Genomic DNA, 89,618 nt, shown 5'->3' with positions numbered 1-89,618 from the left:
AGACGTTCCCGAGACGTTCTGCAAGACGGAGCAATCCGAGTTTGTTCCCGATGAGTTTCTGTTGCGTGGTCATCGTCACACGGTCCTTTCATGTGGTGGTTGATGATACGCGTCTGTCAGATATTATCCTAACTTGTACACATCACGCGAAAACGTCGTTCGCAGTTGCGAAAAAGGTCTTTGCGAGTTCAGTTCACATCAATGTAAGTTCGGTGCGTATAGTCGCAGATGTGTCACCGCACTTTGCGAGTTCGTTCACAGCAGTTGCAAGTTCGGCGCCTGACATTGCGAGATTGGTGCGCACACTCTGCGACTTCGGTACGTCTTGGTCAAAAGTTGTTCCCGCACTCTGCGAGTTCGTTCACAGAGACTGCAAGTTCAGTCACGGTCTTTGCGAGTTCCGTCACTATGCTCTGCACAGTGTTTCCATACTTCGCAAGGTCGGTGCCGGTGACTGCAAGTTCGTTCACACAGTGTAAAAGTCGTCACCGGGCTCTGCAAGTTCAGTCACAGTAGTGTGCGAGTTCGTTCACTCCCCTCGCAAAACGTGCATCACACTCTGCGAGTTCGGTCACACACACTGAAATTGTGTTTCCGCACCTTGCGAGTTCAGTCACCACACTCTGCAACCGTGTCACCACACTATGTTTTTGTGCGAAACACCGATTACGGCTCGAAAACGACATTTTCACGTCGATCACCCCACAACGAGACGCGACCCCGACTCTTATCACTGCACCCCGGGCCGGCGGATATTAACTTCCCTACCCCATAGTAACACGTATTGACATTCACCCTGCCTCACCGTATGTTGCCCGCATCCACAACGCTGAGGGCAGCGCGACACGTGATTGATCCTCAAAACATTGGTGAAACGGGGCAACGGGAATTTACGACCGAGGCGGATGGGTTCTGTCGAGGGTGTCTCGCGTGGTATCGGCCCAGCATTCGATCGGCATCGACATTCGGTCGTGTTCTAGTTGTTGACTGTTGTTATCTGGACCCGCATAACCTGAGACACGAAGGACACGGTGCGCGTACAATGAATTTGAATGGGTACACCTGCCGTATTCTAACAGCATGAATCACATGCGCATTAGACTTACTGGATTTTGAAATCCGCATTTTATGCGGGTTCGCTTAATTGTTGCTAGGCGTGAGGTATAAGTATTTCGAATCACGTTAGCAAAATCTGGTACCTTCAAATAATCATACCGCAGGAGACTCCAATGAAAAAGGTCAATTGTTTTCCGCTGTTCTTAATTCTCGTCTTTTCTCTTCTCGGATGTGGAGGATCTGATAAGGGGACATATTCTTCAGATGGCATCCCAGAAGAAAGTTCGAAATACCGGCCTATTAGCAACAAAGAAAGTAATGCCGACAATACACCAGTCAATTGCGCAATACAAACATATATTCCTTTGGAAAAAGGAGAAACACTTAATCTTGGTGATATTCGAGAAAAGGCCACTGAAGATCACTTTGATGTAATAAAGTCCAATTCCGAGTTCATTTATTTGTCGCTTTCCAAATCGACAAAGGCGTTTGTTGAAAAATCCGGGAGAATCACAGTACTATCCGATGATAAAGGGAAGCATCTCAATGAAATTCAATTTCTTGAAGCCGACCTGTCGCAGGTTTTAAATACAATACGTTCGACCAGAACCGATATGGATCAACGACCAAACTATCATAGAGTCAATATTATACGATCTAAATATTGGAAAGCGGCAATTTGGAGATCAGTTGTATATTATGGCGAATCAAGTAGTATTTACCAAAGAATTATATTCATTGGCGCATATAAAGCGTCAGCTGAATTGCGAGTTCCATCAGGTATTGAAATCAAAGAGATGAAATTAAATTGCGTTGAATATTTATGGGTACTCGGTGGGCCATTCTCATTCAGTGTTCGAGGAATTGCGAGAAGCGTGAAGAAGAATGGAGAATCTACTGATTTAGATGATATTCGGGTTGGTACTCATACTGTTAATTGGGATGAATGGGGTGGGAGTGTGTTTATCATTAATCTGCGTTGCAATGGCACCAACGATATATCGGTTTCATGTAATGATTTGAATCAATTTGCTGTAATCACATCGCGTAAATACAGCGAACTGCAGACACCAAATAGATAGAATCGGAAGACAATTTATATGGCAACGTCGTCGCTTCTTTCAAGTGTGTTTATTGCTTTGATCTGTGTTTGTGCTCAAGCCCAAACACACAGAGCCAGGGTGGAGGATGTGAACTTTGGAAATCATACTTTCATATTTTCAGAGGAGAAAGTTGAATTGTCAAATGGGGAGTTAAAACGAAATGTAGGGAAAGAAAGTGTTGTTCTAAGTGCAAAATTAGGCAGAATATGCTATTCCGATTTTAATGCGGATGGTGTTACGGACGCTGCTTTTACATTGCAACTTGGAATCAATGGAACGATTTGTTCAAGCGCTGAGCATTATGTTTTCACAATACGGAATGGACGTCTTACAGAGCTGTTTCATCAATCGCGTGAAAAGGGTGGTGATATGCAAGTGGTGAACAAGACAATTATTATTACGGCGCCATATTGGCGTCAAGACGATGCGCATTGTTGTCCAACAGCCCAAATGACGGAAAAATATGGATGGAGGAAAGGGTATTTTTATCCCATTCAAAAAATAATTAATGAATGAATGTGTGATTGGAAGCAAGCTAACAAGCGCATCACTCCGACTCTGTACAAGTTAGGATAATATCTGACAGACGCGTATCATCAACCACCACACGAAAGGACCGTGTGACGATGACCACGCAACAGAAACTCATCGGGAACAAACTCGGATTGCTCCGTCTTGCAGAACGTCTCGGGAACGTCTCGAAGGCGTGCAAGATCATGGGCTATTCTCGTGACAGCTACTACAGGTTCAGCGACCTGTTCGATCTGGGCGGTGAACTCGCCTTGCAGGATATGTCGCACAAAAAGCCGTTCCTGAAGAACCGTGTCGATACGTCCATCGAAGAGGCAGTCCCGTGAGAGATTTCCGTGGAACCAACCTACGGCAGTCCAAAGTGTGAAGTGAACCTCGCAAATACGCGTTCCTTGACCCCTACGGCCAGCGGGCAGGAAACTTGGCGGCGTCATGATATCGAGACCATCTTGAAAAGTCACAGCCTTGGCGGTGTACATGGCTCGGAAGCAGTAGAACCATTCTATGTGGAACACGGCTTGCGATTGCTACGCCTGGGCACTGGATGCGGCACCGAGTTATGCGGCGTACGCAAGCATCATTACTACGACTTGTATCGAGCCCTGGAAGAATTCGTCCTCTCTCCCAGGAGACGCGGCTTACGCTAACCAACGGTACCTACGAGCTTTCTCATATGACGATCCAATCCGTGTTCTATACCGTGGCGTTCCGGCGGTTCACCTGCATCAGTATCGAGGAGATCCTATAGAATTGCGTCGTATGCTAACCACTTACAACACCGTCAGGCTGCACTCGGGTTAGGACTGCTTAGGTAAGACGTCTGCGTAGGCTTTTCTCGCCTCTATGCCGCCTGCAAAACAATTTTTCCTCGATACATTACAAACATCATTTACGACTTCGAATCGGACTGACAGAGCCACCGTCCGCCAGTTCTAATCTTAGCTAGTACAACTCAATCGACCTAGTGACTACCATTATCGAACCTGTTAATAGGTTGGGAAAGACAGGCCCTTGGATAGTGATTTTCACACCATACATTGTACATATTTTGTGGCGTATATTTTCTTTGTCGCTTTAGCTATGTTCGCTCTGAATGTCTAATTCACTCGACTAGGCTTGCACTCGTCTTCTGACCATATATATTACACAATCTGGAAGAATAGTTATATGTAATACATAAACGGCAGTATTTCAAGATTTTCCTCTGGACCAGCGGTAAGGATTTCACCAATTGCATCAGCAAATTTCAGAGTTACCGGTGTACCATCACAATAGACGCATGAATTGTAATTTAGCTTTGTAAGTGAAAGAATATCATTACAAACAGTAACAATGTCCTCGCTACCACGAACCAACTGAATGCTAAGCGGGTTTGGTGTTTCTAAGCCGAGTATAGATTGTAGTCGCGGGATGAATCCTTTTGTCCACAGATAAGCAGTGCGCTTCCCGTTTACGTAACAGGAGCCTCTCATAATTGGAAACGTGCTCGACCTAAATAGTTTGAATACTCTTTCTTGCCTGATTCGAACACCAACTAATTGAACCTTGCCACAGGACGCGTCTTCAAACCCAGACCACTCTTCATCCTCGAATTGTATTTTACCATGAATAAAGATCTGACGAGGCATTCTCCCTTCATTCGTCGATCGAAAGGTATCTAATACCGATTTTAGTAATTCACATGCTTTTTCTCTAGTAAGGTGGTATTCACGTGTTAAAGGGTTATAATATGGGCCAACACGACCTCTAAACACAGTCCCATCTCCTGAGTCGAGAAACAACTGCGCGGCACAACATGCATATCGTTCATTTTTATTATTTTTGTCTTGTTTAAACGATAGTCCTATATAGCACACATCCTTCCGTATTCTTCCCAATTTCCAAGGTAGTCCTCCAGCCTTGTAGTACATAGCTGTGGCCATATTCCATGCTATTGCCGTCTCGTGCTTTCTTCTTTCGGTTCTTTTTGCTTCAGTCAGATTCGAATACTCGTGGAATGCAATTGTCATTTCTCTGACGATCTGAGTCAAGAGGCGATGCTTGAGCAATTTAATTTTTAGCTGATTATGAAAGTGATTCTCGTAGTAGTAATTAATTCTCCATCGTTTGTATTCCTCATTTTCAAACATTCCTTCAATTTGCCGCGTATACTCATCAGAGATCCCGACACGAATTAAGTTCTCCGATAGATTAGAGCTCTTTGGCCGACACAGAGTGTAGACAATATCAGGAATTACAACAAACCACAACTTTGGCGTACGTTCGCCTTCTTTGATGTACGTAAGCAGCTTGTCAACGTACAGATCTACTATCGAGCCGACCCTTACATGAGGGTCATCGTAACGGTAGAATGTTTCTAATTTGTTTTCATCGACCTTAAGTTCAGGTATCGCAAGTGTATTAATCGTTATACCAAAGACCTCCTCAAATCCGGGAAAAAACGGCTTAGCAATATCATGAACTGGATGATAAATTGGTTTAGCGATTTTTCTTAGCCACGCCTTGCAACGCCTGACACCGTCCGCCGTTCCAATGATTCCAACAGTGAAACTATCTATACAGCCTTTATCGTAAGGCCCAAACAAAGTGAGGCCATCTCTCGGGTCTTCTGCTTCTTGGTTATAGCCGAATCGCAGTTTTGGTTCTTTGAGATGGAGGACTTGCAAACGATTCGCGTTAGGTTTATTCATCTTCGCATTCATCGTTTTCTTCCTTCCCTGCTTCATCTGCACTGTTATCATAATAGTCTAGCGGCACTAATCTGGCGTACTGCTTGGGATCGTCAAAACCCCATGTTGATTCGAACATCATCGTGCATGATGACAGTTTCAAAGTGTATTTCGGTGTCAATGGTATGTGTATTTCATTGCCCTCATCAGCTAGGCTATTCAAGAATGCAAGCATCAACATCCGCCAGTCTGCGTTGAAGAATGCTTTCCCCTTAGATCGTCTCGCACGATGAAGTTTTTTTGAGTCATTCCAAATCTTCTTGCCTTCGTCCGAGAACAACAGGTGTGCGTTCATAACATAACAAAGTTGAGGGTATAACATGGCTTTACAACTCATTCCATAATGCCATTTCGCCTTATAAAATGTTCCCACAAGCTGTTTCCATGTCTGCTTCCCTTCGTATTCAAAGTGTACCTTGTTGCCTACAAGCTGGTTGTCCAGGTACAGGTAACATTTCTTATTTCCTGACATTATTACAGAAGCAAGACCTAAGGATTCAACAAACATTTCGAAAGCAACATTTAACAGACGCACAAAAAATCTCTTTCGATCAGCGAGCACTGGAAAGTCTGTGTAGTCAATATTGTTGAATATTGACACGCTATCAACTATGGTTCGCTTTGAATACGGGATATCAAAACCATGCTCCCGGCTGAATGAAGGCACGTCGCTTAAGAACGTTATTAGATATTTATCATGCTTTACTGCAGGATACTCATGTATTTCGTCGAGCACTGCTTCAACCTGATTGGCATTCGAATATTCATACACATAATACCGCTTTGGCGTATTTATAATTGCGAGCCAGTTCGAATACAGAACCTCGTACCTTTTATAAATATACGAGTCGGTTGAATATCTGTTTTTTATCCAATCATCAACTGAGAGCGGTCTTTTTTCATTCCGCGGGACATTATCATTATGAAGCTTGAATAATAGTTTTTTCAGAGCCTTTGCCCACGATTCATCAAATCTAAAATGATTTTTAACATTTACACCTATTCTTACATCAAAATTCACATCGTCTATTTTAAGCACCATTACAAAATCTGATAATTTTAACCGTCTTCCGATTACTTTGGTTTGTTCCCATTCGTCTATTACCCCTTGTTTTGTAAATGTATCCTTGGAGAGAACTAGTAGGTACTTACATGTCTTATTTTCGAGTACGTCCTGCAAAACTTGCCAGTAATCAGCTTCGCCACCTTTTAGCCAAGTGAGGTCACACTCGACACTATATCCTTCGTTTTTTAATTTACCATACAACCATAAAGTAAATTCATTGTCTTCAGGATTGGCATGGCCAATGAATATCGTGTCTCGTATTTTAGCTGTAGGCTTCACTTTCTCATTCAACCTTTTTCTGGCATGATCTATGGCAGCTTCTCATCCGCATCTGCTCTTCTCCACTTCTTTTCAGCCCGTACATCTAACTTTGTTTGCAACGTACTAATATCCTAATATTCAAGCAACCGCAGTTCCAAGGTGGTCTAGACCCCTTCCTGTCAATATCGGTGCGACAAGAACCAACTCCATATTTACCTCACTATGGAGGACTGGACCGGGTGGCGGACTTCTCCCCCGAAAACCGATCCGGCAAGAAGAAGAGATTTTCCGCATATTCCCGTCACCGACAGAGGGAGGGCTTGCCAATGAAGACGTCAAAGTTCACCAACTCACCCAGCATCGTCACGTATCTCTTCGCCCTGCTTGCTTGCCTGCTTCTATCCGGAGAATTACATGCGCAGGTACGAGAGACGGCAACCGCGGACGTCGATGAATCCGCGTATTGGCTGCAGCTCCAGGCGGGAGTGATGACGTTTGGTGCACCGTCGTATGCGGACGTGTTGGCACCGCGTCCATTTCTTACCGTGGGGTATGTCGGACGGATCCCTCTGCTCTCCGGGCTGGGCACATACTGGCGTGTGTCCACGGGGATGTCTCCCGATTTCTCACTGTATAACAGTTCGCGCGCCAACGAGCCATTTTTTCTGCTGGATATGAATCTGTTTGTCGATTTTAACGAACGAGGGCGCATCCCCGAACTTGGCCCGGCGCTGTCGGCGGGAATATCCATCGTCAAACCACTCACCGACACGTATCCACTTATAGACCATGGTCTCTCCCGTGCGCGCTGGTCCACTTCGAATTGGGTGGACGCCATACATGTGTTCGTCTCCTTTATCTTCCGTATCCACCCCTCCATGATAGAACTGTATGCCCGTTTTGCCGTGACACGCTCCGTTTCGTGGGATGACTCGTACCCAACGTCTGAACTGTCCTCTCGCGGCACAGACAGACCTTTCTTCTTCGGAATCAGTTACGCGTATCTGATCGCCCTCTGAGACGAGGCCGGGGATGGCCGGAGTCGTGTTGAAAAGGACAACGCCGAAGTTTACCTTGTGATGTACCTGGATCAATAACACGGCGACCGTCATGAAAGCACGACTCCTTTTCTCGCTCTCCTTCTCACTTTTCACGGTGATCGCCCAGGCGCAGACCCAGGTGACCTTCTACACCACGATGGGAAATTTTGTTGCGAGCATGGAAGAGGCGAAGCGCCCGATTACCACCTCGAATTTCCTGGGCCTGGTCAAGGCGAAGTTCTATGATGGAATCATCTTCCACCGCGTTGTGAAGGGGTTCGTGATACAAGGCGGAGATCCGACCGGCACCGGATCAGGAGGGTCGGGTGTGACAATTCCAGACGAATTGATTCCACCGTTCAGCAACGTGCAGAAGACGCTCGGCATGGCGACCTCCGGGCCAAATACCGCCACCAGCCAGTTTTATATCAATCTTGTGGACAACACACGTCTCGATGCGAATTACACCGCGTTCGGTACCGTCATCACAAATTTCTCCGTGGTCCAGGCAATAGGCAACGTCCCGGTGGTGAATAGCAGGCCGGTGACACCCGTCGTGATGGACAGCGTGCGTATAACGTTTGCGCCCACCGGCGTGGAACACCACGTCGCAGCATCGCCCGACATGCATATCTTCCCCAATCCGGTGCGGAGCGGGAGTCTCGTTTCCGTGTCATCCGACACCCACTACCAAGCGACCGTCAGCATGGTCGATCAACTCGGACGAGTGGTGTACCAAACCGTGAAGGATATTTCAGCCGGCATCACCACCTTCACCCTTGATGAAGCACGGCTCGATACCTTTCCGGCAGGGATATACAACCTCTCGATTGCCGGCAAACACGCGCCACTGAATCGGACCTTCATCCTTCTGCGCTAACATTGCAAACGTGACATGTAATTGATCGTATGAACGTGTGTACATACCACGTGTGCACGGTCTGCGATGTGTGGAAAGTAGCAAGGTAGCAAAGTCGAAAGCGGTGGCACGTGTGACAGGTTCACTTTGCTACATGTCCACCTTGCAACAAAACACACACGGCCACAACCTCACGGCCTACCGCCCAGCGCACCGCTTTGTGCAGACCCAAAATCGGCATTAGGAAAATTACGAGACAAAATCCGCGAGAGGCGAGCACAAGGCGGATGCCTGTTTGAGGACCGATCCGACGCAGGAGGATCGGGACGAGTTTGCATCCGCCGCGAGCCGACGCGAGATTTTGGCCGGAATTTTCCGAAGCCGCGGATTTTTCTTTGCTTCTTTCTTTTGTTCCGTACAAAAGAAAGAAGGAGACACACAGTGGATCCTGCGAGCGTGGGAGCGTTCATACGCAGTTTGGTGGATAACGAAATTGCCGCAATATTTGAACACCATTCCTCTGGACCCCCTCCTCCACACTACACAGGAAAGCACCTATGTCCATCGTCATCGACGGTTCCCATCTCACGATCGACCAGCTCGTCGCCATCGCGCGTCACAATGAAGAAGTAGTGCTCGATACCGCCGCGCGCGGACGCATCGCCGCCTGCCGCGCCATGCTGGATGCCAAGATCGAGGCACACGAAATCATGTACGGCATCAACACGGGCATCGGGGAATTCTCGGAGATTGTGCTCAACGACGAGCAGGTGCAGGAGTTCCAGAAATACCTCATCTACAATCACGCCGCGGGCATCGGCGAACCCGCGCCCATCGAATACGTGCGCGGCGCCATGGCCGGACGTATCAACGTGCACGCACACGGCAACTCGGGCTGCCGGCCCGAGATCACCGAGACGCTGGTGGCGCTGTTAAACGCCGGTGTGACGCCGGTGGTGTGCCAGAAGGGATCCGTGGGCGCCTGCGGCGACCTTGCGCCGATGTCGCAGGTGGCGCTGCTGATGATGGGTGAAGGCGAGGCCTGGTACAAGGGCGAGCGCCTGCCGTCGCGTGTGGCGATGGAGCGCGCGGGCATCCCCATTCCCGGCTTACACGCGCGCGACGGACTCGCAACCATCAACGGCTCGAACCTGCTCACCGCGATGAGCGCCATACATCTGTACGACATGAACCGCCTGCTGAAACAGGCCGAGATCGCCACGGCGATGTCGCTCGAGGGTCTGCTGGCCAACCTCAAACCCTACGACACGCGCCTGCACGAGCTGCGCGGCTTTGCGGGCGCGGTGCGCAGCGCGGCCGCGATACGCAAGTGTATCGAGGGCAGCGATCTGCAGACCGGCAAGATCAAGACAAAGGTGCAGGACGCCTACTCGATGCGTTCGACGCCGCAGGTGATAGGCGCCGCACACGACGCCATCGCGCATGCGTGGAAACAGGTCGAGATCGAACTCAACGGCGTGGGCGACAATCCGATATTCCTGCCCGAATCGAATCTGACCCTGACCGGCGCCAACTTCCAGGGCACACCCGTGGCGCTGCCGATGGACATGGCCGGCGCGGCGATGACCATGGTGTGTGTGCTCTCGGAGCGCCGCCTCAACCGCCTGCTCAATCCCGCGCTCAGCGTCGGACTCCCCGCCTTCCTCACAAAGGGCGCGGGCATGTTCTCGGGCCTCATGCTCAGCCAGTACACCGCCGATTCCCTCATCGTCGAGCAGCGCATACTCTCCGCGCCCGCGTCGATACAGTCCATCCCCGCCGCGGCCGACCAGGAGGACTTCGTCTCGATGGGCATGAACACCGCCATCAAAAACGCACAGATCGTCGACAACGCCTGCGGCGTGCTCGGCATCGAGTTCATCGCCGCCGCGCAGGCCCTCGACTTCCGCGACTTCACGCCCGGCCTCGGCGTCCGCGCCGCCAAAGCCATCGTCCGCCGCCACGTCGCCCACCTCGACACCGACCGCCCCCTCTACCCCGACCACACCACTATGCAGCACGTCGTCCGCTCCTGCGAAATCCTCGACGCCGTTGAGGCAGCGGTGGGATCGCTCGGCTAGCATGAGGTTACGTTATTCGTTTTACGTTCCCACGGGAAACGGATCTACTGGGCGTGGAAAGTAGCAAGGTAGCAAAGTAGAAGACGTTACACGTAACACGTATCCACGTTACACGTCTTCCGTTCCCACGGGAAACGGATCTACTGGGCGTGGAAGGCAGCAAGGTAGCAAGGTAGAAGACGTTACACGTTACACGTATCCACGTAACACGTGCCTACTGCGCCCGGCCCGCGGGAACGGCACGACGTGCAACAGTGGAGCACTGCCGCGCGTTTATTAAACCTTCGTTACCTCCGTTCCTCCTGTGATTATGTGACACGTATCCACGTAACTCCCCCCAAGGCCCGCGGGAACGGCACGACGTGCAACAGCACAGCGCTGCGCCGCGCGTTTATAAAACCTCCGTTACCTCCGTTCCTCCTGTTAATACGTTACGCGTATCCACGTTACACGTTCCGTCGCGCTTCGACAAGCTGCCAATGACATCTCAGCATGTGACTTCAACAGAGGGAGGGTTTTCGACGACGTATGGAACCCAGCCCGGAGCGAAGCGGAGGGCGGCACATGCTAGCCCCGGGCGAAGCCCGGGGTGACGCGCACGCCCTGCGTGTAATGAGCCCGGAGCGAAGCGGAGGGCGGCACAAGCGAATCTCTGACCTGTGGAGTGGTTCTGTCGTGCCTCGACTTTTGGCATAAAACGGGATTCACTTCGTCAACATCCGAGAAGAACCGTCCGCCATTGTCTATGCCATATCGTCGAAAGAGAAACTCCACCTCCTCCCTGTAACTCATCTTTCGATAGTGCTCCTTTAGATTCCGGATATAGTACCGCAGTGTGGGTACTGCCAAGGCGCTGACCGAAAAAGCGGCATATCCATGCTGCCACCGGAAACCAGGCACACATTCCCGACGCAACCACCGTGATGAATTCGCCTTCACCTCCCGGACATGTGCCGCCCTCCGCTGCGCTCCGGGCTCACTCAATTCGCCTTGCGCCCATGACCCCGGGCTTCGCCCGGGGCTAGCATGTGCCGCCCTCCGCTGCGCTCCGGGCTGGAGTCGTGCGTCATTACGCCTTCACGCCTTCCCGTCTTTACCCCTTTACGCCTTTACGCCTTCACGCCTTCCCGTCTTTACGCCTTCACGTCTTTACGCCTTCACGTCTTTACGCCTTCACACCACTACGAAACACCGCCGCCGTGCCACCCTTCGACTTCGCTGCCAATGACATTTCTGGATGTCACCTCCCAAATGAGTCAGACGAAGTCAGTGTAGGGGACTCAGCGTGACACAGCGTGGCGGTCACGCGTTTATAAAACCTCCCCACCTCCCCTTCTCCCTGTTGCTGTTCTCCTGTCTCCGTTCACTCCCGTCTCCCAAATCCTAGATCCTAGATCCTAAGCTCCTAGATCCTAGTTCCTCCTCCGATCCAGCATCGTGGCGAGTACAATCACCACCCCTACGATCACCTGCTGGAGGTAGCTCGATACGTTCAGCAGATTCAGGCCGTTGCGGAGGACGGCGATGAGGAGCGCGCCGATGATGGTGCCGATCATCGTGCCGCGGCCGCCCTGCAGACTGGTGCCGCCGACCACGACGGCGGCGATGGCGTCGAGTTCGTACATGATGCCCGCGTTGGGCTGACCCGAGTTCATGCGCGAGGCGAGCAACACGCCGCTCACCGCGGCGAGTGTGCCGCTGACCGCGTACACGGCGGTGAGAATACGCGCGGGCGACAGACCCGCAAGACGCGCGGCTTCCTCGTTGCCACCCACGGCGTACACGTAACGCCCGAAGCGGGTGCGTGTCAGCACCACATGCGACACAACGAATACGAGCACCATGATCAGTGCGGGCACGGGGATGCCTGCGAGGCGTCCGCTGCCTATCTGCGCAAACTCCTGTGGCAGTTCCCATACGGGACGTCCGTCGGTCCATACAAACGCCAGGCCGCGCCACACGGTCATCAGCGCAAGAGTCGCGATGAACGGCGTGATACGGAATCGTGTCACGATGCCGCCCGCGGCGAAGCCCGACACAGCGCCGAAGGCCGTGCCCGCCGCGATGCCCAGCGCGAGGTTCATCGGGAACGGCAGGTCGATCTTGCACACACTTGCGGCAACGATGCCCGCAAGCGCGACCACGGAGCCCACGGACAGATCGATGCCCGCCGTGAGAATCACAAACGTCATGCCCGCCGCGATGATCGCGTTGATCGAGGCCTGCAGGGACACGTTCAACAGATTGTCCGCCGTGAGGAAATAGGGCGTGAGCTGCACAAAGATCAGCACCTCGAGCAGGAAGGCCACGGCGATGCCGTAGCGGCTGACGAGGGCGCCCAGGCGCGCCGCGCGTGTGGTGTCGTTCATGTCCGTCCGTCCTCGAATGTGCGCGTGGCGAGCGCCATCACGGTTTCCTGCGTGGCCTCGGCCCGCTCGAGCGTGCCCGCCACACGTCCCCTGCTCAACACCAGCACACGGTCGCACATGCCGAGCAGTTCGGGCAGATCCGACGAGATCATCACCACGCCCTTGCCCGCGCGCGCGAGCGACACGATGTGTGTGTAGATCTCGAACTTCGCGCCCACGTCCACTCCCGCGGTCGGCTCGTGAAACACGAGCACACGCGCCTCGGTCTCCATCGCGCGAGCGAGTACCACTTTCTGCCGGTTCCCGCCGCTCAGGGCGGTGACCGGCGATTCTATATCGGAGGGTTTGATCCGATATCTTTCGCTGGCCGCCCGCGCCGCCGCGTCTTCGAGCGAGGCGCGCAGCAGGCGTCCGCGCACGTGGCGTGTGAGCGTGCTGATGGTGATGTTTGCGCGCACGGGCAGATTCGGGAATACGCCGAGGGTGTTGCGGTCCTCGGTCAACAGCGCGAGACCCGCCTGCAGCGCGGCAGCGGGCGTTCTGGGCGCGTAGGACCGTCCGCCGAGCGTCATGGATCCGGAGAGTCCGGGTTCGACGCCGTACAACAGACGCGACAGTTCCAGTTTGCCGCTGCCGATGAGTCCCGCCACACCCAGCACCTCGCCCTCTTTCAGCGTGAACGAGATGTCGCGCAGTGTGGCGGTGGACACGGTGTCGAGCACAAGCAGTTCGGCGCCGGCCTCGACACTTTCCTTCGGATATTCCTGTTCGATGTCGCGGCCCACCATCCAGCGGATGAGGCGGGGGCGGTCCGCATCGGCCACGGCACTGCCCGCCACCACACGGCCGTCGCGCAGCACGGTGATACGGTCGCCGATTTCGAAAATTTCCTCGAGGCGGTGCGAGATGTAAAAGATGCCCGTGCCCTTTTCACGCAGTGCCCGCAGTATGCCGAAGAGGCGGGTCTTCTCGCGCTCGGTCAGGGCCGCGGTCGGTTCGTCGAGCACCAGCACACGCAAGTCACGCGTCAGGGCCTTGGCGATTTCCACGATCTGCCGTTCCGCGCTTCCGAGTCGCTCGACGGGACAGTCGGGATCGAATTCCTCGCCCAGTAATTCCAGGGCCGCGCGCGCGCGCGTCCGCAAGACGGATCGATCGATAAAAAATCCCGCGCTGCGTGGTTCGTCGCCCAGCAGCATGTTCTCGGCCACACTCAATGCGGGCACCAGCCGCGATTCCTGATGGATCATGCCGATGCCGAGCCGCTGCGATGCGGCGGGCGAATCGATACTCGCCTCGCGCCCTTCAAAACGGATGCTGCCCGCGGTGCGCACAATGCCGCCGGACAGTATGCCCATCAATGTCGATTTCCCCGCGCCGTTCTCCCCCACCAGGCAGTGAATTTCGCCCGCGTACAGATCGATGTGTACGTCGTCGAGCGCGCGCACGCCGGGATAACTCTTCCCGATGCCCTGCATCGAAAGCAGAGGCACGGCCGCGTTCTCACCGGCGCGTGTCACTCACCGCTCCGCTGCGCGCAAATCCGATACACGCATGTTTTCCCGCCCGCGTTTCAATCCGTTCATTTTGTCGCGGCAAGCTGCGCGGCGTCCACCAGTCCCACTTCCACCGGAAACACTTTCGGCACGGTCTCGCCTGCAAAATGTTTGCGTATCATCTCGATGGTCGCGCTGCCGATTTTATCGGGATACTGCACCACGTCGGCCTTGAGCGGTGATCCGCGCAGAATGGCGTCGCGCGCGGGCGGCGTTGCATCGTAGCCCACGATCACGAGGTCGCTGCGGCGGAACTGCTCACATGCGTCGAGCGCGCCGAGCGCCGAGTCGTCGTTGATGCCGAAGATGCCGCGCAGGCCCTGCTGCGCCTGCAGTACGTCGGCCGCGGCCTGCAGCGCGCGGTCGCGCACGCCCTGCCCGTTGACGTCGGCCACCACGGTGATGCCGGGATACTGCGCGAGCACGTCGCGGAAGCCCTGCACGCGGTCGAGCACGGACGTCACCACCGGCTGATTGATGATTGCCACCGCACCCTTGCCGCCCAGCATTTTCGCCATGTACTCGCCCGCAAGACGGCCGCCCGCCACGTTGTCGGATGCGATGTGGCACACCACGGGCGCGTTTTCGGCGGCGATGTCGGCCGTAAACACGGGGATGCCCGCCTGCGTGGCGGTGAGTACACCCGGACCCACACCGCGCGAGTCCACGGGACACAACACTATCGCATCCACTTTGCGCGCGACAAAATCCTCGATCTGCGAGATCTGTTTGCCGAGATCAAAGTCGGCGGATGTGACGATCAGTTCGTAGCCCGACTTCTCGGCCTCGCGGATCAGGCCTTCCTCCAGATCCTTGTAGAAGAGATGTCCGCGATTCAGCAGCGACACACCGATCACCTTCGTCGTTTTTTTCCCCTCCTTCGGAGCGCAGGAAAACGACACAAACAGACAGCAGGCGCAGAGGCCGAGGAGCGACAGAGTGCGGATCATGGGGGAGCGGTTTTGGTGTGAGGGATGGGGGCGATACACGCGTGGTGCATCGATGTAACCTAGCAATTCACGGACATGAAAACAACGCGCCCCGCTCCGGCACGCACCGTTCCCACCGCTCCCCTAGTCCTCGCGCGTCGCGAGCAGGCGCTCCAGCGAATCGAGCAGCAACGCCTTGCCCGCCGGTTTGGCGATGAAGTCGTTGCAGCCCGCCGCGATACACTCGTCGCGGTCGGTCGGGAAGGCGTGAGCCGTGAGCGCTATAACGGGAAGCGCGCCGAAACGATCCGACGAACGGATCTCGCGTGTGAGATCGATGCCGGTTTTTTTTCCACGCAGCGAAATGTCCATCAGCACCACATCCACCTGTCTGCGTCGCAGCACCTTCCAGGCGTCGGCCGCGCTGTTCGCCTCGGCCACCGCGTAGGCGTCGCCGAGAATCAGCGTCAGATACTCTATGGTCATCTCGTCGTCCTCGACGATCAGCACGCAGGGTTTGTGTTTGCGTCGCGGCCGCACATGAGGCGCGGGTGCCGCGTCGGACGGCCGCCGCACGGGCACGGGTTCGCCGGAGCGCAGAAGCACGGTGAATGCCGAGCCCGCGCCCTTCTCGCTCGCGACATGTATCTCGGCCCCGTGAAACTCGAGGTACTTTTTCACGAGTGCGAGGCCGAGTCCGATGCCGTCGTAGGCGCGCGAATGCCCGATTTCCTCCTGCGAGTAGGGTTCAAAAAGATTGGGGAGATACTCCTCCGAAATTCCGATGCCCGTGTCGCGCACCTCGATGCCGATCATGCCGGGCTCCGCGCGGAACATACGCACGGTGACTCCGCCGGCGCTGGTGTACTTGATGGCGTTGTCGAGAAGATTCAGCACCGCCTGCGACAGGTAGTATTCGTCGGCCGGCGCGTCGATGTGCCCGCACTCGTTGACGTACGACAGCGTGAGCCCCTTTTTGTGGGCCTTCGGGCGTATGTCGCTGAGCACACGCGAGAGCAGCGCGTGCAGATCCGTCTCCTGCAGCTCGACAAGCAGTTCACCCGACTGTATGCGCGAGAAACTCAGGATCTCGTCCACCGTACGCATGAGCCGCTCGCTGCCGCGCTGTATGTTGTCGAAATACTTGTGCTCGCTCTCGCGGATGCGGTCCGCAAAAAGCTCCTGCAGGAACTGTGTGTAGCCGGTGATGGTGTTGAGCGGCGTGCGGATTTCGTGGGAGATGTTTGCGATGAAGGCGTCCTTGATGCGGTCCGACCGCTCGGCGCGCTCCTTTGCATGCACCATCGCGAACTCGGCGTGTTTGCGGTCGGTGATGTCGAGCACGATGCCGGTGAGACGTGTGGCGCGGTCGTCGTCGCTGCTGTGGGAGATGACCATGCCGGCGATGTTGATCCAAATCCACGATCCGTCGCCGCGCAGCAGACGCATCTCGAGCGAGAAGCGGTGCATGTCACCGCCGAGCACACGTGTAAAGATGTCGCGTATCGTGTTGATGTCGTCGGGATGCAGGCGGCGGAAGTATTTCCGGATGCGTCCCTCGAGATCCTCGCGGGGCAGGCCGAGGATCTCGCAGAGCTGCTCGTTCACCGTGACATTGTCGGCGTCGAGATCCCAGTCGATGATGCCGCAATGCGCGCCCTCGATCGCAAGCGCCAGACGCCGCTGACTGTGTATCAACGCGGCCTCCGCGCGGCGCCAGTCGGTGACGTCGCGGTTGATGCCGACGAGTCCGGTGATGCGGCCGTCGTGTTCGCGCAGCGGAATCTTCGAGATGAGTATGGAGCGTTCGACCTCGCCGGTTGCGGGATTCACACGCATGCGTCCCTGATGGTTGAGTATCGGGACGCCGGTCTCGAGCAGTTGGCGCTCCTCCTGTTCCGCCAATCCCGCGAATTCCGACGTGATGAGGTCACGGTCGTGTTTTCCGACCACGTCGGCCTCGACGTCCTGCCGTAGCGCGCGCACACACGCGTTGTTGACAAGGATGAAGCGCCCCGTGCGATCCTTGACGTAGATTTCGTCGGGTATCGCGTTGATGATCGTCTTGAGCAGGCGGCGTTCACTGTCGAGTTCCTCGAGCACGGCATGGCGCTCACTGTCGTTGCGGATGCTCGCGAGCAATGCCGAGGGATGGCCCTCGTCGTCGATCAGCGCGCGCGCGCTGATCTCGACCGGGAATGTTGTGCCGTCGTGCATCCGGGCCATGTAACTGCCCTGCAGCGATGCGCCCTCGCTGATGATCCGCTGCACGGACTCCATGGCAAGATCTTTCATCGGACCTTCCACAAACAGATCGAAGGCGTTCACGCGCTCATCCATTGCCTCCTCCATCGTGGAGAAGCCGTACATTTCGAGCGCGCGTGAATTGGCCCACAAAACGCGGCCTTCGGGCGAAATGATCACAAACCCGTCCGGTGAAACCTCGAGAAGATGGCGGTGAAAATCTCCGTCCTGAAGCTGAAAGCTCATGGCCGACCTGCAGACTGTGGGGGTGGCTCGATCGCTGCACGCAGCGACCGCAGGCGTTGAGAGTGTGTCCGCGCGGTGCTCCGGCCGCGCGGCGCCGCGCGGGGCGCACGCGGCGGATTCGGTACTCGGCCGATCACAACGAATCTACGAATCTTTTTGTGCCAAATCAGGGCCTATTACGTCTCTCATGGAAAGATTTTCCACGTGAGACGATTACTCGTCCTCCTCGTGGGCAGGCGCGAGACGGACGCGGAATCCTGCGAACAACTCGCGTCCCTTGACGGGCCCCCAGATGAAGGACGTTTCGAAATACCGGTCGAAGGGACGGACGGGATTGAGTATCGGATTATCCTGTCTCTTATCGAGCAGATTTTCGACACCGGCATACAGTTCGAGCGCTTCCCACCGCTGCGTGAGCTGGAAATTGAGCAGCGCGTACCACGGCGAGCGCTCCGGAAGCCGGAAGGCCTCGGGGTAGGCCGTCGTGTGCGGCAGTGTCTGCGGACCGAACATTTCGAGTGTGGCGGCGAAGAGCAGGCCCGACATAGAATGGTCGTATGAGGCGGCGAACAAGGCGCGGTGCCGCGAGGTGAAGAGCACGTCCTTCCTGCCCTCCGCGCGATCCTCGAAGGCGTCGGTGAACGTGTACGCAAGTTTCGCCTCGAGTCCTTCGGCCAGATCCGCGAGCAACTCCGCCACGAGGTTGTTCGATATGACGGGTGATTCGCGCTGTGTGAAGTGGACGGTGAACGGATCGATGTCGTAGTCGGCCGTCAACTGCCGGCGCACCTCGGTGCGGAACACATCGAGCGCCGCCGTGAGTGTGATGCCGGCGAAGCCGCCGATGCGTGTGAGCGAGAGTCCGTAATTGCGCGTGCGTTCGAGCGCGGGCGCCGCGGGGAAACTCAGGTCGCGGCTGCTCGCCAGCAGCACGGCGTTTTCGCTGAACAGCAGGGGTCTGCGTGCTCCCGTGCCGGCGACGCCGCGCACGGTCAGGCCCTGCCCCGCCTCCCACTTGGCGAAGAAGCGTGGTGTGACAAAGCCGCCGTGTGTGTTGTGCGCGTCCGCGCGGATGCCGCCGATGAGCACGAGGTCGTCGTCGTCGCCGAACACGAGTTTGCCCTCGGTAAAGAGACCCGGCACGTTTTCGACCAGTGTGCTCGATCCGGCGTAGGTTTTGCCGAGCGGATTCGCGTTGAAGCCGATGTCCTCGGCCAGTGTAAAGTGTTTGTAACTCGCGCCCGCCTTCAGCGTGTGCTCGCCGCCCATCGGTATGGTGATGCCGGCGTCGGTGTACCACTGCCGCTGCGTGCCCGTGTAGCGGGTCACGCCGTACCAGGCGTTCTGTCCGTGCGACGCGCCTGCCGTGTGTATTTTGAGCATGAGTTCATCGTCGAGCGGCAGGTCGGCCGTTGCATACATCTCGGCGCGCCTGTTGTCGACCACCTGTCCGTACTGCGTGATCGAACCCGCGTCACGCGCCGCGTCAAATCCCGTCGTGCCGCCGACACGGCGCTCGTCGGTGAACTTTGCGCCGAGCCGCAGCAGCGTGCCCTCGCCGTCGTTGTACTTCCACGTGTTGGTCAGAAACGTCCGGTTGATGCGCGGCATGTCGATGAACGTGTTGCCGTCCTCGTCCACGGCCTGCGAGGGCTGCACAAGCTGACCCGCGAGCAGCGTGCTCCAATGTCCGAACACGCGCGACGTGCTGATGTTCACCTGCCGCTCGAGCGAGGCGCTTGCAAAACCGTTCAGGAAAAACGCGTCGGTCGCGTCGGACTCGTGCAGCAGCACGTTCACGATGCCGCTCGAGGCCTCGTAGCCCTGCAGGACGGAGTTCGCGCCCTTCACGATGTACATCTGGCGGATCAGCGTGCCGGGGATGAAGGAGAGTCCGTACTGCGCGTTGAGTCCGCTGAACAGCGTGGGAGTGTTCTCGAGCAGAAGCTGTGTGTACACGCCCGCCATGCCCAGCATGCGCAACTCGCGTGTGTCGGTGATGACGTCGGTGACAGAGGGCTCGACGGAGATGCTGGTGGAGAAACAACCGCTGAGGTCGCAGCACGGCGCCTTTTTCAATTCGGCGGCCGAGACACTCTCCGCGCGGAATTCGATGGGCGCCGCGGCGACACCCTTGCGTTCGCCCATCACCGTCACCTCGCCGAGCGACTTGCCATCCTCGAGGATGATGCGCAGCGGACGCGCGCCCGAGACGATGTCGAGTGTGTCGCCGATATACCCGGCGTGGCCGATCACGAGGCGCGAGGCGCCCTCGGGTCGCGGGAGTTCGAAACGTCCGTCCACCCCCGTGGCGGCACCGGTGTTTGTGCCGAGCCAGAATACGTTGACGCCGATGACGGGCTGCGTGCTGTCGCCCTCCTCGTGCAGCACGATGCCGCTGATCCGCTGCTGCGCCGCAAGCGGGAGGGACAGGACACAGATGTATAGAAACACTGCTGCGATGGTTCGCATGATATTCCTCGTGTGACTGTGAGAGAAAAACGTTCACCGTTCCGCGCCTGCGGAACGTCGTCGGGGAATACTATGCGTGTCGCGGAGGGAGTGTCGAGACCGGAAGAATGATGGAGACGGGACAGTCGACGAGACACGCCGGTATGGGAACCGCGTGTGTCGCGGCGCCGGCTTCGCAGTACACGAGCACAAAACTGCCGCCGCCGCGGTTGCAGATGTCGCAGTGACAGTCGTCGCCGCAGGCCTCGGTTTCCCCCTCACCGGAACAGCAATCGGAATCGAGTCCGGTCAGAATAAGGCCGTGCGAAACGTGCGAGACGGCTTCGTCGATACAACCGCAGTACGGGAACTGCGCGAACAGAAACACCGCGACAAGCAGCAGCGCCGAGAGCCGGACGGCCGTGGCATGGTGCGTGGACGATGTATGGTGTGCGCCCGTTCTCATAATTACCACAAGGTACGGCGCAATTGGCTGTCAGTCAAACGGCCTTGAACTCCGCGGATCAGGATGCGCCGAAGAGCGTCGCAAACTCGCGGCGGATTTCATCACGCACGCGCCGGTACACGGGCAGAATCTCCTCCTCGCTGCCCTGCGCGTCCGCGGGATCGTCGAAGGGAACATGTGCACGCCGCGTGTAGCCCGGCCACACCGGACAGTCGCGCTCGGCATTACCGCACACGGTCAGCACAAGATCAAAGTGCCGCCCCACAAATTCGTCCACATGTTTCGACCGATGTGTGGAGATGTCGATGCCGATTTCCTGCATCACGCGTATCGCCCAGGGATTCACCGTCGACGGACGTGTGCCCGCCGACTCGGCATCCCACATATCTCCAAAATCGTGACGCACAATCCCCTCCGCCATCTGCGAACGGCAACTGTTTCCTGTGCAGAGAATTAAAACGGTGTGTTTCATCTAATATCCGATTGAATAGTCCTGAGAGCTTTTGTATGAAGTCCCTCTGTGCGATGATGTGGTGTAGCGCGAAGAAAAATCACACAGGAGGAACGGAGGAAACGGAGGTTTTTTCTTGCGGCCTTCGGCCGCTGTCCCGCTGTCCCGCTGTCCCGCTCTCCCGCTGTCCCGCTGTCCCGCTGTCCCGCTCTCCGTCTCACGCCTTGCGGCCGGTGACGGTGATGCTGAGGATACGCGTGGATCCGAGTGTGCGTTCTTCGGCAGGGACGTCGGCGGCGAGCTGATCGACGGCCGACTGCGGGATGTTGATGACTTTTTCCGCGCGGACCTCGACGGCGCTGAAGCCGGCGTCGGTGATGTGTTGCAGGTACTCGTCCTTCTGCTGTGCGCCCGCGACACAGCCCGCGTAGAGCAGCGCGGCATCACGCATGGCGGGAGGAATTTCGCCGTCGAGCACGATGTCGGAAACGCAGAAGTGTCCGCCCGGTTTGGTGACGCGGAACATTTCCGCAAAGGCGGACTTTTTATCCGGCACGAGGTTGAGCACGCAGTTCGAGAGGATCACATCGACACTGTCGCGGTCCACGGGCAGATGTTCTATCTCGCCCAGGCGGAATTCCACATTTGCAGCGCCGAGGGAGGTCGCGTTCCGGCGCGCGCGCGCGATCATCTCCGGCGTCATATCGACACCGATGACACAACCTTCCGCGCCCACGATGGACGCCGCGATAAACACGTCGTTCCCCGCTCCGCTGCCGAGATCCAGCACGGTCATGCCTGGACGTAATCCGGCGTGGTCGGTGGGAATGCCGCAGCCGAGTCCGAGGTCGGCCTCCGGCGCGTACCCCTCCACCTTCGTGTATTCATCCGCCATGATCGTGTACACATTGCCGCATCCCTCGCTGCCCTGTCCGCAGCATCCACCCGCCGTCTCGCCCGCTATCGCCAACTCCGCATACTTCTCGCGGACTACCAATTTGATGTCTTCAGGATTTTTCATTGTTGCTTCTCGTTTTTATGTAGGAAGGTAGGAAAGTAGCAAAGTGGCCAAGTAAAAGACTTCGTTACACGTCACACGTTACACGTCACACGTTCCACGTTACACACTTTACGTCGTGGCGCTTTCCGCCCGCTTCGGACTCAGCGAGACACTTCTCGGCATGTCATACTTTACGCCTTTACCTCTTTACGACTTTACGCCATCACACCGTGCCACCCTTCGACTCCGCTCAGGGTGACACGGTGCCTTTACCTCTTTACATCTTTACCTCTTTACGTCTTTTCGATCTTGAATCCCCCCCGCCACCGCACCGCAACTCGTACCAACGCTATAAGCACAGGCACTTCAATAAGCGGTCCTATTACCGCTGCAAAAGCGGCTCCGGAGTTGATGCCGAAGACGGCGACGGCAACGGCGATGGCGAGTTCAAAGTTGTTGCTGGCCGCGGTGAACGACAGCGCGGCGGTTTTCGGATACGATGCTCCGATTTTTTTCCCGAGGAAAAACGACACGGCGAACATAACAACGAAGTACACGACCAGCGGCAGCGCGATACGCAGCACGTCGAGCGGAAGCTGCACGATCACTTCCCCTTTCAGCGAGAACATCACCAGGATGGTGAAGAGCAGCGCCACGAGAGTGAGCGGCGATATCGCGGGAATAAAGCGTTGTGTATACCACGCGTCGCCTTTCAGACGGCGCAGCACGAGGCGCGAGAGAAGTCCGGCCGCGAAGGGAATGCCGAGATAGACGAGCACGGATTCCGCGATCTGACCCATGGAGACGTCGACCACCATGCCTTCAAGGCCTATCATCCGCGGAAGCACCGTGATGAACAGGTAGGCATACAGCGAGTAGAAGAACACCTGGAACAGCGAGTTGAGTGCGACAAGTCCCGCCGCGTATTCGGGATCACCTTGCGCGAGGTCGTTCCACACGATGACCATGGCGATACAGCGCGCGAGGCCGATCAGGATGAGGCCCGCCATATAATCCGGCAGGTCGGGCAGGAAGATCACCGCGAGGAGAAACATCAGCACGGGACCGATGATCCAGTTCTGTACCAGCGACAGCGCCAGAATACGTGTATCCCGAAAGACACGGCCCATCTCCTCGTACCGCACCTTTGCGAGGGGCGGATACATCATGAGGATGAGTCCGATGGCGATCGGAATATTCGTTGTGCCGACGCTGAAGGTGTTCCAGAACTCCGACACGCCCGGCTGGAAATGTCCCCACGCCACGCCGACCAGCATGGCCAGGAAAATCCACAGTGTGAGATAGCGGTCGAGGAAGGACAGTCGGTGGACCATGCGGCTCATGCTTCAGTCTCCATCTTCAGGTGCGCAGCAGGCGGGTGCGTGTTTTTTCAGGCGGAGCGAGTCTTTCACAAAGAGCGCCGCGCCGTCGGTTCCGCGGACGAACACACGGATGACGGACCTCGACAGCGCGTCCTCCTTCCGCAGCGCGTAGTGCATCCACTGCCCTTCGCGCCGCGCGCGGACCAGTCCCGCCGAGCGCAGCACCGCGAGATGCCGCGACACACGCGCCTGCGGCAGCGCGAGAACCCGCTCGATGTCGCAGACGCACAGTTCGCCCGCCTCGGCAAGGAGACGCACGATGCGCAAGCGTGTGTTATCACCCAGCGCCTTGAAAAGTTCCGCTATCATGTCGACGTCATTCATACGCATATTCGTTTATACGAATATACATATACGATGTTGCGCTGTCAAGTCCCCTTCCTCGCGCCCTACTCCGTTGCGGACGAAATGCCGCGGTCCCGTAGGAGGATGTTGGGCAAAAAAGCACACAGGAGGAACGGAGGAAAGGGAGGTTTTTTCTTGCGGCCTTCGGCCGCTGTCCCGCTCTCCCGCTGTCCCGCTCTCCCGCTGTCCCGCTGTCCGGCGCTAGCGCGGTGCGCCGCAGTTCGGGCACGGCCTGTGTGTTTGCCGTGCGTCGCGCAGGAGGCGCGGATACTTCGAATGTGCGAGACCCTCGCAGCCGGCGAGGTGATAGGCCTTGCCGGATTTTGTCACGTACACGGTGTCGGTGTCGCGTTTGGTCGCGGCGGACGGTGGCGGACTGTCGGGCGACTGCACGGTGTACGTTTTTTCTCCGCCCGCGGCGTCGGAGCTGCGCTGATTCTGACGCCAATCCCAGGGGGCGATGGGAGACGGATCGGCCCACAGACCCTTTTTTGCACTGCGTGCATTCGACTCAAGTGCCTGCAGCGTCTTGTCGTCGGGTGCGTAGCGCTGATACCACCAGGCGAGTCCCGCTTCAACGAGGGCATGATTCACGCTGCTGCCGTCGGCGAGTATCACCTCGCCCACGATGCGGCCGTATCTGTCCTTGTCGCGCATCCGCACCGTCACAACTTTCCCGAAGCACTGATCGCTTGTGAACTGCTTCGATTTCTGCCCGTAGGGCTGATCCTTCTCCGGAGCATCCACACCATGAAAACGAATCCGCAGCGGAGAATTCTCCACCAGCAATTCAATCGTGTCTCCATCCTTCACCGACACAACTTTGCCCTGCATTTCCTGCGCGCGAGAATCGCAATGCAGCGCGAGAAGAATACTTACTGCAAATGTCAGAAGGCGGATGGTCTGTTTCATGTGTCCTGTCCTGCTCGTGGTGGATCGTGTATGCCTGAAATCTACGAAGGAGGGAACGCGGAACCCAGAACGCTGTCAGGGGGGTGGGAACTGGGAGCTGGGAAGTGGGTACTAGGTACTGGGTACTAGGTACTGGGTACTAGGCACTGGGTACTGGGTACTAGGTACTGGGTACTGGGTACTGAGGACTGGGGACTGTGAAAAGCAATAGCGGCATTTGGGTGCTACTTCCTACTTCCCAGTCCCCATTTCCTATTTCCCAGTCCCCATTTCCTAGTTCCTAGTTCCTAGTTCCCAGTTCCCAGTTCCGCGTTCCGCTATTCGACGACCACTCGAATCACATCCGACAGCGGCGATTCAGCGCCCGAGGAATGCACCACGCGGATGGCGTACTCGTATGTACCCTTCCCGCGCAGAGCCGTGTCGATGTACTCTGCCTTTTCTTCCGCCGCGACAGCGGCATATTTCTTCAAGCCCTCACCGTTGAAGGAGCGGTACACGAGGAAGGACAAACCCTCGCGGCGGACGGGAGAGGTCCACCGCACACTGATACGCCGCGTCTCCTTGTTGTACACCGCCTGCAGATCACGCGGAGTCGGCAGCACGCCGCTGTCGTAGGGACGCGCGCGGACGCTCATCGAAAGTTCCGATCGATTACCGGCGCTGTCCACTGCCTGCAGGGTGTACTCGTACGTGACGGTTGCCTGCACGTCGCGATCGACCAGCTCGGTGTCGGCAGGACCGAGACGGCGCAGCGTTGTCCACTCTGCTTCACCCGCGGTACGACGGAACACCACATGCGCGGCCACATCGTCGCTGCCGCCGGGCGTGTAGCGCAGGAACACCAGCGAGTCGGTCACATCCACGTCGGTGATGACGGGAGCGACGGGCGGAACGAGATCCGGGCGCGGCACAACGAGCATGTCCGACACATCGGATTCGTTAAAATTCATGTCGAGCGCGGTGGCGCGGTAGTACACGTTCTTCGTCAACGTGCGCACTTCGACCGTGTCGTACACCACCGTGTCGCGCGCGGCGCTGCTGAGGCCGTCGCCGAAACGTTCGAGGATGGACGAGAACTCGTGTTCGGGCGCGTTGGCGCGGAGTATGCGGTAGCCCATCACATCGCGCTCGGGATTGACGCGCAGCGTGAGTGTGACACGGCCCGTGCTGTCCATGCTGCCGCGAACCCAGCGCGGCGCCATGGGCGGCGTCGAGTCGATAAGCGCGACATACGACGGCAGCGAGCGCGCGATATTGCCCGCCGTGTCGCGCGCCGCCACGATGTAGTAGTTCGCGTCGGCATCATTGAAAGTGGTGTCGATGAACTCGCGCGCACCGGGGCCGAGCACGGGACTGATCGCGCTGTACGGTCCGTCCTCCTTCGTATCGCGCAGGACCCTGAATCCGGCGAGATCCGCCGCGACCGGTTCCTCCATCGACCACGTGATGCGCACCGCGCGCGCCGCCGTGTGCTTCGCACCCGGCACAAACGGCGCGCCCGGAGCTGTGCGGTCGCGCCCCATCGCGGACACTTCGCCTATCAGCTCCTCGTCGGCAAAGGCCGTGGAGCCGTACACGCGGTACACATACGGCCGGTAATTCGTGACGAGCGTGTCGGCGAATGCCTCGGGCTCGTCGGGTGCGCCCGGCGCGCGGACGGTCATCTGCGGCGTGCGTGTCAGCGCTGTGAAGGTCGCGCCGCGGTCGGTCGAGCGCTCGACACGCGCGGACGAGTACACGGTGCGCGGCCAGGTGAGGAGTATCCATCCGTCGTTCTCGGTGGCGCGGAGCAACGCATTCCGCTTCGGCACATACGGATCATTCTTCACTGTCACGCGTCCCGTATCCACACGATACGGTGCGGCCGCCGCGGCTAGCCGCACGCGGTACACGTAGGTCTTGCCTCGCGTGGCTGTGCGGTCTACATAGCGCAGTCCCAAACCCTCGGCGGCGGACGCGTTGCGGTCGGCGGCATACAGCGCAAAGCCGAAGCGCATGTCCTCGCGAGTGCGCGCCTCGGTGAGCGCGGCAAGATCGCCCGGATCGATGCGGGCGCCCGTTTCGGCTCCCTCGGTAAGAGCGGCCGCTGCGAGCGGGTAGTCGGTGACACCTTCGGGCGGCCGCGGCGTGGCGGAGAAATAGGCCTGCCACTGGGCGGCGGTCCACGGCAGCAAGGGACCGTCCATCAGCGGCCGGAACGCGTTTGCAGGCGCGGCACCGCGCGCGTCGGCCTCGGCGCGCTCGACGATGAATCCCGTCGTGCGCGCCTTCTTCCAGACCACGGCCTTGTCCACCGCCCAGCGGAGTATCACGCCGTCGTCGCCGCCGCGCGCAAGCACGTGTATGCGCGCGCGCAGCGCCTCGTCGAGATCCGCGGGAATGGCGTCCTGCGCGGAACAGCGGGCCGCTACGATGAGCACCAGTGCCGCAAAAAGAAAGCGTGTGGTGTTCATGGTCTCAATTCCCCGACTGCTTTTTGTTCTCGTTCATGAGCTTCGGTTTCAGCGGCGGCGCAACGGTGGCGAATTGTGTTTCCACCGTCTCCGTCACCGGATCGTTGTTTTTCTTGCGGGCGATGGTCCACCCGTAATTGTTCGTCTTGAGTTCGTAGAGTGTTGCGGTCACACTCACCTTGTACACGCTGGCCGAGTCGAGGTTGGGCCCCAGATCCATCGCGGGTTTGGGTCCGCCCTCGCCGTCGTTCGACATGTTGTTTTTCGGCTGCGCCATGTTCACCATGTTGCCCTTCAGCAGCACGAGGTGTTCGCCGAGCGTGTTCGCCGCGGTCTGTATCGTGAGCGGATTGCCGAAGCCGTTCGGACCCTGCTTGCGCATCGTCACCGTGTAGCGGGCCTGGAACGTCCGATGTACGGTCGTGCCCGCCGCGTCGCCCTGGCTCTCCACCACATCGAACGTCTGATTCGGTGTGAAACCGTACAGCAGGCGCGGACGGTCCTTCACGTCGAAGCTGTTCGAATTGTTCGCCGGGTACGCGGACTTGATGAGCGCGGCCTCCTGCGCTGCAGCGGCGTCTTCCGCAACACCCGCGGGACCCGCCTCGGGTCCGCCGACGGGCCAGCACGGCGTGCCGTAGTCGACGTCCACCTGGAAGGAACCGGACACATTGCCATCGAAGAAATTGAAGGTGCCTGCAGCGGAGCCCTGCAGCCAGGTCGGTTTCGGGAAGCCGCCCTGCAGCGCGCCGCCGATCTTGATGTCGACCAGGTCGAAGGGACAGCCGTTCGGATGATTGTTCTTGCAGCAGAAGAGGCACGGATTCGAAATCGTGCCGTCTTTCATCTCGACAAAGATCTGCACGTTGAAGGTGACCCACGCGGCGACATTGCCCTGCATGTACCAGTGATTCAATCCCTCGATCCCCGCCCCGCCGGAACACACGGCGTTGTCGGGATACCGCAGCGCGGAGAGATTGAGTTCGAAGCCGCCGCTTGCGCGCGAGCGCAGATACACACGGCCGAAGAGATGCCGGTTGCGCTGACCCGTGTCGAAATATGCTCCGACGCCGAGCGCAACGCCGTTGCCCGACACGGCATTCGCAATCACCGACGAGGGCGGCGCGGCCAGACTCACACCCACACTCGCAAGACCCGCATTCGTCGCGGAACTGAATCCCGCGGGCGCGGTGATGTTTTTGCCGAACATGACGTACGACTCGGTGTTCACGCCGTACACCTTCACCACGTTGCGGTTCGACGGCTCGCCGATTTTCACGTACCAGATGCCGGTCTTTCCCTCCACATGCACAACCATGCCGACACCCGCGGGTCCGCTGACCACGGGATCCTTGTTGATATGGGCCAGCGCGGTCATGTGGAACACCCGTGTCGGATGTGTGTATTGCAGACTCACGGCGCCCTTTATCGGCGCCGTCGCGCGCTCGGTCAATTTGGCCATGCCCCAGAACTCGCCGGAAATACTCAGCGTCACGAGTCCGCCGCTCGGGGAGAACTGCCCCGCAAATGTCACGTCGGCGTTGAAGCGTTTGGGATCGGGCGCAGTGCCCAGCACACCCGTGATCGCGAAGCCGAAGCCGATGCCCGTGCTCGGCGTGAATGTCGCGCCGGATGCGGTGGCCTGCTGCGGGGTGTTTGTACTGGCCACCTGCGCCGCGTTGAGCGCCGGCATGGGCGACACGTTCATGCGCTGCCACGCCGCAAGACCCGCGCCGTACAGCGCATAGCCGGGAAGGAAGGTGATGCCCGGCGGCGGCAGTATCACCTTGGCGTCCACATACCAATACCTGTAAGGCGATCCCGCGTTGTAGCTCGTTGTGCCGAATCGCGCCGTGGCGGTGACCTCGGTCTGCGCCGATGTGAACGAGGCCTTCACGCGCCCGCTGAATCCGTTGCCGTACATCGGATCGTCCTGGAAGAACTTCACGAAGCCATCCACAATCACTGCCGAGGTCTTGATGTACAGGCCGATGGAATCGATGCGCGCATCGATGTACTTCGGCTTGAAGCGCCGAGCTGCGGGCCGCTCGATGGCGCCCGTCACCTCGAGCTTCGTGCGCCCCGCGAATTTTTCGTTGAGGTTCACGATCACTTCAAAGTTCACCGCGCCGCGCAGCACCTCGCCGGGCTGCGCCGGCTTCGATACGTACTTGATGTTGTCGATGGTCACGGGAATTTTTGCGACCTTTTTCTGCGGACTCGCAAAACTCCATGTGCCGATGTTGAAACCGAAGCTCCCGCCTTCGACCCACGACATTGCCATGTTCTGAAAGTCGGCGGTGAGAGTGACATTTTTCACCGGACCCACACTCACATCGTTCCAACCGAATCCGCCCGTGAGTTTTATGTCGAACGACGACTTGTCCTTCAGCGCCACCTTGAGATAGGAACTCGGCTTCAAGGTGAATTCTCCGCCGGCAAAAAACGAGGAGCGGATCGGACCCTTGGGTGTCATCGTGAACTGGAAACCGTCGCCGTTCTGGAACAGCGCCTTGTAATCGAGCGCGTTCTGTTGTGTCGAATCGGCCACAGGCAGCGTGATGAGTCCGCGCAGATACGCGGTTTTCACCGAGCTGTTCACGAGCGAAATCTTGAGCGAATCGATGCTCGCGCCCAGCGACGCGATGTTGCCCTTCGGGAATTGTATGATGTTCGCCGCGCCGATGGCGCAGGTGACGCCGGTCTTGTTCACGATCAGGTTGTTGACAAAGATGGTGACACGTTTTGTCGGATCGTCGAACGTCGTGAGTTTTTCGGGCAGCAGCAACTTCGCCTGTTTGATGAAGAAGCCCTGGAAGGCCATGGTCTGATCACCCGTGTATCCCGCCGGAAACGTGATGCCCGAGGGATTGCGGATGTCGGAATGATCGTAGGCCATGTTGGTGACTTCGAGATCGGTGCCGTTGGTGTTTGTGATGGTGCTCTTCGGCAGTGTCGCGTTTACGATCCAGTCGTCCCAGTCGCTGATCCACGCCTTGACGTTGGTCTTCACCTTCTGGCCGTTGTCGGGGCTCGGCGTCACCCACGCGCGCGGGAGTGCAAAGTCCATGTCCACCTGCGCGCGGCGGAAGCCGTCGCAGTCCCAGTCGATGAAGGTGCCGTTCGCCGTGTCGGTCGGCGCCTTGAAGGTGACGCTCCAAGTGGCGGTGTCGGGCGAGAAGGTGACGTCGCCGAGCAGGCCGAAGGAGCCGGATTGGAAGGACGGACCTGACGGAGCAAACGCGAGTCCGCTGGTCTTGAAGCCGAGATCGTCGTTGTGTTCGAGCACGGGCAGCGACATCACACCCACGAGTTCGGCGCCGGCTGCGTTCCATTTCATTTCGGCGATGGCCACGGTGTAGCCCTTGAGATTCGTGATGCCCAGCGGCAGCAGCACCGGCGAATTCGTCGCGTTGGCGATCTGTGTGTTGAGATCGAGGTCCTTGGTGAGTTTGCCGAAGTTCGCCTTCAGCCAGGTCTCGAGATTTTTGATGCGAGTTTTTGTCCACGGCAGTCCGCCGACAACATTCGTAAGCCACTGCGTCTGATACGGGTCGGGCGTGGCGTCGATGCGCGCCACCACGTCGCCGTTGTACACCTGTCCCGCCGTGTTGATCTTGATGTTGGTAAACTGCACCGCGACGGGCGTGCGCAGCCAGGTGACGAGAATGGAGCCCTTGCCGGTGAGTCCGGCGCCCGTGCCCGTCGCCTCGAGTATCTTCATCGGGAAATACCCGACGGTCACGACACTGTCGACATACGCGGCGGCGGCCTTGGTCGAAGGGGTCTGATCCACCACCGGGGGCGGCGTGACACCCGCGGGTTGGCATCCGCTCGGCGCGGGCTGCGGATTGCCGTTGCCGTATTGTGTCGTGTCGGGCTGCTGCACGTTGTTGTCGCCCGGACCGGCCTTCACCGCCTTCTGCGCCGTCATGAGTGGTCCCGGAGCCACATCCACGGGCGGAGCCGGCGGCTGCTGTGTGCGCAGTGCCTCATTGCCCTGCCGCCGCTCGATCGTTGCGGTCTCGCCCGCCGTGGCGCGCCGCTCGGCGGCCGCGGCGACCGTGAAGGTGAAGGGCTGCGCGTAGCCGTCGGTCTCGCCGAGCGGCGTGCCGCGTTCGTCGAGCGCGCGGACGGTCCAAGCATACTCCGGCACACGTCCCGGCAGCGGATACTCGGGCGGCCACAGGAGCTGCGTGACGCCGCGCACGGGCACGTCGAGAATCGGGCGGTTGCCGCGGAAGGCCTGCATCGCCCGCTGGCCCTGCAGTACTTCAAACACCATCACGCGGTAGGTGACAAACCCCTGCGGCTGCGGCGTGACGGGTGCCCAGCGGAACATGGGCCTCTCGCCCGTCTGCAGCGCGCTGCCGTTGTCTGGAAAAAGGAGTTTCGGAGCGTCATATCCGGTAACGTAAAAACCGCGACAGATGGGCGCGCCGATGATGCTCTGCCCCGTCTGTGGATCAAGAAGATCGACGCAGAATTCATAGTCGCCCGCGGGCAGCATGCCGGTCTTTGCCGCGGTGTTTTTGGCGCCGCCCACAAAGTCGACGGCGCGGAACGGGATGAGGGCCTCGGCGTAGTACACACTGACTCCCGGCGGCAGGGTCACGATGCTCATCTGTTCGGTCTTGGTGCGCGCCTGCACCGCGCCGTCCTTCTTCACCTCGACGGAGAACTTCACCTGCACGGGCCGGCCGCCAGGCGGCACGGTGGTGGTGAGCATGGCTGTCTCCTTGCGGGCCGCCCATTCGGAGAGGTAGGGATTCGGACGCGGCGATACGTTCAGCGTGGCGCTCACACCCTGCGCCCGCGCAGAGGAAAGCGCGGCCGCGCTGAAACAGAGGGCGAGGAGAATATGCCGGAAGGTCTGTCGTGTCGTGATCATGCTGCGTCTCCGTGTATCCCGGACGTCCTAAAACGTGGTGGTCAATGCCGATTCGAAAAGTGTCTCCCGGAAAAACGCGCCGGGTTTTGCGGAGCCGTAGCGGTAGTCGTTCACCGATACGGCGGAGTTGAGCGTGAGTCCGTCCGCGATGCGCCACTGCACGCCGGCGCGCGCGCCGACCTGTCTGTCGGCGGTGAAGGACGCGAGGCGATTGTTCGAGTAGGTGACGGTGACCGACGGCGCGACAGCGCCCTCGAACAGCGTCGTGCCCGCGCCCAGCGACAGCGTGTTCATGTTTAATGCGCCCGCGGGAAGATCGTTTGTCATGTGATGGACGGAGGCCGTGAGCGAGAGCGGGGTCTCCGTCCACGTGCCGAGATACATCAGCATGACACTCTGCGTATTGTTGCTGCCCTGCGCTCCCGACACGACGTTGTGATCGGTGAACGCGTCGAGCGCGTAGCTGGCCGTGATGGTGTGTGTGGCGGCCTGCGCGCGCAGCGTGTAGGTGGGCGCCACCGAAAACGCGTTCGACACGGTTTCCACGCGCAGCGTGTCGTTGCTCACGTTGTTGCGCACGCCGAAGTTGGCGTAGCGCAAAGCGACGGACCATTCCTCGGATATCAGCGCAAAGGCGTTGGCGGATCCGATGATCTGTGTCGATGTTGCGCCCTTGGTGCTCGACAAGTTGTTTGTGCGGTGTCCGATCGACGCGTTGAGGGACAGCTTCTTGTCGAAGAAACGCGCGCGCGGAGCGAGCAGGAATTCGAGCCGGTCGGGCTGCAGGTACGGATACCCGAGCGACACATAGCCGGCGCCGATGTATTTGCCCGAGGTCTTTACGCCGAAATCGCCCTCGTCCCAGGCCAGCGCCAGTGTGCCCGCGTAGTCGCTGCGTGTGGAAACGTTCTGGCGGTACATCGAGGCGGGAAGCGGCGAGCTGAAGTCCACCGGATCGGCATTGAGATCGCGTGTGAAGGCCGATGCGGCGGCCTCGCCGCTGAGGCCCACTGTTTCGGATACACCTATCCGAAAATTGAGCGACGCCAGGGCGCCTTCCTGCGGCGCGAGTCCGGCGGGCCTGCGCGCGAGCGACGCGGCATCGTCCTTCGCGCGCACGAGGTTGAGATGCGCGAAGGTGCCGTTCTCGTCGCCATACCCGATCTTGCCCAGCACCACGTGGCGCGCGTACGCGGCGCGCACGTTGTTGGCGCTGTCGGCCTCGATGGCGCGCTGCACGCTGCCGGCCGAAAGCGCAAAACGGAAGAGTCCGGGTGTCAGATCCACACCGGCGCCGAATACCTGTTCATCCCCCGCCGACAGTTCCGAGTACCGCGGCACGTGTGTGCCGAGGTAGGCCTGCAACCAGCCGATGCGCGGCGCGACACTCAGGAAGCCGAGGTTGTTCAACGGATTCTGTATGAATTGCAGGAACGTCGAATTCTTTGCATTCGGCGTCACAACATTGGTCTCCTGCGACGACAGCATGATGTTGAAGGGCAGCGTGATGTGATCGCCGAATGCCAGTGTGGGTGTGAGAACAAGGCGCAGCAGCGACGAGGGGCGCCGCGGTTGCAGCGTGCTGTCGTTGGCGGAGAAGCCGTACACGTCGGCGGTGGCCGCCGCCGATCCGCTGAGGCGCACGGGAGGCCGCTCTCCCCCGCCGCCGTCCTGCGCCCGTGCATACGGGACCGGTAGCGCGAGGAACGCGGCGGCGCAAAGAAAAAGCAAGGGGCTGTGTCGCACGATCAAATGACTCACATGAAGTGGACGCGAAGCGAACCGCGCGGAGCGAATGAATCCTCCATTCACAACGCGGCGGCGGGTTGGGTACTACGGATAGTGTCTATCGTAATATATGGCGCGTTTTCGCGGTATTCAAGAGCCGAAGCCGCATCGCGGCCGGATGCACATGCCGTTTTTTGCTTGACACTGACATTTCCGATATGTAGATTTTACTTGTCCGATTTCCCACATCCGCAAGAGCACCTCGCGATTCCCGCTTCAGGGAACCGTGTCTGATCATTCTGTCCCGCACAGCGCAGGTCGTGTGCGGATGTGTTTGTCACATCGGCCAAAACGGATTCCCCTCACAGTCAGGCCTCCACTCCGATGAAGATTCTCAAGCGCATCGCCATCGTCCTCGGCTCCCTCGTCGGTGTCGTCGTCCTCACCGTCGTCGTGATCTACTTCATGACGCGCAGCCGGTTGAACAGCACCTACGAGATCACACCCCGCGCGGTGCTCGTGCCCAACGACACGGCGACGATCGCGCGCGGTCGTCACTGGGTCGACGTGTACTGCACCGGCTGCCACGGTCCGGATCTCGCGGGCAAGCGGATGTTCGAGGATCCCGACATCGGATCCATCGACGCGCCGAATCTCACGCGCGGTCGCGGCGGTGTTGCGAGCGCGTACGCATCCGACATCGACTGGGTGCGCAGCATACGGCACGGCGTGCGGCCGTCGGGGCAGGCCCTGTTCATCATGCCGTCGCGGGAGTACTATTATTTTTCCGACGAGGATCTCGGCTCAATCATCTCCTACATCAAGAGCCTTCCGCCCGTCGATAAGACAACCGCGGGATATGAACTGACATTCCTTTCTCACATCCTCGCGGCGTTCGGCGCCTTCGGCAGCATACTCTCGGTCGAGGATATTCAGCACGACGTGCGTCCCCCCGCCCCGCCGCGCGACGTGACAGCCGCCTACGGCGAGTACCTCGTCAACACCGGCGGCTGCCGCACCTGCCACGGCGAGAATCTCGCGGGAGGCAAGGATCCCAATCCTCACGCACCTCCCAGCCCGAACCTCACACCGGGCGGACCGCTGAAATCCTGGACGCGCGAGGACTTCCTCCTCACGCTGCGCACCGGCTTCACTCCCGATCGGCGTCCGCTGCAGGCCGCGTTTATGCCGTGGGATCAGTTCGGTCGCATGACCGACAACGAACTCACCGCACTCTGGCTGTACCTGCGCGCACAGCCCGCGCTGGCGACTAACGACTGATCATCTTCTCCGAGGACGCCCCATGTTCCGTACATGCATTCACTCCCTGCTCCCGGCCTGCGCCGTGTTCCTGTGCACCATCGCGCCGCTTCCCGCGCAGATCCAGGAACTTGCACAGATACCGCGGAGTGCCATGTCGCTCAATTTCGAGGAAGTCAAACAGACCGTCGTCGGCGACTATAACGGAGACATTTTTTCAGACATCGTCACACGCAGCAGCAGCACCGTGACCGTGCTCGATGCGCTGACGCTGACGCCGCTCTACACCTTCCAGGCTGTGTCGGGCGACACGTCGCGCCGGCTTCTCGGCTTCGCCCGCTTTAACGGACAGAACGGCCCGGTCAGTGTGATGTTCCTTGAACGTGTGAGCAGCAGCGCGGCCCTCGTCATCCGCGACGCCGCGTCGAACGGCGTCGTATTCCGTGCTGAGGGCGACGCGATCCCCACGGAGACGATGTCCCTGAATATCGTGGTCCTGCATCGGAGCAACGGGCGCGACGTGCTCTGTCTGTCCGGTCGCCGCGGCGTGCTCGTGATCGGCGAGAAGAATGGCGTGCGCGGTGGCGACGGGGGCGGCATGTCCGCGCCGCAGCCCGCGCGAATGGTGGGATACGACGTCCAGCTCAAGTACGCTGCGCCGCCCGGTCTGCGTCTCGCCTTCTCGCCGCGCGATTTCTCCGACGAGGCGCGCGCGGATTTCAATGGCGACGGAGTGTCGGATCTTCTGCTCCGCAACGACACATCCTCGGGAGATCCGAAGGGCCTCGTGGTCGTGAGCGGCGACGACCTGAAGGAACTGCTGACCATACCGCTCACGGGCGGGCAGGCGGCGGCGCTGCGTGGTGACGTGCACGGCTTCGCGGATGTGGACGGGGATGGGATCAAGGAACTGTACGCCGGCACAAACGCTGCCCTGACTACCAATGGCGCCGTGCACACGATCGCACCCGGCATCACAACCCTCGCGCTGGCCGACATCGACGGCGACGGGCGCACGGACATCCTCGCGCTGCGCCTGCGCGACACCACACTCGTGGTGTACGGAACATCAGCCCCGACCGGCGTGGCCGCGGCGCCGGTGATGCCCGACGTGCTCACACTTCACCCCGCTTATCCGAATCCTTCCGCGAGTGTGACGCTGCTTCCCGTCACCCTGCGGTCGTCCGCTCCCTTGCGCGTCGCGGTGACCGACGCCGCGGGTCGCACGCTCCGCGTTCTGCACGACGGCCCCGTCAGTGCCGGCATGCATCTCATCCCGTGGGACGGCGCTGACGACACAGGCGCGCGGCTTGCGAGCGGCACGTATCAGATCATTGCCACATCGGGTGTGATGCTCCGCGCGCTCCCCGTCATTCGAATCCGCTGAGGTGACATCATGCGTTTCTCCATGATTCTGTTCTTTCTTCTTGCCACCGTGTTCGCACTCCAGGCACAGGACCAGATGATGTCCATCGTGCGCAGCGTGCCCGGCTGTCCCGATTCAACGAACACACCACGCCTGCGCGACGGCTTCTCCAGCGCGGGCGATCGACGGAGCGCCCTCGACATCAACGGCGATGGCATCCCCGATCAGGGTTTCTACTTTGAGGCCGACGGCCTGACCGAGAAGTTGGTCGTCGTCGATGGTGCGACACCGACACGACGCTGGGAATTCACACTCTGGTCCGGTGCGACACGGAAGCCGTACTCGCATCGGCTTATCGGCTATTACAACCTCGATGGCATCGTCGACAACGGGAATCCGAAGGAGCCGGTGTTTGCTTCCGCACGCGGCGATGTGGGGTTCAAGGTCACATTTGAAGACGTTGTAATCTCGTCGTACACGCTGCAGACCACGCAGCCGCTCGGCATCATCGCCATCCTCATCGGACTCTTCGACGCGAATGGCGACGGGCGTACGGACATTCTGACCGCGAGCTGCAATCAGCCGTCCGGATCGTCGATGGACCTGTGGTCGTGGAAATGATTCTCGTCAGAAACGCACGGTAGTTCGGAGCCGCTCGTCGGCCGACGAGGATCCCACGATGATATTGAGACGTCGCGGATGCCGGAAGGAGCGCGATGTCGCGTCCCAGAACCGCCTGTCGTCCGCCGTGAGTGTCCACGCGATACGCCGCCTGCCGCCGCGCTCGAGGTCCACACGCCGCACCCCGCGCAGGGTGCGGAGCGCTGCGCCGGCGGGCGCGTCCGTATCGCGGATGTAGAGCTGCGCGATCTCCGTACCGTCCAACTGACCGGTATTCTCGACTGTCACAAGTATGGTCAGTTCCTCGTGGTCCGCGAGTGAATCCGCGCTCACACGCAGATCGGAGTATGCAAATTCCGTGTACGACAGTCCGTGTCCGAAGGCGTACTGGGGTGTGCCGTGAAAGAAGCGGTACGTGCGTCCGCGCATGGAGTAATCCTCGAAGGGTGGCAGGTCCCGTGTGCTTGCATAGAAGGTCACGGGCAGACGTCCCGAGGGATTCACATCGCCGAACAGCACGTGTGCGACCGCATCACCTCCGCGCTGCCCCGGATACCAGGCCGCAAGAATCGCGTCTGCGGATTCGCTCATCCACGATGACACGATGGCCGAGCCCGACAACAGCACCACGATCAATGGCCGGCCTCGTTTCTGTACTGCGCGCAGCAGACGCTCCTGCGGGGCGGGAAGTTCAATCGTGGTCCTGTCGCCACCGCGGAACCCGTCGAGTGCGACACGCAATTCCTCGCCCTCGAGCCAGGGATGCAGGCCGAGCACTACAATCACGGCATCGGCATCGGAGGCGGCCTTCTGTGCGTCGATCAGAAGCTGCTCCGCGGCGGCGGCCGAGGAATCCGTGTGTCTGCCCTCGGCGAGATCACATCCACGCGTGTAGGTGATTGCGACGTCCGATCCGGCGCGCGCGCGCAGACCGCGCAGCAGGGTGACGGCGTACGGCGGTGTGCCGTTGTAATTGCCGAGCAGCACGGTGGAATCGTCCGCTGCGGGCCCGAGCACCGCGATACGCCGGATATCGCGAGACAACGGCAGTGTGCCTCCGTTGTTTTTCAGGAGTACGATCGACCGCTCCGCGGCATGCAGCGCGAGCGAATCGTGTCTCTCACACGCATTCTTCGAATATGGTATCGCGGCGTATGGATCGCGTCCGGGCGGATCAAACATGCCGAGCCGCATTCGCGCCGTAAAGAGCCGGCGCGCGGCCCTGTCGATGACTGCCGGCGCGACGAGTCCTCTGCGCACGGCTTCACCCAGCGCGGCGTACTCGGGTCCGCAGGTCAGATCACATCCCGCATTCACTGAGCGCGCGGCGGCCTCGACCATCGACGTGTCGCTGTGATGGAAGTTCACGTAGTCGCTCACCGCCCAACAGTCCGACACGACATACCCGTCGAAGCCCCACTCGGCGCGCAGGATGCTGTCGAGCAGCAGCGTGCTCGCGCAGCAGGGATCGCCGTACAGCCGGTTGTATGCGCACATGACGGAGGCGGCGCCTGCCTCGCGCACGGTGCGCGCAAATGCGGGCAGGTAGGTGTCACGCAAATCGGTCTCGCTCACCGACGCGTTGAATGCGTGGCGTGTGGGTTCCGGACCGCTGTGCACCGCAAAATGTTTGGGCGTGGCCACGGCGCGCAGATGCGCGGGATCGTCGCCTTGCAGTCCGCGCACAAATGCGGCGCCGAGTGTGCCTGCAAGCCATGGATCCTCGCCGTAGGTCTCCTGTCCCCTGCCCCAGCGCGGATCACGCGCGATGTTGATGTTGGGCGACCAGAAGGTCAGTCCTTCGTAGATGCCGTGCCGTCCCTGCCGCAGCGCCTCGTGATGTTTTGCGCGCGCCTCGACACCTATCGCCGTCGCGATGCTGTGCAGGAGATCCGCATCAAAACATGCCGCGAGGCCGATGGCCTGGGGAAACACGGTGGCGGTGCCCGCGCGGGCCACGCCGTGCAGGGCCTCATTCCACCACGTGTACGGCGGAATGCCCAGCCGCTCGATCGCGGACGCTTCATGCTGCATCTGCGCGATCTTCTCCTCGAGTGTCAGACGCCCCACAAGATCGGCGACACGATCGGCAACGGGAAGATCGTGATTGCGGAACGGCGGCGTGCCGTCCTGCGCCGCAAGAGGCGCACACATGGCGCAGATCAGAAGAAATACGGATCCGATACTCGGAATTGTGGACATGACGGCGTGTGCGAGTGGTGGGGGCGGTGATCCCGCGGGATTGGATTCCGGAGCTGCTGCAAGATACAACGGCGGTGTATGCGAAAAGATGCCGCGCAGTTCCTCTGCAGAACGGGCGTCGCTTTTGCGTGCGGCTAGAAGCGGAACAGCCCGAACAACATGTCGCCGAAAAGCGGCAGCAGTCCTATCACCAGCAGCCACCCGAGTATGTCGAGCGCAAAACCGTTGCGCACCATCGCGCGAAGCGGCACGTATCCCGTGCCGTACACGAGCGCGTTGGGAGGTGTTGCGACGGGCAGCATGAAGGCGAGCGACGCGGCGATCGCGGCTGCGACGGCCAGCGCCGCCGGATCGGCTCCGGTTGCGGCGGCGATCGAAATGACTACCGGCACCATCATCGATGTGACCGCAGTGTTCGAGGTGACCTCGGTCAGGAAATCGACAAACACCACGATCACCGCCACAAGCACAAACGTCGAGGGTGTGCCAATGGCCGCGATCACCGACGAGGCGACCCACGGCGCGAGCCCCGTGCGGAACAGTGCGTCCGACAACGCGATGCCGCCACCGAACAGCATCAGCGTGCCCCAGTCCACCGACGCGGCGTCGTCCCAGCGCAGCACAAACTCGCCCCTGCGCAGATGTACGGGCACGAAAAAACAGAGCGCACCCGCGCAGAGTCCGATGTGGAATTCGTCGACCCAGGCGAGCCGCTGCGCGATTGCATCGGGAAGGATGTCGCCCCAGAAGGGATTCGAGATCCACAGTATCGCCGCGCAGCCGAGTATGCCGAGCACACGTTTTTCCCCTGTGGACATCGGACCCAACGCCGCGTGCTCCGCGCGCAGGCGTTCCCTGCCGCCGGGAATGTGCGCGACTTCGGGCGGATTTAATCGCAGGAGCAACAGCCACGTCATCGGCACCATCAGCACCACAAAGGGCACACCGATGACCATCCATTCGAGAAAACCTATGGACTCGAATCCTGCTCGGCCCGCCATCGCCGTGTCGAGGATGCCCAGCGCGATGCCGTTGGGTGGCGTGCCGATGATGGTGCCCACACCGCCGATGGACGCGGCGTATGCGATGCCGAGCATCATCGCCGTGCCGTAGGGTGAATCGCCCGGCTTCAGCGCGAGCATCGTGAGAATGCCGAGTCCGATGGGCAGCATCATCGCGGCCGTCGCGGTGTTGGATATCCACATCGAGAGGAAGGCCGTCACCGCCATCACGCCCAGCAGTATGCTGCGCGGATTGTCCGCCACACGGCCGCGTGACAGCAGCCACAGCGTCAGGCGGCGGTCGAGTCCCCACCGCTGCATCGCGGCCGCCAGAAGGAAACCGCCGAGGAAGAGGTATATCACCGGATTGGCGTAATGCGCAAGCACCGTCTTCGGTGTGAACTCCACCGCGCCGCGCGCGCCGAAGCCGACCACATGCAACGCGGGCAGCAACACGGCGGGCAGCAAGGCCGTGGCCGGCAGCGGCACTGCCTCGGTGATCCACCACACGATCATGATGAAGAAGAGTCCGGCCGCGGCCTGCATACTGCGCGCAAGTTCCCAGGAGTCCGGCTCCGCTGCACCCGCGAGCACAGACATTGCCGCATCGTGAAACACGGGCAGCACGGGCGCACAAATGCAGAGCGCCAGAAGCAGTATTCCTGTGAAGAATCCCGCTCGTTTCAACGTTGTTCCCGCCGCAGTGCCTTCCGCCATCCGCAACCTCTCGCTGATATTGTGCGATGGTAGACATTCCCCTGCCGTGAAACAAACATCGACACCTGAGTAGTGCGCCGCACTGTCGCCCCTTGTCTCTTCTTCACCATCTTTCTAGTTTGTGATGTCCAACCACATCCCGGGAAAGGTACAGGATGAAGGTACGTTCCGCATCGATCCTCCTTGGTCTCGCGCTCATCACGACACATCTGTGTGCGCAGTACGAACTCGAGAAAGTACCGTCACCCGAGGGCTGTGCCGTCTATGGCCTGGCCTGCGACAGCGCTGGTACGCTATACGCATCGACAGATGAATACGGATTGTACATCTCTCGCGACGGCGGAACACTTTGGACGAAGGCCTCGATACCGCTGGAAATGCACCGGCTAACAGTGCAGATACTGTGGCCTCTGATTGTGGGTCCGCATGGAACGGTGTACGCCTTCAGCACCTTCGGATCTGGTACTCTCCCACTGCTTCGCTCCACCGACAGAGGCAGCACATGGGTGGTGGTCGACAGTGCCGCTCGGAATCACATCGGGTATAGTCACATGGTCGCACACGGCGGCGCGCTCTTTTCCCTTTCTGCAAAGGGATTCTGTCGATCAGACGACGACGGCTTCACCTGGCGTGTAGTCAGCACACCACCACAACTTGATTTTTCCAAAGGATTTCGTCAGACGATTTTCACCTTCGTCTCCGACTCCGTCGTCCTTGTATGGGCGAATACCGTGTCACGATCGACCGACCAGGGTGCCACGTGGTCGTCAACAGATATCGAGAGACTGGTGACGCCGTTTGCAGTGGACGACGAGCGCGGCATCGTGTCCATACGATCGTACAGCTCGAAATCACGAGCATATCTCATCCGGCGGAGCACGGATGCGGGATTCTCGTGGGTGCTGGAGGATTCAATCTCGAATGCGACGATACGATACGAAGGCTGGCCCGATCGTATTGTCCGGTTGTCCGACGGCACACTGATGTGCGGAGGTCCCAACGGCGCGCGCGGTGTGTGGATCGCGCGCGATTCGATGCGCTTCCGGTGGCGCGCTGGGCTGAACAATCACATCGTGCATGACCTCTGTGTCGATACACGGGGTCGTATCCTGGCGGCGACACATGCCGGTGTGTACGCCTCGTCAGACGAGGGGCGCACATGGAATGAATTGAATCGCGGCTTGCCGGCACGTGAAGTTACGGCTCTCTTTTCCAGTCCGAACGGAACGGTGTTTGCGGGAACTCGAGCGGGAGGGCTGTATGTATCTCGTGATTCCGGGCGGTCATGGCAGCCCCGTGGTCTCGACGGGATGGATGTACACTTCGGCATCGCGAGGGAAACCGGCGGCATCACCGCTATTACGAGAGCTTCTGAGGGGGTAACCCTCAGCCACCTAGGGCAGACCTTCCCCGGATATCCAATCGACTCTCACCTGCCCAGCGGCAGCCCCGCGTGGACCACGGACGACGGCAGCTCGTGGAAGACACAGGAAAACACCTGGTGTACATCGATAGTATCGGATTCACGATTCCGATATTACACGAACACCAGGGAAAACAATTACAGCAGCGATGCGGGCGCGCGGTGGTCCACCGTCCCGCTGCTCGCGCGGGCGCGTTTTCTGGACTCGCCCGCCGACGGCACAGTCTTCGCATCCGTTACGGCACAAAGTGAGGGAAGTCGCGCGCGTGAAGTAGTGCTGCCGGACTCCGTGCTGCGCTCCGATGACGGCGGCACACACTGGCGCTGTATACACACAGGCCCAGTCTATGGCATGTGGTCGGATGATACGATGCTCTGTATTCATGAGGGTCGCACAATCCTCCGCAGTGCCGATCGTGGGGTGTCGTGGCAGACCGTCGAACTGCCAACCTTCTTGCAGATGCCGGACCAAGGCATCTCCCTCCGCTTCCAGTCAGCAGGGACGGGCCTCGTGTCCGTCTCCGACCCGTACGGCGGACTGCACTACTTCTCGACAGACGGCGGCGCGTCATGGGAAGCTGTCAATTTCAGGAGCGGCTCTGTTCACTCCTACTATACATCATGCCTTCAGACAAAGGATGGGCAATTCCTATTTGGCAGTACGCATGGTATCTATCGCGCACGCCGTGTATCCACCGTCCCTTCTGATTAGCGCGCCCAGATCCTCCTCCGGCCTATCCGCATCAACCCCCTATCCCCTCATGCCTTGAAACTCCCTTTGTGAGCGTCCTTGCGCTGCAACTCCTGTGTCTGTCGGGTCTGCAGCGCAGGCAGAACCACTGCACGGTCAGCGGCCGTCCGGCGACGTCCGTGCCATTAATTAATATTTGACTTTGGGAACAAATACGGATGGCGGGAGGTTAGGGTAGAAACTCCCCTCATCTCTTTTTTTACCCGGCAGCCGGTGCGCGGTGAATTGCTGATGCCACGGTTGCAGAAAGGATATACCCATGCGACTTTCTTCAGCACTCATTGTCGTGGCGCTCCTGCTGTCATTGACGGTGCAGGCACAGGTTCCACGTGTCATCAGTTTCCAGGGTGTTCTCGCCGATGCATCTGGCAATCTGCTTCCCGATGGCAATACCGGTCTGACGTTGTCACTGTACGAGACGGCCACCGGAGGAACGGCCCTGTACACCGAGACACAGACAGTGCCGGTGGTGCGCGGCGTGTTTAACGTGATCATCGGCAGCGTTACACCTCTCCCGGCGAGTCTGGGTTTCGACCGGGCGTATTTCCTCGGTGTGCGTGTGGGCGGCGGAACGGAATTGTCGCCGCGTACGGCGCTCACCGCGGCACCCTATGCCCTGCGCGCCGCCGTCGCTGATGTGGCGGAATCCCTCTCCCCCTCCGCCAGCGGCGTTGTGACCCGCGTGAATAATCAAAGCGGAGCGCTGACGTTGCAGGGCTCGGGCGGCACCACCGTCACCAATAGCGGAAACACCATCACCATTTCATCGAGTGGTGGAGGCGGTACCGGCATTCAAGGAGTCCAATCGGTGGATGGCATGATCAGTGTCACAAATCCGAATGGTCCGACGGCAAACCTCGGCATTGCTCCAAATGCCATCACGTCCGACAGGATTCAGGACGGATCCCTCACCGCGAATGATTTTGCACCGGGAGTGCTGCCCGGTGTTGCCAATTTTATCGCCGTGGGGTCGCTCGCAGGAGGTGATTTGAACGGATCGTATCCCAATCCCGGCATCGCGCCCGATGCCGTTTCGAGCATCGAAATACAGGACGGCAGCATCACCGCCAATGATATCGCCCCGGGTGTCATACCCAGCACGCTGAACTTTCTCTCCGTCGGTTCGTCCGCCGGCGGCGATTTGGCGGGTCAGTATCCAAATCCCACCATCGCGGTCAATGCTGTCGACGCGGGCAACATCACGCCGGGGGCCGTGGTGAAAACTCTGGTCGTCGGACCCTCGCAGTTGCATGACAATGTCACTCTCGCGGCAGGGGCAAACGTCAACGTCACCGCGGCAGGCACAACCGTGACGATTTCCGCGGTCGAACAAAACGCCGTAAAATCGATAACGAACAGCAACGGCACGCTCGATGTCACGAATCCGACCGGACCCGCAACCACAGTGAACGTCAAGGACAACGGCATCTCGACGTTGCAACTCGCAAACGAGGCCGTCACACTGCCGAAGCTCAGCAAAAGTGGCGCATCGAACGGCCAGGTGCTGGGCTACAACGGCACCGATATCGTGTGGACAACACCGTCATCGGGTATCACGCTCCCGTACGCGGGTAGCACAAGTTCTTCACTCGAAGCGGTGAAAATCGTGAATTCCGGCAGTGGTCCGGGCATTCTGGGACAGAATTCCGCGACCACCGGCTCCACATTCGGCATGCGAGGCGAGGCGGCATCCACATCACACGGCGTCGGTGCGACAGGAGGAGTGACCGGTGTTTTCGGACTTGTCACACCAACAACACCAGGAGGGTACTCCGCCGGCGTGCGCGGTATAAACAACGGCACGGGCGGTACGGGCATCGGTGTCATCGGCTATCAGGCGGGCAGCGGTTGGGGTGTGTACGGAGAAACCCCGAGCGGCTTCGGTGTGTATGGCCTCACAACAAACAGCTCGTCTGCCTCGTCGGGTGTCCGTGGTGAAACGTTCTCGAGCAACGGCGTTGCGGTCGAGGCGAAGTATTCCGGTTCGGGTGTGGGCACCGCGCTCGAGCTCGACAATGGAGCCATCCGTGTATCGGGGGTCAACAAGGCGGCCTTTATCCATACCGCAACCGCGGCAAATAAACTGAGCGCAAACGGCACCGATATCGACAACGCCATGTGCAACGGCGACGCCACCTGCATACTCATTGTAACGCAGAAGCTGAATCCGAGCGGTATTGTATATAACAACAGTCCCATCGGCGTGTATTACAACACGATCCGCAGCAAGTGGGAAATCTTCAACCAGAACAATGTGGCGATACCAAACAATGCGCAGTTCAACGTCCTGGTGATAAAACAATGACACGGTCCATCTATACAATCCCCGCAGCGACGCCGGCGATACTGCAGCAATCGCCGCGGTCCGAATCCTCCCCGTCGTCGCGCATATCCGTGACGAGCGGCACGCTGCTCGCGTTCTTCTCTCTGCTCGTGCTGCTGCTCCACGGTGCAAGTCCGGCCACTGCGCAGACGCGCCTGCTTCGCGCCGTGATCAGCTCGGGCGCCGCGGCGGCTGGAAACGGGACCACCCGGCTCGCAGGTTCGGTCGGTCAGACTCTGGCAGGACCGACATCGTCGGCGACCGAACGCGCGAACTTCGGTTTCTGGCCCGGTCTCAGTGGAGTCCCGCTTGCCGTCGAACGTGTCGACGCTGTGCCCGCTTCACTGACATTGGGACAGAACTTTCCCAATCCGGCGCGAGGACGTACACGCATCACTTTTTCTCTTGATGTTCCCCGATCCGTGCGTGTTGTACTCTATGATGAATCCGGTCGCGAGGTCATGCGACTCGCGGATGGATTCTTTTCCGCCGGATCGTACTCGGCGGATCTCGACGTCGGCACTCTGTCGACGGGCGTGTACACGTATCGCTTCGACGCGGCTCCCTATGCGCTGTCGCGACGCCTTGTCGTTCTGCACTGATGAGCGCGGACCCCGCCGCGCCCGACTGTCGCTCGGAACGGCGCGGCGGGGTGCTTCCCGTATGCGACACACCCTGCAGGTATTGCAGGGACTGCCACTCAATACTGAACGGGAAATCAACATACATATAAGATAAAATTATCTTGCATTTTGTTTCCGCAGTACGCTTTTTGCGGCCGTACCAAGTGCTCTTGAACCGTCCACTTTTGGAGGAAGCCGGTTATGGCTCGCAGACTTGCGTTATTCGCGTCCACGTTGGCGGTCTGTCTTTCCGCCGTCGCGTTCGCGCAGGATCCCGATCCGGGATATATCAGCACCTTCGGTTGGGGTGGTATTGCCGTCGCGCAGGACAAGGCCCCGGGCTTGACCGCATTCGATGCGAATCTGTTTCATTACAAGAGCGGCAAGTCCCTTATTACGGCGGGGGAGGATGCGGAGCTGCACTGTCGCTTCCTCTTGAAGGATGGGAAAACGTACGGACAGCATGTCGCCGCGTTAAAAAAGGTGACGGCCAAGAAGGTCGGCACGCTCAAGGCCGAGTATATCCGCACGCTGTTTTATGTCTCGCATGACGAGGCGGGAAGCCATGTTGCGGCGGTGTGGCCGTCCTCGCTCGCCGACCGTCCCGCGTGGAAGGAAATCTGCGTCAACGAAACAAAACTCAGTGCCGCGACGGGCTGGAAATCGAGCCGCTTCACGCTGAGTGAAGACCGCTCGAATTTTACCGCGCTGGTGTCGTGGCTGAAGAAGGCGCGGCCCGGGTGGAAGATCTATGTGATGCATGTCGCGGGATACACACGCGACGCTCCCGAACTCAAGTACTACGACAAGGCGGAATTGCGCTGGATGATTCCGCTCGAATACGTCGACACCGAACCTCTCGCGGCCGCAACCATCGAAGTGGAAAAATCCACGAATCCCCTGCTCGCCTGGAGCTATGTCATCGATGTCATGCCCGTCGAACAGAAGGGTGTGAAGGACGGCCGTATGACGGTGCTCAAGGACGGACAGAAGGTGACCACCTTCAAATTCGGCATCCAGTACAACTACCTCAACAAGGTGACAAAGCTGCACAACTTCTGGGTGCACTACGAATATGAGGACGGCGGCGTGATCGGCGGCTTCGATGCCTCCGACGTCCCCACAATAGAAAGCGGCATTCAGAACACGTTCTTCGCCGCCATACAGCGCGCGCTTTTCGAGGAGAAGCTGAAGTAACGGAAAACGGGGAACGGTGAACGGCGCGAGATCTGGAGCCGTTCACCGTTTTCCGTTTACCGCATGCGTTATTTCTTCTCGGGCATCAGCACAAACTTCTTCATCCTGTCGAAGGTGAAGTACTTCGCCGCGGCATCCTGCAGGGCTTTGGAACTGAGACCGCTGACGAAGGTTTCGTATTTCAGCACCTGGGCGGGATCCTCGCCGAGCCAGAAATCCTGTTTCAACCGCTCGAGCCAGAAGCTGTTTTCCTTGAGGGCCTTCTCACGCTCGCGGCGCTGGATCTCCTGTATCTTCTGCACATCCTCGGCCGAGGCGCCGCCGTCGATCACCTTCTTCATCACCGAATAGACGGTGTTCATCAGTTCCTCGGCGCGGTCGGGATCACAGCCGAATTGGATGGTTATCACGTATTCGGAACGCGGCGTCTTCATCGGACGCGCGTTGACTCCGACGCCGTAGGTACCGCCCTTCTCCTCGCGGATTTCTTCGCGCAGCTTGATGTTCAGGAGTTCCTGCAGCGACACGAGGTCGTAACGGTTCTGATACGTCCATTCGAACGGCCCGTTGAACATCATCACCACCATACATTTTTTCTCGAGTCCCTTGTACACCGTCTTCTCGAGCTTCTCCTCGGGCATGCGCGGACCGACATCCTTCCAGTTTTCCACGCGATGTGTGACGGGAAGCGCACCGATGTATTTTAGTGCGAGCGGTTTGAGCGCCTCGGGTGTGATGTTGCCCACAAAGAACATCGTGAAGTCGCTCGCGTCGGCGAAACGCTCCTGATACTGTCGGAAGGCGCTCTCGAGCTTCACTTCCTCGAGGCGCTTCGGATTCATCATGCGCCCGCGCAGATGCCCCTTCGTGATCAACGCGGTGACGGAATCGACAAAGGTGTACTCGGGATACGCCATCATGCTTTCGTACATCGTCTTCATGCGTGTCATCATCGAGCGGAAGGCAGTGGTGTCCTTGCGCGGACTCATGAAGTACATGTACAGCATCTGCATCATGATCTCGAGATCCTGTGGCGCGGCGTTCCCGCGGAATCCCTCCTCGAGTTCGGACAGCGACGGGGACACGTTGGCTATTTTGCCCGTGAGCCGTTTTGTGAGCTGCACCGCGTCGAGGTCGCCAAGTCCGCTTTCGTTCACGATGTCGGCCGCCTGTGATCCCGACATGTACACGCTGTCGTGGACGAGCGAGAGTCCGCCCGGCGAATACGCGGCGAAGAGGATTTCATCGTTTTTAAAGTCCGTGGGTTTGATGACCACCCGCACGCCGTTCGACAGTTTCCACACCGTGAGTCCGACCTCCTTCACCTCGCTTGTCTCGGTGATGGTGGTCGACGAGGCGGGAACCTCGACCAGCGGCGCGTTCGACACCTCGTCGATATACGGGTCGATGGTGCTCTTCTGCACCGCGGCGAACACCTTCTCGAGATCATCGCGCGACGGAACGCGCAGATCCTTCTTCTCGGGCATGCTCACGGTCACGACCTGGTTTTGGTCGAAGCGCAGCGACGCGGCGTACGTGTTCACTTCCGACGCGGTGATGCCCGGCAGATATTTCTTGTGCAGTTCGTATTCGAGTTCGATGCCTGGAACGGGTTCCTCGGTCAGCACATGACGCACGAGTTCACTGGCATAGCGCTCAGACGGCGTCTTGTCACGTTCCTTGTAACTCTCCTCGTAGCGGCGCAGCAGACTTGTCTTTGCGCGCTCGAGTTCGCTTGCCGGGAATCCGTGTTTCTGCGCGCGCAGCGCCTCGGTCAGCAGCGTCTGGAACCCTGTCTCGACTCCGTCGTTCTGCACCTGCGCGGCGAGGTACAGCGCGTCCTTCGCGCGCGCGAAGCGGCCCGTGTATCCGTAGCCGTACAGAAACGGCGGATCACCCTTCTGGCGCAGCTCGTCGAGCCGCGCGTTGAACATGGTTGTGTACAGACTGATGATCATCGACGTGCGCAGATCCATCACCTTGCGCTCGACGCGCGGCGGTCGTTTCGACATCACGGTCACTTCGGTGCCGGGGGCCTCGGGATCGGTGACGATGGAATACAAGACCTCGGCGTGATCGGGGACGGGCACGACGGCACGGTCGAGCGGTGTCGAGGGTTTCGGTATCGCGCCGAAACGCTCGGTGATCTTGCGCTGCATCTCGTCGACATCGAAGGTGCCGACGGCGATCACCGCCATGTTGTCGGGCCTGTACCAACGTGCGTAATAGGACTTGAGCGTCTCGTACGTGAACGACTTCAGGATCTCCTCCTTCCCGATGGGCAGGCGGTCGGCGTACTTCGAGTTGTGGAACATGACCGGGAACTGCTTGTCCATGATGCGCTTGCCCGCGCCCTTGCCGAGGCGCAGTTCCTCGAGAATCACACCGCGCTCCTTGTCTATTTCAGCATCCTCGAAACTGACGTTGTGCGCCCAGTCCTCCAGCACGTCGAGGCCCTTGTCGAGCAGGCCCGGCTTGTCGGTCGGGATTTGCAGCATGTACACCGTCTCGTCGAAACTCGTGTAGGCGTTGAGATCGTTGCCGAAACGTGTGCCGATGGATTCGAGATACCGGATGAGTTCATCCTTTTTAAACCGCTTCGTCCCGTTGAAGGCCATGTGCTCGCAGAAATGCGCGAGGCCCCGCTGCTCGTCGGTCTCCTGTACCGCGCCCGCATTGACCGCCAGGCGCAGCTCGGCGCGGTTTTCGGGTTTGCCGTTTTTCAGGATGAAGTAGCGCAGGCCGTTGGGCAGCGTCCCCGTGCGGAGCGCGGGATTCAAGGGTATGGCGCTGCCGAGCGACAGCGATTTTACGACGGGCTTTGACGGCTCCTGCGCGTGCGTCAGGCTGCTCGCGGCCGCCAGAAGTAACAGGATGGCACAAACGAACATTCGTGCGAGGTGCATTGGATCTCCAACGTGGTGATACAGGTTATTTGTGAACGATTTTAAATTCAACGCGTCTATTTAGCTGCCGGCCCTCCTCGGATTCGTTCGCGGATACGGGTCGAGTGAAACCAAATCCACGGTACGATAGTCGCGTGGCAGTGATCTCTCCGGTCTCATGGATGTAATCGCGTACCGCCCGTGCCCTGTTCTCCGAGAGCACGTGATTGTACGAGGGTGTACCGACATTATCCGTGTGCCCTTGGATTTGAATGGTCATCGACGGATGCGTGCGGAGGAGATCAATCAACCGTTGCAATTCGGGGATCGACTCGTCTCGGAGCGTGAATTGATTAAAATCAAAAAAGACATTGTTCAATCGGACGGTGATATCTTCTTCGATAGGTGTGAGATACAAATCTCTCGCAATCTCTTTATAGGTCGCAAGTGCCTCGAGATCGAGGTTTTCCGACAAGGGGTAGTACCCATCTTTCCTCGCGAAGAATCCATACTTCGTACCGCGCACGAGCACAATCTGGTACTCTCCCGTTGCGGGATGTGATCGTGCCTCACCCACTTTCAGTCTGCTTGAGAGCGATTGGTATTCCACATGAGCTTCGATCGGCTTTTTGGTCTTCGAATCATATATCATTCCCTTCACAATGACGACGGGTTGTGGGCGTGCCTTTTCCGGGAGAGGAATTCTGTAAATGTCACCTTCTCCCGACGGTGGTTGTGAGGAGGCAAAATACGCGTATGCACCTGATGCCGGAATCGTGTAATACATCTCTGTGCGCGGTGTATTAATGGACGGTCCGAGGTTTTCCGGAGTGGACCACTTCTGCCATGTCGAATCGAGGCGTCGCGACAAATAGACATCCGCATTTCCAAATCCATCCTGTCTGTCGGCGGAGAAATACAATGTGAGACCGTCTGCGGCAAGAAAGGGACATGCTTCGGATCGCCGCGTATTGATTCCGAGCAGCGGTTTCGGTTGTGACCAGCGGTTGCCGTACAGATGCGTCGATACATATATATCATCATCCTCTTCGTCAGCGGTCGGATAAAAGGAAATCAACAGAATCGTGCCGTCACCAGAGAGACATCCAGTAACGCTGCCTCCCTTGTTCAGCTGTTCATATCCGTCTATGTCCATCCCCACAGGATCCGACCAACCATTCTTTGTCCGCGTAACCAGCGAAAACCCTCGTGCGGTTAATTCACCGTCTTCATAATATCCGAGAACAACCGCCTGGGTGCCATCGGCGGTGATGCCCAGGAGGGCGTTCGGATATTCGTTATTAATCGGTGATCCAAGATTCACCGCCTCGCCCCACGTGTTGTCCGACCTCAGTGTGGAGCACCATATGTCCTGGTCCTCCTCTCTGATGCGAACGCCGAGATTCTTCGCGTGACCACCTCGGACGAAGTAGAGTGATTTTCCATCCGGAGACACTATAGGTAACAATTCGGACGCGGAGGAATTGACTGATGCGCCCAGCCGCTCAGCATTTCCACCCTCCTGCTGTGCTGCGGCAATGAAGGGAACACACACGAAGAGAACCACGAGTATGGAACGCATTGGATCCCCCGGCTCTGGTGTACACTCTGTGCACGGCGTTCGCCGTTGCAACCACGAATCTAGCGAAAACACCAACGGCGTTCAAAATTTAAGTAAAAGACCACATATTCCTATATTGATGACGCCTCCACATGTTGTCATCAATAACCCATCGCGTATTCTTGCATCCTTGGCCGCGCGCAACGATGCTGACCCCGAATGGGAAGGCCCCGTCCTCTGCGGACGGGGCCCTGTCATTCATCGCGGGAGCGCGGTGTCAGCCGCGTGTGCCGATCACGCCGCCGGTCTTGCCGCCGCCGTGCATCTTGTCCCAGATCTGCTGCTGCTCGGGCGTGAGCAGGGCGCGGATCGCCGCGTCCGATGCCTTCTGGATTTCCTGGAGCTTCTTCGAGAGCGCCGCGGGATCCTTGCCGAGTTCGGTGCGCGCCTGCGCCATCAGTTTTTCCTTGTTCAGGAGTTCCGTCCTGATGGCCGCCTGCTGCTCGGTGGTGAGCTTGAGCATCGGCGTCCAGGCCTTGATCTGCTGGTCGACGCGCGCCTCGATCGACGTGTCGGTCTTGACCACGCGGCCGTGCATCTTGTCCCAGATCACCTGCTGCTCGGGAAGGAGCAGGGCGCGGATCGCCGCGTCGGTGGCCTTCTGGATTTCCTGCATTTTTTTCGAGAAGCCCGCTGCATCCTTGCCGAACTCGATGCGCGCTTCCGCGATCAGTTTCTGCTGCTTCATCAATTCCGCCTTGATCGCCGCCTGCTGATCCGGCGTGAGCTTCATCGCAATGGTCCACGCCTTAATCTGCTGATCGATACGCGCCTCGATCATCTTGTCCATCCGCTCCTTGCGGTCGGTCTCGATCTTCTCTTTCAGCGCGTTGGCCTTCTCGATCTGCTCGCGAGTCACGATGCCGGGTTCGAGATCGGAACCGTTGATGCGGCGCATGAGGGCGAGATGCTCCTCGGTGAGGGCCGCCTTTTTCTGCTCGGGTGTCAGGGTGCTGTCGCGCATAATTTCTGCGCGGCGTTTGTTCGAGGCTGATATCGCTTCCTTCAGCGCGGCCTTGGTGGCATCGTCCATCTCGGGATTCGCCGCCAGAAGGAGGCGGATCCACGCCATCGCTTCCGCATCACCGATGCTGGCGCGTGGATCGAGCTTGCGGTCTCCCGGATCATCGGCGAGTAAGTCGCTGTCAAAACCGCCGGAGAAATCGGACTGGCTGTCGAAGACCACCGGTGCCTGCCCGTCGGCCGGTGCGATGGGGGTGGACTGCTGCTCGCAGGCACTGAGAGCGAACGCAAAAACCGCGAGTACCGCTAGGAGAACCTGTCGCATAAAACACTCCTGCTCTAAAATCGTTAGGAATCTTTCGGCGTGTGGTCGCACAATCAGGACGACAGACGCCTGCATGAACTCTGCAACTTGGCAATTCCGTGGAACAATGTCAACATCCATTTATACACTTCGGCAACGAATAATCACGTCCGGTAGCGGCACCGGTGCCGTTTCTCCCCATGGATCCGGCGGGCCTGGGTTGATAGCGCACACGGGAAACAGTACTTTCACGCAGCGATGTCGCGGTGTCGGCCGCGATGTTCTTCCCCTTGCAATTCACATATCGGATACATCCATGCGACGTTCCCTCCTCGGCCCCGCTCTCTGTGTGATCACACTTGTCACGCTGCTGCCGCCCTCCCCCGCCACACTGCGTGCACAGAATCCGCCGAAGAAAGCCCCGCAGGCGGCCATGCAGAAAAACAAGGCCGTGGTGAAGCGCTACTTCGAGGATCTGTGGAATGCCAAAAACAGCGCGACCATCCCGCAGATATCGGACCCGTCGCTCGTTTTTCATTTTCCCGGCGGTCCCGCGGCGCAACCTCCCGATCTCGCGACCTGGTTCAACAGCGCCACGGAGGCCTTCCCCGATCTCCGCTTCACCATTCACGATCTCTTCGCCGACGGCGACCATGTGATTGCACGCTGGACCTACGCCGCTACAAACACGGGGAAATTCATCGGACGCCCGCCCACAGGCCGCAAGGTGTCGGACGAGGGCATCAGCATCTTCCGCGTCAAGGACGGCAAGATCGTGGAGATGTGGATCAGTCAGGACAGTCTTGGTCTGCTCCAGCAGCTCGGCTGGGTTCCGACGCCCGCGTCCCTGCCACCGGGTGGAAAAAAGTAACACGCGGCTGTCAGCAGGCCGTCCGAAACACGAGGGTGTCAGGTATTCGGCGTTACAGAAACAGCACCGATCTCCTGGCGACAGGCCGGCCGCTCCCGTCATAGACACGGCACAGGTAGCAGCCCGGCGGCAATGTCCCTCGATCAATAATAACCACACTGCCGTCGAGAGGATATCGTTGAACCTCGGCACCGCGTGGCAACCGACATTTGCCTTTATGGCCATTTCGCCATACATTGATGATGCAACATGTACATACAAGCACCTAATGAAGGACGACGAAATATTTCGGCAACAGGCGCGGGTTCTCAAAGCCCTGGCGAATGAATCGCGGCTGCGGATCATACACCGCCTGGCCGAGGGCGAATGCTCGGTGGGGGAATTGACCGGACTCATCGGATCGGATCAATCCACCGTGTCGAAACACCTCGCCGTCCTGCGCGCGCACGGGATAGTGGACGACCGGCGCGAGGGCAACACGGTGTATTATTCCCTGCTCACACCCTGCGTGTTGAATTTTTTCACCTGCGCCTCGCAGGTTCTGCGCGACAGGCGGTAATCGCACACGGCCCGTATCCCTTCGCGACGAATCACGGAAAGCACCTATGACAGACACGGGCATCAGCACGGCAGGAAGCACAGCTCCGGGAATCACACACACACGCTCCCCGCGGTCGCGTGTCACCCTGCGTGTCGCGGCGGTGCTCGCAGCGGCGGTGTTGTGGTACTTTGTATACACACAACTCGCGGCATTCGCAAGGACCGTCACGTACGACGTCCTCGGTTTGGCGGCCGGGACACATGTCGCCGCCGCAATCGAATTTTTCCTCTTCGAGACGCCCAAGGTTCTCATGCTGCTCACCATCGTGGTGTTCGGAGTGGGCATCGTCCGTTCCTTCTTTACGCAGGAACGGACGCGTCGCGTGCTCGCGGGAAGACGCGAAAGTGCGGGCAATGTGCTGGGCGGTTTGCTGGGCATAGTCACGCCGTTTTGTTCCTGTTCGGCCGTGCCCCTCTTTATCGGTTTTGTCACATCGGGCGTGCCGCTCGGTGTCACGTTCTCCTTCCTCATCGCGGCGCCGATGATCAACGAGGTCGCGCTGGTGCTGCTCTTCGGACTCTTCGGCTGGAAGGTGGCGGGCCTCTATCTTGCGACCGGCTTGATGATTTCCATCACCGCGGGCTGGATTATCGGACGCCTGAAACTCGAACGCTGGGTGGAGGACTGGGTGTACACGCTGCAGCCCGGAGCGGCGCCGGGCGCGGACGATGAAGCCCTGCGATGGTCGGGCAGACTGCGGCTGGGCCGCGACGCGGTCCGCGAAATAGTCGGCAAGGTGTGGCCGTATGTGCTTGCGGGCATCGCGGTCGGCGCCGGTATTCACGGGTACGTTCCGCAGAATTTTATGGCGTCGATCATGGGGGCCGATGTGTGGTGGTCGGTGCCCGTGGCGGTGCTGCTGGGCATCCCGATGTATGCAAATGCCGCGGGAATTATACCCATCGTGCAGGCCCTGCTCGGCAAAGGCGCGGCGCTCGGCACGGTGCTCGCCTTTATGATGGCCGTGATCGGACTCTCCCTTCCGGAGATGATCATACTGCGCAAAGTCCTGAAAATGCCATTGATCCTCACCTTCATCGGCGTTGTCGGCACGGGTATCCTTGTTGTGGGATACCTGTTCAACGCCGTGCTGTAATCCCTCTCTCCCACAACGGAGCACCTCATGAACATCAAGGTTCTGGGCACCGGCTGCCCGAAATGCAAAACGCTGTATCAACGGGTCGAACAGCTTGTCGCCGCCAACGGCTTCGACGTCACGCTCGAAAAAGTCGAACGTATCGAGGACATCATCTCGTATGGTGTGATGATGACCCCGTCACTCGTGGTTGACGGATCCGTCAAGTCCAGCGGACGTCTTCCCACCGATGCGGAGATACTCTCCTGGGTCACTACCGCCCTGGCGAAGGGTTAGATACTCCGGGCGTGTAACCGCGTGGACTCGCACGCACGCTTCGTGTGATGCGCCATCTGCCGCGGTGCACCCGTCGCGGGTCCATTGTATATATACATACTTTCCTTCCTGTGCAGCACCGCAAATGGAGAAGAACATGTTCCGCCACTATCTCACACTCGGGTATCTCGTCTGCGCCCTCTGTTTCACTGCATCGGCACATGCTGCGCAGCCCGCGAACCCTGCACCTGACGACAGCACAAAAATAATCACTCATCCGCTTGTGACTTTTGTGGAACTGGGATCCGTGAATTGTATCCCGTGTAAAAAAATGCAGCCGGTGATGAAGGCCATCGAACGCAAATATGCAGGCACGGTGAAGGTGATTTTTCACGATGTATGGACCGATGCCGGGAAAGTCCAGAGCAAGAACTTCAACATACGGCTCATCCCGACACAGGTGTTTCTCGATGACAAGGGCAAAGAATTCTTCCGCCATGAGGGTTTCTATCCGGAGGAGGAGATACACAAACTCCTCGCCAAGCGCGGTTTGAAACCGCTCTCCTGACCGCTGCGCACCCCGGCGCGGTCGACATGGATCAGCACCCACTCGAAGATGTCGTGAGCTGAAACAGCACACATCCGCCCTCTGTACGTCGAACACTCCATTCAGGAGGAGAATCCCAGCATGTTGGATGACCTGTTTACCACCCTGTCGATGGCGATGATGGATTCCTACGGCGTCGCGCTCGCCGCGTCCTTCGCGTGGGGCATCGCGAGTATCTTGCTCAGTCCGTGCCACCTCACGAGCATCCCGCTCATCATCGGCTACATCAGCCGGCAGGCGGGGATGAACACACGCCGCTCCTTCGGCATCTCGCTGGTCTTCGCAACCGGCATACTGATCACGATTGCCGGGCTCGGTCTGCTCACCGCGTCACTCGGACGTATGATGGGTGATGTGGGAATCTGGGGCAACATCATTGTGGCGGCCCTCTTTTTTGTTGTGGGACTGTACCTCCTGGAAATTATCTCCTTTTCGTGGGGCGCACTGCCCATGCGCCCGCTCGAAGGCCGGCCGTGGATCGGTGCCTTTGTGCTGGGGCTCGTGTTTGGTGTGGGACTCGGCCCCTGCACCTTCGCCTACCTCGCGCCCGTGCTGGGAGTTGTGTTCAGCATCGGCAGCGAGGATGTAGCCGCGGCAGCGGGACTCATCGGTGCGTTCGCTGTCGGACATTGTGCGGTGATCGTTGCAGCGGGAACGCTCGCGCAACTCGTGCAACGGTATCTGCAATGGACGGAACAGACACGCGGGGCCGTCTGGATGCGGCGGGTTGCCGGCGTCTGTGTAATCCTCGGCGGTGTGTATTTTGTGTATACTGCTTTTTAAACGTCCGCGCATCATGTCGAAAGTATATAATACCGCGAAACACGACGACAGGACAGCATCGCTGATCCGCTCCATCGCAACATTATTCCCGACGCGGCAGAACAAGATGTTTCGTCGTTTTCTGATGCTGTCCGCTCTATCGCTCGTCGTGTGCTGCACTGCACATGCGCAAGCCGGTGCCGACACGCTCTTCACCGATCCGGCGCTCGCCTCCCTGCCGCAGGGATCGATCGTCGTGCGGTATTACCACCCGACTCTGCGCTGCGTCACCTGTTTGAGCATCGAGGAAGTCACGCGCAATCTCGTTCGCGAGGCCTACAGTGGCGATTCGACGATCGTGTTCCAGACCGTCAACATCGACGAGGCGGTGGAGCGCGATTTCATCGAACGGTATAAACTCTCCAGCTCTGCCCTCTTTCTCTGCACTTGCGCCGGCTGTCTGAATCTCACGAAAGAGGCGTTCGAATACGCCCTTGGCGACATCGGCCGCCTTCCGCAGATGCTGATCCGTGGTATCGAGGAGGCACGCGCACGGCAATGCCGCTAAGTGCCGTGGAGCGGTCGCGTGCCCGGTTCAGTTGGTCACGATCAGTCGCTGCTGCCGTGTCGCCCCGTGCGACGACACCGACACGGTGTACACTCCCGCGGGAAGACCACCGGTCGGAATGCTGAGTGTGGTGCCTCCCGCGGCACGCGCATCCACGGCCGTATGCTTCACCGCGCGTCCCAACGCGTCATACACTACGGCCTCGAAACGCCCCGCGCGTCCCGCGAGAACGTCGATCTGCGCGGCGGCTGTGCGTGCTGTCGCCGGATTCGGATACACCGAGGAAATCCGGAAGTCACTCTGCGCCTGTGCGTCCGGTACAGCCGACGTGGTCAACGATGTCACCTTGATGTTATCCACCAGCAATTCCTCGTTGGGCGAGGACATGTCCCACAGATACACGCCGACGGTGCCCGACGAAAACGTCTGATCAAAATTCAGCCCTCCGGGCATCTCCTGTCCGTCGAAGTAGAAGAAGAAATGAGGTCCGTTGGCTTTGACGGCGAGTGTGTGCCATCCGCTGCTGGTGGGGATGCCGCCGGGGATCTGTGACGCATTCCAGTCTTTGATCGCCACGGGAATCGACGGATTACTCGATGGCCTCACGCGGAAACGCATGCGCTGCGTCCCGGCGGGATTGAAGGCGGCAACAAACTGATACCCCGCCGACAGGCCGGAGGGATCGACGCGGAACTCGATGCCGTAATATGTGCCCGCATCCACCGGGATGTAGATGGTGGCCTCATAGAGGAAGTTCGAAAAGTCCCTGCTGGCCGCCGAGCTCTGTGCGACGTTTCCACCCGATGCGAGATTGGTGAGCCGCCCCACCCAGCCGTCGCCCGGAGCGAGCGCGGTTTGATACGGCACAAGCGCGGTGCCGTTGAATCCCGCCACCCATTCGTTTTCCGCCGTCCCGTTCGTAAAACGCTCCTGAAAAAGAATGTCCTGTGCGTGTACGGTGGAAACCAGCACAACACATACCACGGCGATTCGATGGAACAAGGACATGACCGTCTCCTGTAATTGAATGGGCATCGAAAGGTACGCGAATTTTACGCGAATTGGAACGGAGCCCGAATGTTTGACACGATGCCGTTGCCAGGTCCGGGGCGCCCCGAGTCCTTATTGTGATACTTGCGGAACTTTGCCCGATGCGTCCCGTATTGCTTGTTTTCGACCCCGCAGGGACAGTACTCAGATCATTTTTTCCACAGAGGACGCACATGCCGCACAGTTCGCCGTATTCGCTCAATTCCGTTGGCACCATGGTCACGTTTCTCAAGGAAGGGAGCTGTTCCGGCTGCCTGCTCACGGTGCTCGATCGCAGTTTTGGTCACCCGATGATGAAAGAGGAAAAGGCCGCGATGAATTTTGCCGGCGGCATCGCGCAGCACGGATTTCAATGCGGACAGATCTGGGGTGCGGTGCTTGCAGCCGGTGCCGAAGTGCATCGCGTCTATGGCGAGGGTTCGCGCGCGGAAGCGCACGCCGTCGCTACCGCCGCGCGGCTTGTTGATGTGTTTCGCGGCGACAACGGATCAGTGGATTGTTACGACCTGACACAGATCAATCAGACATCTTCGAAATGGAAACTCGTTCGCTACTTTTTGCTTCAGGGCGGCACCGCGCGCTGCATGCGGATGGCCGCGCGTTATGCGCCCCATGCATTTGAGACGATACGCACTGCCGTTGCGAAACCTGCTGATGGACCTTCTGCGGGTCCGGTGAGTTGTGCCGCAGTCCTCGCTGCGCGTGTGGGTGCGACGCCGCAGCAGATCATCATGGCGGCGGGATTCGCGGGAGGCATCGGACTCTGCGGCGGCGCCTGCGGCGCTCTTGGTGCGGCCGTCTGGTTGCAGAGCCTGCGCACAGATATCCCGGTAGGACAGCGCGCGGAATACAACACTCCGGCCGTACAGGTGCTGATAGAGGCCTTCCTTGAGAGCAGCGACTATCAGTTCGAATGCTGTGCCATCACCGGCCGCACCTTCCACGATGCGGCCGAGCACGCGGCGTTCATCCGCGATGGCGGATGCGCGCGCATCATCGACGCGCTGGACGCGGCGCTGGGCCGCGGGGTTGGTTGAGAGTGCGTTTCGTAGCCATGTGACACGTAAACACGTGACAAGTAGCAAGGTAGCAATGTGGAAGGTCGGCTGACGGAGGCGTCTTTTACTTTACCACCTTGCAGCTGGCAACTTTGCTACTTTGCCACTTTGCTACTTTCCACTTCCCTGTGCACTTCCTCGCTCTACGTCAACGCTACACCGAACATAACAAACCAGTCACCTCACGATCGTCACACGCTTTGTCACTCCCGACACGCGCAGCAGATAGTGTCCGTCCGGGAGATCGTGTAGATCGATGTGTGCCGCGGTAACGGGCAGCAGCCACTCCGTTTCATAGACGATTCGACCCAGGATGTCGTATATATATATTCGCTCGAGACGCGACGCCGCCTGTATCTGCACCACAAACGAGCCGCGATTCGGTTCCGGATACACATGTACCACCGGCCGTGTGGATGCTGCCGTTTCCACATTTGTCACGATGACAGGATACTGCGTCGACACCGCGCTGCAGCCGTTGCTGTCCACGATTTCCACCGAATATGTTCCCGATACAAACACGGTGAGTGTGTCACGTGTCGCGCCTTGTATTGTGACGCCGTCGTGCATCCACCGGTAATGCGTGTACCCCGGTTGTGTCGCCAACATGTTTCCGTTGCGGGTGATCATGGGGGCGGGCGGTCGTGTAAACACTGTGACGACCACCGTGTCGGAATGTGCGCTGCAGCCGGAGGAGTCCACCACAGCGACAGTATATACTCCGCCGCGGTGCACAACGATGCTCCGTGTTGTTGATCCATCGCTCCAGGCATACGCCGCGTAGCCGCTCCCCGCATCGAGCGACACCGAATCTCCCTCACAAAATGATGTGGCGCCCGAGGTAGTGATGGCAGGCGTCGCTGCAGCGGTGATACGCACCAGTACGCTGTCGTGTGCCGAGCAGGGACCGTCCGTCAGCTCCGCGCGCACACCTCCGGCTCCCCTTCCACTCCATTGCACCGTCACAAGGGGTTGATCCGCAGCGCCGAGCACTACTCCTCCCGTCACGGTCCATTGCACGGACTGTCCCGACGCGGCGGCCACGGAATACTGCTCCATCGCACCTGCGCAGACGCTCTGCGTTCCTGCAATACGCGGACGCAGGGCACGGCGCACGATCACGTGCACCGTGTCGGTCGACACGCTGCAACCACGCGCATCCGTCACAATGGCGTGATACGCGGCACTGGTTTTTGCTGTGAGCAGCCGTCCGCGATGGCCGGTGGACCAGAGATACGATGTATATCCCGCTCCCGCATCCAACACCACGGAATCTCCGGCGCACACATCGGTGGGACCGGCCGGTGTGATTCGAGCGACGGGTGCCGACAGTATCCGCACCTGAAGCGTATCGAAGGCCGTGCACTGTGCGGCCGAATCGGTGAGCGCGAGCACGATGCGCGCAACGGAATCCCTGCCCCATCGCACGGTGAGGGCATCGGTGTCGTGACCGAGCAGGATATCCGCACCCTCCACAAACCAACGATACCGGGCGCCTGGAATACCATTGGCCCTGCATGTCGAAACGGAGCCCGCGCAGGCCTGCGCCGGACCAGTCACAATCGCCGCGGGCCCGCGTCGTATGGTGATCACCAGTGTGTCGGTGATGCCTGTGCAACCGGCGCCATCCGTCACCTCCGCCCAATACCGACCCGGCCGTGTGGCGAGAATCGATTGTGTGTTTTCTCCCGTCGACCAGCGGTACGATTGGAAGGGCTGCATGACACGCAACAGTACAGGGGTGCTGTCGCATAGTACCAGCGGTCCTGCGGGATCGAGATACGGGCGTGGCCGGGGAGCCACTTCCACGGAGAATTTCGGTGTATCCTTCATACGTCCGTACGTATCGGTCACCGTGCAGTAATAGGCGCCGCCTATGCGTACAACGATCGTGTCACCGCTTTGTCCATCGGACCATTCATAGTGCACAAATCCCGGTGTCGCCGTGAGCATAACACTGCCGCCCTCACACATACGCGGCGAGCCGATTGCGCGCACGCGCGGTTCGGATGCGGGTACCCACATCTTTCCCCCGCACAAGAACGGCGCGTGATTCGTGAACTCCTGCCTGAAGCTGATGGGCACCGAATCGCCCGCAAGACGTGGTGAAAGCACTCCCTCCCACCAGGCCGTGCCGGTTTCATTGGGAAACAACGTGTCGGGCCATCCCGCCTGCGTGAGGGGCAAGGTCCCTGTCAGCACGAGATCGCGCGAATCGAACTGTATGGTGACACGATATGTCTCCGCGGGAATTACGCCGACATTGCGCACGCGTGTCGTGAAAAGCGGCGGTGTGAGGGTGTACGCATCGGTATTTGTATCCCACGCGACGTGCGGTAGCGTGTCACCATCACAGACGACAAATGGCGCGCGGGCGCGAACACAGAGATCGGCATCGGTGAAGGCCGCGCGCAGGCATCCCGATGAAAAGCCCCCGTCGATCAGATCAAACGTGCCGCATGCCGTATCGTTTCCGCGCCGGTCTGTCGCGCGGAAATGAAGCAAGGCCACGGGCGTCGACGGCCGGGAGCTTTGGAGAAGGATCGTGTCGTTCGTCGAAAAATCATATCGTGTGTTACCGGCTTTCCCGCTCCACATTGTCTGCATCGTGATCGATTGTCCCGCGAAGGGGCTCCCCGGCGGGACATCCGCGCCGAGACACAGAGCAAGCGAGTCCGGCACGAGCAATGACCACGTGAACACGCCGGCCCGTACACCGTCGACCGTGTCCTCCAGGAGCAGCGGCACGGAGAACGTTCCATCCCCCTCCACATCAGCACGTCCGATACCGAAATGAAGTGTCGTGAACGTCGATGTATCCTTCGGGGCCTTGTACGACTTCACCTTGGTATCCGATCCTCCGCAGATGCCCGACACGGCCAGGTCCACCGTCCTGATGGAACCGTCCGTGCATCCGGCGGTGTAGGATAAGGAGCATTCCTGGAAGCTCTGCAGACAGATGTGTGCGATGCTAGAATATACGGCTGGCAGTTCACCAGGATCGAGAACCAGGTAACTTTTGCCACCTGTCAGTATCGAGATGTTGTCAAGAATGGCCATCTGCACACCGCTACCGATTCCAATCGAGTACACACGGATTCTCTTTTCTCGAACAATTGGAAAGAAGACATTCTGCCAAATAGTACCTGTGTTTCCACCCCCATCAGTCACGATAACCAGAGCTGTGCATGCATTTGATGCACCGGCTGCGAGTTCCATCGCTGCAACTATTCCGGCATCCTCAAAGCGCGTCCCCCCGCTTGCCGGAATACCTCGCACAGCGTTATGGAGCAGACTCGAATCGCTAGTCAGTGACTGTGCCACAGCCACCGAGTCATTGAACCAGATGACAAGGGCCTCGTCGGTGCTGCCATCCAGCGAATCGATGAAGCGGTGCCCCGCCGCCTTCGCGGCTAGGTTTCGTGCGCCCGCCATGGTCTCACTCGCATCGAACGCGAGCGCAATCGAGAGCGGACAACGCACATTTGTATCCGGACAATTCTGTGTATCGAACGTGACAGGAAAACCCTGCTCGCGCACGCTGAATCGCGCGGGATCGTTAATCGTCTGCCGCACACCGCCGCACGAGACCGTGTAATACAGTTCAATCGTCGGCCAATTGTTCACGAGGCGTGAGATTTGCAATGTTGGCTGTGCAACTCCTGCCGCCCCGTTTCCCATCCATAGGAGCACAATGATGATGCACCCCGCCGCTCCCGGCATCTTCGTGCGCATGAACACGTCCTGGTTGTGATACGTCGTATGACAACGCAGGGAGGGCGATCCTGACTGAAGGGTATTTCCGCGCTACCCTCCGATAACGAAGTGCCCCGTCACGCGATGATCGCCACAATCGAGGGAATACCAGTAAAGGCCATGCGGTTGTGATGACATGTCAAAGCCAATAACATTTTCACCCGGACGCAATTCCAGAGTCCGTAAGGGTAAAACAGTCCTTCCGAAGGCGTCGTAAACAATGAAACGGCCGCTCCCGCGTTGGGCCGAAGTTATTCGGACGGTACCCGCCCCTTTTACAGGATGAGGTGCAAATACACAGCGTAGCGGTGTCTCGGATAGGTACTCCGCGGTGATACGACATTCGGGGGAAAGCTGACTGGTCCCATCCATGTCCTGTTGCCGCAATCGATAGATAGTTGGGTCGCGTAATTCCATCCTGTCGATATAAGAGTATGAGCCTCCATTCTCCGCAGTTGCATGCGATGGTACAAATCCAACGACACTCCACTCAGAATTGTCGTCCACACGTCTTTCGACTTGGAAGCCCAGGTTGTTGCGTTCCGATGCCGTGCGCCATATGATCCGCACACCGGATTCGTATCTCTCGGCTGCGATGTGCAAGAACTGTACTGGAAGCGGAGAACCAGCATCACCGACGGCGAAGGGTGATAATGCAGTGACATTCATTATCACCAACGAATAAGGATCCGACCCCGATGCGGCGATAAACGGCGTTCGACGCTGCCAGTTAGCCCCATTATGCCTTGCTATGTAACACGATGTCCTATCGAATCCCGATAGCTCATTACCTACATTCCACTGTAGTGAAAACGATGCATTGCTCCCGCCTGACTGTGCCTCGTTAATCATCCACGTTTTTCCGACAACATTCGAAGAGATGACTGCCCCTGATACCCCTCCTGTCAATACATCATCCATCACACGGATGGAGTAATCATCGAGTGTTCCGGTGTTCTGCAAACTCACGGGTGTGTAGCTGAATGCACGCGAGCCAACCGGGTACGGGACAAAGCGAGTGGTTCCCCCCGATCCAAGCCCCTCGTACACCAGACTTCCAGTGGAGTCGGTAACAACGTACGCTGCGCTGTCGAAGGCGGATATCTCAGCACCCTGTGACATATAAATGTGGTGTAATCCGGCAGATATCCTACCTGCATGAAGTTCCAGGGTGCCTGTAATTGTCAGTGTCCCCTCGAGAGTGGTCCCTCCTGCATTATCCAATGAAAAGCGCGATAGCGTGATGCTAGGAACGCCCAAAGGAGGATTAGTTTGCGGAGGAATAATGACAGTATCACCGGTTGTTGGTATGACACATGGATTATCCCAATTCCCTGTAGTGCTCCAGATCCGGCTACCTGCACCAGTCCAAACGAGGCTTGTCGGATCGGCTGGATAATGTGACACGGAAACAGGAGATGATTCGGAGGAACAGCCGCTCGCATTTGTTACAACCACTGTATATACGGCTGCATACCGCGCATGGTACACCTGCCCGAGGGCACCACTCACAGTAGTACCGTCCTTCTTCCATCGATACGAATACCCTGGACCAGAATTCGCCTGCAATCCCACGCTATCACCGACACAGATTGTTGTATTGCCGAGTGCGCTAATGGCGGCGGTCGGGAAGTCGGCGATTGTCAGATTACTACCGTTGTCACTTCCAATTACAGATGGATTCGATGCGATGACCCGAATCCTGTACATTGAGCCAGGCTGTGTATTCATCGGGATGATGCAGATGATCGGCCCTGCTGTGATTGAATCCCTTGTTCCGATCGTGACAGGTATGGCAAAGCTGCCTGAAACACTGGATAATTGTGCGGAAAAAGTATTGCCCGCATTAAATGTGCCTGTGATTGTGAATGTAACAATAACGGTGTCTCCCGGACAGAAGGGGCTTCCACTCACTGCCGAGGTGGCAACAGACCTCTGCGTGGATCCGCTGCCATCCGTAAGACGCACTATAAAGCCGTCACTACCACCTCCATTTGTTACCTGATAAGCGCCGGAGGTCGCTATTCCACTCGTACTTTGCGTCTCTCCACAGAGGTACACGCCTCCGTTTCCATCCAATGCCACGGTCCGTCCGTATTCCCATCCACTACCACCAAAGTAGGTTCCCCACATTCGAGCACCGCTTGAATCAAACTTCACTACGAACCCGTCGTTTCCACCACCACCATGTGCGGGCTGTGGTGTTCCCGTCGTCCCGATACCACTTGTACTCTGAGTGGAGCCGCTGATATAGATCTCACAATCTTGATTCGTTTCCGTCCAAAAACTTCTGTCCTCGCTCGGACCACCCAAATACGTCCCCCATAGACGGGTACCTGTACCTGACAGTCTCGCAACGAATCCGTCATACCCCCCCGAGTAAGAAGTTTGAAATGCACCCGATGATGCAATACTGGATGTACTCGTGGTATTGCCATGGATGACGACCCGGCCGTGGTCATCGCAGGATATACCATTGGCACCGTCCGCTCCATACCCGCCATAATAGGTACCCCAGATGCGCGAGCCTGCGGAGTCAAAGCGGACAATCATCGCATCGGTCGATCCGCCGTTACTCGTCTGATGTGTTCCTGCGGTTGCGATGCCAGAAGTACTGCCGGCAAAACCAGTGAGAAAAACGTCACTGTTTTCTGCGATCGCGAGGCCATGGCCATGATCATCACCGCTACCGCCGTAGTAAGTTGACCATATTACTGTTCCAGATGAAGCACGCAGTTTCACGAGGAACGCATCATAGGTTCCACCAAACGTTGTCTGATAGGCTCCCGGTGAGGCGATGCCGGAGGAACTGCTGGTATTGCCTGAAAAGTACACGGCGCGGCTTTCGCCCTGATCACTCACGAGATAGCCGGCCACTTCATCACTTGCACCGCCAAAATATGTGGACCACGATCTAGTCCCTGACGGACTGAGCGCGAGAATGAAACCATCTCCACTTCCACCGTAACTTGTTTGGTGCGCTCCTGTAGTCGCGATCCCACTCGAACTGAGGGTGGTACCACCTACAAAAATGTCACCATTGCTATCGATTATGTTGTAATATGCAGCATCTTGAGCGGCTCCACCAAAATAAGTCCCCCATTGCCGGCCTCCCTGTACATCGAACATCACGGTCACCGCATCCTCATTCCCAGCGTAGGTCACCTGATGCACCCCAGATGTGGCAATGTTCGATGAACTCGTTGTGCCGCCGCTTACCACGACATTGCCACTGCCGTCAGTAAAGGTTCCGTAGAAATAATCTGTACCGCTGCCTCCATAAAACGTCGACCACGAAACGGTCGGATCTATTATCAGTGTTTTTGTTCGATCGTACGTCCGAATGGAGAAACTCAATGTGTCGTTCTTCACATCAAATGCGGATACAACCATAGTTCGAGTTTCGCGACTCCCAATCAGAGGATTCGAATTGTGTAATATATAGCTTACTGGAGCAGCTTCCCTGATAGTCCCTTTGCTCGTCCCTATAATTAAATTCCCTTTTGAGTCGATCAAAAGCGAACTTTGTCCGGTGAGGCGCATCCGTATTTGAGTTGGATCAGCACCAGGATGGACAACAAATTCGTACTTGATCCCACCTGAGAAGTTCTCCGAGTTGGCCATAATAAAGCGTACATCAATGCCGGGATACACATCGCGATAGACAACTGTGTTGAAGCGACGGACACCTGTGACACCTGATTCGGGCATACCGTCGAGGTAATAGTGGTTGACGTCCTGGGCGACATCAAGCCCCTCCACGTTCACCGATTGCGACACACCGAGGAAATCCACATCCACGCGGTGCGACCTTATCCACTTTGCCGCTGACAGTTGCCTTTTGAACGCGACACAATCATCGGCAGTGTTCACTTCCTGCTGAGTCCAGGCCTGGTTGGTCAGATGTGAAACCAACTCATAGCTAAAACCAGACATTCGAAGATGAACTTTTCCACTCGGCAGAATACCGATGTAGAGCAGGTCACGCCGTGCCTCACCATTCTGATTTCGGACCTGTCCCTTGTTCTCCCAGAATCCTATGGTTGGCGACATGAGCTTTTGCACCTGCGCAGCCGCTGATCCTGCACGTGCCCAAACGTGAGGAGTACAACAAAATAAGAAGATGATAGTACCAACGATGAGGATGGACGTGCTTTTCATGATCGTACCCATCTCGAATGTAACATGGTGAGGTTGTTTCAACGTGGTGGACGATGGTGTAGTCGACACGTGTATCGAATTCACGCCGAAGATTCCTCAGTGTAGTGGTTATCTCACAATCGTAGCTACCTCTTGATACGCGAATACCTCTCGTAATGTGATCGCGTTACCAATCATACATAAACTAATTCCCGTAAACGCCGACGACCGTGGACACGTGGCCTAATCGTAGGGCGTGTACAGTGAAAAATACCGCACACCTCTGCGTAATCCAAATATGCTGAACAGCCAGAACAGGTGGCTCGTACGCTGTTTCGTACAGAGCCCGGAGGTAAGACACCTCAAGGAGTGAGATCTAATGTACTCTTGCGGAAGAGGTGCGTGAGACCCGACTCTCCTGTTACCCCGCTCCATTCGGCGGCAGTTCGCCTTCCCAGCGGGCGATGACCGCGGTTGCGAGGCAGTTGCCGATGACATTGAGCGTGGTGCGTCCCATGTCGAGGATCTCGTCGATGCCGAGAATGACGGCCACGCCTTCGAGCGGCAGGTTGAACGAGGCAAGGGTGCCCGCGAGGATCACGAGCGAGGCGCGGGGTATACCGGCTACGCCCTTTGTTGTGAGCATCAGCGTGAGCATCATGAGGATCTGTGACGCGAGCGGCATCTCCACTCCCGCCGCCTGGGCGACAAAGACCGATGCAAGCGCCAGGTACAGCGTGCTGCCGTCGAGATTGAAACTGTATCCTGTCGGAAGGACAAAGGCGACGATACGTCGCGGCACACCGAACGATTCCATGATCTGCATCGCCTTCGGCAGCGCCGCCTCGGAACTGGTCGTGGAGAACGCAATAATGGCAGGTTCCTTGATCGCGCGGAAAAATGTGCGCACGGGAATACGCGCAATGACCATGACCGGAACAAGCACGGCGAGGACAAATACCAGCAGCGCGCCGTACAGAGTGAGTATGAGCAAACCGAGGTTGATCAGCACCGATGGGCCACGATGCCCCACTGTCACCGCGATCGCCGCGCCAACCCCTATCGGCGCATACCGCATCACGATGCCGGTGAACTTGAACATCGTCTCCGCCAGGGCGTCGAAGAATGCGACGAGTGACCCGCGCTTCTCGGACGGCACCAGCGACAATGCGCTCGCGAACAGAATGGCGTATATGACGATCTGCAGAACCTCGCCTTCGGCCATCGCCTGCACGATGCTCTGTGGCACAATGTGAACGAGCACGTCGCTGAAAGTCTGCTGCTTCGCAACAATGTCGCCCGCCGCCACGGAATGGAGATTCACGCCGTCGCCCGGGCGCACGATGTTCACGGCAAGCAGTCCGACGAGAAGGGCAAATGTTGTGACGACCTCGAAATACACAATGGACTTCAGACCGAGACGGCCTACTTCGCGCAGACTGCCATGGCCCGCGATTCCAACAACAAGTGTTGAAAAGAGAAGCGGCGCGATGATGCTGCGGATGAGCCTGATGAAAATGGTGCTCAGCGGTTTAAGCGCGACTCCTGCATCGGGAAAGATCCACCCGATAGCCAGGCCGATCCCCATGCCGGTGAAAATCAAAGTCGTGAGCGAGGGTCGGGGCAGAGTCACGGGAAGCGGGGATGTCGTGTGGGGAGGAGAATGATGGTGAGGCGAAAGTACTCAGATTCTTCTTGCCCGGAAACATGCGCCGCGGCAGCCGGTAGCACCGCGACTATTCGCCGCGCCGGGAGTCAATGGCGCGTCGTGTTACGGATACGTGTACCGCGAGCCGATCCCGAGCGGCAGGCCCAGTCCCCACCAGCACAGCAGCAGCACGATTTCCACAAGAAGATACATTATGCCGAGAGGCAGGAGCAGCGACATGAGTGTGCCGACTCCGACCTTTGTCACATAGCGCCGGCAGAACGCGAGTACAAGCGGGAAATGCGCCATCAGTGGTGTAAGCACGTTGACCGGTCCGTCGCCGAGGCGGAACGCGGCCTGTGTCAGCTCGGGCGCTATCCCCACACTCATCAGCATCGGCACGAGTATCGGCGCCAGCAGAGCCCACTTGGCGGAAGCCGAAGGAACGAGCATGTCGAGTGACGCGGTGAGAAGCACCACGCCGATGATCATCACCGCGGGGGGCATGCCGAGCGCGCGTAAAAATCCGGCGCCTTTCAACGCGATGAGCGCGCCCAGATTCGAGTCGGCAAAGGCCTTGGTGAACAAGGCCGCGAAAAAAACCATCACGATGTAGGCGCCCATCGACGACATGGTCGTGACCATGCCGTCGATCACTTCGCGGTGTCCGCGGAACGTGCGTGCACTCACACCGAAGGCGATGGAGGGAAGCAGCGTGCCGACGAGAAGTAATGGAATCAGCCCCATCATCAACGGTGATCCGGCGCCGCTCAGCGAACCGTCGGGAGCACGGAAGGGTGATGATGCGGGCGCGACAGTGATGACCATCGCTGCCGCAAAAACCAGAGCTGTTGCGAGCGCGGCCCAGAGTCCGCGCCTCTCCTGCGCGGTCACCTCGGGCGCCGTCGGCATGAGTGCGGGATCACCATCGACCACCACACCGCGCAGGCGCGGCTCCACCACTCTCTCAACGAGCCACCATGTGAGAGGCACAACCACAACCGACGTGGCGATCGCCAGCCAGTAGTTGCTCAACGGCCCGACTTGATAGGCGGGATCGACGATCCGTGCGCCCCCCTCCGAGAAGCCGGCAAGCAGCGCGTCAAGACCAGAAGGAAAAAAGTTCGCGAAGATCACACCCGCCAGCGGCCCGAAGGCCGCGATGATGCCCGCGAGCGGATGCCTGCCGGAAACGTAGAACAACGCGCCCGCGAGCGGCAGCAAGATCACGATGGCCGAATCCGCAAGCAGATGGGCGCAGATCGAGGCGATGGCGACCAGCGGCGTCAACACACGCGGCGACGCGATCGCAAGCACACCACGAAGTATCGCACCGACGAGCCCCGACTTTTCCGCCACTCCGACGCCTATCACCATCACGAGAACCAGGCCGAGTGGAGGGAAGGAGACAAAGGCCTGCGTCATGCCCGAGAAGAAGACCGCGAACGACGGAAGTGTCAGCAGGTCGTTGATGCGCAGTGGCGCCGATGTGCGCGGATCGGTCAGTCCGAAATCCCGACCTGCCAGCAGTGCTGAAATGATCCATGTCGCAACGAGGGCCACGACAAACAGGACCACCGGATCGGGCACACGATTCCCGACTCGTTCGAACCGGTCGAGCACTCGACTGCCCTTTCGCGCTCCCCCGTGCGACGCCACTGCGTGGCCTTTCCCCGCTGCGCCATCCAGATGAAACTCTGGCCCCTCAATCCCTCGCGATTTCCCGGCGGACAACAATGCCCGCAGCCTGTTGAGACTCCCCTTCCGTATCATTGGAGTTTACTCCCCGTTTGGCTGCATACACAGCGTGTGAAATGTAGATGAAAGCACGAAGGTACGGGGTTCTCACCGTGCAAAACAACAATGCTGTGCGCACACTCGCTGCAGGTGACGGAACCATGGATCGGCGTGTGGTGCGCAGAACGCTGACGGAATCGTGTGATGCAAATTCTACATCCAAGGCATTCGATCCCGATTGCTTCAGCTATTGAGCCCGGGTAAGTTGCCGGGGTGCGGAGCTCCCGTACGCATGTGTGACAAACTCGTAATGGCAGAATGTCGGAGAATGCCATGAATTTGCTCGAAGTACTTCTACCCACCTCCGCGGTACTCCTTGTCTTCACCGCAATCATCGTTATCGCGATCGTCAAGTATTATCACTTGAAGTCGAAGTATGAGGATTCGCTGCGGGAGCTGCAGAAGAGAGAGAAGACCCACGCGGAATAATAGCGTCGGTTTTCTTGACGGCTCTGTGTCAGAAACACCGCTCCCGTGCCGCGTAGACACCACAGCCTGGCTGCGAGCGCATGTGCGTTTCCATGACTCGATGCAAACGCCAGGGAATGATAATCGGCCGCGGCTACGAGGATTATGTGCGGAATGACACAGTGCTGCCGATCCGCATGAACGGCCTGCGGGTGGGCCGCATGCTAGTGTGCTCGTGAGCGATAACTGGAATGCGGGCGCCATTCAAGGGACAGTGTCGCTCATCAGACGGCATGAAGCTCCGCAGATCAAGATAGCGGTCGTATTCAAATCGCACCGAAGAACTACGGCCAACTGTATATATACGCGCTGAATCTTGTGATGGATCTATTACTGCGGATTCCCTCATGGCCGTCGCATGACCTGTTTCTCACCACCTATGTGAGAGATATTTCCCCGCGCGTACACTCGCTGCATATGTATCCAAATCCTACTGCCGGACGATGTGTCGTCGAAACCGGTCCGACACTCCAACAGCGGCTCTCATCCTCTATCGCAGCACTGTCATGCGAATCTCCTGCGCCGCGGCGCCGGCAGTCGCACGGCAGGTGTAGATTCCGCAAGCGAAACGTGAGGCGTCCCAGCGCAGGCGTGTATCACCCGCGTCGGTGATGACATCGCGGAGTATCGCGACGATCCTTCCAGACGCGTCAGAGACTTCGACGCGCAGATGCATCATCTCGTTGCAGTGGACGACGATTTCCGTGTCGGTGCCGAAAGGATTGGGGTGATTCTGTTCGAGACGATACGCAACGGACTGCTCCCTGTGCACAGTCACGACGTGGGAGTAACTGTGTGTTCCATCGAAGTCGATCTGCTTCAGTCGATACTGCAGCACCTCGCGGACCTCGGGCAGCGGCCCGTCCGTAAAATGGTAGGTCGTCGTGGTGCTGGTCGTGCCACGTCCGTCCACGACGCCGATGCTGTGCCAGTCCTCACTGTCCGCCGCGCGCCGCTGTATCTCGAAGCCGAGATTATTCGTCTCATGCGCCGTGGTCCATTCCAGAAGCACAAAGCCGTCGCGCACGCAGGCAGTGAACGACAACAGCTCGACCGGCAGATTCACGGTGATGACGTTCATCAAGCCGGGATCGGCGATCCCGATCTCATACGGTGCGGCGGCGGCTTCCGCGATGTATGGCACGGAAACCGGAGCATAGCCGTTCGCCACCCGCAGTGTGTTGATCAATTGCAGTCCCTGATAATCACTCGTCACGGGATCCTGCGATAGCATGATCTTCTGCGGCGTTGCCTGCGGGAGACCGCTCGGTCCGCCGCTGTACATCGCAAAGAGACAGTCCGTGAGTACGAGACATTGTTTTGTTGTCAGAACCGGATCTGCCATGATATCGAGCACGGCGGTTTTGTTCACGTGTATGCCGAGCGGACCAGCAGGATTGACTGTCCCCATGTGATTCTTGAAGGCGAGCGTCACGGGAAAATTCACGCCGCAGGCGCACGATTTGAGCACGGGCATATTGATCAGATAGTCCGCATCATGCAGCGTCCTGCTGTACGGCCTGTCCTGTCCGTCGCAGTGAATCGTATACCCCAGATCGGGAAAGGCCGTGTCCGTGACACAATTCACCGCCTGCCCAAAGTATGCCGCCGTGTACCCCGGTGCGGCGAAGCTGTGCCGTTCGTAGAAGCTGATATTCGCGGCGGGAAATCCTCCGAGCATCTGTACGAGCCGCGTAACTAGGGCTTTCGCGAGTTCCTTGCGCGCAGGAACGCTCGCATTGTAGATGTTCGGTTTGATCGCGATTTTCTTCGACGTAGTCAAACCCGGGAAGAGGGACGCGAGAGCGGCGGCAGGCGAAGAGGTGATGCCGGTGAACTGCATCACGGCCTGATCGAACATCTGTTGCACAACGCTGTAATCGGCATTGTTCGCGCCGATCACGGCGTTCGGATGATGCACGATCACAATCCTCCCCGGATTGGGGTACTTATACGCCGCGGGATGCGGTGTGAACATACGCGAGGCAGGCAATACCCGCGGTGCGGCAGCCGCGAGCGCCGCGATACCTGCTGTGCAGAGAAAATTTCGGCGGGACCAGGAAGGGTGACTCATGGCGACCGGTTCGTTGCGCAAAGGTACTCTGTTCCGGATGTGCGAAACAACATCCCCATCGAATCGCTCGTGTGCCGCAAATATTGAACACATGCTGGAATCACGTATTTTCGAGGTGATCGAATACAAGTGGTGGAGGACAGTCTTGAAAATCGCACTGTATTTATTGATTCTCACCTCGGCATTTAATGCCTGCGCTGACCGCGACTACACACTGCAGTCCTCGTCAATGGAACCGACAATCCCGAATGGAAGCCGGTTCAACATTCTGTTTTCTGCCTATCAATCCAATGAGCCGCGTCGTTTCGATATTGTCGCCTTCCAGCCGCCTGACAGCGATCTCGGTGTTTGGGTCTGCCGCATCATCGGACTCCCCGGAGAATCCATGGCGATCTCCGGGCACGGCGTGATGATAAACGGAAAGGCGCTCGTACTCCCCACAGGGCTAAAATACTCCCCTGGTGCAACGGGCGGCAAAGAGATCAAACTGAGCGCTACTGCCTATTATCTTCTCGGTGACAACACAGAAGAAGCGATCGACTCCAGGATTTTGGGCCCGATTGAACGAAGCAGCATCCTCGGAAAAGTCACGAATTTCGGGGCAACCAAAAACGGGAATTAAATAATTAGCAGAGCGCTGTCCTGCCGTTATTCATCCGTCTTCTTCCGGGAGAGCAGATACCCAATCGCCGATCCGAAGATCACGATGCTTGCAATTCGATGCCGCTTCCCTGCGCGCGGGTACCTCTTCAGGATTCTACCTCTACCGTTTGAGCACGAGCAACATCTCGCAATCAGGCCTTCTGATCGTGCATCGGTGAGGATACATGCGCCCCGAAGGACCGATATTCCAGGACCCAACTTCTGAATGCCGCCCCTCCGGGGCTCGGGTGATTCCGTTGTTGCGCGCGAATCCCACACCTCACGACGTGGCTTGGGGAATGCCGCCCCTCCGGGGCTCAGCGAGACACCATGTCGTCTCACTTGCCCGCATTTCTTTGCCACTTTTCTACTTTCCACTTCCCTGTGGACTTCCACGATCTAGGTCGACGCAACACCGAATATAACCATTCAGTCACCCTCTCCCGGAACGGTGTGGGATTTGCTTAGGACAGTGGTGCTGGCGCTGGACCGCGGGATTGTTTGCGAGTGTGTTTCGTAGCCACGTGACAAGTAAACACGTCACAAGTAAACACGTACCAGGTAGCCACGTACCAGGTAGCCACGTACCAGGTAGCAAGGTAGCAAAGTGGAACGTCGGTAGACGGAGGCGCCTTTTACTTTACCCCTTCACCTCTTTACCCCCCTTTACCCCTTCACCCTTTTACCCTTTTACCCTTTTACCCCTTTACCCCTTTCCCCTTTCCCCTTTACCCCTTTACCCCTTTACGCTAATACGCCCACCGTAATTGTTTTTTCCGCCTCCGTGTGTTTATTTCGTTTGATGAATGTGCAGCTCACACTGTTCGAGGAACCCGAAATGGCAAAGAACACGCAGTCGGTAATTGCGAAATTGCAGCAGGAAGCACTTGGCGGCGCAGAATCAGTCCCTGATGGTCCGCTTACCCTCCCAAATCTCGCGGCAGCGTATTCCATGTTTGATGAGCTGCTGGAACAACCGCATGCAAATGCGGCGAAAATCGGGAAAAAGGCGAATATCAATCCGGTTTCCATCGGCGATTTGAAAAACCGGAAACTCAGCAAAATTACCGTTGAGATGTTCGAAAAGTTGAAAAAACTCCACGACGCGGTACAGGCCGGGGCCGTTGTCTTCGAAGAGACACGCCGGGGCCGCAAAGCCGGATCAACCGTTTCCTCAAAGAATATTTCTTCCGGTAAAACAAAACCCGTGCGCAAGACCACCTCTCCCAAACTTCCTGCGATATTCGGCAGCACTCCCCTTGTCACAAAAGAAATGATTTCGGAAAAGGAGAGACAATTAAAAGGTCTCGCCTTGGAAATTGAATATTTGAAGGAAATGAAAAAACTTCAGGAGAAGTTCATCGGGCGCGCGTGACAGCGGAAATACTGCTGTAATGATACATATTCTTTAGGCAGCTTGCTGAATATACCATAAAGCTCACAGGTGTATCATTTTCCTGGTCGCGACATGGTTTCCTGCTGAAATACGTACGTAGTACACGCCGCTCTCCACTTTCCGGCTGTCATAATGGAAGGTGTTTGCTCCCTGCTGTGTGTTCTGGACGATTTGTGAGAAAATCGTCCGGCCCTGGGCATCAAAGACATCTATCTGCACAGCGTGTGCGGTTTTCAGAAAATAGCGTATCGATGTGCCTCCTGCATCGAACGGATTGGGATAATTTCCAAGAATATGAACTTCGGAAGGTGCATCGGATGATATCTGCTGCACACCAACGATAAGTTCATCCAAATCGAATATCGTGAACCAGCCATCTGTTTCACCAGATCGCACCCATTGAAACGCATTATGTGTCAAAGGCATGTCAGTTGACATAGTGAATCCGCCTACATGCACCTTTCGGTCAAATATTCGACATACATTAGGATAGTCGCCTTTATCACCACCCCACAAAGTACTAAATATTAGATATTGTCCATTACCGGCAATAATTGTGAGAGTGGCGTCGACGTCACTTATCTGTGTTCTTAATGCTCCTTCAGCAGGATAATCCCCGGAATAGGTATATGCCGTAAGAATAATGGTATTGTAATTATATTCCATACCTTCAACCTGCTCAAGACTGCTCCCACCGAGATACGAGCACCATACCTTCTGGTAGTTGGAATCCACACGAAGCAGGAACATATCCCATGGATCTGTTGCGCTCGTGCCTGCCTTTACTGGCTGGAAAACACCGGGTGTAACAGGGAGATCCGTTGATGTTGTTTCACCGACGAAAATAAATCCGCCATCACCGGTGGATGCAACTTCTTTCATGATGCCGTTCGGCCATCCACCGAAGAAAGAGGAATAGACCGGTCGATAATCAGAAGTATCGTACACGGTCATGAATCCACATTCAACCCCTCGCATGACAGACTGAATCGCATTTCCCGTAGTCAGAAAATCCGCTGAAAGCGTTACACCGCATACAGCGATTCGCCCGCGCTCGTCCACAGCCACACTCCGCGCCTCATCCGCGTCAGACGCACCCAGAAATGTGCTGTATATGAGCCGCTTGCCATCCGGCGACATGACCGTCAGGAATGCATCGTCGAGTCCGCCACCATACTGCCTTTGTGACGCATTTGGCGTCCTCGGATAGCCGAAGGAGTCGGTCCATCCGGTAATATAGATATTACCGTTGTCATTCAGACAGGCATCTTCGCAGAAATCGTCACCAGCGCCACCCAGGTATGTGCTGTACAACAGTTCCGTACATTCCAAATTGAAAATCGCGATAAATATATCGTACCCTCCTCTATATTGCTTTTGATACGCATCATTTGTAACCGGAAGATTGCTTGAATTTGTTGATCCAACAACATAATATCGATCGCCTTTTCTTTTAAGAAAAGCTACATGTTCATCTTTGCTGCCGCCATAGTACGTGGAAAAAAGCGTGATAAATGACGTATCAAGCTTAAATGTTGAGATATGTAGATCAATACTGCCGGAATAAATGTTATTATATGAGCTATCGCTTGAGAATAGATTAGTAGACTCTGTCATAGCAGCCATTGCATAAGCACCGGGTCCGATGCTATCTATGTCGACAATCCCATCAGTTTGATCTCCACCAAACAGACTACTGAACACTGGATCAATTATCAATGGGGAGCCGTCGAGGTAATCATGTACCTTAAAACGACATTCTGTTCGTGAGGCAAGTTCGTATTCGACCTTTCTCTCGACCCTCCTGGAATCAATGATTTGCCAGGCAATCGGGCGTTCTTCCACGAATTCCCGACCACTAGCCGTGACAACGAGATCCCCGTTTTGCTGTATTTGAAGTGAATCCTGGCCGGAGTACTGAATCTGGATCTTGCTGTAGTCAGCTCCTGGCTGGATCCGATACTCGCTCTTCAACGTGCCGCCTGTGTAATAGAACACCAGATCAATCCCTTCATACAGATTCCGATACAGAAGAGTATCGTAGGATGGGACATTCCGCCTCCAACCGTCTTCCCTCGCGCCAACAAAATACGAGGTTTTTCGCGAGACAGAGCCCCCACCCTGTGGTTTAACGGATGTGTTTGCGCCAGGGTACCGCACTTCATAGCTCGCGCGCGTACGGGTAAGCCTCCCGCCCCCTTTCACTTCGTTGCGATGCAGGATATCTCTCGTGGGCGGATCGTACGACGCCGCTGTTCCCGTACTGGGCTGTAGGGAGTAAAACACGATCGCCTGCGCACGAAACTCCACACACCACGTACCAGAGCGTGCTCGAAAATACTCCTCCCCGTCGCTTCGGATGGCCTCAAAGCCGGTCGCAGGAGTGCCGCGGGTCATGGCCTGAAGACGGTCGTCTCTCAGCGACACATTGCGTACCGGATGCTCACGCTCCGGGTCTATCCCCAGCATGAACCAGCCCGTTGCCAGCCCCGCGGCAATACAAACGACCAGGAAGACAAATTTCCGTCTATGTCTCGGTTCCGTCATCGGATCTCTTCTCGTGCTGCGTCTACCCTTTGCCGACTCGGCATTTCTTCTCCGCACCTGCGATTCCACCTCCGAAACCTACGCAAGACCGCGGCGAGAGTCAAAACACGATGATGCGGTCCGAATTCCGTGTAATGCCCCATGAGGAATGTGGGGGTGGGGGTCCGAACATTAGATTATTATCATCTTTGCTTCGTATTGATATCGTTATAACGTGGAAGGTAACCGGTAAATAATTGGGCCCTAGCGCCCGTTTTTACTCGTAATAATGGTTTTAATTAGAGTGTCATGAGATTCATCAACAATGCTGGTAATAAGGCGGCGACTTTCTCCTAGACGAACCTCTTCAGGTAAATTTATTGTAAGAGTCCATACTGCATTACGAATTATCTCTAAGCACGTAGGGTCCCCAATTCCGTTCCGTGCAATCACTCGTGCCGTAGATTCTAGTAGAGATGGATCTTTAGAGGAATATCTCATTTTATTAACGAGAATCGTGGTAATTCGACTTCGAAATATTCCATACTCTTCGTTTTCGTATAAATGCAGAAGACGACGCACGACATCAATGTCTAAAGCACCTACCATCGCTCTTAAAGAATCGATTAAGATTCCTGCCATGGGGCGATTCACTTCTACAATGCGAAATGCTGCCTGCGTCTTATTATTTTGGGTAGACTTACCGTTTCCTACGGCATAAGTCAGACCAGCACGAATAATGTAATTGCCCGTATCCAGTATTTTATAGCGATAAGATAGCATATCAGAACCATACGTATCTAAAGAAATGTATGCTGAATCAACCCTACCCGGAAGCAGATGCCTCGGAAGTTCGTTAATATGCACCTGACGACTAGGCAGGATTATACCATTATGATATACCTCAAATAAAGGGAACTTAAGAGTTGATATATTGTGCAAATAAATCGTTGAATCTGACGTGTTTACGACACGGAGTTTCACCCAGACAGGATTTGGGTAAACAAATTCGTCCTGAAGTGGCGTGATGGAGAATAACACTTGGGATAAACCATTCAACGGACAAAGACCAATAGCTGCAGCAATAACTAAAATCATCATGCGTGCGCCAACCAGATACATTTTAGACTCCGCATTGTTAATAATAACGATAGGAACTTAGGTTATCAAAGAACTCTAACATTTTATCAAAATGTCGTCCGCTGTACGGTTCGTTATCAGACTCTCGGCACAGGAGAAACTCCTCGTAACATTACCAACATCGTATAAGACTTCGATCAGACCGACCAACCCACCTTCTGTCACGTCTAATCACATCTAGTACAATTAATGTTCGCCGTATATTATTCACCTATTTCTCAATATTGAGTAATTGCAACTTTAGCCTGTTCTATCATATCGATTGCATCCTCGATATTTATGTATTGGACAGAGTTCAGCAAATGATATTTATCATTGACAACATCTTCATCAACTACAAGTATCCCACCGCCATCGTGCAGATAGTTATTGGGATGTAAATGATAATAAACATAATTCGCTGTTTTGTCCGTGTTTAATATTGAAGCGAATAATATTATTCTCATTCCGATTGAAAAGGTGTAAGTTTCACCATACGTTGAAATGTAGTATGGATTACTCGAAATACGAACGCCAGAGGAATCAAACTCACCGATAATATCCCGATTAATAGCATCTTCAAGCGTATGATTATTTATTAGTTTTATGTCTTGCCTCGTTTTAAATCTAATCTCTTGATACTGAGCTCCTGTCTCAGGGTCGATTGCTGAGTTCGCAAATTGAGCTCCCTTAAAAATATGCATAACTCTGCCGGTAAAACAGTAATAATCCTGCCCAACAGTTGACCCATAGCCAGCCAATCTCTCGGAGCTATCAATCGAAAAACCAGTTATTTCTATGAAAAAGACTCCATCTGAGATCGCCAGCATAGCTGCACATTTGTTGATGTCGCTTCTATTCGAGATTTCCGCCTTTGTCACACCGATGATACTAGGCATATACTGTTTATAATTCGCGCTGATATGCCTGCCATGATTTACGTATTCTGCAAATAAGAATGGATCGTACTGAGTGGCGTAATGAATGTGCTTAATAATGACACCCAGCGAGTCAATGCTCATATTTTTAACACGCCGCCTTATTATTTCATAGACTTCTTCTTCGTAGTCGTTAATTTTATACAGAGAATCAAGAACCAGATACGTCGTTTTCGTTTCCGGGTTCATGTCCAGTTGTATTGGCGGGGCAGTTTGCGAACACGACCTCTGGTACCTTCCGCATGGAAGGCTCCCTTGAGAGAGTACCTGCATCAATGGTGCAAGAATTAGCAGCATCGTGATAAATCGCGAAATTTTCATAGTGCTCTGTTTTCCCGTGTTACAGATGCCATGCGTTTATCGTGGAATGACGCGAGTTACGTGCTTATATTCACTTCTACGTTGTATTATTCATCCTGGAGGAGCTATTCTGGCCTTGGCAAGGGCAATGATATTCCAAGAGCTAACCAACAAACCGATTCTAAATTTATCAAGACACGTCAGTCACTTCAAAGTAAAATATTTTCCGAGCTAAGGACCCAGACCCACTTCTGCAGATAATGATGTGATCGCGAACAGGGATGTCCAGTATCTTTCCAGCCTCCAGAAGCTGCTTTGTAATGGCTCCGTCCTCCTTCGATGGTGCTCGAACGCCACTTGGGTGATTATGGAGGAGAATGACTGAACAGGCGCTCATCCTTACGGCGTCCTTGAAAACTTCCCTCGGATGCGCTAGACTCGCGTTTGCTGTACCCGTGGACACAAGTACTTCTTCGATCACGAAGCCTCGGTTGTCGTGCTGCAGCACGCTGAAGCGTTCATGGTCTAGATCCCGTAGCTTGGGGCCCATCAGCATGGCCTACATCAGATCCATCTTTGAAAACCTGCTCTCTGCCGTACGTCACCTGGATCGAGGTAGTGTTCATTACGTGTCCAGATCTGAGTCCAACAAGCCCGGCGAGGTCGGATCGTGAGATTCGGGAGGCACAAAAAAAAGGGCAGGTCGTATCAGACCTACCCTGGGCGTATCAGGTCGCGGAGAGGGAGAGATTCGAACTCTCGATACCCTTACGGGTATAACGGTTTTCGAGACCGCCGCATTCAACCGCTCTGCCACCTCTCCGGATTGAATCGAGCCGTTAAATCTAGCACTTTCACGTGGAAAATGCAATTCGACGCTCTGAACGGGGAACGGGGAACGGGGAACGGGGAACGAGTTCACCACTCTGTGTTCCGCGTTCTGAGTTCCGACAACTGTCACACCTCCAATCTCTTGACTACTAATTCCAACATCCCAGCTCCTAGATCCTACATCCTAACTCCTACATCCTAAAAAAAACGGCGCCCCGAAGGACGCCGCTGTGTGTCTCACAGATACGAGCGCGTCAGGCCGCCGGTTCCTCCTCCTCGCCGTAGCTCGAAAGGATGCCGTCCATCACCTGCTGATCGGCGCGGAGCGCGTCGAGGCGGCGCGTGAGCATGTCGAAATGGTCACGCTCCATGTCGGCCATCTGTGTCAGGAATTCGCGGATGTCGGTGGCTTGCGCCATGGCCGCGGCTTCGCGATAAAAGACCTCGGCATCCTTTTCCTTGTCGATGGCGTCCTGCAGGACTTCGGCCAGGGTTTTGTATTCGGGAATGACACGCTTCATGGGAATGGTCCTGCGCTGAAGGGATTACTTCTGCTTTTTCGCGGGATCGTCAACTATCCGGATGACGTGCTCCTGCACTGCGGGTGTACCCGTCTGAACGCCGGTTGTCCCTATCTGGGCGCCTTCGGGTCCGCGAATGATGCCGAACACCTGCAGATACGCCTCGCTCTTCTTCGTCTTGATGCGCAGCGAACCGTTCAGGTTGCCTTTGTACTCCGGCGTCACGGTGATGGCGACATCGACGGATTCACCCGGCTTCAGCGTGGCGGTCTGCGGACGTACAACCGCGTTGTTCAGCGGAATGGCAACACTGCTGCCGCCCGGGACCTTGCCCGTATCGGCATAGGACGTGGCGCTGAAGGGCATTTCGAGAAGCTCCACGGGATCGGTGGACACATTCTTCACCTTCACGGTGCCGGTGATGGGTTTGCCGACTTCGCCGCCATAGAGCTGCAGATACGAGGGCTGAATATCGAGTTCACTCTTCACATCGGCCGAGAAGCGGAGCATGGTGTGCACTTCGGTCTTGCCCTTGAGATAGAGACTCACGGTCTTGCTCGCCTTGCCACGCGTGCCTTTCGGGGGTGTGAACTTCACCTGGATCTTGGCTTCGCCGCCGGGCTGAATCACCTTCTCCGAGACCACGGCCGCGGTGCATCCGCAGCTCGGGCGCACCTGATCGATCTCTACCACTTCGGCGCAGGTGTTCTTGAAAACAAAGGTGTGCTCGACCGTCTGATCGGCGTCGATGGTTCCGAAATAATAATCGGAGGTTCCGACAACCTGGAAACAGGCGGAGTTGTCACTAGCGGGCGTCTGCGCGCCCGCGGTAAGGGTCATCGCCAGCGCAAGGGCGCCAAGGGCGAAAAGTCGAATGGATGTCATCTGAATGTATCTCCTTGAATGATGTGTTCTTCCGTAACAGTCTGATGCAGGGATGCGGGTCGTGAACATCACTACAATCTACTCCCTGCGCGGGTCACGGACAAGGCGGCGGACTATCCCCACGACGGGTACGCGGATTTCGGATTGCGGCAGCACAATCCGCACGCTGCCGGTCACCTGTCCCTTGCCGTGTGTTCGAAGTCCGATACTCAGTTCCGTGCTCTCCCCCGGTTCGAGCTGTGTGCGCGCGAGGGCCACCACCACATCAGGCACAGCACGGCCGATGACACGATCGGAATGATAGGCCGTGCCCGCGGTGGTGTCCACATACTCCATCAACGCCGCCGAGACGTTGTCGAGAGTCACCGGATGGTCGGAGGAATTGTGCAACGCCGTATGCATCACGGCCGAATCACCTTCCGTGACGTCAAAACGCAGCAGCGTGGAATCGGGAATCACTTCCCCCACGATGAAGGCCTTGATTGTGAGTGTCGCGATTTGTTGTTCTCCGCCCGGCACCCGCCGGAACATCTGCACATGTTTTTCTACATGTCCGAAGGTGCCGGCGTAGGCGGTAAAATCCACCGACATCGAACCCGTGCCTTTGGGGGTCACCATGGGCGCGCTGAGCAGTGCGGCCGTACAGCCGCAGCCCGCGCGCGGTTCGAGCAGGTACACCGTGTCGGTGCCGGCGTTGGTGTACCTGAATGTGGCGCGCACCTTCTCGCGCTGTTTCACACGCCCGAAATCGTGCGTTGTTGAGTCGAAAATCAGTCCCTGTCCCGCCGCGTAGCCGGGAAGAAGACAGGAAAGAACAAGCAGCACCATCAGGGGCCGCATGAGCACAAAGTGTAAGCGGACGGGACGAAGAGCGAACCGCGTGCTACCGGGAACAGCATGGATCATGGAAGGTATCTCGCTTCTAAGCGCAGGGTCTGTATCGTGAGGGTGACGGGAGTGTACACCCTGGAAGACAATCCTTTCGTCTCTTTCCTGACGTAACCGCCGTGATATTTTTCCTTATGGAAAATGGCGCAAGTTCCTGCTGTTTCGCGTTTTGTGTCGATTCTTTCACAACGGATTTGTGTCGGGCGTGGTTCCGGTGAGAGACACTAATCTACGGGAAGTGCAAGATTCGTTCCAAAGGATGTGTAGATGGTAGTTAGGTAGATCGATCTACTCTGTCCGTGTGAGGAGACAGGATACAGGAGACAGGATGCAATCGTGTGAGCGTGTGTCTCCTGACTCCTGTCTCCTGTATCCTCACGCGATTGTGAGGAGAAAAGAGACAGGAGACAGGAACGGTGTCGCACCGTGTTTCCTGTCTCCTGTTTCCTGTGTCCTTACACCGCGCTGCATCGCAGACGCGGATGAAACGAGAGTATCGTGTATGGCAGGTTACGCAGTTACCGTTTCGCGGGCGAGTTCCTGGCCGCGATGCAGCGCCTGTTCGTTGAGCGGAATAAGATGATGGTGCCGCTCGGGAAGGACTTTGCGCAGTGCGCTGAGCACGGTCTCGATATCGACGGTCTTGCGTTTTTCGAGGAAGGCACCGAGCACGATCATGTTCATGATCTTTGTGTTCTTCATCTTTACCGCCTCTTCACTCGCGGGCACCGGCACCACATCGATGTCGGTGCGTGTGGGCGGTTCGATGATGTTGGTGCTGTCGTAGATCAGCGTCCCGCCCGGTTTCACGGCGTGTTCGAACTTGTCGAGCGAGGGCTGGTTCAGCGCCACCACCGTATCGAATTTGCCGATGATCGGACTGCTGATGTCGGTGTCGGACACCTGCACGATACAATTCGCCGTGCCGCCGCGCATTTCGGGTCCGTAGGACGGCATCCAGCACACTTCCCTGTTTTCAATCATGCCGGCATAGGAAAGCACCTGGCCCATGGACAGGACGCCCTGTCCGCCGAAGCCCGCAAAAATTACTTCTTCAGTCATGGTTGCAAATCCTCCTTCGACGGCACCTTGATGTCACCCAGCGGATAATACGGAAGCATGTTTTCGACGAGCCATTCGTTGGCCTTCACGGGGGGCAGGCCCCAGTTCGTCGGACAGTTCGAGACGATTTCCACGAAGCTTGTGCCGCGCTTGAGTTCCTGATATTTGAAGCCGTTGATGATGGCCTTCTTCGCCTTGCGCACCGCGTTGGGATTGTTCACCGCCTGACGTGTCACATAGAATGCGCCGGGCAACTGCGCGAGCAGTTCGGTGATCTTGAGCGGATTGCCGTTGAATTCGCGCTGGCGGCCGTAGGGCGAGGTCGAGGTCTTCTGTCCGAACAGCGTGGTCGGCGCCATCTGTCCGCCCGTCATGCCGTAGATGGCGTTGTTGATAAACACGATGAGCAGATTCTCGCCGCGGTTCACGGTATGAATCGTCTCGGCCGTGCCGATGGCGGCGAGGTCGCCGTCGCCCTGATACGTAAACACGTAGTGATCGGGCAGGATGTGTTTGATGCCGGTGGCAACGGCGGTGGCCCGGCCGTGCGCCGCTTCCTGCATGTCGATGTTCATGTAGTGATACGCAAACACCGAGCAGCCGACCGGCGCGACGCCGATCGTCTTGTCCTGTATGCCCAGCTCCGCCACCGCTTCCATGATGATGCGGTGCGCGACGCCGTGGCCGCAGCCCGGGCAGTAGTGCATGCGCGCGTCCTTCAGCGTGTCGGGACGCTCGCACACCACGTCGAGTTCTTCGTGGTCCAAATCGATGTCGATCTTCGGATTATCCATGGCAGGCGCCCCTATGAAACCTGTGAGTACAATTTTTCGATGACGGTGACGATCTCCTCGGGCGAGGGGATGATGCCGCCCATGCGGCCGTAGTGTTCGACCGGGCAGCGGCCGTTGACGGCGAGGCGCACGTCCTCCACCATCTGGCCGGCGTTGAGTTCGACGGCGAGAAAGGCCTTGGCGTGTTGCGCCGCATCGGTGATGACCTGCGAGGGATAGGGCCACAGCGAGATGGGACGGATGACGCCCACCTTCATGCCGTGTGCGCGGCAGATTTCCATCGCCTTGCGCGAGATGCGCGCCGAGAGGCCGTAGGCCACGAGCACCATGTCGGCATCCTCGACCTGTATCGTCTGATAGCGGATCTCGTTCTGCTCGATGACCTTGTATTTCTCCTGCAGGCGCAGGTTCACCTGTTCCATTTCCTCGGGCTGAATAAACAGCGATGTGAGCACATTCGCGGCGCGGTCGGGCGTCTTGCCGGTGGTCGCCCAGCCGGGGATCTTCCGCGCGGCACGGTCCACCTGATCGCGCAATTCCACCTTTTCCATCATCTGGCCGAGGGCGCCGTCGGTGAGAATGAGCACCGGATTGCGGTACTTCTCCGCGAGTTCAAATCCCTCGAGCACAAAGTCGGCCATCTCCTGCACCGTTGCGGGGGCAAGCACGATGAGGCGGTAATCGCCATGGCCGCCGCCCTTGACGGACTGGAAGTAGTCGCCCTGCGAGGGCTGAATGGTGCCGAGACCGGGACCGCCGCGATTGACGTTCACGATGAGACACGGGATTTCCGCGCCGGCGATGTACGAGATGCCCTCCTGCATCAGACTGATGCCGGGGCTCGAGGACGAGGTCATGACGCGGCCGCCCGCGCCGCCTGCGCCATAGAGCATGTTAATCGAGGCGACTTCGCTCTCGGCCTGCAGGATCGAGGCCTTTGTGCGCAGCCACGCTTCGCGTGTGAGGTATTCGAGCACTTCCGACTGCGGAGTGATCGGGTACCCGAAATAGGCGTCCATGCCGGCGCGGATCGCGGCTTCGGCAAGGGCCTCGTTGCCTTTCATGAGTCGCAGCTCACCCATTGAGATATCTCCTGAGGTTCTTCGTTGTGTCGGTGGGAGGCGGGGTCAGTTGGCCGGTGTTTCGCCGACCTTGACGCTGATGTCGGACGTCACGTTGCGGATTTCGGCGACCGGGATCTTCGCCTTTGTCTTTTTATCCTCGCGGTACACCGTGATGACGGCGTCGGGACACACGAGCGCGCAGTTGGTGCACCCTGTGCAGGTGTCCTCGACCAGCACGGCGTAGTGATACCCCTGTTTGTTGATATCCTTCGCCATGGCAAGCGACTGCTGCGGACAGGCGACCACGCACAGTTCACATCCCTTGCATTTTTCTATGGCGATATCGATGGTGCCACGAATGGACGGCATGATTCACTCCATGTTTACGGTGGACTATAAGATATATCCCTGCGCCTTGCGGGGCGCGGCATGTACGGAAGAGAAGAATCGAAGGAAGAGGTTCAAAACAAATCAGGAGGGAGTAGGTACTACGTGATAGAAAAGGTGCTTCGTAGGTTCAACAAGTTATCGGTTTGCGGACGAGGAAACAAATCGCGGGGGTGGGAGTAGGTGGGTAGTTGGTAGATGGTAGATGGGTAGATCGGTCTTTTCTGTTCGTGTGAGGAGACAGGATACAGGAGACAGGAGACATGGGTTGATTCGAAACCTGTCTCCTGTCTCCTTTCTCCTGTATCCTCACGGGGGTGTGAGGAGGAGGTAGATCGGTCTTTTCTTTTCGTGTGAGGAGACAGGATACAGTAGGCAGGAGACACGAATTGATTCGAAACCTGTCTCCTGTCTCCTTTCTCCTGTATCCTCACGGGAGTGTGAGGAGGAGGTAGATCGGTCTTTTCTGTTCGTGTGAGGAGACAGGATACAGGAGGCAGGAGACACGGGTTGATTCGAAACCTGTCTTCTGTCTCCTTTCTCCTGTATCCTAATGCGGGTGTGAGGAGGAAGCATACAGGAGGCAGGAGACACGGATTGATTCGATGCCTGTCTCCTGTCTCCTTTCTCCTGTATCCTCATGCGGGTGTGAGGAGGAAGCATACAGGAGGCAGGAGACATGGGTTGATTCGAAACCTGTCTCCTGTCTCCTTTCTCCTGTATCCTCACGGGAGTGTGAGGAACAAACAAACCGGAGGCGGCGGCGACCTTGATCCAATACAGAGTATTCGGCATGTTGCACTGAATGGACGGCGCAAAGAATATCGCATTGGTGCACGACTGGCTCACGGGCATGCGCGGCGGGGAGAAATGCCTCGAGGTGCTATGCGAGCTGTTTCCGGATGCGCCCATCTACACGCTGCTGGGCTACAAGGACGCCGTTTCCGACACCATCGCGTCGCACGACATACGCAGCAGCTTCCTGCAGAAGATGCCGAAGGCACGGACGATGTACCGGCAATACCTGCCGCTGTTTCCGCGCGCGATCGAGTCGCTCGATCTGCGCGGACACGACCTCGTCATCTCCTCGAGTCATGCGGTGGCGAAGGGTGTGCGGACGGATCCGGGAGCGCTGCACATCTCGTACGTGCACACGCCGATGCGGTATGTGTGGGACATGTTCGATCAGTACTTCAGCCGCGAACAGGTGGGGCGTGTGAAACGCGCCGTGGCCCGTCTCGCGGCGACGCGTCTGCGCGCCTGGGACGTGCGGAGCTGTCCGCGCGTGCACCACTTCATCGCAAATTCCGAATACGTACGCGGACGCATTCAGCGTTTCTACGGGCGCGAAGCGGCGGTGATTTATCCGCCCGTCGACACACAGCGTTTTCATGTGTCGCACGATTCCGACGGCGGCTTCCTGATGGTGTCGGCACTTGTGCCCTACAAACGTGTCGACCTTGCCATACGCGCCTTCAACGAGCTGGCACTCCCGCTGCGTGTCATTGGTGACGGACCAGAGCGGCGCACGCTCGAGGCGATTGCGGGTCCGACAATACGCCTGGACGGCTGGGTCGACGACGCGGGCATCGAGCATGCGATGGCACAATGCGCGGCCCTCATCTTCCCCGGTGAAGAGGACTTCGGCATCGTGCCCGTCGAGGCCATGGCCTGCGGCAAACCCGTCATCGCGTTCCGCAAAGGCGGCGCCACAGAAACAGTGCGCGAGCGTCTCAGCGGACTCTTTTTCGATGAACAGACGCCGGCCTCCCTCGCCGCGGCGGTCCGCAGATTTTCCCGCACCGACTTCGATCCCCTCTCCATCCGCGCACACGCCGAAACCTTCGACCGCGAGATCTACCGCCAGAAGATGGCTGCGTTTATCACCGAGAAGTGGCACGCCTGGCAGCGGTAGGGAGAGCGGGACAGCGGGACAGCGGGACAGCGGGAGAGCGGGACAGCGGGAGAGCGGGAGAGACCCGATGTTTAACATAGCAAGCCTCGCACGTGGTGTTTAGATTTCTGTTTGCCCAAAAACATCCACACCTCGCGGAGGCTTGCTATGCAGCAACGTACACAGCCCACGTTTGACGATCAACCTATTT

At 57.7% G+C, this 89,618-nt stretch carries 64 protein-coding genes and 1 tRNA gene; 25 read left to right on the top strand and 40 right to left on the bottom strand.

Annotated elements, in window-relative coordinates; genetic code table 11:
- Positions 1–329: 329 nt before the first annotated feature.
- Positions 330–470: a hypothetical protein gene (locus HY962_06360; GenBank protein ID MBI5646537.1), complete on the bottom strand. Its 141-nt coding sequence runs from the start codon at positions 468–470 to the stop codon at positions 330–332.
- 759 nt (positions 471–1,229) lie between these two features.
- Between HY962_06360 and HY962_06355 the strand changes: the two genes are divergently transcribed.
- The 3 genes from HY962_06355 to HY962_06345 all read left to right on the top strand — a co-directional run bounded on the left by HY962_06355 (position 1,230) and on the right by HY962_06345 (position 3,016).
- Positions 1,230–2,138 carry a hypothetical protein gene (locus HY962_06355; GenBank protein MBI5646536.1) on the top strand — a complete coding sequence of 303 codons (909 nt, stop codon included), beginning with the start codon at positions 1,230–1,232 and terminating at the stop codon, positions 2,136–2,138.
- An 18-nt stretch (positions 2,139–2,156) separates the two neighbouring features.
- Positions 2,157–2,675, top strand: a complete 519-nt coding sequence (locus tag HY962_06350) for a hypothetical protein (protein ID MBI5646535.1) — start codon at positions 2,157–2,159, stop codon at positions 2,673–2,675.
- A 110-nt stretch (positions 2,676–2,785) separates the two neighbouring features.
- A complete protein-coding gene (locus tag HY962_06345) occupies positions 2,786–3,016 on the top strand; it encodes a helix-turn-helix domain-containing protein (protein MBI5646534.1) in 231 nt (76 codons plus the stop codon).
- A gap of 837 nt (positions 3,017–3,853) precedes the next feature.
- Here the strand turns inward: HY962_06345 and HY962_06340 are convergent.
- Both HY962_06340 and HY962_06335 read right to left on the bottom strand, forming a co-directional pair.
- Complete coding sequence (locus HY962_06340; GenBank protein ID MBI5646533.1) at positions 3,854–5,392, bottom strand: hypothetical protein; 1,539 nt, start codon at positions 5,390–5,392, stop codon at positions 3,854–3,856.
- Positions 5,373–6,764 (bottom strand): toll/interleukin-1 receptor domain-containing protein, encoded by a 1,392-nt coding sequence (locus HY962_06335; GenBank protein ID MBI5646532.1) that lies wholly within the window; start codon positions 6,762–6,764, stop codon positions 5,373–5,375. The genes HY962_06340 and HY962_06335 overlap by 20 nt, the downstream gene beginning before the upstream one ends.
- A gap of 308 nt (positions 6,765–7,072) precedes the next feature.
- On the opposite strand from HY962_06335, the gene HY962_06330 reads away from it, so the two are divergent.
- The 3 genes from HY962_06330 (at position 7,073) to HY962_06320 (ending at position 10,726) form a co-directional block, all read left to right on the top strand.
- Positions 7,073–7,765 (top strand): hypothetical protein, encoded by a 693-nt coding sequence (locus HY962_06330; protein MBI5646531.1) that lies wholly within the window; start codon positions 7,073–7,075, stop codon positions 7,763–7,765.
- Between the two features lie 91 nt (positions 7,766–7,856).
- Positions 7,857–8,666, top strand: coding sequence for a peptidylprolyl isomerase (locus HY962_06325; GenBank protein ID MBI5646530.1), 810 nt, complete (start codon positions 7,857–7,859; stop codon positions 8,664–8,666).
- 536 nt (positions 8,667–9,202) lie between these two features.
- Positions 9,203–10,726: an aromatic amino acid lyase gene (locus tag HY962_06320; protein ID MBI5646529.1), complete on the top strand. Its 1,524-nt coding sequence runs from the start codon at positions 9,203–9,205 to the stop codon at positions 10,724–10,726.
- A 1,412-nt stretch (positions 10,727–12,138) separates the two neighbouring features.
- Here HY962_06320 and rbsC read toward each other — a convergent pair.
- The 14 genes from rbsC to HY962_06250 all read right to left on the bottom strand — a co-directional run bounded on the left by rbsC (position 12,139) and on the right by HY962_06250 (position 34,155).
- Positions 12,139–13,095: a ribose ABC transporter permease gene (gene rbsC, locus HY962_06315; GenBank protein MBI5646528.1), complete on the bottom strand. Its 957-nt coding sequence runs from the start codon at positions 13,093–13,095 to the stop codon at positions 12,139–12,141.
- Positions 13,092–14,573, bottom strand: a complete 1,482-nt coding sequence (locus tag HY962_06310; GenBank protein ID MBI5646527.1) for a sugar ABC transporter ATP-binding protein — start codon at positions 14,571–14,573, stop codon at positions 13,092–13,094. The genes rbsC and HY962_06310 overlap by 4 nt, the downstream gene beginning before the upstream one ends.
- A 104-nt stretch (positions 14,574–14,677) precedes the next feature.
- Entirely contained in the window at positions 14,678–15,601 is a 924-nt protein-coding gene (locus HY962_06305) for a substrate-binding domain-containing protein (GenBank protein MBI5646526.1), read from the bottom strand.
- Positions 15,602–15,724: 123 nt separating this feature from the next.
- On the bottom strand, positions 15,725–18,070 hold the full coding sequence (locus HY962_06300) for a PAS domain S-box protein (protein MBI5646525.1): 2,346 nt from the start codon (positions 18,068–18,070) through the stop codon (positions 15,725–15,727).
- A 213-nt stretch (positions 18,071–18,283) separates the two neighbouring features.
- A complete protein-coding gene (locus tag HY962_06295; GenBank protein ID MBI5646524.1) occupies positions 18,284–20,542 on the bottom strand; it encodes a TonB-dependent receptor in 2,259 nt (752 codons plus the stop codon).
- Between the two features lie 70 nt (positions 20,543–20,612).
- A complete protein-coding gene (locus HY962_06290) occupies positions 20,613–20,987 on the bottom strand; it encodes a hypothetical protein (GenBank protein ID MBI5646523.1) in 375 nt (124 codons plus the stop codon).
- Between the two features lie 58 nt (positions 20,988–21,045).
- Entirely contained in the window at positions 21,046–21,459 is a 414-nt protein-coding gene (locus HY962_06285) for an arsenate reductase ArsC (GenBank protein MBI5646522.1), read from the bottom strand.
- 196 nt (positions 21,460–21,655) lie between these two features.
- Positions 21,656–22,459, bottom strand: a complete 804-nt coding sequence (arsM, locus tag HY962_06280) for an arsenite methyltransferase (protein MBI5646521.1) — start codon at positions 22,457–22,459, stop codon at positions 21,656–21,658.
- 272 nt (positions 22,460–22,731) lie between these two features.
- A complete protein-coding gene (gene arsB, locus HY962_06275) occupies positions 22,732–23,781 on the bottom strand; it encodes an ACR3 family arsenite efflux transporter (protein ID MBI5646520.1) in 1,050 nt (349 codons plus the stop codon).
- Positions 23,782–23,784: 3 nt separating this feature from the next.
- Positions 23,785–24,129, bottom strand: a complete 345-nt coding sequence (locus HY962_06270) for a metalloregulator ArsR/SmtB family transcription factor (protein ID MBI5646519.1) — start codon at positions 24,127–24,129, stop codon at positions 23,785–23,787.
- Positions 24,130–24,366: 237 nt separating this feature from the next.
- A complete protein-coding gene (locus tag HY962_06265; protein ID MBI5646518.1) occupies positions 24,367–25,077 on the bottom strand; it encodes a thermonuclease family protein in 711 nt (236 codons plus the stop codon).
- Between the two features lie 317 nt (positions 25,078–25,394).
- Entirely contained in the window at positions 25,395–27,533 is a 2,139-nt protein-coding gene (locus HY962_06260) for a hypothetical protein (GenBank protein MBI5646517.1), read from the bottom strand.
- Between the two features lie 4 nt (positions 27,534–27,537).
- Entirely contained in the window at positions 27,538–32,424 is a 4,887-nt protein-coding gene (locus HY962_06255) for a hypothetical protein (GenBank protein MBI5646516.1), read from the bottom strand.
- A gap of 27 nt (positions 32,425–32,451) precedes the next feature.
- A complete protein-coding gene (locus HY962_06250) occupies positions 32,452–34,155 on the bottom strand; it encodes a hypothetical protein (GenBank protein ID MBI5646515.1) in 1,704 nt (567 codons plus the stop codon).
- A 381-nt stretch (positions 34,156–34,536) separates the two neighbouring features.
- Here HY962_06250 and HY962_06245 point away from each other — a divergent pair, with 381 nt between their 5' ends.
- The 3 genes from HY962_06245 to HY962_06235 are packed head-to-tail and all read left to right on the top strand — an operon-like array spanning position 34,537 to position 37,399.
- Positions 34,537–35,433, top strand: coding sequence for a c-type cytochrome (locus tag HY962_06245; GenBank protein ID MBI5646514.1), 897 nt, complete (start codon positions 34,537–34,539; stop codon positions 35,431–35,433).
- 22 nt (positions 35,434–35,455) lie between these two features.
- Entirely contained in the window at positions 35,456–36,799 is a 1,344-nt protein-coding gene (locus HY962_06240) for a hypothetical protein (GenBank protein MBI5646513.1), read from the top strand.
- A gap of 9 nt (positions 36,800–36,808) precedes the next feature.
- Entirely contained in the window at positions 36,809–37,399 is a 591-nt protein-coding gene (locus HY962_06235) for a hypothetical protein (protein MBI5646512.1), read from the top strand.
- Between the two features lie 6 nt (positions 37,400–37,405).
- Here the strand turns inward: HY962_06235 and HY962_06230 are convergent, their stop codons facing one another.
- Both HY962_06230 and HY962_06225 read right to left on the bottom strand, forming a co-directional pair.
- Complete coding sequence (locus HY962_06230) at positions 37,406–39,553, bottom strand: glycoside hydrolase family 3 C-terminal domain-containing protein (GenBank protein MBI5646511.1); 2,148 nt, start codon at positions 39,551–39,553, stop codon at positions 37,406–37,408.
- Positions 39,554–39,735: 182 nt separating this feature from the next.
- Complete coding sequence (locus HY962_06225) at positions 39,736–41,319, bottom strand: DASS family sodium-coupled anion symporter (GenBank protein ID MBI5646510.1); 1,584 nt, start codon at positions 41,317–41,319, stop codon at positions 39,736–39,738.
- 155 nt (positions 41,320–41,474) lie between these two features.
- Between HY962_06225 and HY962_06220 the strand changes: the two genes are divergently transcribed.
- The 4 genes from HY962_06220 to HY962_06205 all read left to right on the top strand — a co-directional run bounded on the left by HY962_06220 (position 41,475) and on the right by HY962_06205 (position 47,636).
- Positions 41,475–43,454: a hypothetical protein gene (locus HY962_06220; GenBank protein ID MBI5646509.1), complete on the top strand. Its 1,980-nt coding sequence runs from the start codon at positions 41,475–41,477 to the stop codon at positions 43,452–43,454.
- A gap of 298 nt (positions 43,455–43,752) precedes the next feature.
- A complete protein-coding gene (locus tag HY962_06215; protein ID MBI5646508.1) occupies positions 43,753–45,798 on the top strand; it encodes a hypothetical protein in 2,046 nt (681 codons plus the stop codon).
- Positions 45,795–46,418, top strand: coding sequence for a T9SS type A sorting domain-containing protein (locus tag HY962_06210; GenBank protein ID MBI5646507.1), 624 nt, complete (start codon positions 45,795–45,797; stop codon positions 46,416–46,418). The genes HY962_06215 and HY962_06210 overlap by 4 nt, the downstream gene beginning before the upstream one ends.
- Before the next feature lie 222 nt (positions 46,419–46,640).
- Positions 46,641–47,636 (top strand): hypothetical protein, encoded by a 996-nt coding sequence (locus HY962_06205; protein MBI5646506.1) that lies wholly within the window; start codon positions 46,641–46,643, stop codon positions 47,634–47,636.
- 68 nt (positions 47,637–47,704) lie between these two features.
- Here the strand turns inward: HY962_06205 and HY962_06200 are convergent, their stop codons facing one another.
- The 3 genes from HY962_06200 to HY962_06190 all read right to left on the bottom strand — a co-directional run bounded on the left by HY962_06200 (position 47,705) and on the right by HY962_06190 (position 53,430).
- Positions 47,705–50,542 carry an insulinase family protein gene (locus HY962_06200; protein MBI5646505.1) on the bottom strand — a complete coding sequence of 946 codons (2,838 nt, stop codon included), beginning with the start codon at positions 50,540–50,542 and terminating at the stop codon, positions 47,705–47,707.
- A 25-nt stretch (positions 50,543–50,567) separates the two neighbouring features.
- Positions 50,568–52,103, bottom strand: coding sequence for an OmpA family protein (locus tag HY962_06195; GenBank protein ID MBI5646504.1), 1,536 nt, complete (start codon positions 52,101–52,103; stop codon positions 50,568–50,570).
- 256 nt (positions 52,104–52,359) lie between these two features.
- Positions 52,360–53,430: a hypothetical protein gene (locus HY962_06190; protein ID MBI5646503.1), complete on the bottom strand. Its 1,071-nt coding sequence runs from the start codon at positions 53,428–53,430 to the stop codon at positions 52,360–52,362.
- Positions 53,431–53,725: 295 nt separating this feature from the next.
- Between HY962_06190 and HY962_06185 the strand changes: the two genes are divergently transcribed.
- The 7 genes from HY962_06185 (at position 53,726) to HY962_06155 (ending at position 58,169) form a co-directional block, all read left to right on the top strand.
- Entirely contained in the window at positions 53,726–54,280 is a 555-nt protein-coding gene (locus HY962_06185) for an ester cyclase (GenBank protein ID MBI5646502.1), read from the top strand.
- A 268-nt stretch (positions 54,281–54,548) separates the two neighbouring features.
- Positions 54,549–54,839, top strand: coding sequence for a winged helix-turn-helix transcriptional regulator (locus HY962_06180; protein ID MBI5646501.1), 291 nt, complete (start codon positions 54,549–54,551; stop codon positions 54,837–54,839).
- Between the two features lie 46 nt (positions 54,840–54,885).
- Positions 54,886–55,977 (top strand): permease, encoded by a 1,092-nt coding sequence (locus tag HY962_06175; GenBank protein ID MBI5646500.1) that lies wholly within the window; start codon positions 54,886–54,888, stop codon positions 55,975–55,977.
- 27 nt (positions 55,978–56,004) lie between these two features.
- Positions 56,005–56,253 carry a TM0996/MTH895 family glutaredoxin-like protein gene (locus tag HY962_06170; GenBank protein ID MBI5646499.1) on the top strand — a complete coding sequence of 83 codons (249 nt, stop codon included), beginning with the start codon at positions 56,005–56,007 and terminating at the stop codon, positions 56,251–56,253.
- A gap of 136 nt (positions 56,254–56,389) precedes the next feature.
- Positions 56,390–56,800 carry a thioredoxin family protein gene (locus HY962_06165; GenBank protein MBI5646498.1) on the top strand — a complete coding sequence of 137 codons (411 nt, stop codon included), beginning with the start codon at positions 56,390–56,392 and terminating at the stop codon, positions 56,798–56,800.
- Between the two features lie 120 nt (positions 56,801–56,920).
- Positions 56,921–57,622, top strand: a complete 702-nt coding sequence (locus HY962_06160; protein ID MBI5646497.1) for a cytochrome C biogenesis protein — start codon at positions 56,921–56,923, stop codon at positions 57,620–57,622.
- Between the two features lie 13 nt (positions 57,623–57,635).
- The gene (locus tag HY962_06155) at positions 57,636–58,169 is read left to right on the top strand and encodes a hypothetical protein (GenBank protein MBI5646496.1); all 534 of its coding nucleotides are present in this window, start codon (positions 57,636–57,638) and stop codon (positions 58,167–58,169) included.
- A 27-nt stretch (positions 58,170–58,196) separates the two neighbouring features.
- Here HY962_06155 and HY962_06150 read toward each other — a convergent pair whose 3' ends face one another.
- Positions 58,197–59,177, bottom strand: a complete 981-nt coding sequence (locus HY962_06150) for a T9SS type A sorting domain-containing protein (GenBank protein MBI5646495.1) — start codon at positions 59,175–59,177, stop codon at positions 58,197–58,199.
- 215 nt (positions 59,178–59,392) lie between these two features.
- Between HY962_06150 and HY962_06145 the strand changes: the two genes are divergently transcribed.
- Entirely contained in the window at positions 59,393–60,256 is an 864-nt protein-coding gene (locus HY962_06145) for a C_GCAxxG_C_C family protein (protein MBI5646494.1), read from the top strand.
- A 198-nt stretch (positions 60,257–60,454) separates the two neighbouring features.
- Here HY962_06145 and HY962_06140 read toward each other — a convergent pair whose 3' ends face one another.
- From HY962_06140 to HY962_06125, 4 genes are all read right to left on the bottom strand, one after another.
- Entirely contained in the window at positions 60,455–64,012 is a 3,558-nt protein-coding gene (locus HY962_06140; GenBank protein ID MBI5646493.1) for a VWA domain-containing protein, read from the bottom strand.
- Between the two features lie 72 nt (positions 64,013–64,084).
- A complete protein-coding gene (locus HY962_06135; GenBank protein MBI5646492.1) occupies positions 64,085–68,194 on the bottom strand; it encodes a hypothetical protein in 4,110 nt (1,369 codons plus the stop codon).
- 400 nt (positions 68,195–68,594) lie between these two features.
- On the bottom strand, positions 68,595–69,800 hold the full coding sequence (locus tag HY962_06130) for a dicarboxylate/amino acid:cation symporter (GenBank protein ID MBI5646491.1): 1,206 nt from the start codon (positions 69,798–69,800) through the stop codon (positions 68,595–68,597).
- Positions 69,801–69,944: 144 nt separating this feature from the next.
- On the bottom strand, positions 69,945–71,594 hold the full coding sequence (locus HY962_06125; GenBank protein MBI5646490.1) for an AbgT family transporter: 1,650 nt from the start codon (positions 71,592–71,594) through the stop codon (positions 69,945–69,947).
- Positions 71,595–71,891: 297 nt separating this feature from the next.
- On the opposite strand from HY962_06125, the gene HY962_06120 reads away from it, so the two are divergent.
- Positions 71,892–72,047 (top strand): hypothetical protein, encoded by a 156-nt coding sequence (locus HY962_06120; protein ID MBI5646489.1) that lies wholly within the window; start codon positions 71,892–71,894, stop codon positions 72,045–72,047.
- Between the two features lie 529 nt (positions 72,048–72,576).
- Here the strand turns inward: HY962_06120 and HY962_06115 are convergent.
- Positions 72,577–74,160, bottom strand: coding sequence for a DUF362 domain-containing protein (locus HY962_06115; GenBank protein ID MBI5646488.1), 1,584 nt, complete (start codon positions 74,158–74,160; stop codon positions 72,577–72,579).
- Between HY962_06115 and lepB the strand changes: the two genes are divergently transcribed.
- The gene (lepB, locus tag HY962_06110) at positions 74,159–74,782 is read left to right on the top strand and encodes a signal peptidase I (GenBank protein MBI5646487.1); all 624 of its coding nucleotides are present in this window, start codon (positions 74,159–74,161) and stop codon (positions 74,780–74,782) included. The genes HY962_06115 and lepB overlap by 2 nt on opposite strands.
- A gap of 858 nt (positions 74,783–75,640) precedes the next feature.
- Entirely contained in the window at positions 75,641–76,177 is a 537-nt protein-coding gene (locus HY962_06105; protein ID MBI5646486.1) for a hypothetical protein, read from the top strand.
- A gap of 63 nt (positions 76,178–76,240) precedes the next feature.
- On the opposite strand, the gene HY962_06100 is transcribed toward HY962_06105, so the two are convergent.
- The 12 genes from HY962_06100 to HY962_06045 all read right to left on the bottom strand — a co-directional run bounded on the left by HY962_06100 (position 76,241) and on the right by HY962_06045 (position 87,495).
- Positions 76,241–78,745 (bottom strand): T9SS type A sorting domain-containing protein, encoded by a 2,505-nt coding sequence (locus tag HY962_06100; protein MBI5646485.1) that lies wholly within the window; start codon positions 78,743–78,745, stop codon positions 76,241–76,243.
- Positions 78,746–78,988: 243 nt separating this feature from the next.
- Positions 78,989–79,846 carry a hypothetical protein gene (locus HY962_06095; GenBank protein ID MBI5646484.1) on the bottom strand — a complete coding sequence of 286 codons (858 nt, stop codon included), beginning with the start codon at positions 79,844–79,846 and terminating at the stop codon, positions 78,989–78,991.
- 236 nt (positions 79,847–80,082) lie between these two features.
- Complete coding sequence (locus tag HY962_06090; GenBank protein ID MBI5646483.1) at positions 80,083–80,970, bottom strand: hypothetical protein; 888 nt, start codon at positions 80,968–80,970, stop codon at positions 80,083–80,085.
- 301 nt (positions 80,971–81,271) lie between these two features.
- Positions 81,272–81,637, bottom strand: a complete 366-nt coding sequence (locus HY962_06085; GenBank protein ID MBI5646482.1) for a JAB domain-containing protein — start codon at positions 81,635–81,637, stop codon at positions 81,272–81,274.
- Between the two features lie 180 nt (positions 81,638–81,817).
- A tRNA-Ser gene (locus HY962_06080) sits at positions 81,818–81,904 on the bottom strand.
- Positions 81,905–82,166: 262 nt separating this feature from the next.
- Entirely contained in the window at positions 82,167–82,433 is a 267-nt protein-coding gene (locus HY962_06075; GenBank protein ID MBI5646481.1) for a hypothetical protein, read from the bottom strand.
- A 24-nt stretch (positions 82,434–82,457) separates the two neighbouring features.
- A complete protein-coding gene (locus HY962_06070) occupies positions 82,458–83,318 on the bottom strand; it encodes a DUF1573 domain-containing protein (protein ID MBI5646480.1) in 861 nt (286 codons plus the stop codon).
- Positions 83,319–83,396: 78 nt separating this feature from the next.
- Positions 83,397–84,224 (bottom strand): DUF1573 domain-containing protein, encoded by an 828-nt coding sequence (locus HY962_06065; GenBank protein ID MBI5646479.1) that lies wholly within the window; start codon positions 84,222–84,224, stop codon positions 83,397–83,399.
- A 492-nt stretch (positions 84,225–84,716) separates the two neighbouring features.
- Positions 84,717–85,268, bottom strand: a complete 552-nt coding sequence (locus HY962_06060) for a 2-oxoacid:acceptor oxidoreductase family protein (protein ID MBI5646478.1) — start codon at positions 85,266–85,268, stop codon at positions 84,717–84,719.
- Positions 85,265–86,062, bottom strand: a complete 798-nt coding sequence (locus HY962_06055) for a 2-oxoglutarate oxidoreductase (GenBank protein MBI5646477.1) — start codon at positions 86,060–86,062, stop codon at positions 85,265–85,267. The genes HY962_06060 and HY962_06055 overlap by 4 nt, the downstream gene beginning before the upstream one ends.
- An 11-nt stretch (positions 86,063–86,073) precedes the next feature.
- Complete coding sequence (locus HY962_06050; protein ID MBI5646476.1) at positions 86,074–87,144, bottom strand: 3-methyl-2-oxobutanoate dehydrogenase subunit VorB; 1,071 nt, start codon at positions 87,142–87,144, stop codon at positions 86,074–86,076.
- A gap of 45 nt (positions 87,145–87,189) precedes the next feature.
- Complete coding sequence (locus tag HY962_06045) at positions 87,190–87,495, bottom strand: 4Fe-4S dicluster domain-containing protein (GenBank protein ID MBI5646475.1); 306 nt, start codon at positions 87,493–87,495, stop codon at positions 87,190–87,192.
- 823 nt (positions 87,496–88,318) lie between these two features.
- Between HY962_06045 and HY962_06040 the strand changes: the two genes are divergently transcribed.
- Complete coding sequence (locus tag HY962_06040) at positions 88,319–89,428, top strand: glycosyltransferase (protein MBI5646474.1); 1,110 nt, start codon at positions 88,319–88,321, stop codon at positions 89,426–89,428.
- Positions 89,429–89,618: the final 190 nt, after the last annotated feature.

Source organism: Ignavibacteriota bacterium, assembly GCA_016218045.1.
In the GTDB taxonomy this organism is placed as follows: Bacteria; Bacteroidota; Ignavibacteria; order SZUA-365; family SZUA-365; genus JACRFB01.
The sequence above is the reverse complement of the archived record's forward strand: the minus strand, read 5'-3'. Positions and strand labels throughout refer to the sequence as shown.

Excerpts from the sequence above, each read along its gene's own strand:
- HY962_06355 (MBI5646536.1), top strand. The coding sequence starts at position 1,230 with ATGAAAAAGGTCAATTGTTTTCCGCTGTTCTTAATTCTCGTCTTTTCT.
- HY962_06350 (MBI5646535.1), top strand. The coding sequence starts at position 2,157 with ATGGCAACGTCGTCGCTTCTTTCAAGTGTGTTTATTGCTTTGATCTGT.
- HY962_06345 (MBI5646534.1), top strand. The coding sequence starts at position 2,786 with ATGACCACGCAACAGAAACTCATCGGGAACAAACTCGGATTGCTCCGT.
- HY962_06340 (MBI5646533.1), bottom strand. The coding sequence starts at position 5,392 with ATGAATGCGAAGATGAATAAACCTAACGCGAATCGTTTGCAAGTCCTC.
- HY962_06330 (MBI5646531.1), top strand. The coding sequence starts at position 7,073 with ATGAAGACGTCAAAGTTCACCAACTCACCCAGCATCGTCACGTATCTC.
- HY962_06325 (MBI5646530.1), top strand. The coding sequence starts at position 7,857 with ATGAAAGCACGACTCCTTTTCTCGCTCTCCTTCTCACTTTTCACGGTG.
- HY962_06320 (MBI5646529.1), top strand. The coding sequence starts at position 9,203 with ATGTCCATCGTCATCGACGGTTCCCATCTCACGATCGACCAGCTCGTC.
- rbsC (MBI5646528.1), bottom strand. The coding sequence starts at position 13,095 with ATGAACGACACCACACGCGCGGCGCGCCTGGGCGCCCTCGTCAGCCGC.
- HY962_06310 (MBI5646527.1), bottom strand. The coding sequence starts at position 14,573 with ATGCAGGGCATCGGGAAGAGTTATCCCGGCGTGCGCGCGCTCGACGAC.
- HY962_06305 (MBI5646526.1), bottom strand. The coding sequence starts at position 15,601 with ATGATCCGCACTCTGTCGCTCCTCGGCCTCTGCGCCTGCTGTCTGTTT.
- HY962_06300 (MBI5646525.1), bottom strand. The coding sequence starts at position 18,070 with ATGAGCTTTCAGCTTCAGGACGGAGATTTTCACCGCCATCTTCTCGAG.
- HY962_06295 (MBI5646524.1), bottom strand. The coding sequence starts at position 20,542 with ATGCGAACCATCGCAGCAGTGTTTCTATACATCTGTGTCCTGTCCCTC.
- HY962_06290 (MBI5646523.1), bottom strand. The coding sequence starts at position 20,987 with ATGAGAACGGGCGCACACCATACATCGTCCACGCACCATGCCACGGCC.
- HY962_06285 (MBI5646522.1), bottom strand. The coding sequence starts at position 21,459 with ATGAAACACACCGTTTTAATTCTCTGCACAGGAAACAGTTGCCGTTCG.
- arsM (MBI5646521.1), bottom strand. The coding sequence starts at position 22,459 with ATGAAAAATCCTGAAGACATCAAATTGGTAGTCCGCGAGAAGTATGCG.
- arsB (MBI5646520.1), bottom strand. The coding sequence starts at position 23,781 with ATGAGCCGCATGGTCCACCGACTGTCCTTCCTCGACCGCTATCTCACA.
- HY962_06270 (MBI5646519.1), bottom strand. The coding sequence starts at position 24,129 with ATGATAGCGGAACTTTTCAAGGCGCTGGGTGATAACACACGCTTGCGC.
- HY962_06265 (MBI5646518.1), bottom strand. The coding sequence starts at position 25,077 with ATGAAACAGACCATCCGCCTTCTGACATTTGCAGTAAGTATTCTTCTC.
- HY962_06260 (MBI5646517.1), bottom strand. The coding sequence starts at position 27,533 with ATGAACACCACACGCTTTCTTTTTGCGGCACTGGTGCTCATCGTAGCG.
- HY962_06255 (MBI5646516.1), bottom strand. The coding sequence starts at position 32,424 with ATGATCACGACACGACAGACCTTCCGGCATATTCTCCTCGCCCTCTGT.
- HY962_06245 (MBI5646514.1), top strand. The coding sequence starts at position 34,537 with ATGAAGATTCTCAAGCGCATCGCCATCGTCCTCGGCTCCCTCGTCGGT.
- HY962_06240 (MBI5646513.1), top strand. The coding sequence starts at position 35,456 with ATGTTCCGTACATGCATTCACTCCCTGCTCCCGGCCTGCGCCGTGTTC.
- HY962_06235 (MBI5646512.1), top strand. The coding sequence starts at position 36,809 with ATGCGTTTCTCCATGATTCTGTTCTTTCTTCTTGCCACCGTGTTCGCA.
- HY962_06230 (MBI5646511.1), bottom strand. The coding sequence starts at position 39,553 with ATGTGTGCGCCTCTTGCGGCGCAGGACGGCACGCCGCCGTTCCGCAAT.
- HY962_06225 (MBI5646510.1), bottom strand. The coding sequence starts at position 41,319 with ATGGCGGAAGGCACTGCGGCGGGAACAACGTTGAAACGAGCGGGATTC.
- HY962_06220 (MBI5646509.1), top strand. The coding sequence starts at position 41,475 with ATGAAGGTACGTTCCGCATCGATCCTCCTTGGTCTCGCGCTCATCACG.
- HY962_06215 (MBI5646508.1), top strand. The coding sequence starts at position 43,753 with ATGCGACTTTCTTCAGCACTCATTGTCGTGGCGCTCCTGCTGTCATTG.
- HY962_06210 (MBI5646507.1), top strand. The coding sequence starts at position 45,795 with ATGACACGGTCCATCTATACAATCCCCGCAGCGACGCCGGCGATACTG.
- HY962_06205 (MBI5646506.1), top strand. The coding sequence starts at position 46,641 with ATGGCTCGCAGACTTGCGTTATTCGCGTCCACGTTGGCGGTCTGTCTT.
- HY962_06200 (MBI5646505.1), bottom strand. The coding sequence starts at position 50,542 with ATGCACCTCGCACGAATGTTCGTTTGTGCCATCCTGTTACTTCTGGCG.
- HY962_06195 (MBI5646504.1), bottom strand. The coding sequence starts at position 52,103 with ATGCGTTCCATACTCGTGGTTCTCTTCGTGTGTGTTCCCTTCATTGCC.
- HY962_06190 (MBI5646503.1), bottom strand. The coding sequence starts at position 53,430 with ATGCGACAGGTTCTCCTAGCGGTACTCGCGGTTTTTGCGTTCGCTCTC.
- HY962_06185 (MBI5646502.1), top strand. The coding sequence starts at position 53,726 with ATGCGACGTTCCCTCCTCGGCCCCGCTCTCTGTGTGATCACACTTGTC.
- HY962_06180 (MBI5646501.1), top strand. The coding sequence starts at position 54,549 with ATGAAGGACGACGAAATATTTCGGCAACAGGCGCGGGTTCTCAAAGCC.
- HY962_06175 (MBI5646500.1), top strand. The coding sequence starts at position 54,886 with ATGACAGACACGGGCATCAGCACGGCAGGAAGCACAGCTCCGGGAATC.
- HY962_06170 (MBI5646499.1), top strand. The coding sequence starts at position 56,005 with ATGAACATCAAGGTTCTGGGCACCGGCTGCCCGAAATGCAAAACGCTG.
- HY962_06165 (MBI5646498.1), top strand. The coding sequence starts at position 56,390 with ATGTTCCGCCACTATCTCACACTCGGGTATCTCGTCTGCGCCCTCTGT.
- HY962_06160 (MBI5646497.1), top strand. The coding sequence starts at position 56,921 with ATGTTGGATGACCTGTTTACCACCCTGTCGATGGCGATGATGGATTCC.
- HY962_06155 (MBI5646496.1), top strand. The coding sequence starts at position 57,636 with ATGTCGAAAGTATATAATACCGCGAAACACGACGACAGGACAGCATCG.
- HY962_06150 (MBI5646495.1), bottom strand. The coding sequence starts at position 59,177 with ATGTCCTTGTTCCATCGAATCGCCGTGGTATGTGTTGTGCTGGTTTCC.
- HY962_06145 (MBI5646494.1), top strand. The coding sequence starts at position 59,393 with ATGCCGCACAGTTCGCCGTATTCGCTCAATTCCGTTGGCACCATGGTC.
- HY962_06140 (MBI5646493.1), bottom strand. The coding sequence starts at position 64,012 with ATGCGCACGAAGATGCCGGGAGCGGCGGGGTGCATCATCATTGTGCTC.
- HY962_06135 (MBI5646492.1), bottom strand. The coding sequence starts at position 68,194 with ATGAAAAGCACGTCCATCCTCATCGTTGGTACTATCATCTTCTTATTT.
- HY962_06125 (MBI5646490.1), bottom strand. The coding sequence starts at position 71,594 with ATGATACGGAAGGGGAGTCTCAACAGGCTGCGGGCATTGTTGTCCGCC.
- HY962_06120 (MBI5646489.1), top strand. The coding sequence starts at position 71,892 with ATGAATTTGCTCGAAGTACTTCTACCCACCTCCGCGGTACTCCTTGTC.
- lepB (MBI5646487.1), top strand. The coding sequence starts at position 74,159 with ATGGCGACCGGTTCGTTGCGCAAAGGTACTCTGTTCCGGATGTGCGAA.
- HY962_06115 (MBI5646488.1), bottom strand. The coding sequence starts at position 74,160 with ATGAGTCACCCTTCCTGGTCCCGCCGAAATTTTCTCTGCACAGCAGGT.
- HY962_06105 (MBI5646486.1), top strand. The coding sequence starts at position 75,641 with ATGGCAAAGAACACGCAGTCGGTAATTGCGAAATTGCAGCAGGAAGCA.
- HY962_06100 (MBI5646485.1), bottom strand. The coding sequence starts at position 78,745 with ATGACGGAACCGAGACATAGACGGAAATTTGTCTTCCTGGTCGTTTGT.
- HY962_06095 (MBI5646484.1), bottom strand. The coding sequence starts at position 79,846 with ATGTATCTGGTTGGCGCACGCATGATGATTTTAGTTATTGCTGCAGCT.
- HY962_06090 (MBI5646483.1), bottom strand. The coding sequence starts at position 80,970 with ATGAACCCGGAAACGAAAACGACGTATCTGGTTCTTGATTCTCTGTAT.
- HY962_06085 (MBI5646482.1), bottom strand. The coding sequence starts at position 81,637 with ATGCTGATGGGCCCCAAGCTACGGGATCTAGACCATGAACGCTTCAGC.
- HY962_06075 (MBI5646481.1), bottom strand. The coding sequence starts at position 82,433 with ATGAAGCGTGTCATTCCCGAATACAAAACCCTGGCCGAAGTCCTGCAG.
- HY962_06070 (MBI5646480.1), bottom strand. The coding sequence starts at position 83,318 with ATGACATCCATTCGACTTTTCGCCCTTGGCGCCCTTGCGCTGGCGATG.
- HY962_06065 (MBI5646479.1), bottom strand. The coding sequence starts at position 84,224 with ATGATCCATGCTGTTCCCGGTAGCACGCGGTTCGCTCTTCGTCCCGTC.
- HY962_06060 (MBI5646478.1), bottom strand. The coding sequence starts at position 85,268 with ATGACTGAAGAAGTAATTTTTGCGGGCTTCGGCGGACAGGGCGTCCTG.
- HY962_06055 (MBI5646477.1), bottom strand. The coding sequence starts at position 86,062 with ATGGATAATCCGAAGATCGACATCGATTTGGACCACGAAGAACTCGAC.
- HY962_06050 (MBI5646476.1), bottom strand. The coding sequence starts at position 87,144 with ATGGGTGAGCTGCGACTCATGAAAGGCAACGAGGCCCTTGCCGAAGCC.
- HY962_06045 (MBI5646475.1), bottom strand. The coding sequence starts at position 87,495 with ATGCCGTCCATTCGTGGCACCATCGATATCGCCATAGAAAAATGCAAG.
- HY962_06040 (MBI5646474.1), top strand. The coding sequence starts at position 88,319 with ATGGACGGCGCAAAGAATATCGCATTGGTGCACGACTGGCTCACGGGC.